Origin of the sequence: Thalassospira sp. MBR-102, assembly GCF_040549275.1 — a bacterium.
GTDB lineage: Bacteria > Pseudomonadota > Alphaproteobacteria > Rhodospirillales > Thalassospiraceae > Thalassospira > Thalassospira xiamenensis.
In genome coordinates, this window is the sequence record NZ_JBEPTC010000002.1 from 346029 (window position 1) to 461371 (window position 115343).

Sequence of the window (115343 nt, forward strand, 5' to 3'; positions counted from 1 at the left end):
TCCTCGACCGAGAAAATCCGCGCCTCGAAGAAATCAAGCAAACCGGTATTTCCAAGACAGGTATCAAGGCGTGCCAAATCACTGCCCGATGCAACGCAAACCGGCACATCAAGTGATTTCAGAACCGCGTCAATGCCACCAATCGCCCGCAGATCTGTTTCAAAAAGACTTCCGAGCAGATCTTCACATTCTTTCTGATACTGCACGGCGTCAATCGCGGTTGCGTGATCATTATTCAGGCAGTCGACCATCCCGGCATAGGACACACCGCCAAAACGGCGCGCCAGGTCATCCGACGAGACTTCAATGCCATAGCCTGCAAGTATCTGAACATCGACGGCAAACGACAGCACTTCACTATCGATCAGCACCCCATCGCAATCAAAGATGACAAGATTGATCACTGTGTTGCCGCGCCGCCACCCAGATCAAGGGCAAGCAACCGTTTCTGGATTTCCTGTGACAGCACCGCACTTGGCTGCGCCTCAAGGGCGCGCTGATAAGCCGCGCGTGCCATTTCGGTTTTGCCCATCGCAAGGGCATTTTCGGCAAAATGCGCAAGATGTTCAGCCGTCGGCATTGCCTTGTTTACAGCCACAAATATCTCTTCTGCTTCCTGATATTTGCCCTGCTTATAGAGCACCAGCCCGTAGGTATCGAGCGCACCGGGATCACCGGGTGCAACCTGCAAGGCACGCTTGATCAGACGTTCTGCTTCACCCAAATTTTCACCACGAACCGCATAATGGAAGGCAAGCCAGTTCGCCGCACCGGCATTCCCCGCATTCGATGCCTGCGTTGCTTCTGCCAGCATGGTGTTGCGATAGGTTTCCATCACCGCCTTGATGGCATCGCTATCAAGACCATCAACCCATGTCAGACCGACACGGACCGCCTTGCATCCCTTGCCACCCTTTTCCTGACAAAGGGCAACGGATTCTTCAACCGCGCCCAGCACGGTCGCGCTCGGCCCGGCGGCATATTCAACCCCTGCCTCGTCACGCGATAGCGCCTTGAAATCGATCATCGCCCGGTATCGTTCGTCAACCGGCTTTTCCGCCGGGCTTGCGAACATATCCTGAGGCTCCCATTTCGCAGAGGTATCGCCGCAGGCCGCCAGCGTTAGAAGGGCCAGGCCCGCAATGAGATGATGTGTCCGGATCAACAAAGCAGTCATTCCCTGATGCTGTTTCATGTGATGACAAAGCATAGCCTGTCCCGATTAGGCAGGCGTTAACGATACTGGCCCCACTGCACCCCACCGATCAAAAGATCGGAATAACGGGGTGAAACCGCTTTGAAATTACCATCGGCAAGATCACGCAACATTGCCGCATGGTCGATTTCGTTCTGGCCATGGAAGAAACTGGTCACAATCTGCCAATCATCATCCGCGACCTCATAACGATAGATATCAACATAATCACGCGCCGTGAAAAAGGCTGCTTCTTCCATTCCATCGCCGTCAAGATCGACCAGCAACAATGCGCACTGGTCCGGGGCTCCTGTGCCTGAACCTTCCTTGCGACAGAAGCGGCGATCATATTCAAGCTGTGCTTCAAGCAATCCGGTTACGGCTTCCCCAGGCACGCGATATTCCGCAGGATAAACCGGAATATTGTCAATTTCGCCCATCACCCGTCCGGCATCGGAATCGATATGGCTGCGCAGTTCAGCAAGTGGCGGCACCGTGTCGGGTTTTGCCACGTCAAGTTCAGCAAGTGCCTTCTCGCCCGGCATTCCAAGATTTCGGGCAATGAAAGAAAGATCAGCCGTGTCCCAGTCTGCCATCGACAAAAGACGGCTTTGCTGATTGCGCGCCGAAATGCTGACCGGGTCAAGCAACGGCAGATGTATGATAAAGGCCGTCAGGGCCCCACAAATCGCGATATGGCCAAACGCCCGGCGCAACGATACCGGGGTTGACTGGCGACGGCCAAATGCCGCCACCGAAAGCCATATCGTCGCCATCAAGACAAATACCGCCGCCCAGATCGCATAAATCCGCGATGGGGTCAGTCCGTATTCACGCACCCGGATATAAATCGTTGCCATCGCAATCAGGGCAAAAATCGGTGCCATCCACAATGTAAAGCGAAAGACACGATCACCGATCCGGCCAAACAAGGTTACACCTTCGCCTGCCTGCACCGCCCCAAACAGTAGGTAACTTAACCCTGCTGCGGCGGCCATCACGGTCCACCAGACACCAAATTCCTGATCCAGCAGAACTTCCCAGCCACCCAATGCCGCCGCAATCAGAAACAGGAAAAGCCCCAGAGCCTGAATCGGATAAAGAATGCGGAACATTCCGCCAATCACTTGGCGGACCGGGATCAGAAGCCCCGATTTTTCACGCGCAATGAGGATACCTGTGGCAAAAGCCGCCCCCGAAAGGGGCATCGCAACATACGCCTCACTGATCAGGTCCCAAATCTGGTCGATCCCCACCAGCATAAACAGCGAAGACAAGGCATAAAGAACGGGCCAGACAACACCAACCCCGACCAAACCAAATGCCAATGCCAGCTTGATTGACCAGATTTCGGGCACCAGTGCCGCCCGATCCGGATAGTTTGGTAAAACAGTCGTCTGCAACGGCCCCCATATCCGCCATATGGCGACAGCAAGCCCGACCCAAAACGCCTGACAGGCGAGCAAACCTAAAATGGCGACATCATCGGTATGATCGAACCCGACCAGATGCTGAAATGCCAGCACCTGAAGGGCTGCGAGGGTTGGTAAAACAAACGTCACCGCAAGATCATCACGCAGACGACGCACGCCAATGGCAAACCAGCTGCAATAGGCCAGTGCGGCAATAAAGGTCATTAGACTCGCCAGAAGATAGTCATCCTCCCAGCGATAATCGATCAGATACCAGAATGCGAAGCCATATGCCGCGCCGCTAAGGGGGAACAGCCAATGCGCTTTTTTCATCGGTTTGCCTTTGCTCGTGCCCGATTGTTCGGGTCAGGTTGTCTTTATAAACAGTATTAAAACAGAAAAAGCCGCCGGGATCATCCGATCTCCGGCGGCTTTAACTTTTTGTCTTAAAAAGACTTTTTTATGGTCTAAGCCGATCAGGCGCGGCGTTCTGCGATCATCTTTTTGATTTCGGTGATCGCCAATGCCGGGTTCAGGCCTTTCGGGCAGGTATTGGTGCAGTTCATGATCGTGTGGCAACGATACAGGCGGAACGGATCTTCGAGCGCGTCGAGACGTTCACCGGTATATTCATCACGCGAGTCAGCCAGCCAACGATAAGCCTGCAACAGAACAGCCGGGCCGAGATAACGGTCGGAGTTCCACCAGTAAGACGGGCACGCGGTCGAGCAGGAGAAGCACAGGATGCATTCCCACAGACCGTCAAGCTTCGCGCGTTCTTCACGCGACTGCAGACGCTCGCCATCGGGCGGAGTCGGGCTATCGGCCTTCAGCCACGGCTCGATCGAGGCGAGCTGTGCATAAGGCTGCGACAGATCCGGCACCAGATCCTTGACCACCGGCATATGCGGCAGCGGATAGATTTTGACCTCGCCCTTGATGTCCTCGATCGGTTTCAGACACGCAAGCGTGTTGCGACCGTCGATATTCATCGCGCACGAACCGCAAATGCCTTCGCGACAAGAACGACGGAATGTCAGGGTCGCGTCGATCTCGTTCTTGATCTTGATCAGCGCATCAAGAACCATCGGACCGCACTTATCAAGGTCAATGTCGTAAGTATCGGTACGCGGGTTATCGCCACTGTCAGGATCATAACGATAGATCTTGAAGCTGCGGGTGTTTGTCGCGTCAGCCGGTGCAGAGAACGACTTGCCCTCTTTAACGACCGAATTGGCGGGAAGATTGAATTCTACCATCTCTCAAATCCTCTCTTGCCGCGCCTTAATAGACGCGCTCTTTCGGCTCGATATACGACACTTCATCTGTAAGGGTGAAGTTATTGACCGGACGATAGGTCAGATCAACGCCATACCCTTTGTCCCAATCGACAGTCGCAATCGTGTGCTTCATCCAGACTTCGTCATCACGCTTCGGATAATCCTCGTGGGCATGTGCCCCGCGTGATTCGTGACGGGCCTCGGCGGAATTCATGGTTGCAGCAGCGCAGACCATGAGGTTTTCGAGTTCCATCGTTTCGACGAGATCGGAGTTCCAGATCAGCGAACGATCCGACACGGCAACATCAGGAAGCGTTGCTGCGGTCGCGGAAAGCTTTTCGACACCTTCCTTGAGAATCTCGGCAGTACGGAACACGCCGCAATTGCCCTGCATGACGCGCTGCATTTCCAGACGGATTTCGGCGGTCGGACGAGAACCCTTTGCCCAACGCAGACGGTCGAAACGTGCAATAGCCTCGTCGCCATCGGTGGTTTTGAGTTCCTTGTAGGATGCCTTGGCATCGACGACTTCGGCGGCGTGCAAGCCACATGCACGACCAAAAACAACAAGGTCGAGCAACGAGTTGGTGCCAAGACGGTTTGCACCGTGGACCGACACGCAGGCCGCTTCGCCGGCCGCCATCAGACCCGGAACGATTGCGTTCGGGTTATCCGCGGTCGGACGCAGGACTTCGCCCTTATAGTTGGTCGGAATGCCGCCCATGTTGTAATGAACCGTCGGCAGGACCGGGATCGGTTCCTTGGTCGCATCAACACCGGCAAAGATTTTTGCGGTTTCGGTAATACCCGGCAGACGTTCCCACAGCACTTCCGAACCAAGATGTTCAAGGTGCAGGTGGATGTATTCACCGTGTTCGCCAACACCGCGACCATCACGGATTTCCTGTGCCATACCGCGCGAAACGACGTCACGTGACGCAAGGTCCTTAACGGTCGGTGCGTAACGTTCCATGAAACGTTCGCCTTCGGAGTTGGTCAGATAACCGCCCTCGCCACGCGCACCTTCGGTGATCAGGCAGCCAGAACCGTAAATGCCGGTCGGGTGGAACTGAACGAATTCCATGTCCTGAAGACCAAGGCCTGCACGTGCGACCATGCCATGACCGTCACCGGTGCAGGTATGGGCCGAGGTGCAGCTAAAGAATGCGCGACCATAACCGCCCGACGCCAGAATGGTCATCTTGGCGTTGAAACGATGGATTTCACCGGTATCAAGATCCCAGGCGACCAGACCTTTGCACGACCCGTCGTCACCCATGATCAGATCAAGGGCGATATATTCGACAAAGAATTCGGCTTTGTGTTTCAGGCACTGCTGATACAGGGTGTGCAGCATGGCATGACCGGTACGGTCAGCCGCGGCACAGGCACGTTCGACCGGCGCTTTACCGTGGTCACGGGTATGACCACCGAACGGACGCTGATAGATTTTACCATCTTCGGTCCGCGAGAACGGCATGCCGTAATGTTCAAGTTCATGAACAGCCGGAACAGCGTTACGGCACATATATTCGATCGCGTCCTGGTCACCGAGCCAGTCGGAGCCCTTGACGGTGTCATACATATGCCACTGCCAGTGATCTTCGGACATGTTGCCAAGTGATGCACCAATGCCGCCCTGCGCCGCAACGGTGTGCGAGCGGGTCGGGAAGACCTTGGTGATACAGGCGGTTTTCAGTCCGGCTTCGACCGTACCAAGCGTCGCACGAAGACCGGCGCCGCCTGCGCCCATAACAACGACGTCGTAGTTATGGTCGATAATTTTATATGATTCGCTCATTGGTTCAGGCTCCGGCAAAAACGATACGCATGACCGACACGATGGCAGCAACCGACAGGAATGCGGCCACAGCCTTGATCAGGAACAGCGATACGATTTCTGCTTTACGGTTGTGCACATAATCCTCGATCACGACCTGAAGGCCGTGCGTGAAGTGCACAGAAACACTGATGATCATCAGGATCATCATGGTCGAATGGAAATACGAGCTCAGCCAATCACGGACTGCATCATAGTCGGCCGTATGGCCAGACAGGATCGATATGATGAACCAGATGCCGAGCGGAAGGTTTGCGACAGCGGTAACGCGCTGGGTCCACCAGTGCGACGAGCCACTTTTAGCAGAACCGAGGCCGCGAACACGGCCCAGATCGGATTGCATTTTCATGACAGGTTTGTCCCCTCTTGCCCGGCCTTAGGCCAGACCGATAATCCAGGTAAGAATGGTCAGCACGATTGCCGCGCCAAAGACGATCGGGTTGCCTTTTCTGGCGCCCTCATTCGTCAGGCCGCGACCGGTATCCCAGACAAGGTGCCGGACACCGTTGCAAGCATGGTAATAAAATGCCGCCGTCCAACCGAACAGCAGCAGCAGACCAAACCACGAGGTGAAAAATGCGTGATAGCCGTCAAATGCATCACGACCAGCGCCGGCACCAATCAGCCAGGACGCCAGAAATACGAAACCAATGGCAAGACCGACACCCATCGCACGGAACGAAATGGACATCTTGGCTGCCATCGGAAGCCGGTACACCTGCAAGTGCGGAGACAGCGGCCGATTGGCTTTGCTCATAGCGGATTTGCCTCTTCTCAAAGTAGCTGGCGGGAAAGCAGGGTTTATTTACCCATGCAACGGGTTTGAGTCAATCTAGACACCTTTGAAATCCAAAGAAATCCGCGATCAAATTCCGTTTTCGCCTCGGTTAAACTACGTAGTTGACCTCTCTTGTGCCGTCTACGACCCGCGGGAAGGGCCAAGGGTTTCCCCTTAATGCAGAAAACGGCGTAACGTGCATTTAGCAATCGCACAATTAGACCTTAATACGCAAGACTGCACCTGCCAGATTATCTGGGAATTAAAACGGTATAATCAAAGTCCAGAAGAACGCTGGAGTCATATTTTCCTTCTGCGTCACGTAACGGGAAGTCATATGCCTGCCGATCGCGCACCGCAACAAGACGCAAACGAAGCGCACCGATGTCTCGTCGCCCCGGAATTTCAAACTTGTCCAGAACCTCGGACCAGGCAAATACCGTATCGCCGGCAAAAGCCGGATTAGCATGCGCACCGGCATTAATCGCAGCAATACGAAAACCGTTGCCAAGCCCGTTAAAGGACAATGCACGTGCCAGTGAAATGATGTGCCCACCATAAATCAGCCGCTTGCCAAACCGCCCGGCACCTGCCGCAACCTGATCAAAGTGAACCTTGGCTGTATTCTGGTAAAGACGGGTTGCGATCTGGTGTTCGGCTTCTTCGATGGTCATGCCATCGATATGATCGATTTTTTCGCCAATCGCATATTCACCCCAACGATGGGATGCCCCGGACAGTTCAAAATCATAGGTCGACAGATCAAGGCTTTTGGGGATCTGCAATGCCTCTGGCGCAACGACGCCTGGCAATTCAGGAATGACTGTTTCAGGTGCCCGGGCACTTTCATCATGTTTGCGCACCATGACCCAGCGATTGTAATCCAGCACCATCTCGCCGCGCTGATTACGACCGATGGAATTGACGTAAACCACACCGCTCTTGCCGTTCGAGTTTTCCTTAAGCCCGATCACGGTCGATACCGTACTGACCGTATCGCCCGGATAGACCGGCGCACCAAACACGCCGCCCGCATAACCAAGATTGGCAACCGCATTCAACGACACATCTGGCACGGTTTTGCCAAATACCATATGAAACGCCAGAAAATCATCCACAGGCGCGCGATCAAACCCGATCCGCCGGGCAAATTCATCAGATGACTGCACCGCAAAACGGGAACCATAAAGCCCGGTATAAAGTGCGACATCACCGGTCGTGATCGTGCGCGGTGTTGCGTGGCGCATTTCCTGACCGATGCGGAAATCCTCAAAGTAATTTCCTGGATTTGTTTTCGATGCCATGGTGCCTCCCTGCATGTATGGCGCTTGGTCTGACAAAATGGAATGCCGATGCTTTTCGCGCTTTTTATCCAGCTATGTGCGGGGCTTAAACCGCGTCCATTTCCGCAATCTGATCGGCCATTGCGACCAGACGCTTGGCCGAAACCACATGCAAATTCTCGATCAGCTTGCCATCGACCACGACAACACCTTTGCCCTCTTGTGCCGCTTCCTCATGGGCGGCAATGATTTTGCGTGCCCAGGCAATCTCGCTTTCGGCTGGGGCGAATGCGGTATTAGCAGCCGCAATGGTTTTGGGATGGACCAGCGTTTTGCCATCAAATCCCATTTCACGCCCCTGCTTACAGGATGCGGCGAAGCCATCATCGTCCGAAAGATCAAGATGAACGCCGTCAAGGATCGCAAGGCCATAGGCACGGGCCGCCAGCAGGCAAAGGCCAAGACTTGTCATCATTGGCAAACGATCAGGCGTATGAGCGCAGTTCAGATCCTTCGCCAGATCGGATGTCCCCATCACAAAACCGCCAAGGCGCGGGTGGGCGCCTGCGATTTCCCTGGCATCAAGCATCGCAAGCGGCGTTTCCATCATGCACCAGATACGCATATCCGCATGCGCACCCTGCGCTTCCATGATGGTCGCAACCTGTCGGACCGTATCGGCACTTTCGACCTTTGGCAGCAAAATCGCGTCGGCCGATGTTTTAGCCGCAGCCACGATATCGGCATATCCCCACGGGGTGTTTAATCCGTTGGTCCTGATCTGGATTTCACGTTTTCCATAACCACCTTCTGCCAGCGCGGCAACGATCTGATCGCGGGCAACATCCTTTGCGTCGGGTGCCACAGCATCCTCAAGATCAAGGATCAGGCCATCAGCAGGCAGACTGCGCCCCTTTTCCAGTGCCCGGGCGTTTGAACCCGGCATATATAAAACGGAACGACGCGGACGGGCAGTAACAGCCACAGGACACCTCCACAAAACGTAATTTTTGTACAACACTTAATAATAATCTTTATGAAAATTACCCAAACTCAAAATACGCTTCAAGTCACTTTTGCAGTGCGATATCGGGAACGGGCTGCGGCTTATTATTTAACAATCAGTACTTGCTGATCTTGCGATGATAAAGATAATAGCATTAGAGGGGACTACTACGCACAATAATTGAATCCAGGGGTCAGAATGAAATCGCAACCTGCTAAGGCGTTGGTAGCCGCTTTATGCGCCACCAGCCTTTTAAGTGGTTGCGTTACCAACGGCGGTAACGGCAACTTTCTGAGCACTACGCCCGGGGCAAATGGCGAATGTGAATATAACGAAGCAGCCTATGTAATCGGCGGAGCATTGCTGGGCATCGGTATCGGTCTACTTGCGGGTGGTGACAACAGAGGGGTCGCAACAGTAGCCGGGGGAGCCGCTGGCGGACTCATTGGCAAAGGACTGCAATCGTACCTTCAGAACAGATGCAAAGAACTTGCGGCTGTTAAAAAGCAAATGAAAGAAAGTGATCTCAATGTTCAGGCAGTGAACGCACCTGCACCAAGCAGCTGGGTTAACCCGGACGCATCGTCACCAAAAGAAGGCGAACAAGGCATCATCGTTACTGTTTCTAATGCAATGATGTTTGCCAGCGGCTCATCTGTACCAACAAAGTCTGCCGCTGCTGATCTGCAACAATTGGCAAAGACCTATGCAGGCAAGAACCGAAAGGTTTTGATTATTGGGCACACGGACTCGTCCGGCCCCGAACAGCTGAATCGGACCCTTTCGGAAAAACGCGCACGCGAAGTTGCCAAAATCTTTGAAAGCTCCGGGGTCGGCCTGGCTGATCTGTATTACAAGGGTGCCGGCGCAGATCGCCCGATCGCAACCAACCTCACCGCAGAAGGGCGCACTGCAAACCGCCGGGTTGAGGTCGTCGAACTTGGAACGGAAGAGGGCATCATCGCCTATGATAATTTTGTTGAAAGTGATCCAACTCTTCCCACTCGCGTTGTAAAATCGCAAGATTCACCTGATATTCCCCGGCCTCCTCAAACGTCCAAACCAGCGACGGAAAACAAACCCGAACTCCCCACCAAAACGATACCAACAGTCGCCTCCTTGAAATCTGGCAGCTCAATCGATTTCGGCGGCCTGCCCATTGATAAGTTCGATCAGAACGTGGCTGCTAATGTGGAGAAAAGCCAAGAAGAAAAATCTCTTTTTTCTAATTTGTGGCCGGTCTCTGAAGCAAAAGCCTCCAACGAGGCCGACATGATGCTTGGAACGACTTGCATTAATGACAGTTATAGACCAGTTGGAAGCATCATGTCTCTGGACGGAGACATGCCGGTTCATCGCACATCGGATTATATTCCCGGACTTTACTCGACCTCATGGCATGACACTGTTAACGGGCATCTTATTGGCCTGACCAAGGTGGCTGTCTTGGAAGATAGCGGCCTTGTCGAGAAAGCGCCCGGTCTCTTTGTCTTTGAAAATTACAAGAAAGGGGACCAAGCACCGACCCTTAGCGCCGAAGGCTCTGCAAGGTCCTATATCGGCGCGAACGGCGTGGTCTATCGCGTATTCTTTGACGAAGGTGCATGGCCGGTCAGATGTATCGATACCTTCTTCCCGCGAAATGTGGCTCAACAAGGCCTCGCGCAAGCTCGGGTATATTACGACAAAGATAGCAAAGTCTTTGCAAACGAGATGCACTTGAAAATCGCCAAAAGCACGGAACAATAAAATGGATGAACTTTACGCATTCTTGCTGTTATATCGTGCCATCATTGGCGCAGCTGTCCTTACCGCAATCTTTGTCATTCTTGTCATTGCTTGGTGGGATGAAGTAAAACTGTTTTTCAAGAGCGCTCTCTACAGCTTACCCCTGATCGGTAAGACGCGTCGCTTATCAAAGGATATCTCGGTACGCAGAGATGGCTGGTTTGCATCCGAACGTACTCTTTGTGATGACTTTGCTGGTGACATCCGGCGAATTGCCGCAGATCCCGAAATGTATGACCGCTCCAAAAGCTATCTGGGGAAAGTACAAGAACTGGGCAGGAACGAACTGGGCATCCTCATGCGTGTTCTCCTGATCGCAATGGTATTTGTCGAAGCCCTCGGTTTTGCGTATGTGCTTGCCGGATACACGCTGCCCGGAGCGAGTGAACAGTTACAGGTTCAGGGATCTTTCTTTATCGCCTTTCTCATTTCCTGCGTGTTGGTGTTTCTTACCCACCAATCAGGTCAGGAACTTCACAAGCGAGGCCTGATCAAGAAAATTCGGACCTGGTGGATCCATGACAATGCGGAAGACCGCCCTAATCTTCTGGGTCGCACAAACAAGGTCACACTTGAGAACGATCAGGTGGATGATAACGATCCCGCCTATATGCAAATTCTGCATCGCGTTGACACTAATGCACATGTTACGCCCGGCGCTCCAATGTGGACCATCATCGCCGCGATCGCCATTATCGGTGTCGCAATTGGAGCGACATATGTGCGCTATGAGACCTATCAACAGGAAAAAACTGCGGAAACCATTGGCGCGAACACCTCGCCAAACAATTCCCTTTTCTCGCTTGAAGGCCTAGCGTCTGAAGGGCTTCCTGATGTTTTGACCGAGCCGCAGACAGAAGCCAATAATCAAGCGCACAATGAGCAAGAGGGTGCGCGTGACGCTGCCAACTTGACGACCTATGCCATTTTGGCGACCCTCTTTATCCTTATTCAAATCATGGGTATTGGCATCGGTTATAAAACCGGATTTGCAGGTAAAGAAAGCTCGACCGCACGGCGCATCATTCGCAATTTCCCAAGCAGAACATCTTACGAAGCCTGGTACGAACGCAAACGTGATGCAATTGCGCGGGTCGCGCAAAAACACCTTTCAAACTTGCAGGCACGACTGACCGAGAACGCAACTTCCAATGGTGTAGATAAAACGCATAGAGAAGTTATACAACATTCAGCTGACCGCACCTTTATCGAGCATTACGAACAAACGGAAATCAAGGCAGAGCAATCTCGCCAAAACAGCGAAGCTCGAAAACTTTCGCGTACTGTGGAAAGCAAACTCCAACCATCGGAAAGCATCAAAACGACCTCCGCGCCAGATCCTGTAAACCAGGGCAAGACAGCAGCGGAGAGTCCGGAAGAAATGGAAGCACGCATTCGCAGGGAATTGCTTGCCGAAAAAGAGGCAAAAGAAAAGCATGTCGAAACCGAAGACGAAATGCGTGAACGCATGCGTAAGGAGCTCGGACTTGGATCTTAAACGTTTAGCTCCGAGAACTACACAAAACTTCGGGCCACTTTTTGCCGTCGCAATACTAGTTGGAGCGTTGATTTTTTGGTTCGACCAAAAGACGGCAAATGCCACAACCGCAAAAATCGGCAGTTGCTATCAATTGGTCACACTGGGGGATATTAATCCCCCGGCTGCATCACGCGACTTATATGTACTTGTCGACCAGACAATGACTCTTCCCAAAAAACTCCAAGAAGAAACATATCGAAAAATTATCGAGTTTTTACGCCCAGGGGATGTCATACAGATTATCGGATTTTCTGCAAATGCTGCTGGTTTCTATACTGAGGTCATTCTCAAAGGCATTATAGATAACCGCTTAGGCGATGACATTCGCTATTCCGTCTCCAAGAAAGTTCTGCACCAACTCGATCAGTGCTATCAAGCTCAGGATACCCAAGTGCGTCAATATACCGGACGCGCCTTAATCCACGCATTTTCCCAAGCAACAACAGAACTCCCCAAAACAGAAATTGTTTCCAACCTTGCGGTTGTTGCAAAGGACATTATCGCCAAGTCGGAAACACCTGAAAAATATGTACTGATCGTTTCAGACATGATGGAAAACTCGGACCTCATGTCCCTGTATGGCAATGGCAAGCTCGAAAACCTGCCCATCGATCAGGAAATCAAAAAACTGGGCGAAAAGCTGGCATTTGAAGATATGAGCAACGCCAAAGTATATGTCATTGGCGGAGGCTATCTTGACAATGGCAATTACAGATCATCCTTGGAATTGAAAGCGCTGGAGCATTTCTGGGCAAGCTACTTTGAGCATTCCAATGCTGAACTCAAGCAGTTTGGCACCCCTTCATTGCTGAGCGGAATTGGAAACTAGATCTTCGCTAAAAGACGGATGACCAGAAATGGTCACCGTCTTTTTCACCCAGAACCGTCACCGTCGCACTGCGCCCCGCAACCAGCCGGACATTTTCAGGGACGTTATCAAGCGAAACCCGCACCGGTACACGTTGCGCCAGACGGACCCAGCTAAAGGTCGGTTTGACATTTGCAAGGTTCCCCCCTGCGCCCGACCGTTCACTATCCTGAATACCACCTGCGATGCTGACAACATGGCCGTAAATAGCGTTATCTTCACCCATCAGACGGACTTCGACCTGATCGCCGATTGCGATACGCGGCAGTTTGGTTTCTTCGAAATAACCCGCCACATAAAATGACTGGCTATCGACCAGGGCTGCAATCGCCTGCCCTGCACCAACATAGTTCCCCCGACGTAACGAGAAATTCGTCAGGATGCCATCAACCGGGGCAACAACCTTGGTGCGTGCCAGATTCAAAACGGCAAGATCAAGATCGGCCTTGGCCAGATCCATATCTGCCTGTGCGGTCGCGAGATTGGTTGCAACCTGTTCTTTTTTCTGGCGCGAAACAACGTCGCTATCAAGCCCCCGGTAGCGTTTCACTTCACGCTTGGCCTGATCACGTGCGGCAATGGCACTTTCAAGTTTTGCCTGTGCCTGATCAACGGCCACCTGATACCGGGCTGGATCAATGGAAAACAGCAAATCCCCGGCATGAACAATCTGGTTGTCGGTAACGTTTACCTCATTGACCAGCCCGGCGATGTCCGGCGCAATTGCCACAACGTCGGCACTGACCCGCCCATCCCGGGTCCAAGGAGAATTCATGTAGTAATCATAAAGCTGATAACCGCCAGCAGATGCCGCCAGAACAAGAACAAGCGTCACCAGAACGCGAAGGAAATTGGCAAAAGTCGGTTTCATATCGTCACCTATTGAACAAACAGAGCCGAAAGTGCCGTCAGGATCAGCACGAACAGGGCCAGATCCGTTAAAGCGGGATGCGCGGTTATCTTGTAAAAACCGATCCGCGCAAGGCCGACATGCAGCACTTTCAGGCAGAACCAGGCGCCAAGCGCCATTATCAGAAAGGCGGGTACAAACACGCCGTAAACATCGATCATCGGATTGATCATGCGGTTTCTCCGATCAGGGGTGGCAGATCGGAGACGAATGCCTTATCTGCCCGGCGATCCAGCACCGGTGCGCCCGCGCGGCATAAGGCACGGCGCAGCGCAATCAGCGGGATCAGCAATTTAGCGCGAAGCGGTGTGGGTGAAATTGCCACGACTTCACGCAGAATATTATCGACTTCATCAAGGATCACAGGATCGGGCAGTGCGCCAAAATCTCGACGGCGATTGTCAAAATGACGCGCCATGTTTCGCAAAACCACATCCAGTTTGGTCGCGATCCTTTGATCCGCCAGCGCCTTGAAACGATGCAGGTCATAAATGCTGGCAGCAATCGAGACCTCCGGCATTGAGCGGATCAAAGTATCGCGATGGTCTGGTGCCAATGCCAATCTTGGCAAAATCAAACCCTGCCGATCCAGTAAACGGCGGATCATGACCATGCGCGGCAAACGGAGCGTCCCGCGCGCAATAGCACTAATGTCGCGCCAGTTTGACATCACCAGCCGCCGAATGCTGGCATCGACTGTCACGCTGCGCACAAAGGCCGTAACAAGTGCCGCGACAGCAAAACCGGCAAGCGATGCCAGACCGCTATCGAGCAGGGTGGCAAAGTCGCTGCTGTAACTGGTATCGACATTCAGGATCATCACGACATTGACCAGCATCGCCAGACCAAACCCGTATGTCTGCGGGGAAGTCATCAACACCCCCATCAGAAGGAAATAGGGTGCAAACGCCACAACAAGAAGCGGGAAGCCATCAATGCCAGGCAGAATCGCAAGGCTGTAGATAATCACGACAACAATTGCCATCGCGGTATAACGGATGAAGCCCTTCAAGGCCGGAACCGGATTATCAAGGAACGACATGATACTGGCACCGACTGCTGCCATCATCGCCGCCGTCCCACCCGCAGGCCATGCCGTCATGATCCAGAAACCGCATACAAGCAAGGTTGCAATCACCGCCGTCATACCGGACCGGAACGCAACACCGTAATCGCGATGTAAAGCCCGCTCCTGCGCGCTATCACGCCAGCGATCCACGACGTCGGCTGGAACATTGTCGACACGCAACCCATCCCACAACTGGCAGCAATCGGAATAAAAATTCAAAAGCCGATGCAGACGATTACAAAGATTAAGCTGCAACAGACCATCCCATTCCGATGCATTCGAAAACTCGGCACCATATGCGGCAATTCGCGCATGAAGCGCCTGCGCTGACGAACCATCGTAGTGGCCGGTTGCCATATGGATCGCCACATCATCAAGAATGGCCCGCAAATCTTTGGGGATGCTCCCACTGTAATCGACAAGCGCGGTTATTCTGTCATGAACGGCGAAAAACACAGGCAGAAGAGCGGCTATCGCGCTTTGCAGGGCTTGCAATTGGCGGGTTCGCCCAGCAAATCGGGACTTTTCATATCCCAGATGAACAGAAAGCCCGTGCAATTCACCAATATCTGCCGCGATGCGTGTCCGGTCCTGATGCAATTTTTCAGGATCAGAACCAGCATCAAAGCTTAGCTTTGCCAGGTCGGCAATATCGCCCATCCAGCCATCAATCCGTGCCACGACGACCGGGCCGACATGGCGTGGGAAAATGATATGACTGACCAGTGTGGCACAAATGATGCCGAGCGAAATTTCCTGGACGCGCGCAACGGCCGTATCAAAAATAATCCCGGGGTCCGTTACGCACGGAAAACCGACAATCGCCGCGGTATAGCCCGCCAGCATGAAAAGGTAGCTTTTGGGCGTCCGGTCCAGTCGGGAAAGATAAAGGCAGCCCCCAACCCAAAGTGCGAGCGCAAGCGATAGCAAAACCGGCGCATTCACAAGATTGGGCACCATTACAATCGCCGCAACCGCCCCAATGATCGTTCCGATCACACGATAAAGTGCCTTGGACGCCAGAACACCGGACAAAGGATGGGCAACGATATAGACCGTTGCCATCGCCCAGACAGGCCGATCAAGATCAAAGGCCAGCGCAATGAACAATGCAAGAACCGCCGCGGCAAACGTTTTTGCCGAAAACAGCCAGTCAGCACCTTTGGGACGCAGGGCAAGAATATTTGCAAACATCTTATTCCCCGCACCCTAAGCGTCGCCACCGCGTTGCGCCAGTTTGCCAAGCAATTGCTGCATGACATCAAGAGTGGTCGCAAGACTTTCGGGGTCGATATCGGCCGTGAGTTCGTTGCGGATATCGGCAAGAATGATCTCGATCTCGGCGGCTTTGTCTTTACCTGCTGCCGTTAGCGCAACCATTTTGGCGCGCCGGTCGCTCAGATCGCAAACACGCGAAATAAGTCCGTCGCGTTCCAGCGCATCAATAACCCGCACAAGAGACGGACCTTCGACGCCGATTTCATCCGCAATCAAACCCTGCCGTACGGGACCGGCAGCCCGATTGAGAACAATCAGGGGCATCACCATGGTTTGAGACAAGCCGTGCGATTGCAATGTGCTGTCGATCTCGCGACGCCAGCAACGCGCGACGCGCATCAACGTGCTTCCAAGACTCAGATAAGGGGTATCAAGATCATTGTTTTCCATGACGCAAAGCATAACAGAGAAATTAGATAGGATTCTAACTATTATAATCCTATCAGTTATGCGCTGTAAGCATAAATATCCTCCCGCATGCTCGCGATGAACAATTAATCGATTAGTTTCAATTATTTAAATTGCACTGATCTATTGCGCCTTGCCAAACAGGCCCGACAACAGCAGGCCCGTTACAGGTAGCACCTCGTTCAACGCGCGCCCATTGGACAAGAAAACAATCGCGACATCCTGTTTGGGGAACCACGAAAATTCCGCAGAATAACCGAAATAAACCCCGTCATGCCCCCAAACAGGTCCCCAATCGGTTTTGCCGATCATCATGCCATAGCCATAGGAACCTTCGCCGGCGAATAATGTATCCGTCGTGGCCCGCTCCAGCGCGTTCGCGCCCAGCAAAATACCATCCGCAAACAGCGCCCGGCCAAATTTCAAAAGATCTTCTGCGGTTGAAATCACCCCGCCATCTGAAAGCTGATCGCCGACATCAAAATCGGTCACATCCTCAAGCTTGCCATCCCCATTGGCGTCATCAAAGCCGCGCGCAAGATCATCGGGGCGCGGATACCGGCCAAAGGATGTATTGCGCATTTCGGCTGGCTCAAAAATCCGTCGATTGAACACCGCTTCGATGTGATCGCCTTCGACCTGTTCTATCAGGACACCCAGCAGGATATAGTTGCTGTTGGACGGGTTATATTGGGTACCGGGTTTGAAATGTGCTTCACGGCCCGCAATCAGCGGCAGCAATTCGCGATTACGCCAGCCGTGCTGGGGATCGCGCCCGACCAGCTCAAAGAAAAATTCCCCATCCAGATAATCGGGAATGCCTGAACTATTGCGCAAAAGATCACGAACGGTCGCAACATTGGCATTGGCAATCTTGTCGCGGAATTCCGCAGGAAGCCATTTGGCAATCGGATCGGAAAGGTCGATGCGCTTTTCAGATGCCAACTGCAACACAACCACCGCAGTCATCATTTTGGTCAGTGACCCGATATAGAATTGCCTGTCCTGGGTCATGCCCTTGTCGGGATTTACCGCTGCATACCCGGTTGCGGCAAAGCGCATCTGACCGTCACCATAACCAATGCCGATTACTGCACCCGGCAAACCGGCCTGCTCGACATATTGCCGCAAAAATTTGACAAGCGGATCATCGGGCTCGTTTTTTTCCTCGGCATATGCCGCCGACGGCACCGATACTGCGACAAGCAGCAGAAATAATACCGGCACCAAAAGCCGCCAAAACCCTGAAGTCACGACTTTGTCCCCACAAAACGTCAAATTTGGTGCCAGCATTGATGAAATTGTTTATCGGCTGGTTAACCTGTTGATTGATCTATCTGTTCTATCCATGCGACCAGAGCAGCACGAAATTCCAAAGACGGGACCCAGACAATCTCTTCGTCCTGCTCTTCATATGCCGGAGCAATTTCGCAAATTGCCGCATCCATTTTTAAGATATAGGCATTCATTGCCATCTCCCAATGGTCTTCACTGCCATTGATGATGGCATCCACCCGATCAAGCACGATTTGCGCCCATTCCGGTGCATTCTGAATATCCAGAACAAGACAGGCAGCGATGCGATCATGCCCTTCATCGCCAACAATCCTGCCGGGCCAATCGGGTACCATCATTTCACCGCCTGCCATTTTCAAGCCTCACATTTCACGGTTAACGCAGCGGGAACGCGGTGTTGATGTTTCCGCCATTGACCCCAACCGCGATGTAGAAACGGTTTGAATCGTCGTCACCTTCGCAATACGGCCCCTGTGTAGCCATCACCGGATCTGGTCGATTTTTCCCGCACACCACCCAGCCGGGTGCTCCGGCAGGACAGGCTTCCTGATTGGCTTCCGCATAAAGGATGGAGTTCACAACCTCATCCTGGGAACAGCTGTCGGGGAACATTGTCGAAATCGACTTCTGAACACCGTTCTTTTTAAAGGATATATTGTAAATTCCCATCGGGTTCGCTGGCTGGGTGATCACAACATTCGTTATCCCCCCACCCGCAGGATTGCTTCCGCCGGGACGGGAATGGAAACCGACAGCCTTGCCTTTGCTGTTTATCTCGCCACAGAAAACGTGATCGCCATTGATGTCGGGCAGCCCCGCATTTGTGATCGTACCGACCGGGCACGCGACCTGAGCCATCGCGGATGTGGCATTGATCATCAACAGCCCGCAAACCAGCAGGATCACGGCGACAAAAGTATGGGAGAGCTTAAAAGTGTCGTCATAAACGACCTCCTTTGCCTTGTCCTAGCAGTTCCTGCCGCCACCATCAGGGCTGCGGCATACTGCCCGGAACAGACGCCATCAACCCAGCACTGTGACGCCGTTCAAAGCTGCGAGAATTCCAGCCCGATCCGAAGTGCAAGGACACTCGCAGGTTCAAAACGCATTGGCACGCCACCGATTTTACCGCCATGCCATTGCGCCTTGGTCAGCACGAATGCCCCTAGTGGCAAGGCATGACTGGTGCGGAAATTGACCAATGCACGGATTTCCTTGGGCTTTCGAATGCCTTCATCACGCCACAGGCAGTGATAGGCAAAAAGCGGTGTTCCGCTTCGCCGGTCAAGGAAAACGAAAGGCACCTCGAAATGCCCCCAACGCGCGTAATAAAGGCTTTCAAGCCCGACACTCGACGTCAGGAACTGGGTCTGGATCGCGGTTTCAGCCAGTCGGGTAATTGTCGCACTGTCCGTGGCCTTGGCACCGATCAATCCGGCGCGAAGCCCGGGGTGAATCAGATGGACCTTAAATGCCACCGCGCGCTGAAACGGTTTTGCATCCTGATCGACACGTTCCAGCCTGCGCACCAGCCATGCACTTTCAAGATATTCAAGATAACGGCGCAGCGTATTTTTGGCGATATCAAGTTCCCGCGCCAATGTCTCGATCGAGAATTCCGCACCGGTGTTATAGGCCAGCAACACAAACAGACGGTGCAAATCCGATGGATTTGAAATGCCGTGCAACCCGGGAAGATCGGAATGAAGCGATCGATGGATTGCCCCCGCCTCGCCGTCACGATCATGGAAACCGCCTTCGTTGATATAGGCTTCGAACAGGTCGTTAAGCTCGATCAGGCCTTCGGGAATATCGGCGGTATAGCGCCCGACATTGGGTGTTTGCGGCAAGACGTCTGATGGCGCGATCCCGCGCTGCTCAAGATATTCGGCGAAACTGAAAGGCGGTAAAAACAGGCTTTGAATATGACCAAGCGCGTTTGGATTGGGTGCCAACGCACTAACCGCAACCACGCGCAACATCGGGTCTGCCACCAGCAATTTTGCAACCCGGTCTTCCCAATCGCGCTGATAGGACACCTCGTCGATAAACAGCCAAAGCGGATGATCTGCCGATATGCCCCGCATGGAACGGAGTATTTTTGGCAGTCGCGGCAAATCGATTTCAAGAAACAGCGGGTGTTCAAGCGAGATATAGCAAACATGTCGACGTGGTGTATCGGCATTAAGCAATTCGGCAACGGCCTGCCGCAACATGACGGTCTTACCCACCCCACGCGGCCCGGTTAAAACAACGGCCTTTGTTCCGTCGTTTTTTTCAATTGCGGCCCAGAACCGTTTGAAAAACGCACGCTGCGGCAGATCATGAACCAGATCATCGGTGATGCCATCCCACCACGGATTATCAAGCATCAACCGATGCAGAAAATCCTGTTCGCCCGGATGTTCGATCATGGTCGCCATATCACCCCCCGTTTTGCTGGCAGGCTTTCCCGCCAGATATCACCAGAGGACACCAAGCTAGTCAGAAAACCTTTAAATTAGGTATAACGATAAACGCTATTTGGTTATTTTTCAGCAAATAGTTGCGATCACGAACAAAAACAAAAAAAGAAACCGAACCCGTAGAAACAGGTCCGGCTCGAAAGGTGAAGCTGCGGGATAACTCAATATAACTGCGAAGCAGGGGGGATTGATACCGATGTCATCGCAGCATCTGCTAAGCTTTATCGTTGGGGGAGGTCGAAGCATCATCGTCGCTGCCATCGGCGTCTTTCTTGCCGCTGGCGTCGTCTTTTTTCATCTTTTCAAGTTCCGATGCCAGCCGGTAATCACCGGAAGCAACGTAACCTTCCATTGAACCGGTTCGGCGTTCAAGGTCATCGAATTTCTCGCGAAGGTCTTCCATCCACGGCTCTTCGAAATCGACACCCATGGTCGGGCGCTCTTCTGGCGCGTCGGTATGCGCGGTCGAGGCATTATATGATCCCGTCCGACCGGCCCCGCGAAACTTGCCGCGCAGACCATCAAACCATTCCGGATGATGCACATAGGCCCACGCAAGGGCGAACAGCATCACACCGACAGGGAAGCTGAAAATCAGGATCAGGATAAAGGCGATCAGCACACCTTTGCGCGGGATACCAAACTTTTCGGCAATTCCCCGGGTCGTGCGGCGAATGACGCCCCCGCACTCCTTGCCGTCCTTGCCCTCACGCCGGAAACGGCAACCGCCATGACGATGTTTCTTGTGACCGCGCTGATAGCCGGCACCGGCAGCAGCTTGCTGTGCAGTCATATCCTGTTCCTCCATTCGGCAACCTCGGCATCCAACAGGCGTTCAAGTGTTTCGACACGATTTTCAAGGCGTTCTGCCCGGCCTTTGAGCGTGGCGACGATTTCCTTTTCCTTCGCCACCTGTTCCGGACTGGATTTTTGCTGTTCGGCTTTCATCCGTTTCCAAAGTGTTATGTAGTGAAACACAACCCAAACAGGGCCGACAACGACAACAAACACAATTAACGGTACAGCAATCGCCCACATCTTTGTCAGCTCAACCTTTGTTGCAGCTTATCGCATCGAAACACGCGAACCGCTGATTATTTGTCTTTCTTGACCCGCGCTTTAAGCTCTTTCAGATCGTCCTCGATCCCAAGCTCGGCTTCAAGGTCTTCGAACTGTTCTTCAAGGCTCTGCCCGCGACCAAGATCCCAGGAGTCCGCGCCGGCCTCAAGCTCGTCAATGCGGCGTTCCATCTGCTCATAGCGCAGCAATGCTTCATCGATCTGACCCGAATGCAACTTTTCGCGCATCTTGACACGCTTTTCGGCAGTCTGCATGCGGATTTCAACCGCACGCTGCTTGCCCTTGGCTTCGTTAAGCTTGTTCTGAAGCTTGTTCAAGTCATCGTCAAACTTGCCAAGCGTTTCCTCGATCACTTCAAGCTCGCGCTCCAGCACGATGCTCTGATCGGCCAGACGGCGACGCGCCATCAGTGCACCCTTTGCCAGATCGTCACGGCCTTTGGAAATGGCAAATTCCGCTTTGCCTTCCCACTCAAGCTGACCGTCATGAAGCTTCTTGAGCTTGCGCTCGACTTCTTTCTTGTCGGCAATCGCCTTGACCGCGGCGGAACGGACTTCAACCAGGGTATCTTCCATTTCCTGGATCATCAACCGAACCATTTTCTCCGGATCTTCAGCACGATCCAGAAGCGAGTTGATATTGGCATTTACGATATCGGACAAACGCGAAAACACGCCCATTGTCTGATCTCCTTAAAAATACGGGGGACGCAAAAATTCTGATCTCTCTATTTCAAATGCCGTGCCAGTTTTGACACCCAATAAAATCAATGACTTAGAATCACCCGCCTTATCCAATTAACTTTTATCGCGACAATTTTGTCTTTTTTCGATAACGTTTTTCGCGAAATGGATAGCTTGCAACCGATATTGGGCGAAGACCCCGTTTTTCTGGCCGCCCTTGAACATGTTTCACGTCTGGCACCGATTGAACGGCCATGCCTTGTGATCGGCGAACGGGGATCGGGCAAGGAACTGATTGCTTCACGCCTGCATTACCTGTCCCGTCGCTGGGGCGGCCCGCTGGTCAAGGTCAATTGCGCGGCCCTGTCTGAAACCCTGCTTGATACCGAACTGTTCGGGCACGAGGCCGGGGCCTTTACCGGGGCAACCAAACGTCATGTCGGGCGATTTGAACGCGCGCATGGCGGCACCATCATTCTCGATGAAATAGCCACCGCCAGCCCAATGGTGCAGGAAAAACTCCTGCGCGTTGTTGAATATGGCGAGATTGAACGTGTTGGCGGCTCCGAGGTGATCGAAGTTGATGCCCGCGTCATTGGTGTGACAAATGAAAACCTGCGCGAATTGGCCAAAACCGGGAAGTTTCGCGCCGACCTGCTCGACCGACTCGCCTTTGACGTGATCGCCGTGCCGCCGTTGCGCCAAAGGTCTGATGATATCTTGCCACTTGCCGAACAGTTCGCACTCGAAATGACCAAACGCCTGTCGCGACAGGTTTTTGCCGGCTTCACACCAACAGCGGCGCGCCAACTTCTGAGCCATTCCTGGCCCGGCAATGTCCGCGAGTTGCGCAATGCGGTCGAACGCAGCCTTTATCTGGCTGAAGATGATGAAAATCCGCTTGCGCATATCGTACTCGACCCGTTCGAAGGCATCTGGACCGAAACCGACCGTGATGCTCCACCTACCACACCCGAAGAACCTGCCCCCACCGGCACAACAGATTTCAAATCTCAGGTTGCAGAATTTGAAATCAAACTGCTTGAAAACGCCCTGCGTCGAAACGCGAATAACCAGACCGAAGCCGCCAAGGCGCTTGATCTGAACTACCATCAGTTCCGTCGACTTCTGGAAAAATACGATCTGCTGCCGGGGCGCTCAGGACCATAAGCATGTATCAGCCCCGCACCCCAAACTATCGCAAGAGCGACCCGGTAATGCGCTGGAACCTGCCTGACAGGATATTCTTTGCGTGTGGTGCCTGCCATATCCTTGCCCACGCATTCATCGAACGCTTTGACGCGACCGGCGAACTCACTCCAATCTGGTTCCATCCGAAAGATAACCTTCCCGGCAATCACATCATCGTCTCAGGCGGAGATTGGGTCTTTGACTATCACGGATACAGCAACCACAAGCGCTTCATGGATCATTGCTTCCGACGCGCCCGACAACGTTGGCCGGGGTGGGATGCCGACATAATACCGCTCCCACGTGACGTTCTGATATCGGAACCCAAATCCCGCGAATTTGACGGATTATGGCTCCGTGAACCGCAACAATTCCTGCACGATGCACTGCCGCGTGCACGACGTTTTCTGGATCGGTTTTCGTCGCCCCCAAGGCAACCGAGCCAGAGCGCTTCTTAGTGACGTCCGCCCCAAGCCCACTGCCCGCCGTTTTCATGTGCGCAAGCACCGCCGAGCGTTGTTTGCCGAACAGAAGACTTGCCGGGCCACATACGCGATCAGATGTCCTGAGCTCCGCCGCGTAGCGGCCAATTATTTATTCAAGTTGCCATTTTGACAGCACCATGAAATTGTAAGTTAAATTTCTAATATTACCTCAAAATAATGCAGGTCAAAATCAATGAGCCCCGCCATGATGAAATCTCCGATGGTTCGTCTCTGCCGCACGATCTGCGTTTTACTCATCCCAGCTTTTCTCCTCTCCACCTTGCCGCCGAGCACGGCACATGCAGAAGATGACTGGTTGTTCGCACCCTATCTGCGGGCCGATCTGGGGTCTTCCATCACGGTTGACGATAGAGCCGAATTTGACGACCCGGGTGAACGCGATTCGATCGAAATGACAAGCTATAAAGGATCGCGCTACCAGATCGGTGCGGGGCTCAAGCTCACGGACTATCTACGAACCGACATCACGGTATCTTATGGTAATCGACTGTCCGCAGCAGATGACTATCGTGACGCGGATGGCATCCCGAACAAACCAAACAACAAGCTAAATGACGGTGCTTTCGAAACATCCAACTGGACGACAATGGTGAACGTTTATGTTGACCCATTAAGTATTGCTGGCGTTGATCTCGGTGCCTTTTCACCCTACGTGCAAGGCGGTATCGGCTGGGCCCGAAACAAAACTGAAAAAATGTTCTTTGCAGCCCCCAATGGTAGTTACACTACCGGCGACACGCATAACGATTTGGCCTGGCAGATTGGTGCGGGTGTCGGGTACGTGATTTCCGACCAATGGACGCTCGACATGTCCTACCGCTTCCTTGACATGGGCGAAGCGCGCGGTGGTGACAAATTTATTAATGGGGCGACGGTGACCAGCGTGGAGGCTGCCCGGTTTGACCTACGGGCACATGAGTTCATGATTGGCCTGCAATATCAGTTCTGATTGCGACACTGTTTAATCTTGAAAAGGGGTACGTTTTGCGTACCCCTTTATTGCTGGTTTGCCATCAATCGGCAAGCGACCTTGCAATCACCATGCGTTGAATGTCGGACGTGCCTTCGTAAATCTGACAGACCCGCACATCACGGTAAATGCGCTCCACCGGGAAGTCTTTAAGGTAGCCATACCCGCCGTGAATTTGAATGGCGGCCGAGCACACTTCTTCGGCGATTTCGGATGCGAACATCTTAGCCATGCAGGCCTCGGTCAAACAGGGTTTGTGATCGTCGCGAAGTTCGGCAGCGCGATGGACCAGCAAACGGGCCGCATCGATTTTGGTCGCCATATCGGCAAGGCGAAATGCCACCGCCTGATGTTCGATGATCTTTTTGCCGAACGTTTCACGTTCATTGGCGTAATCGCGGGCCGCCTCGAACGCCGCGCGTGCCATGCCGACCGATTGCGCGGCAATACCAATTCGCCCACCTTCAAGGTTCGCTAGTGCGATTTTATAGCCTTGCCCTTCTTCACCCAGCATGTTTTCACCGGGCACCCGGCATTCGACAAAGGTGATCTGGCAGGTGTCCGATGCATTCTGGCCAAGCTTTTCCTCGACCCGCGAAACGACATAGCCCGGCGTATCGGTTGGCACGATGAAGGCCGAAATACCGCGTTTACCTGCTTCCGGGTCTGTAACGGCAAAGACAATCGCCACATCACCCTCACTGCCGGACGTGATGAATTGCTTGGAACCGTTGATAATCCAGTGATCGCCGTCGCGCACGGCACGCGTGCGCAGTGCACTGGCATCCGATCCGGCTTGCGGCTCGGTCAGGCAAAATGCGCCGATCTTTTCGCCACGCGCCATCGGGACCAGATATTTTTCTTTCTGATCTTCGGTACCGAATTTCAGGATCGGCATACACCCGACCGAATTATGCACCGACATGATGGTGGAGGTTGCCCCATCGCCAGCAGCTATTTCTTCGAGTGCCAGCGCATAGGCGACGTGATCCATGCCCGCCCCGCCATATTCTTCGGGCACCAGCATGCCCAAAAAGCCAAGTTCTCCCAATCCGGCAATCGCTTCGGCCGGAAAGGTATGGTGGATGTCCCATTTTGCGGCATGAGGTTTGAGTTCATTTTCGGCGAACTCGCGCGCTGTATCGCGCACCATGATCTGATGTTCTTCCAACCGCATGGCGGTCACCCTCCCAATTGGGCGATGCACCGGCCATGCGATCAGAAGATCGTTTTCATCAGGCCGGGCCTATTCTTCGCCCTGAACAAATTTGTCCTGCTCGGCATCAAAGCGCCACAGGATTCCTTCTTTCATGCCGTACCACCAGCCATGCAGCTTAAGGTCGCCGGCTTCGACCCGTTCCTTGATGAACGGGAACGACATCAGGTTTTGCAGCGAGTTACGGATCGAATGACGCGATACCTTGTCGACATCCGGGCCATGCTCCAGACAGCATTTCGCAATGCTGACCCACTCGCCGATAAAGTCGCGATCCGGCACCTTGCCCGCTTCGCCGTGCTCGACCAGAGCCTCCATGCCACCGCACGCCGAATGGCCCAGAATGACGATGTCCCTGACCTTGAGATCACGCACCGCAAATTCGATCGCCGACGACGTCCCGTGGTAATTCTCATCGGGCTCATAGGGCGGAACAAGGTTTGCCACGTTACGGATGACAAACATCTCGCCCGGTTCGGCATTGGTCAGGATGGCTGGATCAACGCGGGAATCAGAACAGGCAATCAGAAGAACTTCCGGGCGCTGGCCCATATTGACCAGGTCCTCGACGCGTTCCGGGCGCTGATCATAATACATCGCCTTAAAGCTCTTGAACCCGGCAAGCATCCGATCAACGGTTGGCTTTGACATCTCGCGAAGTCCCCTATTCTGTCATAACGCTGCCGACAAAATAGGACCAAATTGCCCAAGTTGATAGTCCCCATTCAAACCTTTTGAACCGTTCTAAACGCGCGATCTCCTTTGTTTCGCAGACAACCAAACCCTGACGTTTCTAGAAACGATCCGCGCGCAGCACCTGACAGTCACTGATCGTGACCACACCAATATGTCGGTCAACCACTTCAAAGGCGGCTTCAAGCATGGCATCAAGCTTCTCCGGGCGGATAATGCAGATCACCTGAACCATGCCGCCCCCGCGCGACACGGTATCGTCCCGGCGCCAACTGCCAGATCGCCCCGATCCACCAAGCACCGGCAGCACGGAAAAGCCGGTAACCCCCGCCCCTTCAAGTGCCTGGCGCAGGCGGCTCTCCATAATGGCTTCGATAATGATCGCCACGCGTTTGGCATCATGCTTTTCCATGGGATTAACCTCCGTGAACGGCGCTTGCCATCGCAAGATAAAGCGGAATGCCAAGCGTCAGGTTGAAGGGGAACGTCACGCCAAGCGACAGCGTAAGATAGACCGACGGATTGGCCTCTGGCAGGGCGACACGCATGGCCGCAGGCACCGCGATATAACTTGCCGAGGCGGCCAGAACCATCAACAGCACTGTGCCCCCCAGTGACAGGCCGATCAGCAACGCAAATACCAGACCAAGGCAGGAGCCGATCACTGGCATCATCACACCAAAGGCCAGTGGTCCCGCACGCAGCACGGCACGACCCTGTTTAAGCCCACGCCCCGCAACCAGCCCCATATCAAGCAGAAACAGGCAAAGAACCCCCTGGAAGGGTGAAACAATCAGCGCCTCGATCTTTGCCATGCCCTCAGCCCCGGTGATCCAGCCGATAAAGAAACTGCCGACAAGCAAAACGATGGAACCATTGAGCAGGATTTCACGGATCAGCGCCCCATCCATCCGCCCCTTACCGCCCGATGACACAAGTAACAGGGCCGAGAAAATAGCCGGTGCCTCCATGGCCGCCGCGACAGCAACCATATAGCCCTCTGCCACAATGCCGGAACTTTGCAGGACCGAGGTTGCCGCGACAAACGTCACGATCGAGATCGAGCCATAATGCCCGGCCACGGCCGCGGCATCTGTCCGGCTGAGTTGCGATATCCACCGCAAAAGGCCAAAGGCGATAAAGGGCAGAACGAAGGACAGGATCACACCTGCCATCAGGGTCATACCCAAGGTCAGGTCGATCCCGTTATCTGAGACCGCAACCCCACCCTTGAAGCCAATGGCAAAGAGCAGATAAAGCGATATGCCTTTGGCTACGGCTTCGGGGATCGTCAGATCGGATCGCGCAAGGGCAGCCCCCACCCCCAGAACAAAGAAAAGTACGATGGGCGACAGAAGATTTTGCGCCGCCAGGCTCAACACATCTTGCATGGCTGTCCCTTGACTATGATACCTTGGTGTTGGTGTCGCGCAAGCAGTCTCGCCCCTGCGCCAAAACCGCAATTCCGATAGCAGGATCACGGTTTTCTGTCATCAGAAAGCCGAACCCTCCGATCACAGGGGCGTAACTTCGTTCACATAATTTACCAAAAACTTAAAGCAGCTCGATGGCGACCGCCGTGGCCTCACCGCCACCAATGCAAAGCGACGCCACGCCCTTGGTCCCGCCATGGGTTTTAAGCGCATGGATCAGGGTCACCAACAACCGCGCACCGGTGGCACCTATCGGATGGCCCAGCGCACAGGCACCGCCATGGACATTGACCTTGCCGTGATCAAGTTCCAGATCACGGATGGCGGCCATCGCCACCACGGCAAAGGCTTCGTTGATTTCCCACAGATCAACATCGTCCTTGGACCAGCCGGTTTTGCCCAGCACCTTTTTGATCGCATCAATCGGGGCGGTCGTGAACCAGCAAGGTTCTTGGGCGTGGGTAGACTGACCAACGATTTTGGCAAGCGGCTTAAGCCCTCGCTTTTCGGCTTCCGACGCGCGCATCATGACAAGAGCCGCCGCCCCATCGGAAATCGATGCCGAATGGGCCGCGGTTACTGTGCCGTCCTTGGCGAATGCCGGGCGCAGGGTCGGGATTTTTTCCGGTTTTGCCTTTGGCGGCTGTTCATCGGCATCAATGGTAACCTCGCCATTACGGGTGGCATAGGTCACCGGGGCAATTTCATCAGCAAAATGGCCTGACTTGGCAGCATTCTGCGCACGGGTCAGCGACGTGATGGCATAGTCGTCCTGCGCTTTGCGGGTAAATCCGTATTTTTCGGCTGTCGCCTCGGCAAAGGTGCCCATCGAACGGCCCTTGTCATAGGCATCTTCCAGCCCATCCAGCGCCATATGGTCATAAACCATGTCATGACCGTATTTGTGGCCCGACCGCATTTTCGGAAGCAGGAACGGCGCATTGGTCATGCTTTCCATCCCCCCCACAACCATGACATTGGCGCCACCGGCGACCAGCGTATCATGGGCAAACATCACGGCCTTCATGCCCGATCCGCACATCTTGTTGATCGTGGTTGCACCGGCAGAACGCGGGATACCCGCCTTCCATGCGGCCTGACGCGCCGGGGCCTGTCCCTGACCAGCGGGCAGAACGTTACCCATAATGACTTCGTCAACATCTTCGGCAGCAACACGGCCATGCTCAAGCGCGGCCCTGATGGCAACGCCGCCCAGTTCGGATGCGGTAACGGTTGCGAAATCCCCCTGCAGGCCGCCCATCGGGGTTCTGGCACAGGAAACGATAACGATGGGGTCTGAATTGCTCATGGATCTGATCCTGTATTCCAAATATGGGGATTAGGCGGTTTCGCCGAAAAGTTCACGGCCAATCAACATGCGGCGAATTTCGCTAGTGCCTGCGCCAATCTCGTAAAGCTTGGCATCGCGCAGCAAACGTCCCGTCGGGTATTCATTGATATAACCATTACCACCCAGCGTCTGAATGGCTTCAAGCGCCATCCAGGTCGCTTTTTCGGCAGCATAAAGGATCACTCCTGCCGCGTCCTTGCGTGATGTTTCACCACGATCACATGCCTTGGCGACCTCGTAAACATAGGCCCGGCAGGCATTCATTGTGGTGTACATATCGGCCATCTTGCCCTGCATCAGCTGGAATTCACCGATCGCCCTGCCGAATTGTTTGCGTTCATGAATATAGGGCACGACCACGTCCATGCATGCCCGCATGATGCCGGTCGGTCCGGCGGCCAGAACGACGCGCTCATAATCAAGGCCGCTCATCAAAACACGAACGCCGCCATTCAAATTCCCAAGGATATTTTCCTCGGGTACTTCGCAATCCTGAAACACCAGTTCGCAGGTGTTTGACCCCCGCATCCCCAGTTTATCGAGCTTCTGCGCCGTCGAGAAACCCTTGAAACCCTTTTCGATAATAAATGCCGTAATACCCTTGGGCCCGGCATCAATATCGGTTTTGGCATAAACTACCAGCGTATCGGCATCCGGACCATTGGTGATCCACATCTTGTTCCCATTCAGGATGAAACGGTCACCTTTTTTTTCCGCCCGCAATTTCATCGACACCACATCGGAACCGGATCCCGGTTCGCTCATGGCAAGCGCACCGACATGTTCACCACTCATCAGCTTCGGCAGGTACTTTGCCTTTTGCTCGGCATTGGCATTGCGTTTGATCTGATTGACGCACAGGTTTGAATGCGCACCATAGGAAAGTGCAACCGATGCCGATGCGCGGCTGATTTCTTCCATGGCAATCACATGTTCAAGATAGCCAAGACCGGTACCGCCATCTTCCTCGGGGACCGTCATTCCGAGCAGACCAAGATCGCCAAATTTGCGCCACAGATCATTGGGGAATTCATTTTTTTCATCAATCTCGGCCGCGCGCGGCGTGATTTCTGCCTCGGCGAAGGATGAAACGGTTTCGCGGATCGCTTCTGCGGTCTCGCCGAGATCAAATTTCAATCCGGGAAAGTCGAAAAATGCCATTTTACTGTTCCTGCCCTGGGTGTTTTGATTTTTTGATAAAAGTGAATAATCAAACCGATTATGCAGCGTTACTTAATAATTCCGGCGGCAGCTTCATGACCTTGAGCGTCTGAAGCGACGTCGCACACAGAACCGGCTCACTATTCCTCATACCAAAGACATCGATGCGGGTGACAATGATCGACCGACCGCGTGAAACCACCTCGCCAACCGCGCGCAACTGATCGCCCATGCCCGGCGCGACGATGTTAAGCTTGTATTCGATGGTCAGCATGCCCTGATCTTCGGCAACGAGGCTCCATCCAGCAAAGCCGCCCGCGATGTCGGCAAGCCCGGCGATCAGGCCACCATGAAAATAGCCGTTATGCTGGATCAGATCCGCGCGTGACGGCACGACAATCTCGACCCGCCCCGGCTTAACATCAACGACCTCGGCCCCGATCGAAAGATTGTAGGGCTGCTGAGAAAACCGATGCCGGACTTCAGCATTATAGTTCGGATTTTGCGGCTCAAACTGTGCCATCTTGCGATCCTGTCCTGCCTGCAGTCATGCCGGTTCAATATATCGAGCACCGGTCATCACGGGTTATGAAGCAAATCTGTTGTAGTTTACGTTAACGTAAACGTCAAATCAAAATCCGCATCACTATACCTATTTATGATCACAACAGGCAAAAGGCCGGTTTTCAACTTTATATCAACTCATCGGGAGTCAGTTTGTGCCTGTGCTCCAGCGGGCGATGCTGGCTTCGAGCATTTCATCCATCACGCCGTCGCCCACAAGCTTGAAAAGTGCCTGAGCAATACGGCCACGCATCGCGCCGGTATTGCAGGGCGACTTATGCGACATGGTCAGATACAGGCTTTCTTCGCTTACCGCGATGTCATAGCTGCGAATATCGTCAATCTTTTCCCGCGCAGCAAAAGCTTTGCCGGGGAACTCTTCGTAAATCAGATATTCTCCGCGATTACGATCCAGCATCTTCAAACCTTGTTCAAGGCTTGGAACTTCCCGAATTGTCAGGTTCTGGGCCGCATAGCTGTCGAATTCCTGCCCGAAACTGTTGTTAATGACTGTAAGCCCCTCAAGCCCGCGCAGATCCGACCATTGGCGATAATTGATATCAATGTTGGCTTTGGTCCAGATGACCGTGCGCGTCCCCTGGAATGCCGGATAAAAATAATCCATGTATTCAAGTCGCGGCACTGTAAAGAAGGCACCTGCGATCATATCGATGCCACCCTCACGCATGTGCTGCTGCACACGCCCCCAACTACCTGCATTGACGACTTCAATGTTAATGCCTGCGGCATCACCAACCCGCTGCAGGAATTCAGCAGCCGCACCAATCAGATGACCAGAACCATCGTCGGCAGGCCAAAGATAGGGTGGGTAATCCGGGTTTCCCGATGCAATCAAATGGTTGCAATCCCGCACGCCACCATTATCGACCGCAAAATTCTGTGAGGCGTCCTTGGCATGGGCAATGTTTGCTGCGATTAAACCAGCAACGCAAATGGACGCTAAATACCCTGTCCGGGTCATCAACTGCATATCCATCACTCTCCAACCGCATCACCAATCTCGCAGCGTCGATTATTTTATGAGTAATGTAAGGAGACTCTCGAGCATATTCATCATCCGGTATGTGTTTTTTCGTACATTACCACAATCGCACACCAACCGGTGGATGATACTGTGTGACGTCCTGAAATCAAAAAAGCCCCCGCAAAGCGGAGGCTTCTTTTAAAATCTTCAGATTTCCCGCGCTTTTCAGCAAAAGGCGGAAAGAGAAAGGCAAAATGACTTAGGCGGAACGGCGCTTCATGCCCTGGTTTCCACCACGGACTTCACCACGACCACCTTCGGCACGGCGCGGACGATCACTGAAATCACGACCGCGGGTATCACGATCTCGATTTTTGAAACCGCGTTCGCCACGTGGTTTGTCAGCAAAACGACGCTCGCCATCACGTGCCGGTGCACCTTCGCCACGCGGGCGGAAGTTGGTGCCACGGTCCGTGCGCTCGGTACGATCAGAACGCTCTGCACGATCAGGGCGCTGGTCGGCAGCAGCGCGATCAAAGCGCGGCTTGCGATCAAAACGGTCACCACCGCGGTCGTTGCGATCCGAACGGGCCGGACGATCACCACCGCGATCACCACGCGGCTGATCTGACTGGCCAAAACGACGGCCGCCATCACGACCACCGTCACGATCACCACCAAAAGCCCGACCGCCTTCGCGATCCCCTTCGAAACGGCGCACACCATCACGGTCGCCTTCGGCACGACGTGGACCACCGAATGAACGGGCGCCGTCGCGGGCACCATCACGGCCACCAGCAAATCCACCGCGACCACCACGGCCGGCATCACGACCACCATCACGGCCGCCGCCGAAACCGCCACGACCACGACCGCCATCACGGCCACCGCCAAATCCGCCGCGACCGCCACCACCTGACGAACGGGCCGGAGGAGCCGAATGGAATTCATGATCTTCGTCGATCTCGACCTGCTGGCCGATCACGCGTTCGATGTTGCGCAGATGACGAACGTCACGCGGCTCGCAGAACGAAATCGCGATGCCTTCGGCACTGCCGCGACCGGTACGGCCAATGCGGTGCACATAGTTTTCCGGATCGGTTGGCAGGTCATAGTTGATGACATGCGTGATGCCCGGAACGTCAATCCCACGTGCCGCAACGTCAGTTGCAATCAGGACCGGGAACTGGCCATTACGGAAGTTACGCAGGATTTTCTGGCGAATACGCTGCTGCTTGTCACCATGGATGGCGTCGGTATCGACACCTTCATCGCGCAGCTGGAACGAAAGCTCGTCCGCATCGGCTTTGGTTTTGGTGAAAACCAGAACGCGTTCGCTTTCCTGACGTTTCAGCAACTGAACCAGAAGCGAGGTCTTGTCGTGACGTTTCACGAACATGCCGCGCTGGGTCACACGCTCGGTCACGCTGGACTGCGGCGCGGTTTCAACCTTAACCGGATTGTTCAGCAAACGGTCGGTCAGATGTTTGACAGCCGGCGGCATGGTTGCCGAGAACATCACCGTCTGGTGATCACGCGGCAGCACTTCGGCAACGGTCAGAACGTCTTCCGAGAAGCCCATATCGAGCATACGGTCGGCTTCGTCGAGAATGAAGACTTCGATGTCATCAAAACGAATGGTATTGCGTGACATGTGGTCAAGCAGACGACCCGGGGTCGCAACCAGAATGTCAACGCCACGGCGCAGTTCCTGAATCTGCGGGCCCATCGGCGAGCCACCGTAAACAACAGAAGAGAACAGGCGAATGCCTTTTTTGAAATCACGCAGGCACTGACCGATCTGGTTTACCAGTTCACGCGTCGGCGCAAGAATAAGCGCGCGCGGCTGGCCCGGTGCCGGGCGTTTCGGGTTCTCGGCAAGGCGCTGCAACAGCGGAAGGCAGAAAGCAGCGGTTTTACCACCACCCGTCTGGGAAATACCCATCAGGTCACGACCCTCAAGCAAAGCCGGAATGGTTTTTGCCTGAATCTCGGTCGGTGCGGTGAAACCAGAAGCTTCAACGTTGCGCAGCAGGGGCTCGATAAGGTTGAGCCCTTCAAAATTAGTCATAAAGGAAAGTCCTTCAAAATCCGGTCGGCGCCATGTTCGCGCCATGATGTGCCTGCTCGACAGCAATAGCGACCGGTGCACGGCGATCAAGCCGCTGCTTCGGACCCTGCATGAGAGGCATATGATGAGGCCATGACGTCATCACGTCATCGCCGCCCTCGCCTTTTCACACAGTTCCTGACAGCTCAATCTGCCCTACAAGCGAAGGAATGAACGGGGTGATACATGCCCCCCAGAACAAAGTCAATCAATCCCTGCGCCGGGCAGCCATGCAAAAACGCATTCACCATTCCCATATGTAACGCGGAATTAATCTATGCATGTCTAATTTGTGTGCATTATCGGTCGCTTAAATAACGCGTAAGGGGAAGAAATATGCGTTTTCGGGTTGTTACGGGGATTTTTTCGATCCCGGCCATCTGCCTGCTGACACTTCTCGCGATTATCGCGACAGTCGCTTTGAATTATCAAAACAGCCTGCGTAACGGTAAGTTCGAACAGATCGAACATCTGACCGAGGGCGCGGTAACGATCGTTGATTCATATATTGCCAAGGTCAAAGCGGGCGATATGGATGAAAACGCCGCCAAGGCAGAAGTGCTTTCATTGCTCAATGCGTATCGCTTTGATGGGGAGAACTACATATACGCCACCGATTATAACCATTGCATGGTTCTTGATCCGCTCAGCCCCGAAGATGTCGGCAAATGCAACCCCGACAGTAAAGTGCGCCAGATGATCGTCAAAACCGCCAAGGCCGGTGGTGGCGTGATAACCTATGAAACCAAAAAACCAGGCATGGGCGATACATTGGTCGAAAAGGCCGCATATGTTCGTCCGATTCCGGGCTGGAACTGGGCATTAGGTGCGGGTGTCTATATGGATGACGTCGCCGCAGAATTTCAGTCCGTGATGCAACGTATCGCGATTATCTCTGTGATCGCGATCGTCATCGCCGGCGTGTTGTCCTGGTTCGTCGGCACCCGTATCACCAAAAGCATCGTCGGCCTGAACCGTTCGATCGCGACAATTGCCGAAGGCAATTATCAGGCACCAGTTGAGACGGATTCCAACTTTACCGAAATCGGCGACATGGCATCTGGCGTTCTTGCCCTGCGTGACAAATCCGCGCAGGCCCAGCAGCTTGAAAAAGACGCCGCCATCCAGAAACAGAGAGCCGAAGAAGAACGGCGCACCAATATCCACAACATCGCCAAAAAACTCGAGAGCGAAGTTGGTGGTATTGCCGGTGCCGTTGACCAATCGGTTAAACGCAGCGGTGAACTTGCAGTTAGTATGTCACACAACGCCGAAGGCATTCTTGATCAGAGCCAGCAGGTTGCATCTGCCGCCGGGTCCGTGTCACAGAACGTTGACGCGGTTGCCGCCGCGACCGAGGAACTTTCTTCCTCGATCACGGAAATCAACGTTCAGATTTCCCAGATGTCAAATACTGTCGAACGCGCAACGCATGAAAGCCAAAGCGCCTCTGAGGATGTTGGCGGCCTGTCCGAAGCCGTTGATAAAATCAAGGAAATCGTCAGCCTGATTAACGACATCGCGGGCCAGACCAACCTCTTGGCCCTGAACGCAACCATCGAAGCCGCCCGTGCAGGTGATGCGGGCAAGGGCTTTGCGGTGGTCGCAAGCGAAGTCAAAAACCTTGCCACCCAGACCGGGCGCGCGACCGAGGAAATCGCGGCCCAGATCAACGGCATCGTCGAAGGTACCGAGCGTGCGGTTACGGGTATTTCGCGCGTGTCGGAAACCATTGATCAGGTCCGGTCTGCGTCAACCGCCATTGCGGCGGCAATTGAAGAACAGGGTGCAGCCACACAGGAAATCGCGGGCAATGCCAATCGCAGTGCGGATGGCGTGAAACAGATTTCGTATAGTGTCGATCAAACCATGAAGAACGCGCAAAGCACAACCACCCATGCGGGCGATCTGCGCAACGCGTCCGAAGAACTTTCGTCGCGGTCTTCGGAACTGACACAGATCATTCACCGCTTCTCGAACGATCTGATCAAGCAGGCTGAGAATTGATTCCTGCGAAGAAAATAGCCTCAAACAAAACGGATGTGGCTTAAGCAAAACGGGCCATTTCGCAGGAAATGGCCCGTTTTCTTTATCGAAAAGGATCTAAGCCGATCTATTCGGCGGGAAGATCATTTTCCCGACGGAAGGAATGAGACGGGTAAACACCCAAAATCCGGACCTCGTGCGAGAAGAACTGAAGTTCTTCAAGCGCATGGCGCAGACCAAGCTGTTCTGGATGGGCTTCGACCTCGGCAAAGAACTGGGTTGCGGTGAAATGCCCCTCGACCATATAGCTTTCAAGCTTGGTCATGTTGATCCCATTGGTCGCAAAACCGCCAAGCGCCTTGTAAAGGGCCGCCGCAACGTTACGGACGCGGAAGACAAAGCTTGTCACTACCGGCGTGCCGTCATTGGCGATATCAAGCGGCTCGCGCGCCAGAATGATGAAACGGGTCGTATTATGTGCCGCATCTTCGACCTCGGTGCGCAGCACATCAAGGCCATAAATCTCTGCGGCCAGAACCGGGGCAATCGCAGCAATGCTTTTATCGCCCAGATCGGCCACTTCCTTTGCGCAGCCTGCCGTATCTGGCCCGACAACGGTATTCACGCCAAGTTCCTGACGGATTTTACGGCACTGGCCCAGCGCGTGAACGTGGCTTCGGATTTCCTTGATATCCGAAATCCTGGCACCGGGAACTGCGACAAGCGCGTGGTTGATGCGCAGGAACGTCTCGCCAATGATATGCGCCCCAGAGTCAGGCAAAATGTGGTGAACATCCGCCACACGACCGGCCAGAGTGTTATCAATCGGAATCACCGCCAGATCGACATCACCATCGCGCAATGCACCAAATGCGCCCTCAAACGTCCGGCAAGGCACGGTTGTCGCACCGGGAAAGGCGCGCCGCGCTGCCTGATCGGAGTAGGCACCGTGCATTCCCTGAAAAGCGATACGTTGTTGGGCAGTCATCTGGTTGTTTCCTGATATCTAATATGATTTCCATGTCATGCCCCGCGGCTTTACCGCCAGACAAAACATAGAAAAGCCTAATTACGAGCCCAGCACAAGTCGTGCGCGTTCAAGGTCTTCCGGGGTGTCGACGCCAAGCGGTACGCCGTTCACAAGCGCAACCGCGATCACCATGCCATTTTCAAGTGCGCGCAGCTGCTCAAGCTTTTCACGCTTTTCAAGTTCGGCCGGTGGAAGACTTACAAACCGGTCAAGTGCTGCCCGGCGATAGGTGTAAAGACCGATATGATGGTAAAGCGGCCCGTCGCCATGCGGGGCCGTTGCCCGCGTGAAGTAAAGCGCACGCGCCACACGACCGGCACCAAAGGCCGCTACCGCCTTCACCACATTGGGATTTGTACGTTCTTCTTGCCGCGTGATTTCAGCCGCCAGAGTCGCGATGTCGACATTCGGATCGACAAGCGGCTCAAAAACCGCACGAATATCGGCTGCATCAATCGTCGGAAGATCACCCTGAACATTGACCACGGCGTCGTATTTTCCATCCGGGTCAAAGCTTTGCAACGCCTGATGCACCCGATCCGATCCGCTTGGCAAATCCGGATCGGTCAAAACGGCAATACCACCAGCCGCCGTTACCGCGTCGGCAATTTCCTGTTCGGCGCACGCGACGATAACCGGACCGATTCCTGCATCGGTTGCCCGGCGCCAAACATGAACAATCATCGGTTCGCCGTGAATATCAGCCAACGGCTTGTTGGGCAGGCGTGTCGATGCCATACGGGCAGGAATAACGACAACGGGGTTGCGCGGCGTAGTCATATAGGCCTCCGGTCTGGCTTGATCCTGCTTTGATCTCGCGCAAAGCGCGCGTCTGATCACCTGTGCAAGAAGCAATGTCGTGAATCGGCGGGACAATAGCCGGTTTTGGGGATTCTGCGAAAGACGGAATTGAATATGACGAAGGTATATCTCGTCTGTTTTCGCCTTTATGTTTAAGAAAGGTTGATGCAAATCTCTGAAACGTATAGTTTCCCTCCGACCGGTCTGACCTGCTGTCGCATGCGCGTTCTTGTGATCTTTAAGAGCGTTTTGGGGGCGCATGGGTCAGCTGTTAAAAAGAAACCTGAGAGTGATTAGGCTGTAGGGATCCCGTCATGAAAACGATGGAAATCAACAAGATCGTCGCCGGTGTTATCTGTGCTGTGCTTTTGGTTATAGTTGTTGGCAAGATCGGAAGTGCTCTTGTGCACCCCGAAGAACTGGAAACGCCCGTTTACCCGTTCTCCGAGGATCTGATGGCTGGTGCCAACGCACCGGCTGCCGCACCGGCAGAGCCGGCTGGACCAGAACCGATTTTTGCATTGCTGGCATCAGCTGACCTTGCCGAAGGCGAGAAAGTCTTCAAAAAATGCGCATCCTGCCACGACACCGAGAATGGCGGCCCGAACAAAACCGGCCCGAACCTTTATGGCATCGTCGGTAACAAGTTCGCCCACAAGGATGACTTCGCCTATTCCGACGCCATGGCGAACCATGGCGGAACCTGGGGCTGGGAAGAACTGAACCACTTCCTGTACAAGCCGCGCGATTATGTCGAAGGCACGAAAATGAGCTTCGGGGGTCTGAAAAAGGCCGAAGATCGCGCTGCTGTCATCGCATGGCTTAACAGCAAGTCGGACAATCCGCTGCCTTATCCTGATCCGGCAGAAGCCACCGCAGCTGAAGGCACCGACGCCGCAGCAGATGCAGCAGCAGATACCCCGGCCGAGGCCGCGGAGTCCAACGATGCCCCTGCTGAAGAAGCACCTGCCGCTGATGCACCGGCAGAGCCCGCAGCAGAGGGTGAAGCACCCGCCCAATAAAGGGGTGGGAAATTCACCGGATAATCGATTGATTTTTTACAGGGGACAGGTAACTGTCCCCTGTTTTCGTTTGCCACTAATCGTTTCAAAACAAGGAATGCGTTTTAATGGAAAATCTCGACCACTTTCTGGAGATCGCCCACAAACTGGCCGATACCGCCCGTCCGGTCGTGCACCAGTATTACCGCACCCCTGTTGCCGTGGACGTCAAGGCCGATGCAAGCCCGGTGACCATTGCCGACCGCGAAGTTGAAACCGCGATGCGGGCAATCCTGATTGCGGAACTTCCCGATCACGGAATTCTTGGCGAAGAACATGGCCACCACAATATTGATGCCGATTTTGTCTGGGTCCTTGATCCGATTGATGGCACCAAGTCATTCATCGCTGGCAAGCCAAGTTTCGCAACACTTATTGCCCTGTGCCACAAAGGTGTTCCCGTTATTGGCATTATTGATCAGGCCATCACCAATGAACGCTGGGTTGGTGTTATGGGTCGCGCCAGCACAATGAATGGTGACGAAATCAACGCCCGCGAATGCGAAACGCTTGATGCTGCCACCTTCTTTACCACCGCACCGGAGCTGTTCCGCACCGATGCCTCCGCGCGCGCCTATAAGGCAGTTTCGAACAAATGTCGGCAGCCGATGTATGGCGTTGATGCCTATGCCTATGGGTTGGTTGCCCTTGGCTTTGCCGATACCGTGGTTGAATGTGGTTTGCAGGCCTATGATTTTTGTGCCCTTGTCCCGGTCGTCGAAGGTGCCGGTGGCGTTATGACCGATTGGCAGGGCAAGCCGCTGACGATTTTCAGTGACGGTTCCGTCATCGCGAGTGGCGACGCCCGATGCCATCAGGACGTTCTTTCGACCATCCGGGCAGCAACGGTCTGATCTCTGTGCCCGCTTTCCGTTAGGCCGCATCATGTTCGAATGGGTCATCATCCTGTTTCTGGGAACCGGACTGCTTTACGGCCTGCAATCGCGCAGGCTGCAACGGCGTAACATATCCTCGCCGATGATGATGGTTATAACCGGTGCGTTGATCGCATTGCCATTGGGCATATGGCACGAAGCACCCCTTGCCCCGTTCGCTGATCGCATCCATTTCGCCACCGGGTTTTCCGAAATGACGCTGGCGATCATTCTGTTTCTTGATTCCGCTGTCCTTGACTATCGCAAGGAAAAACCTGCCATACGGCTTGCCAACCGGTTGCTCCTGATCGGGTTGCCGTTGACCATCGGTGTGACTTGGGCTTTCATCATTGGCCTTCACCCTTCCATCGGGATTCTTCCGGCACTGATCCTTGCCCTGATTGCAAGCCCGACCGATGCGGCCCTTGGCCGACCGGTATTGGAAAACAAATCGGTTCCCGATCCGATCAGACAGGGGATCAATATCGAAAGCGGTCTGAATGACGGGCTGGTTTTACCAATATTCACAGCCGTTGTATTGCTCGAAGCCGACCTTGTCGGTGAAGGCAGCAACAACTGGCTGACCGAGGCGATCATCGAAATTTCCGTCGGGGCCGGGGTCGGACTTCTGGCTGGCTATGTCATCGGCCAGATCGTCAATCACGCGGTTACCACCAACACCATCCTTGACCGGTTCGAACGCTTGCTTGGCGTGCTTTCAGCACTTTTCATCTTCTTCCTGTCTGAGAAGCTCGGCGGAAACGGCTTTGTCGCGGCCTTCGCTGGTGGTCTTGCATTGAACATATTCTCCGAAAAGGTCCGCGAAACTATCGAAAGCTTTGGCGAAGCAGAATCAGAACTACTTACCATGCTGACCTTCTTCATTTTCGGTCTGGTGGTTATCCCGGCTGTGTATCAGCTTTGGACATGGGAGATGCTGATCTTCTCGATTGTCAGCCTCGCGATCCTGCGCCCGCTTTGTGTCTGGATTTGCATGATCGGCAGCCCCTATAGTCTGGCGGAAAAACTCTATGTCGGCTGGTTTGGCCCACGCGGCATCGCGTCGGTGATTTACCTGCTGATCATGATCACCATGATCGATCCGAAGGGCTATGAATCCCTTATTGCTGCCGCCGTCATGATCGTCGCCATCAGCGTAACCGCACATGGTCTGTCGGCTGCCCCGCTTTCAAATATGCTGGTGCGTCACCTTGCAAAAAAAGGCGCCCGGTCCTGAGGATATCCCAGCCGGGCGCAAGTCTTGGTTTGCAGTAAGAGAGCTCTGGATGGAGTGCAAAATCCAGAGGGCCCGGCTACCAATCCGGACCAAGGACCTTTGCGCCTGAATGCAAAAGCCCGGCATCGTCATCCTTCCCAACCGGTTGGGAACGAAGGGTGACGAATTCGATTATCAACGCTCGGTCAGCGCCAACCGGACACCCAACGCGATAAACATCCCGCCAAGAGAACGTTGCAGCCAGATACCGAGCGCCCCGTTAGCCCGAAGGCGGGTTGCGGCAAATCCGATGGCAAACACCACGACCGTCTCGACACAAAAACCGATGACATTCACCAGGGTACCAAGCACCAGAAATTGGATCGCACCATCCCCCGCCGCCGGGTTAACAAACTGGGGCAGAAACGCCATAAAGAAAATCGCGACCTTAGGATTAAGGACATCGATCATCGCGCCCTGACGCCATGCGTGAAACGCTGTCATGGTGGGTATCGGAGTCCGCTTTACCGCAGATATTTCAGATGCCGCATCATCCGGACCACGTTTGGCAAAACTGCTGCGCAAGGCACCAATCCCCAGCCACACCAGATATGCCACACCAACCCATTTCACCACCGAGAATGCCAGTGTTGATGTGGCCAGAATGGCCGAAAGCCCAAGGGCTGCGGCAACCACATGGACAAACGCACCGGAACAAACGCCAAGACTGGAAAACACCCCGATCTTGCGACCATGGATCGCGGTCTGGGCACTGATATAAGCCAGATCAGGCCCGGGCGAGATATTGAGCAACAGGGCGGCAATCAGAAACGGCGTATATTGGATCAGAAGATCGGCCATCACGCATCGACCTCCAGGCAATAGTAAACCAGATCCATCGAAAGTGACTTGGCACCGGCCTCGATCAGCATGGAATGAAGCTGCCCGCGATGATGTGTTTGGTGGTTGAACATATGCGCCAAGACAATCTCGCGCGGCAGTGTATATGCCCCGGCCAGCATCGATTGATAGGACAGATCACTTGCCAATGTGTCCGCGTCAAGTTGTTCGGTAAAGGCGATGATTTTGGCATCCTGTGCCTTACGCGCGGTTCGGAATTCTGAAAATCCGGCGTACAGCACGGCATCAAGCGCCAGACGTTCAGGCACCCCGACCAGACGCCCCAACCACAGACGATCCGCCACCAAAAGATGGTTCAGTGTCTTGATGATCGACGGGAAAAAAGCAGCCCGCGGGGCGGTAAGTTCGCCCGCTTCAAGACCCGCACATGCGTCCAGAATATGCTGGTTCGCCCACGCATTATAATTGGCCATGCGTTGAAAGTAGGCAACTCCGTTCATAATATTTCATCCATCTTGATTCCGCCTCCCCCCGTCACTTCAAAAGCTTTATCCGGCCTTTGCGTCACAGGGGCTTGTCGTCTGGTTAGCACCACCTGTCGCATCTGCTGTTGTGTTCATGGCAAGGACGGGCGGTTTGGGCATCCGTTTGGTCAGGATCACGATATTACCCAGCAAAGTCAGGCCAACGCCTAGAACGATATTGCTGTCCCAGACAAATCCTTCAAACCAGGTCGACAGTAATAGCGCTACTACCGGAAACATGACGGAACTGTATGCCGCGCGATCCGGGCCGATCTTGCCCAGAAGTGTCAGATAGGAGCCAAACGCCAGAACCGAGCCAAACAGGGAAAGGTAAATCAGCGCAGCGACAAAGGACGGACTGGTGTCAAAGGTAAACGGAATACCGGTAACAAGGATGTATCCGATCAACAGGATCGAGCCATACATCATGCCATAAGCATTCGCCTGAAGGACCGGAATGCCGCGCGCCTGATTGCGCGCCGATGCCATATTTCCAAGCGACGCGATATAGCTGCCCGCAAGCGAAACCAGCAACCCAACGCTACCACCTGCTGCCAGATCAAACGTTGCAAGATCGCGCGCAAACACCAGCGAAATCCCGCCAAGCCCGATTGCCGCCCCGATCAATGTCCGGGTTTCCGGGCGTCGCTTGAAAAAGATCGCACCATTAATCATGTTCATGATCACGATGGTCGAAAACACTACCGCCAGAAGACCCGACGTCAAATGCGCACTTGCGATGTAAATCAGTACGTAATTCAGCGAAAACAGGCATATGCCAAGGGCCGCCATAAACACATGATCACGCAGGGAATAGCGCATAGGCAAACGGCGGATAACACACCATGCCATCAAAATTACTGCCGCCAGGACAAAACGATAGGCAACAGCCAGTTCCGGCCCGACCGAAAGCTGATACTGGATTGCGATCCAGGTGCTTCCCCAGATCAGAACGACAACACTATATAATCCAAGCGGGCCCATGACGGCACTCCAACGAAATCAATCGTTGGTATTTAGGGCAGTTTTTGCCAAACAGACAAACCAGCAAAACTCATCTATCCATTAGACATACTAATGGACTTTCCGTCCCATCCCTAAGATTTATCGCTTTTTCCCGATTCTGCCCGCACCGGCCCGATATCATCATTTTCGCCATCATTGGCGGCATCGTCGACAATCGACATGTCATCTCCGGGTTCTTTGGCGTCATCGGTATCAAGAACATCATCACCACGCTTCTTGCGCATTTTTTCGCGCAGGCGACGACGCTGCCATTCCTTCCAGATTGCCAGCAATTCTGTGCGCGAATGGAACATCGGCAGATGGCGTTTGGGCTTGACCGGTTTCTGTTCGACCGCCATGCCAACTTCGACAATCTCGTGCGTATCATCGATCCGACGAACAATCAGTTCAACCATGCCATAGGCAACCCGGTCCCCAGGTTCGATATCGCCCGAAAGGTTGCGTTCAAGGATTTCGGCAACGGTCGCCTCTTCGTCCGCGTCCCCAACCACAAAGCCATACAAACGGCCAAGATCGGCAATACGGGTATCGGGTGGGAAACTGAAATCACCAAACAGGTCGACGTCATTTGCCCCCTCGGCCGGACCGGCGAACAATTGATCAAGCAGTTCGACATGGCGCGGTGGGGTAATGATATAAACCTGATCACCGCCTTCGATGCGCCCGGCACTGTGCGGGCGTAACGATTTGCCATCGCGCAAAATCAGGCTCGGCCGTGCCCAGCGCGGAATGCGTTGCCCGGTTGCCACCGCACTTTCGCTGTGAACGCGATAAACGACAATTTCCTGATTGGCGTTGCCCGGCAGTTCAAGGTCGATACGATCGACCGGCCCGTGTCGCGGCGGAATCATAATGCCCAGCCAGCGCGCCATCAGCCGGATTGTCCACCCCTGCAACAGCAGCGACGTGATCACAACAATAAAGGCCGTGTTGAAAAGAAGCTGGCCATATTCAACACCTTCCACCATCGGCACGATCGCAAGCAGGATGGAAACCGCCCCGCGCAAACCAACCCATGAAATAAAAGCGGTATCATTGCGTGAGAAGTTGAAGAACATCAGGCAAAGCCATACCGCAACCGGGCGGGCGACAAACACCAGTACAAGCGCCAGAATAACCCCGGGAATGATCACATCACCAAACTGTGACGGTGTTGCAAGCAACCCCATGGTGACAAACATCACGATCTGCGCCAGCCAGGTGGTTACGTGCTGGAACCGGCGCACCCCGACACTCATGCGCATCTGACTGTTGCCAGCATAAAGACCGGCGACATAAACTGCCAAAAAGCCGCTGCCACCAACGATACTGGTTGCGCCAAAAAGGCTAAGCGCGCAGGCAAGCGTTACAATCGGAACAAGTGCGGGTTCAAGCTTGACCCGGTTGATCATCTGGACGATGGCCATGCCACCCAGAAGACCCAAAACAGCCCCAAGTCCGATTTGCAGAACAAACCGTTCAAGCAGTTCCAGCGCCAGATTATCCCCGCCGCCCTGCATGATCAGTTCGACCAGCGAAATGGTCAGAAACACCGCCATGGGATCGTTCGAACCGGACTCGACTTCAAGTGTGCTGCGCGTACGGTCGCGCAAATTTATCCCGCCCACCCGCAAAAGGAAAAACACCGCCGCCGCATCCGTCGAACTGACAATCGCCCCGAACAACAAGGCCACCAGCCATGGCACATCAAGCACAAGCCAGGTGACCCCGCCAACGACAAACGTGGTCAACATGACCCCGACCGTCGCCAGTACGAGCGAGGGTGCGGCTGCAATCTTCAAGGTTCGAAGCTGGGTTTCAAATCCGCTATCAAACAGGATCATCGCAAGCGCAATGGACCCGATAAAATAAGCCAGCGGCGCATTATCGAAATTGATGCCGCCAATCCCGTCCTCGCCAGCACCAAGGCCGACAAACAGGAAAACAAGCAACAAGGGTGCACCAACCCGGAAACTGATCAGACTGGTAAAGACCGCAACAACGACCAGAACCGATGCAATCAGGATCACCAGATTCATCGATTCGATCATACTCGCGTCTCCATCCTGTTTGTCATTATCGTGAGACAGGTCGAAAAACCCGTCAGGTTCCTGTCAAATGTTTTCCAAGACAGGAAAGTTTGAAATGCGTTACGGCAACTCATCTTGCAATGATGTGCTTAAAGCGCGCAAAGGCGGCATTCTTGCGGCAGGATTACCCGATATTTGGTCAAATATCAGGCAAATGAAATCAATTCTCTCCACCGGTTATAATTCAGCACAGCCAATCATTTATCGCCATCAAGCATTGCCGGAACAAAGCCGGTTTCTTTGGCTGTAGACAGGGCAATTTCCGGAATAACCTCGACCACGCCGGGGACTTCCTTGATCGTATCCGTCACAAAGCTTTCAAGATGAGAAGTATCGCGCAGGCGCAATTTCAACAGAAAATCAAATCGGCCGGTCATGTGATGACATTCAAGAACCTCGTCTGCCTTGATCAGCGACTTGACCAGTTTCTTGTTTCCCTTGGCCGGGTCGGTGCGCAACCAGACCATTGCGGTAAGTGCGCGACCAATCGCATTGCCGTCAACTTCGACGCGGTAAGCCTTGATAACCCCCTGTTCGCGCAATTTGCGCACACGGTCATTCACCGCCGAAACAGAAAGGCCGACCTTCGTCCCCAGCGCCGAATAAGACAAAGACGCGTCATCCTGCAAAATGTCGATCAACTTGCGATCAATGGCATCCATAAAACATCCCCCTGAAGAATTTTTATCAATATCAGACGATCTTACACGAAAACTGTGTAGGCATGAAACTTTCGGGTCGCCAACAACAAATGGTAGGACTATTTCGCTGATCAAGACTGGATTTTTTATAAAATCAGCCTTATTCGTTGATGATCATGCATCTTTTTCGTGTTTCTCGGGATGACGATGCGCTTCGCGGCGCCCTTTTAATGACCGGTGCTGCAATCCTTTTTGCGGCGATGGCGGTGCTTATCCGCTACATCACACGCGAAGTTCATCCCTTCGAAGCAGCTTTTTTCCGTAATCTGTTCGGGTTGATCCCAATGATCCCCTGTATGCTGCGCGACCGGTTGGTTGGTCTGCGTACGCTGAAACTGAAATTGCATTTCATCAGGGCGGTCATCGGACTGGCCGGAATGCTATGCCTGTTTTCGGCACTTGCCATTGCCCCGGCGGCACAGGTGATTGCAATCAATTTCACGGTCCCGATCCTGACCACCATCCTTGCTGCCCTGATCCTTCATGAAACCGTCAGGGCGCGCCGCTGGACGGCTGTGGCACTCGGCTTTATTGGCGCAATGATCATTGTGCGTCCGATCGGACAAACGCTTGAAACCGGTGCGATCCTTGCCCTTCTGGCGACCCTGTTTACTGCCTTTGCCGTAACAACGGTCAAGATGCTCTCGCGCAGTGAAAGTGCCAACGCCATCGTGACATGGATGGGCATGATCATGACGCCCCTGTCACTGATCCCGGCCCTTTTCTTTTGGCAAAATCCGACATGGGAACAGCTTGGGGTACTTCTTGCAATCGCTGTTCTGGCGACTGCGGGACAACAGCTTTTTGTGCGCGCCAATCGCACGGCCGACCAGTCCTATGTCATGGCCTTCGATTTCCTGCGTCTGCCATTTGTCGCGGCCCTTGCCTTCATCATGTTTGGTGAAACCGTCGATTTCTGGACCTGGGCCGGGGCGTCGCTGATCATTGGCTCAACCCTTTATATCGCGCGCCGCGAAGCTGTTCTGGCCAGAAAGGAAAAGCGCCGCCGCCGTATGCCGACAACGGCAGCCGCGGATTCTCAGGCGATCCCGGTCACCAAGGCAAAAACCATCAACCCGCCCGAAGATCCGGAAAGCACCCCCGAAAGCAAAGCAGGCCGCATTGATGCGTAGGTGGTTCAACAGCCTGCCCCCTATCTTCAGGCATCTGTTTTCGCCGTGATTGCATCGCTTATGGCCGCCCTTTTTTCGGTGATTGTCCGCATAGCAACCCGTGAAATCGATCCGCTGCAGGCTGTTTTCTTTCGCAACTTATTTGGGCTTCTTTTCATCGCTCCCATCGCGCTCCGGTCCGGTTTTGCACAGCTGAAAACACAGCGGATGCCGCTGTTTCTGTTGCGCGCCTTGCTGTCGATGGGGGCCATGAGCTTCTGGTTCTCCGCCATTGCCTATATGCCGCTGGCCGAAGCAACGACGCTGAACTTCACCGTCCCGCTGTTTGGTACCGTCCTTGCCGCGATATTTCTGGGTGAAGCGGTTCGAAAATACCGCGTAGCCGCCCTTCTGGCAGGCTTTATCGGTGTCGTCATCATTATCCGCCCCGGCAGCGAAACCATGCAACTGGCAAGCCTTCTGCCAATTGCAGCCGCCCTTTGCATGGCCAGCGCAGGGTTGACGATCAAGTCGCTGTCCAAAACTGAAAACAGTACAACCATCGTGCTTTACATGATGCTGTTGACCACGCCACTGACATTCATCCCCGCGCTCCTCGTCTGGCAGACACCAAGCCTGCAGGCGCTTGGTTTGATGGCACTGGGTGCGTTTATCGCCAACATCACCCAGATCTGTAATACCAATGCTTTTCGAATATACGATTACAGTTTCGTCGTCGGCTTCAACTATCTGCGCCTGCCCTTTGTTGTCGCCATCGCCTTGGTCATGTTCGGTGAGGTCCCTGAAATCTGGCTGTTGCCCGGTGCGGGTTTGATCATCGGGTCCGCACTGTTCATTGCACGGCGCGAAGCCAAACTCGCCAAAGAAGCAAGACGGATCAATCGCGGCCCGTCAGCCGCGGCGATTGACCTTGACCCACCCCCGTCACGCGATAATCGACAAAATATTAATGGGTCAGAGCGCAGATGAAAAACTGGTTCAAAAACCAACCCGCCACGGTACAGGCCAGTTTTTATGCCCTATCGGCAGCGATTCTTGCAGCCTGCTTCACATTGACAATTCGTTTTGCCACCGAGGAACTTCACCCCTATCAGGCTGTATTCCTGCGGTTTCTGTTCGGACTGCTGATGATCGCACCAGTAGTTATGCGCGGTGGATTCGCCCCCTTACACACCAAACGCCTGCCACTTCTTGGATTGCGCGGTATTCTGTCGGCATCGGAAATGTGTTTGTGGTTCTTGGCGGTGCTTTATCTGCCACTGGCCGAGGCCACGACACTTAACTTTACCGTCCCGTTATTTGGCACCATTCTGGCCGCGCTGATCCTTCGCGAAACCATCCGCATTCACCGTTGGCTTGCCGTTTTTGTCGGATTTATTGGTGTTGGGTTGATCATTCAGCCCGGAACGGCCGCCATGCAACCGGCAAGCCTTCTGCCAATTGCCGCAGCCATCTGCATGGCAAGTGCCGGGCTCATCACCAAGCGACTGGTTGCCACCGAAAGCACCACCGCCCTTCTGTTTTACCTGATGCTGATTACAACGCCAGTTTCCTTAATTCCGGCCCTGTTTGTCTGGCAAACGCCAAGCTGGCATGTGCTTGGCCTGATAGTGCTGGCGGCCGCGATGATGAACGTCATGCAGGTTTGCAATGTCAAAGCTCTGCAATTTGCCGATTACAGCTTCTTTGTCGGATTTTCCTATTTGCGCCTGCCGATCATCGCCATTCTGGCCCTGATCCTGTTTGGCGAAGTCCCCGACATCTGGATATTTCCCGGTGGCGCCCTGATTATCGCAGCGGCAGTCTATGTTGCCTTGCGTGAACGCAAAATTGCCTGAACAGCAAACCTGAACAGTTCGAAAACCACCCGGCCAGCCGGGACCACACCCACACCGCAACATCCAAACTCTTCCCCTTGAACTCAGACGGTCAAATGCCCTTGCCCGATAAACAAATAATTTGGTATAGAATTACCTATTATTTGTTTATCGGGATCAAAACAGGGAATTTCATGTCATGCAGGTCAAGGGATCCATTGCCATTGTCACCGGGGCCGCATCGGGCCTGGGCGCCGCCACCGCGCGCGTGCTTGCAGCCGCCGGGGCAAAGATTGCGGCCTTTGATCTGAATGAAGCAGGCGCCAAAACAACAGCAGTCGAACTTGACGGCATCGGTTACAAGGTTGATGTATCAAACGCCAAAAGCGTCGAAGACGCGATTTCCGACGTTATCAAGACCCAAGGCATTCCATCCATTTTGGTCAATTGCGCAGGCATCCTGCAAGGCGAACGCATTGTTGGTCGCGAAGGCCCGGCAGATCTTGATGCATTTGCGCGCGTGATCAATGTCAATCTGATCGGGACATTCAACATGATGCGCGTTGCCGCAACCGCCATGAGCCGCAATGAACCGACCAAAGGTGGTGAACGCGGGGTTATCGTCAATACCGCATCCATCGCCGCCTACGAAGGTCAGATCGGACAGGCCGCTTATTCGGCATCCAAGGGCGGCGTTGCCGCGATGACCTTGCCAGCAGCGCGCGAACTGGCCCGGCACGGCATCCGTGTCGTTTCGATTGCTCCGGGCATGTTTGGCACGCCCATGGTCACCGCCCTGCCCGACGACATGCAGCAGGCACTTGCGGCCAACATTCCCTTCCCCAAACGCCTTGGCGATCCGGCGGAATATGGCCGATTGGCCCTACATATATGTGAAAATGAAATGATTAATGGCGAAACGATCCGCATCGATGGCGCGGTAAGGCTGGAGCCCAAATAAGCCAGCCCCCCAAACGGGAACCGCTGCCACGAAAAACGCCCTGCCAGTCCCGCAATGGCAGGGCGTTTATTTTCCAGCTTTGATCAAGGATCAGCCCCTATCGTCCGACACGGCACCTAGTGGGCGATAACCGTTTCGGCAAAAGTCGCCAGATCGATGTCTTTTTGTGTCACGCCACCCGCGTCGTGAGTTGTCAGCGTGACCCCCACCTTGTTATAAACATTGAACCATTCCGGGTGGTGATCCATCTTTTCGGCCTGTATCGCGATGCGCGTCATGAAACCAAATGCCGAATTGAAATCACCGAACATGTAAACCTTGCCGATTGATAACCCGTCTTCTGCCAGTTTCCAGCCATCGAGTTTAACAAGCGCAGCTTCGATGGCGGTTTTGTCCAGTTTGCTCATTGTGACCTCCTGCTTTTTGCTTGATCCCATTTGACCATGACACCGGAAACTTGCCAAATATTGAACGGTGCAAAGCAGTCCCTACTTCAAAAGGCAATGCACACGTTCACGCAACACCGGTAAAAGGTCACTTTCAAACCACGGGTTCTTTTTGATCCAGCCGGTATTGCGCCAGCTTGGATGCGGCATCGGCAGTAACCCGTCTGGCAAATACTCGGCAAATAGATGTACCGTTTCGGTCATGCTTTTTGCCCGGCGCGGGCCAAGATAACGTTCCTGCGCATACTGCCCGATCAGAAGTGTTAATCCAACATCGGGCAAATGTTTTAGCAATGCATCATGCCATGTCGGTGCACATTCGGGGCGCGGTGGCAAATCACCACCACGTTCAAACCGGCCGGGATAACAAAATCCCATAGGCATGATGGCAAGCTTGCCCGGATCATAGAAATCCTCAACCGGCATTTGCAGCCAATCGCGCAACCGGTCCCCCGATGCATCATTCCACGGCAGCCCGGTTTCATGCACCTTCGTCCCCGGTGCCTGCCCGATCACAAGGATTCTGGCACCCGCCGCCATCCGCACGACAGGTCTGGGGCCCAGGGGCAATGCACTTTCGCATATCCGACAGGCCCGGACATTGACCAGAAGATCGTCAAGTGCGGGGTCACCACCCGGCGGATCGATTTCGGGAAGCCTGCCGGTTAATCCGGCCATTGCATGCTCCTGTTTTGAGGTATCGAACTATGCGTCGGGAAGTTCGCCACCGGCAACAACCCATTCCTCGGCCATGGCGTCGCGATACCATTCCACCATTTCAGGCAATCCAAGAATGGTTTCCATATAGGCATTACCGATGGGATCAAGCGACACGTCATAAGTTTTGAACCGGGTCACCACCGGCGCAAACATCGCGTCTGCAATCGAAAAATGCCCAAAAAGGAAGTCTCCCCCCTGACCAAACTGCGTGCGGCATGTTTTGAAAATCTCGCAGATGCGCGCGATTTCTTTTTCGACGATCTCGCTTCGGCCACGCCCGGGCAATGTTTTGCGTAAGTTCATCGGCATGTTGCTGCGGATCGCACCAAACCCGCCATGCATTTCAAGCGAGACAGACCGCGCAATCGCCCTCACATCAAGATCAAGCGGCCACAACATCGCATCAGGTCGACTGTCCGCAAAATATTCCAGAATACTCAACGCTTCCCAAATGGTTTTCCGGCCATCAAAAAGTGCGGGGACCTTTTTGCTCGGCGAGACGACTTCGGCCTTGGCATGCCATTCTTCGCTATAAAGCGGGATCAGCTTTTCCTCGAAATCGATCCCTGCCACACGCAGGCCCAGCCACGCGCGAAGCGACCACGAAGAATAGTTTTTATTACCGATATACAGAATGGGGCGCGTTTCCATAGGAAGGTATCCTTCATTCAAACCAAAAGGGGGCGGCCAACACACTATCGGGCTATTCAAAACCCGGTTCAAGGCCGTTCAGTCACCGGGCCGTGCTCGGTTTTGGCGATCCGGCAAATGATCATTCAAGGTCTGCCAATCAATGTCGCAGTCACCCAGCACATCCCGAATTATATTTCCGGATGCGGGGTTTTCTTTTGGGCGATTGCCGATTGACGGTGGCATCCGTAAGATCGAAGTCATATCTCGCAATAACAGGCCTAAACAGACTGCCTGCTCAAGAGCCCCACCACTCTCGCCAACACGTCACCACAAGGGAAGTATCAAATTGTTCGATCACATTATCTCGTCTGAAAAGCCCTCCAACCCGGTCCGCATCACGGCAGTTCAAGAATCCGATTTCAAAAAATGGCTCGGCAAACAGTCCGATGCTCATCAGGCATGGATTGCCTCGTCCGGCTATGACGGCAAACGCGGCACCCATCTTGCCCTTGCCGGTGACGCGGGTACCTATCAGACCATCGTGATCAGCTATGTCGACGATGCCAAAACCCAGTGGGATTTTGCTGGACTTCCGACTGCCCTGCCCGCGGGTGAATATATCCTGACAGATGATGTTACAAAAAATGATGCCATATGCGAAAAGGCCGTTCTTGGTCTTTACCTTGGCGGGTATCGTTTTGATCGCTACCGCAAATCAGAAGCCAGCACCGCGAAACGTGCGCTATTTGCCATTCCGTCAAACGATGCGACCAAACGTGCTGAAAATATCGCGCGTGGTATCGGACTTGCACGCGACCTGATCAACATTCCGGCCAATGATATGGGGCCGGAAGAACTCGAAGCCGCAGCACGTCGCCTTGGCGAAGAGTTTGGCGCAAAGGTGACGAGCATCATTGGCGAAGACCTGAACAAACGCAATTTCCCGGCGATCTACACGGTTGGCAAAGGCAGCGATCGTGCCCCCCGCCTGATTGATCTTCATTGGGGTGATGAGAACGCGCCCAAGGTCACACTGGTCGGCAAGGGTGTCTGCTTTGACACCGGCGGCTATGACCTCAAACCGTCAAGCAACATGCTTCTGATGAAAAAGGATCTGGGGGGATCGGCACAGGTTCTTGGTCTGGCCCGTATGATCATGGCATCGGGTCTTCCGGTGCGCCTGCGTGTTCTGATCCCGGCTGTTGAAAACATGGTTTCGGGCAAGGCATACAGGCCAAGCGACATCCTTCAGACCAGGAAGGGCATCACCGTCGAAGTTGGCAATACCGATGCCGAAGGTCGCCTGGTTCTCTCCGATGCCCTGACCGAAGCCGCGGCCGAGGATCCCGAAATCCTGCTTGATTTCGCAACTCTGACCGGGGCTGCACGTGTTGCACTGGGCCTTGGCCTGCCGGCACTGTTTTCCAACAATGACGACCTTGCCAATGGCCTTCTGGAAAATGGTCTGGCGCTGAATGATCCGATGTGGCGCTTGCCGTTGTGGGATGATTATCGTCCGATGCTCGATAGCAAGGCGGCCGACATGAACAACATTTCCGGTTCGCCCTATGGCGGTGCGATCATTGCGGCTCTGTTCCTTGATCGCTTCGCCGAAGGTGCAAAAGCCTGGGCCCATATCGACCTGATGGCGTGGAATCCTTCGGCACGTCCCGGACGTCCCGAAGGCGGCGAAGCCCAAGGAATCCGGGCCGCTTTCAAGCTCATTGCGGATCGTTACGGAAAGTAAACATTTCGATTTTCCCAATTAGACCTTTGACATCCGCGCAGGGGTCAGGTAGACAGATTACGTATTCGTAACAAATTAATTGTTGGGAACAGGCATGTCGATCGAGATCAAACCGTCTCAGGCGCTTGACCTTTGGCGTATCGCGATTGTTGAAAGCGTGCGTCGGGACTCTCCCGACCTATCGGCTCGCCAGATGGCCCTTATGCTGACTGTTTATCTGACCCCGGCCCCGCATACCGTTCGGGGCCTTTCCGACGCCCTGAATATCTCCAAACCAGCGATTACACGTGCGCTTGACCGCCTCAGTTCACTGGGCATGGTCAAACGCAAGGTCGACGAAGATGATCGTCGCTCCGTTCTGATTCAGCGCACTGTGAAGGGTTCTGTCTTCCTGCGCGAATTTGGCGATATTATCGTGTCCGCGGGGAAGAAAACCGAATAGATCGATCTCTTGATCCGATGACGTTCGGGTCTCGTGGCAGTAGGTCAGGCGAAATTGAATTGATATTCTGTCGCCAATAGCTGGTCTGAATACCAAAGGTCGGGAAATGGGACAGAAAATCTGTCCTAAAGCTAAAACTCTCCCTTCTCATACGTAAGAATAGGCATCAAACAGACCAGTTGGTTTGTTCGAAGCTTCTGTATTTCGTCAAACAGAATATATTTTTAGTATTTAATATCAAAACGTTACTGACAATCACCTGTATCACGAGCCCAAAACACGCAGCTTTGACGCCAAGAAATAATACCCGATCCAACTTTCGGCCTAGCGGGTCCGCGCCACGCTTTCAGGCATGTCAATCAGGGACAAAAGCAGGGCGGCAACAATCAAAACACCGCCACTGATCCGGCCAATCGTGTTTTTTCCACCACGTTTCAACAACCATGGCATCAGTCTTGCGGCACCAAACGCATACATCATTACGAATGTGTAATCAAAAATCACAAACGTGATCCCAAGGATCACCAATTGCGACCAAAGGTCCACCGAAGGATCGATGAACTGCGGGAATAATGCACCAAAAAACGCGATCGCTTTCGGGTTACCCGCTGCAACCAGAAAACCTTCGCTAAACAACCGACGTTTTCGTACCGGCTCAAACCCTGTTCTGATTTTTATTTCGGTATCGTTATCATTTCTTGATGCCTTGGGTTTTCGCAGGATTGCCGTCAGACCGATGACAATCAGGAACGCGACGCCGCACCATTTGACAACGCCAAACGCCGTCACCGATGTCGCCAGCAACGCCCCCAAGCCAACCGCGGCAATCACCATCTGGATCATGTTTGCGGTCACATCACCAAGGGCGGTAATCATGGTCGGGCGCGGTCCATAACGTAACGAATGCGACATGCCGATCAGGACACTGGGCCCGGGCGTTGCCACCATAAGCGATACAAGTGCGCAAAAGCTGAGCCATGTTTCAATCGACATTTCATTCCACGGATTACGTCAATCAAGACGGAATATCACGCCCATGTCACCATACAAGTGCACTCTGTGCACTGCTGGCATCTGCCGATCAGGCATCCTGAAAACAGGTAACCCGGCAATGGATCACACCGAACAAAAACCATTCGGGTAAGGAGAAGGAAATTGTTTTGAATTACCGATACGGTATCGGCGGGTATGCCTTTAGGCGGGCGAAATAACCTTAGCGGCCCGGCTTCTTGTCGCCGGGCCAGTTATCATAAAATTTGCGCACCTGAACCGAACGAATTGATTCTGGCGGCACGATGCCGCGTGCGGTTGCCAGAAGCCGGCTCTGAAGTGCTGCAAAATACCTATTGGTTGTTGGACGGAACGGAGAGAACGGTGGCTCGGATTTGATTTCCTCGCCCTTTTCTTTCGCCGCTTCTAAGGCTTCTTTTTCTGCTTCTAGTTCTTCTGGTGTTTTGGGCGGCGGTGGTGCAATCAGCTCCGGCCCGTTATAGACAAAACCACGTTTGCCTGCTTCAAGTTTCTCGTATCGGTTCTGGGTATCGCGATACATGATGCGTTGCAGATCTCGCAGGAACGCATTCAATAATTTTGGCTCTGCCTGCTCGATGACCGCACGATCAGCAACACTTGATGCTTCAAGCCAGACATAGAACACCATTTGCCGGATCGCGCCGCTCTTGGGCAAAACAACGGTAAGCGCAATTGAATCCGGTTCGATCACCGTTTCCGGAATTTGCGGTTCTTTTGGCTCGGCACTTTCAGACGGCTTTGCGTCCTCTTGCCCACCGCCCGATGCCTGTGCATCCGGACCAAACAGCGCAATCCCGATCATCATCGCCAAAAGCGATTTGAAAAGGCAGTTCCTGAACGCTTTCGGTTTTCTTGCCGGTTCGGTCATGAACAGTTTGCTTTCAGCCCGTTATTAATTTTACGCAATACCCAACGAACGCCAATTGTCCCGTCAAGTTCCGATTTGGGGTCAGCTCTGCACAAGCTCCAGCCCCGCAGCACGCAAATCAAGCGCTGCTGCCAACAAAGCCTTTGTATAGGATTCTTTCGGATTTTCAAAGACTTCGTCGGCATTTCCGCTTTCGACAAGCCGCCCGCCCTGCATCACCATCACCCGATGCGAAAGCGCACGCACAACCCGAAGGTCATGGCTGATAAACAGATAGGCCATCTTGTGTCGCGCCTGAAGATCGCGCAAAAGATCAACAATCTGCGCCTGTACAGACATATCAAGTGCCGAGGTCGGTTCATCAAGCACCATAAAACGCGGCTTTAAAACAAGTGCACGCGCAATCGAAATACGCTGGCGCTGTCCGCCGGAAAATTCATGTGGATACCGGTCCATCGCATTTACCGGCAAATCAACTTCGCGCAGGGCTTCGGCAATGCGTTCGGTACGCTCCTGCCGCGACATTTCCGGATGATGGATTTCAAGCCCTTCGCCCACGATCTGGCTGATTGACATCCTCGGGCTCAGGGATCCGAAAGGGTCCTGAAACACCACCTGCATGTCGCGGCGCAGGGCCCGCAAATCCGCCCCGGAAAACTGCCGCACATCTTTACCGTCAAACCAGATATCACCGGTGGACGACAAAAGCCGCAAGATCGCCATCGCCAGTGTCGTTTTGCCCGATCCGCTTTCGCCGACAATACCCAGCGTCTCGCCCTGCCTCAGGGTAAGCGATATATGGTCTACAGCATCAAGGTAATATTCCGGACGCCCCAAAATCCCCTTCTTACCAATCGGGAACCGCACCAGAATCTCATTGGTTCGGATCAGTTCCTTTGCATTTTCGGGCAATGGCGGGGCATTACCACTTGGCACTGCCGCCAGAAGCTTTTGGGTATAAGGATGCTGCGGATTGTCAAAAAGCCCCCGGCCTGTGCCGCGCTCAACCACCTCGCCATCCTTCATGACGCAGACATTATCGGCCATCTTCTGCACGATCTGAAGATCATGGGTAATCAGCAACAAACCCATGCCAAGCTTGGCCTGCAAATCCTTCAATAATTCAAGTATCTGCGCCTGAATGGTTACATCAAGGGCCGTGGTTGGCTCGTCGGCAATCAGCAATTCCGGTTCATTTGCCAATGCCATGGCAATCATCACGCGCTGGCGCTGTCCACCCGATAATTCATGCGGCAATGCTTTAAGACGCGAGGCCGGATCGGGAATACCCACCAGATCAAGCAGCTCAAGAATACGCGCCCGTGCTTTGGCACCGCGCAATCCCTTATGAAGCAGCAACACCTCGCCGATCTGCTTTTCGATATTGTGCAGCGGGTTTAACGATGTCATCGGTTCCTGGAAAATCATTGCAATCCGGTTGCCCCGAATTTGTCGCAGAATTTTCGCATCCGTTCCGACCATTTCCTGCCCGTCAAACAGGATAGAACCACCCGGGTGGCTGGCCCGCGGATAGGGCAGCAATTGCAGGATGGAAAGTGCGGTCACCGATTTACCCGATCCGCTTTCCCCCACAAGCGCCATGGTCTCACCACGCTTCATGGTGAACGAAACGCCTTTGACCGCAGGAACACCGGCAAAACTTGCCGAAAGATCCCTTACTTCCAGAAGCGGCTGTGTCGATTGATTGGTCGTCATAACCGTTCCCCTAGAAGGTTTTTCGTGGATCAAAGGCATCGCGCACCGCCTCGCCGATAAAGATCAGCAAACTCAGCATAATCGCGATTGCAAAGAACGCCGTCATGCCAAGCCACGGTGCCTGAAGGTTGTTTTTACCCTGTGCAAGCAACTCGCCAAGCGACGGCGATCCGGGCGGCATGCCCAGCCCCAGAAAATCAAGCGATGTAAGGGCCACGATCGAACCGTTCAACACAAACGGCAGGAACGTAATCGTTGCCACCATCGCGTTCGGCAGAACATGACGATACATGATGCGATAATCGGTCATGCCCAATGCGCGTGCAGCCCGAACATATTCGAAATTGCGCGCCCGCAGGAATTCCGCACGCACAAGCCCCGTCAAACTCATCCAGCTAAACAGCACAAGAATGAACAAAAGCGTCCAGAAACCCGGCGCAAACAGGCTGGCCAGAATGATCAGGATGAACAACTGCGGCAATCCGGACCAGATTTCGATCACACGCTGGAAACCAAGGTCAATCCAGCCACCGAAATAGCCCTGTACCGCACCAGCCGCGATCCCGATCACCGAACTGATCGCCGTTAAGGCAAGGCCAAACAGGATCGAAATCCGGAATCCGTAAATCAGGCGCGCCAGAACATCGCGCCCAAGATCATCTGTTCCCAGCCAATGCCGGAACGATGGCGGGGCGGGCTGTGCCTCGCGCATTTCAAAATCGATGGTATTGTAAGAAAACGGTATCGGCGGCCAGATGGCAAAACCGTGTTCCTCGATCTTGCCAAGGATATAGGGATCATAGAAATCGGTTTCGACGTCAAAATCGCCGCCATAAACGGTTTCAGGGTGGTCTGACAGGATCGGGATATACCAGTTATCGTCATATTTGACGAAGATCGGCTTGTCATTGGCCACCAGCTCAGCGACCAGACAGATGACGAACAGGATCGTGAAAATCACAAGCGACCAGTATCCGCGCTTGTTGGAACGGAAATTTGCGATCCGGCGTTTGTTCAACGGCGAAAGAATGATGTTGTTCATGATCAATTCTCCCGCGCTTCAAAGTCGATCCGCGGATCAATCAGGTGATAGCTGAGGTCACTGATCAGGTTCAGAACAAGACCAAACAACGTAAACAGATAAAGTGTCGCAAACATCACCGGATAATCACGCTTCATCACGGCTTCAAAACCCAGCAATCCAAGTCCGTCGAGTGAGAAAATCACTTCAATCAGGACCGAACCGGTAAACAGCAACCCGATCAGTGCACTGGGAAAACCGGCAATCACCAACAACATCGCATTGCGGAAGACATGTCCGTACAGAACCCGCTTTTCCGTCAGTCCCTTGGCCCGCGCGGTCACCACATATTGTTTGTTGATTTCATCCAGAAACGAGTTCTTGGTCAGCATCGTAAGCGTGGTGAATCCGCCAATGGTCAATGCCGTAATCGGCAATGCCAGATGCCAGAAATAGTCCGCAACCTTGCCCAAAAGCGACAATTCATCAAAATTCGATGATGTCAGCCCCCTTAACGGGAACAGATCGAAATAGGTTCCACCGGCAAACACCACGATCAGCATCACGGCAAAAAGGAAACCCGGAATGGCATAACCGACAATGATCGCCGCCGATGACCAGACATCAAAATTCGATCCGTCCCGCACGGCCTTGGCAACGCCAAGCGGCACGGAAATGATATAGATGATCAATGTCGACCAAAGGCCAAGTGATATCGAAACCGGCATCTTATCAATCACGATATCAACCACATCGCGATCCTGAAAATAGCTTTGGCCGAAATCGAACGTCAGATAATTTTTCATCATCATCCAGAAACGTTCGTAAGCCGGTTTATCGAACCCGAACTGCTTTTCAAGCTGGGTGATGATTTCGGGGTCAAGTCCCTGAGCCCCACGGTAGTTCGAGGTCGAGGAAAAATTGTTTCCCCCGCTGGCACCACCGCCGCCCCCACTATCAGCCCCCTGATTGCTGATGCGCGCGGTTGCGGAAACATCCGTGCCCTGTAACTGGGCAATCATCTGTTCGACCGGGCCGCCCGGCGCGAATTGCACGATTGCAAAGTTCAGAACCATAATCCCGAACAGCGTCACCGGGATCAGCAAAAGACGACGCAGGATGTAATTCAGCATGGCCTAGTACCCTCCCTTCTTAAGCTGCCGCGACTTTTCGGGATCAATCCACCATGTCATGACCGATGTTCCCTTAAGCGGCACCTCGTCAGGTCGCCCGAACACATCCCAATAGGCCATCCGATCCCCGCCAAGATAATATTGCGGGATCACGTAAAATCCCCACTGCAACACGCGATCAAGCGCGCGTACCCGCTGCACAAGACTTTCCCGGCTGTCGGCATCCACAACCAGATCGGTCAGTTCATCAATGACCGGACTTCTGATACCCGCAAAATTGCGACTGCCGGGTTGGTCGGCGGCGGCGGATGACCAAAAAATCCGCTGCTCGTTCCCCGGTGAAAGACTTTGCGTCCACCAGAAAGTCGTCATATCGAAATCATAGGCCTGAATACGATTAACCCACTGCCCGGTATCAATCATGCGAATATCCATGGTCACGCCAAGCTGGCGCAGGCGGGCTTTAAGAACCAACGCGATTTTCTCAAGCCCTGGCTGGCGGATAATCAGTTCGAACCGGAACGGCTCGCCGGTCTTGCTGTTGACCAGTTGCATGTTGCGCAACTGCCAACCCGCCTCCTGCAAAAGCTTCATCGAATGACGCAATGCTTCGCGTCGACCATTGGGCGCATCAAAGTTCGGCAATTGCGGCGGCTGGGTGAACAGTTCGGGCGGCAGCTGGCTTCTGAATCCTTTCAGAATATCAAGCTCCTCGCCTTCCGGCACGCCGGTTGCCGCAAGTTCCGAATTGGCGAAATAGCTGACATTGCGCTTATACGCGCCATAGAACATCGCCCGGTTCAGCCATTCGAAATCAAACGCATATTGCAGCGCCTCCCGAACACGGATGTCAGAAAACAGGGGCTTGCGTGTGTTAAACACATAGGCCTGCATACCGTTTGGCAGATTGTCAGGCAGGAATTCCTTCCTGATCTGGCCGTTCTGGATTGCCGGGGTGTTGTATGCCGTGCTCCATTCTCGCGACGAATGTTCGCTTCTGATCATGTATTCACCGGCAAAGAACGCCTGACGTGATACATCGGGATCAAGATAGGTATCAAACCGCAGCGTATCGTAATTATTGCTGCCGCGATTGACCGGCAAATCCGCCGCCCAGTAATCCTTGACCCGTTCATAGATGATCTGGCGACCGGCCTCGAAAGACTTGATTTTATAGGCCCCACTGCCGACAGGAGGATCAAAGGTCGTCTTGGAAAAATCCCGCCCTTCCCAGTAATGCTTTGGCATGATGGAAAGTTCGGCAACAATCATCGGCAATTCGCGATTATTGCCCGGCTTGAAATCAAAACGCACCGTCAGATCGTCAAGCGCTTCGACTTTATCGACCTGCGCGTAGTACTGCCGGTAAACCGGGCTGCCTTTTTCAATCAGGATATTGAATGAAAACACCACATCTTCGGCGGTGATATCAGTGCCATCCTGAAAGCGTGCCCGAGGATCAAGATGGAAAATCACAAAGGATCGATCGACCGGATATTCAACGCTACGCGCAATCAAACCATAAAGTGACGAAGGCTCATCCGCACTCGACACCATCAGACTGTCATACATAAGCCCAAGGCCGCTTGCTGCCGTCCCCTTCAGCGTGAAGGGGTTTAATGTATCAAACGAGACGATGGAACTTTGCACCAGCGTCCCGCCCTTGGGCGCATCCGGATTGACGTAATCGAAATGCCGAAAATCAGGACCGTATTTCAGATCACCATAAAGCGATATGCCATGTGACGCAGTGGTTAGCGGACTGAGCTGTTCCTCGGCCACCGGAACTGTCGGGGCCGGTGTAATGTCGGGCTTGTCGCCTGTCTGTGCCGCTGCCGGACCGGCCATTGCGATTGGTAACCCGATCACAACCGCCAGAAGCATAGCCCCGACACAACGGGAAAACGTTCCCCGGCTCCCGTTTTTCCGTGCTATGCACGTCTCGCCTTCTTGCCGCGTCATATTTATTCCTGAAATGTGCCCGGCTCGAAGCCCGAACCCCGGCAGGGCCAATACGCATCATTGAACCATCTGACATCATTACGGACGCAATGATCGGAACGTTCCGGACAATTCCCGCCAAGAAAACGGGACCGGTTACGCCGACGTTACGTCCGCAAAGCCATTTGGTCCAAACGACATATTCATAATGAGGAATAAAATGGTTCAATTTCAAGGCATCATCTTGAAACTGTCATTCCGTTCCTGATTCTTTTTGCACAAGCTTGCGCTTGCCTGTCTCGATCTTGATTTCGCTCATCAACCAATCGCGAAATGCCTTCACTTTTCGCCGCTCCAACCTTCCTTCAGGATAGCACAGCGAATAGGCATAGGGACTATCAACCGGCAAATCGAACGGCACCATAAGTCTATTGGTCACAACATATTCACCGATCATCGCCGGATCGGAAATTACCGCACCAAATCCACTGGCCGCGGCCTCCATTGCCATATCAAGGGTCGCAAAAACAGGTCCCCGGTCCGGATCGACACCCTCAATCCCGGTTCCCTTTAACCAGATGCGCCAATCCTCACGCTGTGCCGAACAATGCAGCAGGGTCACATTCCCAAAGTCTTCCGGTCTTTTCAGTTGCTTTGCCAGATTGGGATGACATACCGGCAAAAGCCGTTCGCCGGTCAGAAATTCATGCACCAGCTGGTCGCCCGGCGTATCAGCAAAGCGGATGGCAATATCGGTTTCATTGAAATCAACCGGGGCGGCATCGTCACTATAGGTGCCAAGCTGTACCTGCAGGTCAGGATGTTCCATCTGAAACCGGCCAAGACGCGGCACGATCCAGCGCATGGCAAATGTCAAGGGCGACAGGACCTTAAGCTGCGTGTCATCAGGCCGGTTTTCGATACGCGAAACCGCCAGTTCGATCGAATCAAATGCCGCCGTCAGGGACGCCAGCAAATTCCGCCCTGGCCGGGTCAGTTTCAATCGGCGGTGATGACGTTCGAACAATTGCCGCCCCAGCACATTCTCCAGGTGCTGAACCTGTCGACTGACCGCCCCTTGTGTAACATTAAGCTCATGTGAAGCTTTGGTGAAACTTTCAAGTCGACCGGCCACTTCAAAGGCACGAAGCGCGTTTAACGGTAATGGGCGACGTTTCATGGCGATCATCTTGCATGACTAAAATTCATGTAATGATGACAAAAGATGGTTTGAGCGCAAGTGTTTTTAGGCGTAACTCTGGGTTTAGCAAAACGAAACACATTCAGGCCGCATACAAACTGAGAGCTGGCCGATAGATTGAAGGAATAAGATCATGGTCGCGATCACCAAAGATGCCGGTGCTTTTGTCACCACCCGACGTCACCACAACATCGCAAATGTTATGGAACTGCCGCGTCAGTGGGCAAAACGTTATGTTCTCCGCCAGAAGCTTGCGACGATGGACAGCCATCTGCTGCGCGACATTGGCTGGGACGTATATGAAGCCCGTATCGAAGCAGCCAAGCCATTCTGGAAAGCCTGAGCATTTCGCTTAAAGGCGCCAAACCGAGAGTATTTATTATGTCTCCCCGACTTTTCCGCCTGCAGGGGCCACTTTCTTTCCCTCTGCAGGTTATTGAAGCGCTGACAAGCGTCTTCAGCCTCCCGACACGCAAAACCGAGACCCGCACCCGCTATTGACGGTTTTGTGTCCCTGATTGCCGGCCATCCCCCGATGGTCGGCATTTCTTTTGCCTGATAGGATCTGCAAGACGGATTATTTTGACGGATGCAGATACATCAGGTTCGCGGCGTTCAGCACCGAATACATCACTGCGAACTGGGCATCGAATTCATATTTGTCTGGGCTTGGGGCAAACAGCTCGTAAATCTGGCCGACCGTGCGTTTGCCATCGATGCGTGACAGAATCCCCGGGCTTGCTGGCGGAAGGCTGCGCGTTACCGACAATCCGGTAAAATTGATCTTGATATGGCCGGTCTTCGCGACAGAGCGGGCCAAAGCAGCCCCGTCAATACGCACAAAAAACGGCACCGCATGACGATCCGGGACCGGTGGCTTGATCTTGTTATCCGATTTGACCACATAAAACAGATGCTTGGTAATATTGCCCGCCATCAATTCAGCCAATGCCGCGCGCTTGCGAAACGGCACATGCACGGCCTTGTCCAGAACGTCGTGGCGCGAACAATAGGTCGTCGGATCATAGCGCATCGGTTCAATGAATTGCTGAAGCCGCAAACCGGCCTTCTCGACAAAATCAAAAACCTCGTCCACGCGATAGGCCCGATCCTGCTGATGCAAAAGCAGATCGTAAAATCCGGAATCGCCCCCCTGGATATGGTCATTCACAAACGGGTTACGCTTCAACCAGTTTGTACCCGGCAGTGAATCGAACAATGCCTTGCCAAGGTTAAGCCGTTTGCGCCCACCCGCCTCGGCAGAGAGGCGTTCCATCATTTCCTGCATATGGTAGACGCCGATCCGGCCAAGTTCGCCATACACCATCAAACCCATACCGGCCCTGGGTTTAAGCGCATCTGCCAACGCCTTTAAACCGGCGTCCGGATCAGGCAGATGATGAAGCACCCCGCAGCAATCAATATAATCAAACGGCCCATATTTCCCGGCCAGATCAACGAACGACCCGGTAACGAATTTGACACTCTTTTCAAGATTACGGCGCTTGATCCGGGCCTCAGCGATCTTGCGCGAGCTTTCCGAAAGATCGATATAAACAATCTCGACCTTGGCCTTGCGATCACGCGCCTGCTGCGCGAACATCACCAACGCATCCCCAGTGCCCCCCCCGGCAACAAGAACTTTTATCTTTTTGCCATCAGCCGATGGATCGCGGCCGCCAAACACGAAATGAACCACTTCGTCCCAATTGCCGGGGGACCCTACGACAAGACGCTTGTCCTCATCTTTCGGGTCACGCGCCGGATAAGGAAATGTTTCATATTGCGCCCGTGTTTTGTCGGACGGTTGCGGCGCGTCTGGCTTTTTCCGGATTTCGGACATCTATAAATTCCAATGGATCAACAGGTGCTGTGGCAAGCCCGAAAACAAGCCTGCAAGCAGCAATGCTATCAGGGACGGCAACATCCTATAAAATTTCAAGGATTTGATTAATAGAATAATCACCTTGGGACGAACTCATTCCCGACACCGGATCACAAGCTTCCCTGTTGCCGTCCGGTTACGGATCGCCGCAAGTGCCTCCATCGCGTTTATCAGCGGATATGTCGCAGACACCAACGGCGATATTTCCCCAGACGACAGCAGCTCCAAAAGCTCGGCCATGCCAGCCTTTGCGATATCGGGGTTCTGTTCAAGATAAGCCCCGAAATAAAAGCCCAGTGCAGCAACATTCTTGACCAGAAGGATATTGGCCGGAATTTGTGGCACCGATCCGCTGGCAAATCCGATCAGAAGGATGCGCCCTCCCGGCGCAACACAGCGCAGGCTCTGATCAAACACATCGCCCCCGACCGGGTCATAAACCAAGTCGACACCTATTCGCCCGATGCGGGCACAGATTTCCTTTACCCCGGCCCGTATGCTTTCGGATTTGTAGTCAATTACATGATCCGCACCATGCGCTTTGGCGATGGCACATTTATCAGCCCCACCCGCGGTTGCGATCACGGTCGCGCCCAGAAGTTTGGCGCATTCCACCGCCGTCAGGCCAACACCCCCGGCAGCTCCATGAACCAGAACCACTTCACCCGGCAGCAAATTGGCGCGATACTTCAAACCAAACCATGACGTTCCATACGCAATCTGGAATGCAGCCGCCACATTGAATTCAACATTGTCTGGCAACCCCGTCACAAGTCTGGCATCAACCGAAATCCGACCGGCATATCCACCCCAGTCAGGCAGGGCCATGACCCGATCACCAATGGTAAAACTCTGGACGTCCGTCCCAATTGCAGAAACGGTACCGGCAATTTCAAACCCCGGCGCAAACGGACCAGTCGGGCGTTTCTGATATTTTCCCTCAAGAATCAGGGTATCAGCAAAATTAACGCCACAGGCGGCAATATCGATGATGATTTGATGGGCTTGTGCGATCGGTTCTTCGCAGTCGATCAGCATCGGCGCTTCGCCGAAAGCCTCGCATATCCATGCTTTCATCACTGTCTTCCATCTTATGATCCTGCCCGATCACGCACAGTGTGCCGCGCACGCAGCGATCAGACAAGCGAAAGACAGATACGGTATTGAAAACGGTGGAATACAGACAAGAACGGCTTAGAAAAACTTCTGACGCCTACGTTTTCGCGTCACCAGCAAAAGAAGTATTCCGGGCACCAGCAATATGACAAACGCCGGGGCCAATAGCACGGGCACAAACGCATTGTCCCAAATCCAGGCCGAGATATAGCGCTGAATCACGGACTGTAACAGGTTCAGGCTTCCGGCATCCAACCGATACCAGAGCTCCCCTGCCGCGACAAAGCGGAACGTTCCCGTCTGAAGCGAGGTAATGCCATCACCGACCAGTACAGCAAGACTGGAAAACAGCAATATCCATCCCAACGCTCTGAAAAGCCACATAGCCGTCTCCGAATTCCCGGTCTGAACTTTTCGTTATCATCACAGACATGCCGACGGCTTTGCCCCGTCAGCATAAAGGTTGCTGCGAATCACCCTATCGTCCCGGTACATCTGGAACCATAGCCTGAAACCTTAGAGGCGATTAATCAACAAGAAGTAAATATTGGACAAATTGCTACAACTTTATCCGTCAAGTGATTGTAAAAATGGCATTTGTTCGCTGTTTGGATAGTGACCAGAACAAACATCAAAAAGTAAGGGATTTTGCCTTGTCAACCGGGATCGGGTCGGCTAATGTCCGCCCGCTTTCGCGATATATACAAGATCGCATGTGGAGAGGTGGCCGAGTGGTTTAAGGCGCACGCCTGGAAAGCGTGTTGGGGTGTAAGCCCCTCAGGGGTTCGAATCCCCTCCTCTCTGCCACTTTAGCTCTCGCGAGCAAAATCAATACGTTAGAAGCAAGACATTCCAATGTGTACCCACTCTGTGTCCTTAACAGGTGTACACCAATGGCCCTTGCAACGAATCTTATACGGATTAATGGCAGATATCACTTCCGCTGCCGCATTCCTGAAAAACTCCAGCATTCGACTAAGCAAAAGTTCTTAAAAGTTGCACTGCGAACTGCAAACCCTGAAACTGCGAAAATAAGATGCGCAGCGATGACCACTTATCTGCGGTCATGTTTCAGAGAGCTCAGGATGCCAGATAAGCAAGAAATCATCGAAGAACTCAATCGTCTAGAGAAGCAATTTTACGACTATGTGGAAAGGAGCGAGGAAAACGCTCGAGCTCAAGATATATTGCATCGCTACGAACTAAAGCAAACTGAGGTCAGACATCTTGAGGAAAAACTGAGCCTAATTGATAGAGCATTAGAGACTCAGGGAGAGAACAAAGAACTCTTGCAACAAGCCATTGCCCTAAAGCAGCAGATTGTTGAGCGAAACGCACATATCACTGAACTACACATAGAATCGAAAAAAAGTGCCAAAAACCCCGAAGCTGAGAAAGTATTTTCTGAGTTAGCAGAGGCAATATTTACTCGAAAATCTCGCGAAGTTGAGACGACTACAATTTCTGATTACCGCTCTTCTTTGATTGCATTCCTTGAGCTTGTTGGCGACAAACCAGTTTTCATCTATCAAAAAAGCGATGTGGACAGGTTTGCGCACCTGCTTTTGGAAGTTCCAAAAAACTTAACGCAAATCTCTGCCGAGCTAGGCACAGACAACAAACTAGAAGCAATTAAGCTAAACAAGGAGCGGAAAACTCCTTACCCAACGATTAAGGTAGCTACTATCAGAGACAAGTACCTTACAAACATCAGAATGATGTTTGAGACACTTGTTTCAATGGGAATCCTGGAAAACAACCCAGCAAAGGGCGTTAAGATAGTTAGCAGGCCCGACGAAGAAGAAGATAAGAGTAGATATCCTTTTAGCATTGAGCAGTTAACCACAATTTTTAACGCCCCTATATACACCACGGGCGTTCGCTCAGCCACGCACCGCCATACGCCTGGCAACGTTCAACTCAGAAACAGGTTTTACTGGGCTCCGTTAATCGCGCTGTTCACGGGAATGCGTATTTCTGAAATTGGACAACTGCTGCTTTTGGATATCTTCGAACACCACGGCATTCCACACTTCAATGTCACGAATACCTATTCACGCCGACTTTGCGAGATGATTGGCGTCAATTACCAACTCACAAGCAACATAAAGAAAAAGATTAAGAGGAAAGCAAGCCGCCGCTTTATCCCAGTTCATTCAGAACTCATAAAATCAGGGTTTCTTGAGCATGTTGACCAGCAAAAACTTAAAGTAGGCAGTCACCCAACTGACAAGCTCTTTCCCGATTGGAACCCAGACTATAAAGATTCTTATTCAGGTACGTTTAAGTACGGCAGGACCCTTGAAGTTCTTGGTATTAAAGAAAAAGGCTGTACACATTTTGCATTCCACAGCTTCAGGCATTGTTTTATGGATGCACTCAGGAATGCCGATGTAGCGCAAAACACTGCTGACAAGCTTTTTGGCCATGCACAAAATAAAGTCAGTGGAGAATATGGCTCAGACTATATCACCGCCGAGCAATCTGCCAAAATTGAGATGGTCAAATATAATGGACTAGACCTATCTCACCTGTATCCGTTTAAATACTAAAAAAGCCCCCTGTCTCGTTGGTTCGGAACAGGGGGCTTTTCTAACTTAGAGGCTTATTCTGCAGCGACAGACTGAACATCTTCCAGAACTTCGTTGTCCAACACGTCTCTAACTGCTGAGGCAATATGCCAAGCAAGAACAGGAGGAACCGCGTTACCGATTTGCCGCTCTGTTTCTCTCAGCTTCGACATGAAAACAAAATCATCCGGGAACGACTGGAATCTTGCCGCTTCTCTCATAGAAATACGCCGGTCCAATTTGTAATGGAATTGGATATTTCCATGACATTCGGCACGAATAGTGTGGGATGGCTTGTCCGCCTTTAACCGACGATTACCCTGTTCTGGACTTTTCTTGGCCTTGCTCCAAATGTGATTCATATCCGGAGACTCTTCTAAGCCTTCCAAGTCGCGAATTGCAGCTTCCGCTGTCATCCAACTGTCTTTGGTTAGAACTGACTTTGGAGGAACAAAATCCATCAGGCCTTTCTTGCGACCGATTATAAAGACACGCTCCCTGTTCTGAGGAACTCCATAATCCGCAGCAGTGTATAGGTGATAATCAATGTCATAGCCCAACCCATTGAAATCAGATATCACCTGCTTCAAAGAGTCTTCGTTATATTTGAGGAGCAGCCCCTTGACGTTCTCTGCCACAAAAACTTTCGGCTGAACTCTAGAAATCGCTTCGACCATGGCCTTATAAAGGCCACTTCTTTCACCAGCGACCCCCTTTCGCTTGCCGTTCACAGACAAGTCTTGGCAAGGGAACCCACCGATAATGATATCGGCTTCCTTAGGCATCGAATCAATTTCGTCCCAGATACTTCCAGGACGAATATGATGACCAATGTTCTCTTGATAAGTTTTGCAGGCCGCTTCGTTTAGGTCATTTGCCCAAACTATCTCATAAGGCAACTCATCATATTTTTTGCCGAAAACCTCAAAGCCGCCTTTGAACCCTAGGTCCATTCCCCCACAACCGGAAAACATTGATATGACGGAATATTTATGACCCAGCATTTTCTTATACACCAAATATTGATTTTACTCGTTCAGGCAGATTAGCGCACAAGGATATTTGTTAAAAGAGTCTAAAGCTGTTTTCTTGTTCCTCAAGAAACAGATGCTCCGAAGGCAACCAATCTGGAGCGAGGTTATCAGCAAGGTGTAGCCAATGCGTTAACCGTTCAGAGGGCTGAACATTCTGCCCCCAATATTCAACAAACAATGCAGGTTCTAAGCTACGAGCAGCCTCGCGCATCTCATCCTGGATATCGAGTAATGCACGGAGTAAATAATTTCCTCCCCGCGCTTCGTTAGCTCTCAATGCCACACTCCCAGCAGAGAACAAATCACGAGCCTGAGGACACAATACACCTCGATACGTCATCAGATACGTAACAGCGTCCACATATTTTCTTCTCTGTCTTGAGCCTCCAACAATTTGTGGACATAGCAGTGCAGCTTCGGCCCGAAACTGTCTCTTCTCTTCTTGGCTCAATTCCATGTAGATACGGACATTAATTGGTAATGTGTGAGCTTGCTCATCGTCTGGCTGGTCCTCCAGCCACCACAAACGTTCTCCCGGCCTTAAACGCGCTCTGGCGTACTCTCTGATGTATTGCATTTTTTCGTGCATCTCTTTTGTACGAAAGTCTTCGTAAGAGATACCAATTTGGCGAAACAATGAACGTTCAGAGTTGAGTTCGATTTCAAATCGGGGAACGTGAGAGGTTCTTACATGAACAATTGCATCACCATAGGACGCCCACTTCACCTGCGGCACACCTCCCATCTTTCCGTAAATCACATAGATGTGCCGCACTCTGGGATTCCTAGTGCTTTCTGAAACACTATTCGCAATACACCGCCAGCTATCACTCTCAGTGGCTTTTACTTCTACGCCGAACTCGCCAGCCACCACGTCTGGAAATGCCTGGGCTTTTGGCTCCACCAGACTTCCAAAGCCATTTGCTTGAATAGCAGCGTCCAGGGCCTCTCTTACCCTATCTTCGAATGCACTGGGTTTATGAAAATTATCATCGTGCTGAACATCCCGCTCAAGTCGTGCTGTGACTTCCTCTAGCAATTGTTCGAATTGCTCTTTGTTCATTATTTTTGGCCCCCCAAAACTTGGCTAAAACAGGTGCCAAGCGGCTTCATATATTTATCAAGAGAAAGAATCTGCTGTTTAGGATCCTAAACAACCTCAAGAAGAGTCAACACAGCAATTTCACACGATTAAAATTGCATCATGCATAGGCCAGAAGCGCACTTAGTCGTCCAAAAACAATTCAACAATTTGGATACTCAGAGCCCCTGCAATCGCATCTAGAGTTGTTATCGTTGGACTGCGCTTTCCGTTCTCAATCTGACTAAGGAAACTAGGAGCAATACCTGCTCTATGCGCAAGAACCTCTTGGCTCATGCCGCTAGTGCGCCTAATACGGCGTAGATTTGCCCCCACTCTCTCACGTATATCCATGAACGGACGGTAGAGTTTTCGTTGGGCACAAACCATTTACTATAGTAAAAGATTTTGGTTTTATCCTTGATGACGAACAGCTAAATCAAAGGAGCTCCTCACCCAATGGACACAAACACTTATGCCTCAAAACCCCGTAAATTGTTGAAGAACCGCTTGGTCTTGCAGGTGCTATTTCTTGTAATAGGTGGCCCTCTAATGCTTTTCCTAAGCACGGGGCTGTCCGAAGAAATGCACTGGTATCGCAAGGCGCCATATATACCTTGGCTGATTACCATCGCGTTTGTTTTGTGGATGCCATACCGGTTAACGAGGCAACCATTGGAAAAGAAGGTTGCCAATGACCCACTTGCAAAAGCTGTTGTCAGGTCAACAAAACTCCATTTCGAGAAGGATATAAAGGGGAGTGGGGTCGTTTTGTGGGCTTTCGCAGCAATTTTGGGCGGCTTTTTGCCGAGCTTGATACTTATACCGTTAACGGCCCCCAACACTGAACTGGTATGGCTTCTTGCACTGCCAATGGTTCTGTGCGTGCGGTTCTTTATCCCTCAATGGCTTGAGAACCGAAGCATTAAGAACGCTCTTGCCGTTGCCGAAAAACTCGAAGAGCTTCTTGGCATCGATATTGGCTACTATGTGGCCGGAGACAGAGGCGGTATCGGTATGTCTAAAGACAACAATACCCTTGCATTTGTCAGAATGGACAAAAAGAGAATTGCGAAAGCCGGGAGAGTTAATTGGGACAATATTAGGAAGTGGGGAGAACGAGAGGGCGTTGCAAACACCATCCGGGCCATTGGTCGCACAACGACAACAGAAGCCGTCGATGTGCTAGCTCATAACGGGCAAGAGCATGATAAAGCGACTCAGAATACCGGATTATACATCGAGTATGAATTGACCCAGTTAGAGAACGACCGTGTTTTGATTCCATTGAAAAACTATCAAGCTGCAAGCTGGTCGAAAATCCTTAGCCGACTGAATGAAGACAAACTCGATACAGTTAACGACGCAACATTTGTTCCTGAAGTTCGCGTTTAATCTGTATATGCGCAATAGGAAGTGCCAAATTAGCACTTCCTATTGAAGAATAGAGTCTATGTGGGCGTCTAAGGCCCTCCCCATACTCTTCATTTGACTTTGCATCGACACAACAGTTTCAATAATGTCGTTATAAATGTGCTCGTCTTTCTCAGTCTGCAAGTTATTCATGTATTTTCTCTCTAGAATACTTAAAGCTCGCTGCACTGACATACACAAAAGTTCACTCTCGAACTCGAGTCTTCTTACTTTCTTTTTTGTTGAAATATGCATTTATTTATCCAGTATATTTTCTTAATATTAAACATTTGACATTTAGAATTAAATAATATAAAGTGTCAGAGTTATTCGTGGCTGGAACCATTTAACCCTGACTTTTACTGGATTATTGCGAACGTTAATCAGTTTAATATACATTATATTATAATATTGTCAAGTTAAAATAACCTTCAGCCATGTAGTTCTGGAGGTTTTTTTATGAAAAGTGGATTTTTAAAATATGTTGAAAAATTAGAACATCATCTAATATCTAAACATATCCGAGACAACGAGTTTATGAGGCCAACACACGGCCTTGGCATCTTTGATGACGAACCAGAATCAACAAACGACAACGAAAAATTAGTTGTAGTTCCGTCTCAAAAAGCCCCTTCAAAAACATCACAATTAGAAAAGTTTGCAAGAGACTGGAACCAATATCACGACCCGTTACATGCCGAGTTTGAAGCCTTCAAAGCAGCTAACGAGCATGGTGTTTTTGAAAAATTAGAAGAAGCCGCACGAGCGGGAATTGATTTCACTCAGACTGACATAAATACAATCAACGAAGCTCTGAGCAAGTTCGACCTACTCCCACCTACTATCAAACACGATATAGCGGAAATTATCGAAGAAAAAACAGGTATCAAGCTATCTAAGTTTGATGGCATCAACACTCAAAAAATGTACTGGATTGAGTCAGATGGCTGGCAAGACACAGAGGTTAATAATTGGCTCCAATTCAAAAATCTGGTCAATGGATTAGAGACATATAAATTAACATCAAAACTTTCTAATTTTTCAAAATCAGCTCTGAAATTAGTATCCAAATCAGATGTTGAAGTGACTGAAATCGCCCGCTCAATCGCTGATTTTTACATATATACAGAAGGCGATATTGAATATATCGGATACGACCTCGAGCCACCGGAAAATCAGCTAAAACGAGAATGCGAAAAATACTGGAAATGCAGGCTCAGAAAGGAAATTGCAGAGATAGAAGGCTGGGTTAGCAACATTTTAGGACTGGCTGGCGCTAACCGCCCATTCGTTTCATATCATACTTTGAACAGGTTCGAAGATATGTGGAAACGCAACAAAAAGTACCTATCCGAGACATCTATTATTAATGCAAAAGGTGAGCATGTTTGCTTGGCAGACATAGCTAGAAACAAGGCTCGCAGCCGTTTAAGCATGATGTACTCAATCATAGATGGCATGACAAAATATGCCGAAGAACAGTACTTAAAACCTGTTTTTATAACCCTCACCCTACCGTCAGAGTTCCACCCTATGAAGGGTAAAGGCCATCAAAAAAATGATGATTTCGGCGGATATTCTGGCATCGAGCAGAGGCAGGAAATGCAAACCAGATGGCAGCTTGTCAGGGCCATGTTGGCAAAACACAAAGTCAATATTTTTGGGATGCTTGTTAATGAGGCTCACACAGATGGGACACCGCACAGGCACATACTAGCGTTTCTGCCAGAAGCACAGATTTCTATACTAAATCACTGCGTATCTGAGCATTTTCCTGAATCAGATTCTAACAAATGGAGACGACCGGAGAACGGAGTTTCCTATAATTTGAAGTTACTCGACTCACATAGTGGGGCAACCGCTTACGTCAGCAAATATTTGCGCAAAACTGTGAACTTAGAGGCCGACCAAGCGGCTGTAGACACTGTCTTAGAGGACGAGGACCAGCTTAACAACTTTAACGAGTTCCGCGCCTGGGCGTCATCAAATCGTATCCGTCGCTATGGCTTCTTTGGCTTGAAAAGCATCATTACGAAGTGGGAAAGAATCTATAAAGAACGTGAACGCCCAGAGGGATTTTTCGGTCAAATCTGGGACGATATGAAAAGTCATAAGTTCAAAGATGCTCTACACAAACTTGGTGCGTGGGGTGATTATGAAAATCACATTATAAAAGTTTTATATACAGAAGAAATTAATATGTACGAAGAGACATACAGAAAACCGGAAACTCTGGAATGTCAGAACATCGACACAGGGGAGAAGTGGGAATTATCGTTTAAATCTCAATGGTATGTCGTTTCACAAGAATCAATAGAGTCATATGAAAACATGGATTCTGATGAACAAAAAGAATGGTTGGTTACACTTATTTCTAATTATCCAAGCCGGATGGGCGACATTAAAAATGACATTTGGGAAGCTGAAAAATTGGCAATTCGGGACACGATTTAATATAAAAAAGTAACCCAAATTATTCCCCCCTCACAGTTTTTAAGTCGAACTCTCCCCCCAAGGGGAAAGTTCTATCCCCAATGCTTCACATTGGGTTTGGTCACAGGGAAACTTACGACTTGTCGTAAAACCCAACTCTGAAAAACTTACCCACAACACTCCACAAAATTAGACTCATGGGCGGTCATTTTGTTCCATGTTATGGATAAGTCTAAGCACATGTAAGTTATTGTTTTTATTATATTTTATACTTGACAATAGGCTAATATATTTTATTATGATTCCATAAGTAATATAGCCAGTCATCCCTCTTGTCCTACAGGCCAAGAGGGAACCGGCAAAGGGGCTTAAAGCCCCTGTTGAACCCCAAATAACAAAAATAAGAAGGGAGCGTGTTTTGAAAGATGTCGTAATCCGAACAAGAATAACAAAGAAGCAATGTATTTTGTTCACTGAGGCTGCAACTCAGCTTGAAATGAACCTAAGCAAATGGATACGTGAAACGCTGATTTCGAGCATAAAAACAAAACCTGTTGAAACGCAAAAGGCCTTGCTAATTGAAATCCGTCTCTTACAGAGAGAACTAAATCTCATAGGAAACAACATCAATCAAATTGCCCGGTACGCAAACACAAATAGAGAGTTTCGGTCCATCGAGTGCGCCTTGGATAGCCTGCAGAGACTAGCAAGCAACGTCAGAGTGCTTAATGATAATTAAAAGCACAAGAGTCCAAACCTCATCAAATAGCACAGCACTGTCCAACCACCTGCTCTACAAAGATGAAAATGAACGGATTGAACTTCTTGAGGGCTTTGAAACTGACTTTAATCAATTTCATGCAATAGCGGCTTGCGACGGGTCAAAATATTCTTTTCGCCACTTCTCTATTAATCCAGGCCAAAGCTGGACATTAAACCAGCAACTTCAATTAGTTGACAAAATCAAACAAGAATATCGAGTTTCTGACCGTCCACATATTCTCATCCGACACACAAAGAACTTAGCCAACGGCTCGAAAAATGAGCATCTGCACTTGGTCATCCCGGAACGCTTTAATGGCTCAACTATGGACAAGGCATGGTCGTACATTCGAAACGAGAAGCTAGCTCGTGAGTTTGAAATTGAGAATGGTCACCCTGTTCAGATTGGGAAACACAACAAAGCAATTTCAAAGCTCACGTCCAATCAAGAGCTCAAACATACTCTTCTGGTGAACTCTCGAAAGCCATTACCGAAAGCTTCATATTCAAGCTCGGAGCAACAACAAGCTAAGAGGCGAGGAATAGACCTTGCAAGCGAGAAACTTGCCATCAAAACCATTTACCAACAGGCCAGCAGCTTTGAAGCATTTCAGGCCGCGTTGAACCGAAACGGATACCGACTAAAACACGGAAAAAAAGCTGTAATCATCGAAAAACTAAATGGTGATTTTATCGGTTCTGCCAGCAGACTTCTGAACATGAAGAAGAAGGATTTTTTAAACTATATTCGAAAGGAAATTAGAAATGAGAGAGGTAAATCAAAACGCAGAGCCATCACAAAAACCATTGAACCATTTGCAAATAGCTCGCGAGACATTAGCGACTTCGAAAGAGACAAAGGAGGATACAGCAACAATTTTGGAACTGATGAACCAAGAAGGAGATTCCAAAATCGACCTGATAATCCAGATATTGGCAGAATTAGTCGTCAATCAGGAAATCCACCAAGAACTCTTATCCAAGATATTAGAGCAGAGATTCTGCTCAGCCACGGCAACCGAAGCTCAAAGCTAAAAAGCATTCTTTTGCATGCTAAACACCTGACTAAGTTGTCTAAGGTAAATCATCGAAAAACAGCTCTCATTGAAGCTGCAATGCAAAACGATGATAAGGTCGGCGTACCCATTACGTCAGAGGAAGCGCTACGCCAGATTAGACCAGCTCCTAAACCCTTCTAGACGGCAAAGACACCTTGCCAAGTTACCCTACAATGTGTACCTATTGAGCTTCCGAGCATACATTGGAACAAAAGCCTCTTTCGTGTTCAATAGCTTAGAGACAATGTAGCAGAGAATCCCCTCCTCTCTGCCACTTTGCAGCCTGCGGGCCGCAGCGATACCAAAAGCTGCAAAAAACTTCCCTTCTTCGATGTGAAATACGAAAATGCGCGCACAACTTTTGTGTGTCGTGTTTCTTATTGCCCGCTAAACTGCACGGTAAGGCACAAATCAGGTACCTGCATCATCATAGGGACGTGGCAAAACATGGCGACAATTGAAGGCGGCTTTCTGCATACGGCGGTTCTTTTCCTCGGTGCGGCCGTGGTTGCAGTACCGATCTTCAAGAAACTTCGCCTGGGTTCCGTGCTGGGTTATCTGTGCGCCGGGGCACTGATCGGGCCGTTTGGCCTTGCCCTGATTGCGGAACCGGAAGAAGTTTTGCATTTCGCCGAATTTGGCGTTGTTCTTCTGCTGTTTATTATCGGTCTTGAATTGCGCCCCCAACGCCTGTGGGCAATGAAAAGCGAGATTTTCGGGCTGGGGATGGCGCAGGTGGCCATCACCGCCACCCTTCTTTACGCCGCCCTGATTGCATTTGACTGGCCATGGCAGCAGGCGATGATTGCCGCCCTTGCCCTGTCCTTGTCCTCAACCGCGTTTGCCCTTCAAATCCTTGAAGAAAAGGGCACGCTTAACAGCGACCATGGCAACACAGCCTTTTCAATCCTGCTGTTTCAGGATCTTGCTATCGTACCACTAATTGCGCTTGTCGCGTGGCTCAGCCCGATAAGTGACGGCGACGAAGCCGGTACCGACTGGATTTATATTGCCAAAACCATCGGTGCAATTGCGTTGGTCATCGGGGCTGGGAAATATCTGCTTAATCCGTTTTTCCGCATCATCGCCCTGACCCGCGCGCAGGAAATCTTCACATCCGCAGCACTGCTGCTCGTGATTGGCGCGGCTCTTTTGATGCAGGCCGTTGGACTGTCGATGGCACTTGGCGCATTTCTGGTCGGGGTCATGTTGGCGGATTCCGAATATCGCCACCAACTTGAAACCGATATCGAACCGTTTCGCGGCATTCTGCTCGGTCTGTTTTTCATCGCGGTCGGCATGTCGGTCAACTGGCCGCTTGTCGCGGATAATATCGGGATCGTCCTGGCATCGGTTGCTGGTCTGATGGCAATCAAGGGGATCGTCGTTTATGGACTGGCACGGATATTTGGCAAATGTCACGCAACCGCATGGCGGACTGCGGTCACCATCCCGCAGGGCGGCGAATTTGCCTTTGTCCTGTTTAGTCTGGCGACATCGCTTGCGGTCATCAGCTCCACACGCGCCAACCTTCTGACCGCCATCGTCACCCTTTCGATGGCGGCCACCCCGCTTGTCGGTGCGATTGCCGAAAAACTGTCGGCCAAGCTTCGCAAGGATGATCAGCCCGATGTCGACGGCGTTGAAACCGCTGAACTGCAATCAGTGATCATTGTCGGCTTTGGTCGTTTCGGACAGATCATTTCACGTGTCATGGCAGCCCGCGGCATCAATGCCACCGCAATCGACAACGACCCGAAACGCATTCAGATGGCCAGCCTCTATGGCAACAAGGTCTATTTCGGTGATGTCCGGAGAAGTGATGTTCTTGCCACCGCCGGGGCGGCGAATGCCGATCTGATCTGTCTATGTATAAATGATCGTGACGCGACCACACAGGCCGCCAAATATATCAGCGAACTGTTTCCCAAACCGAAACTGCTGGTGCGCGTTTATGACCGCAACCATGCACTTGATCTGATGGAAATCGGGCTTGGCGTCGAACAGCTTTATCGCGAAACCTTTGATACGGGTGTTTCCATGGCACGGCACGGGCTTTCAATGCTTGAAACCGAACAGGATGTGATTGATCAGATTGCTGATGAATTTCGCCGTCGTGATATCGACATGCTGCACGCACAAGTGGCCGAAGGCCGCATTGCCGGCATGGCAAAGGTTCATGAAAGCTATCAGCTTGACCGCAATGATGCCCGCACCAACAAGGATGACCCGGCAATGTCGCGGCTGTAATTATCCGGTCCGTTAACCTTGGGCAAAAGCCCGAAGCTTGTCGCGCATCACCAGAACCGAATGCTCGTCGGTGTAATCTTCGAGGCGGTCCAAAGCCACCCATGCCAGATCATCGGATTCATCGGTGATTTTCAGCGGATCGCGCATATCGGCCTCGAACAGGAACCGCATGTCATAATGCAGATGTGCAGGCCCCTTGGCATTTTCGGGAATTTCGTGGATATCGATATCAAATATCGCTGACGACAAGGGCCGTATCCACGAAAGACCGCTTTCCTCATAGGCTTCGCGCTGAGCGACAAACAATACGTCGCGCACTCCGTCACAATGCCCGCCAAGCTGAAGCCAGCGTTTAAGCTTCCGGTGATGGGTCAGCACCACATGACTGCGTTCCGAATTCACGACAAAAGCCGATCCCGTGACATGTGACGTTACCGGATCATTTTCAAATGCCTTGGGTTCACCTGCGATAAAGTCACTGATACGCATGTGATTTTCCAGGTCACGATCAGACTGTGAGACAAAGCTGGCAAGGTCGATCTGCATGATATTCCGGTGTTTGAAATTGACGGTTTGCCGACCCTAGCCGAAGCCGCCACAACAGAACAACCGAAAACCCGGAAGCATAAAGACGAAGCCAACCTATTTCCGGACGATCCGATTTACCGCCTCGGAAATCTCCGTTCCCCCATCGGTCAGTTCAAGAATCTCCCGCCGGATTTCCGGGGTTTCGATCAATTTGGCCAGAAACTGCGCAACGTTGCCACGCTTGACAGTGCCGTAAGGGATGGCAAATCCGGCGTTCACGCGCCCGTCCTGATCTTCATGCAACAATGTTCCCGGCCGGAGGATCACCCAATCGGCATCGGATGCCACAACATCCGCATCGGCGCGTTTTTTCTCGGTCATGTAATGTTCAAACCGCGGGTTGGGGTCTTTGCCGCGCCCGGCTTCGGGGAAGGCAGAAACAAGATAAAGCCGCGAAATGCCTTCCTGCTTCATCGCGGCCACCACATGCCCCGGTCCGTCGCCGTCAATCCGCGTGGTCCGGTCAAGGCCGCTTCCTGCCGCCCCGGATGAAAAAACAACAATGTCGTGGCCCCGGATCAAAGGGGCGAGCGTTTCTGCCGTCAGTTCCATCAAGTCACCGAGAACCGGCGTAATCCCCGCATTCCTGAGGTTGTCGGCCTGTTCGGGTTTGCGATGCAGGCCCGTAACCTGATGCCCATTTGCCAGTAAAAGCGGTGCCAGACGATGCCCGATACCACCCGTGACGCCGATAATGAAAATGCGTGCCATATCCTGCCTCTATCCTTCGCATCGGAAATCGAACCTACCTGAAAACTAGTTTGCGCCCCCGTGATGTCAACAAAGCCCGGCGTCACCGCGCAGCATGCAGATGGGCATAAAATTGCCACAAGAAATTCTGGAACGTTTTGAAATCACAGCCGTTGGTGAGGTGTAACGCTCGACATCAATGAAAGGAGAGACGTTATGCCTGCGATTGATACCGCAAAGATTCTTATTCTCGCTACCGACGGTTATGAACGGTCGGAACTGCGTGTTCCGCTTGATAAGCTCTCGACCCATGGGGCAGATGTCAAAATAGCATCGCCCAAATCATCCCCGATCAAAAGCTGGGATAAAAAGGACTGGGGCGACACCGTCGATGTCGATATCGAAGTCAAAGATGTCGATATCAACGATTACGACGCGCTGGTTATCCCCGGCGGTCAGATCAACCCCGATCTTCTACGCAATGACGAGGCATCCGTCAGTCTGGTCCGTGAATTTGTCGCGTCAGGCAAACCGGTTGCAGCGATTTGCCACGGCCCATGGCTTCTGGTCGAAGCCGGTGCCCTGCGCGGGCGCGCAGCAACCTCATACAGTTCGATCAAAACCGACTTGCTAAATGCCGGTGCAGTCTGGCGCGACGAACCGGTGGTCTGCGATCAGGCCATCATCACGTCGCGCAATCCCAACGATCTTGATGCCTTTGTTTCCAAGATCGTCGAGGAAGTTAGCGAAGGCAAACACAGGCGCGCTGCCTGACAAGCCGCCTGGAAGGCAGCCTTGCCCGCCCCGCAACTGCAAACGGACGGATGGTTCCCATCCGTCCGTTTGCGTATCAGCAATCCGATCACCCTATTCAGACCCCTTATTCCGGGCACGGATCCTTGGCATTCAGAAGATTGCCGGTCGAATACCAGATATCATGCACGCCCTGGCTCAGATCAAGGCGTACCGGTGCATCTTCTCTCCCCTGAAACAGGGTGTCATAAACCTTGGCTTGCAGCGGTGAACTGCACCCCAATGGTTGGGTTGGCATCCCGGGAAAATCAAGTTCAAGCCCCGCTTCGATCTGGGTTTGCGAAAACTCATCGGGCGGCGACGGCAATGTCAGAATATTCTGAAAATCAGGATCGCGAGCGATGTAATGCGTCAGATGCGCCTCATCCCCATAGCCAAACAGGTAATAGACAAGCTCGGCCGGTTGATCGATCCCGAAATTGAAATGCCGGAAAATAACGACATCCTCGATCTCGACCGCGACATTATCCAGTAATACCGGCCCCGGCGTCCCGCCGCCTGCATTGGAATAACCGTCATAGATTGTCGCGGTAAAGCTGGTCACCCTGCCTGATTTGATATCAGGCAGGGTGAATTTGTCATCATCGACATTGATCAGGTTATAGGGCTTATCAGGATTGGCTGCGCGCAATTTACGGTACTGCGCCATCGCATCATCCGTCAGATACGCGCGCAGAACCATCTGGTACATATGCTTTTCCTGAGTAAACATCGGCATATGCAACAAAAACAGCGTTTCCGATCCAACCATAAACATACCGTGATTGCCCGGTGCATCGGCTTCGGCCCCATTACTGGTATGGCTCATTTCACCCATCGGCGGATGGGCCTTCGCCATCTCCACCAAACCAGAAAACATGGTAATGGTAACGGCAACCGCGATCATTATCGCCGGTTTCCTGAAGACAAGAGGTCCGATCATTGTGCCTGCTCCATGAATTGTTTTACCTCATCCACCAGTGACGGGTTTTTCGCCGATCCGGCATCGCGGAAAATGAATGAGAAATCCGATGCCAGCGTATCGCTGCCAGCAATCGTCGCATTGGCATGACAAAAATCGCAGGATTGATTCTGGATGTAGGTTTCCATGGTTGTATTGGCGACTTTCAGATTACCCTCGGACTCAAAGGTGCCATAGCGCAGCGGTATTGATGCATTCGCACCGGGCTCCATGACCGGGGGGCTTGGGCTGCCGTCCCACAACACATTGACCAGCTTGTAATACTGAAACACCGATTTCCCGCCGGTTTGCGATGCGATCTTTTGGGCAACACCGGCATTTAGCGTATCCATTTCGCTGGTTAGTGCCTGTTCGCGCGTAACCTGTACGGGCTGATCGCGGGGATAAAGGTCCTTGCACTGGTTCTGATCGTTACAGTCAATGCGCGGCTGATTGGGTTTGCAATCCGGTCCGGTACAATTCGGGTTGTTAAAGGAATATCCGCCAGGCGGTAAAGTTGCCTGCCCGTCGGGCACATTGTCGACCTGCTCGAAGGTTGCCCAGATCAGATCGGGGAATGTATCGGTCTTGTGAATGATATGAAGCCCGACCAAACCGACAACTTCTTGGCTGCATTCACCGGTATCAGGACGTTTCAGCCATGCAACCGATGTCAGATACCGGTCATAAATGTCGCTTTGCCCTGTCAGGACCCGCCACGCTGCCTTGATCTCGAACGCTCCAAGCGCATCCTGACCTTGCGGTTCCGTCGGTGGAACACGCAGGAACTTGCCACTTGGCAGGGACAATCCCGCCGGATGTCGACCATCAGCATTGGTTGCGACCCGCATCTGATCGGCAGCGTCATAAAGCGTATTGTTCATGATGTAATCGAACTCGGCCTTGCCGACCTTTCGTTCGAAAAACACCAGATTGCCGTTCTGATCTGTCAACCATCCGCCGGTGGCTTCCATGATCTCGTCGGACTGGGTATCACGCGTACCACTTGAAAGATGGAACCGATGGGCAGTATTAACCGCATTTTTTGAAAGCGTTGTTAAAATCTTTGCCGAACCAGCCGGATAGCCCAGCAACATCTTGTCACTTTTACATCCCGGCGGCACGGCTTGCGGCACGCCCCAATCGGTCGGCTTGGCCGCATCAGGCAGGAAGATCGCCTGCGCATCCTTGAAACTGCCCCAGACCGGTACGCTGGTTAAGGGTGAGGTCGGATTTTCCGGTACCCCCCAATTTTCCACCGAAACGTTTTGATCTGGCTCACCTGCGGCCGATGGTGTTCCCGGCCATGAACTGCTGACCGGCCAGTTCATCGCGATGAACATTTGCCACGCATAACAATTGTTACCCTGCTGGGTTGGCAGGAAAAGATTGTCACTGGTCATGAACGACCCGCTTGTCGGATCGAAAACCAGTTGATCCGGGCATTGCTGTGCCGATTGGGCTATTTCCGTCACCCGGCTGATATTGATTTCATCCGCCCTGCCAGCCGGTACATCAATCACCCAAAGAAGTCCCGCAATCGCAAGGATACAAAACCCCGCAAGCACACAGCCTGCCCCCAAATGTAATCGGTTCATCATAACGGCTCCCTCTGTCGCAAACAGCATCCGGGGCAGATCAGTCAAAACCTTGACCCCACCCCGGATGCGTCCCCCCGCCCCTGTTAATGACTTGGAATAACCGCCAAACCACTTTCCCACGGATGATCGGCATCCGATGGATTGGCCGGTTCATTCGGGTTCAGAACCCGGAGACTGACGGATCCCGGCTTTGCCGATGACGATACAGCAACATCCATAATGAAGCCCTGCGTACCGCCACCGTCGGTCTGGCCCGGAATCGCCGATGCATCCGGCAGGAACTTGGTCACTTTGGCCTTGATCCCGGGGTTGGAAAACTCAATCCGCGCGTTGCTGATCGTGGTATTTTTATCCGCTCCCTGCACGATCAGGACAAAACTGTTCACCGTTCCCGGTACCATCAATGCCGGAAGATCGGTCGGAGATTCCCCATAAAACAGATCAATCGGCACGAACTGAACCGGCCAGGGCTGCATACTGCCGCTGCTGCGGCTTGAAACGCATTTCATCGGTGACTGCAACGGTTGGTTCGGAGTCATTTGCGTTGCCGAAAGGGCAATTTTCATCTGGTTGGCGATATCGCCAATATGAGCAATCTTCTGACCATTGATCGTGCAGTCATTGATCGTGAAACCGGCACTTGGCGGAACATCAAACACCGCATGCAGTATCTGGTCCGAATTGTTCGGACCGGTTCCCACCGTGCCACGGGTGATTTTCCAATACTGGCTGATATCCTCGCCATTCGGCCCCTTCCAGTTCGAAAGGTTCTGGGGCTGCTGGATATAAAGCCCGACCGGATCGGTCAGTGAAATACGGTAACGTGCCGCAGCCCGGTTGGCGATGAAACCGATATGCGGATCGGAATTGCGATAGTTCTGACCGTATTGCGCACAACAAATCAGGCTTTGCGGATCGCGGCTGCTTAAATCCGGACGCTGAATGGTTGCCGCCGCGGCAAGGTAAATTTCAGCACTCAGCGTATTGGGGCCTGACGTCAGATGCAGCGCCCCGCCCGACTGGCCGGGAACCCGCACCGTGCCGCGGTTCCACTTGTTGGTCACGTCATAGGCCGGACGTCCGGTGGTCGGATCCATGACAGGATCGCCTTTTTTACCGGTCGGCTGATCAACCGTGTAACGCAAATAAAGGTCTTCAAGCTTGACCGCCGGATCAACATACATCTGATAAAGGCCAAGGACCGCCTCGGGATTGATCCGCCACATCGTCAGGTAATAGGCCGGGTTTTCGCAGGTAAACATGACGCTTTGCATCTTGCTGCCCGACGCATCATAGGTAATCGACCATTCACAATATTCATCAAGCCAGCCACGTGGGCCGGATGGCGAGAAATCAACGTATTCCCCGGTCCAGTCGATCTCCGGACACCGTTTGGCCGGGATTTTCAGGATCGGAGCCGAACCGCTCGGATCATAGAGCTTGTAAAGCGTGCCATCGACGGTGATCTCGCCACTATCGGCAAGGCTCATAACCTCATCCATGGTCAATGGTCGATGCAGTTGCGGGTTGTTGGATGCCTCGGGTGGGGTCAGAAAGGCGATCAAGCGGTTCGGGAACGGGGTCCAACTGATGACTGCGTCACCGGCTTCACCAAATCCCTCGGTCAGCGGGTTATAGTAATCCGCCCGTGGTGCATCATTCAGGTTCGACCACGGATCACCAATGATCGCCATCTCGGTCCAACCGGCAACATTATTGTTCCAATCGGTTTCAAAAGCCGACAGTTCGTTTTCCATACCAAGCTTTTTGTAGTCCTTGGGTGCCTGATGGGCGGGCGACGTAAATCTGGCAAAGGGTGTGCTCATTTTCGGTCTCCTGGGTCACGGTTATGATCAATGAAGCGAACAGCAGCCGCGCGGTGCCATCTGTCCAATAATCGGTTGGCGCGGATCCCCCCAAACCAGCTGGGGAATAAAGCCGGGTAGCGCTTTGTACTCGTCAGCCGTCACAACACGGCCGGTATCGAGGTGGGTCACAACAAGGGAAATTTGCGGTTTGTCTTCGGGGCGAAGATCAAGCGAATAGATGGTCGGCCCGGCATTCAGAACACGTGACACACCCTGTGTCACACAACGTCCTTTATCATCGACAAGCCCCATGCCGATCCGGCTGAACCGGCCGACATAATGCATGTTGCAGCTTGTCGCGTCGTTCGGGGTCGCGTCGGCCTGATTGATGAAAACATCGATCAGATAACTGTCATGGGTACAACGAACATCGTCAAAGACCACCCATGGGCCATCGTCCATGATCTTGGCTTCAGCACGTGTTGCGACAAACGGATCGGCGGAAACACCAGCCTCTTTTGCCATTTTTCCCGGTTTGGATGGCTTCGCCTTTACTGCCGTCGGGGATTTCTTGCGCGCCGCGTCACCTGTGAACTGCTTGGCAACAGGTTCACCATAGTCATACCCGATACGACGGCTATCCTGTGCCATTTCACCGATTGAAGTATAGCGCCAATGGTCCGCGCTGGAATAACTTACATCCGTCGCACCTGCGCCCAAAAACGGTTGAAGCGGTGTCTGGGTGGTGAATTGCGCGCCGGGATGATTGCGGATCCAGACTTCAAGCATCCGGTCGATATTGGCGTGATAGGACAGGAACAGCGGATCAAACGCGGTATAGGCATTGTCGCCCATATCAGGCCCCAACCAGCCGTGATAATTGTCGTGGGGCTGTTCATAAAGACCGTCAAAATTGACATCGCGATAAGGATACAGATTATCGGGCTGCGGCGGGTGAAACGCCGGGATATTGGCCCACGGGTAACCGGGAACTCCCTGCGGCGTGCTGAAAGTTTCGAATTCCAGCGCATCAACGACCTGCTGCTGGAAAATCCGCGCCATCGCATAAAACTTGGTGCGTTCCGCCCTGTCGGTATCACCGGATGTGTAAAATAACGGATTACGCTGGACGTATTTGCAGTCCGGTCCGCTCATCTTGCCGATCGCACACAGTTTGGAATTGCCGTCCTTGGCCGCAGCATAACGTAACGGGTTGGGGCGCTTCTTGCCGGTGCCGGGATGGATATATGCCTCGTCCAGAAACGCTTGGGGCAAGCCTGCTTCGGGGCTGCCATCGACACTGGCATCTTGTGCCATCCAGTCCCAATAGGGGATCGCAAAATCGATCAGTTCTTCCAGATACAGAAGATACGCCCGATGCCAAAGCGCAAAGGCTTCCTGATAATGCAGGCACCAGTTGGTGTGGATATAGGCAAATATCTGCCACGGTGCGCCGCGGTCCGGATTGCCAATCTGCATGATATCGTCAAGCTTGGCACGATAGGCATCAAGCTCGTCCTGACTTAACGACCGGATATCGGCCCGGATACGTTTGACCTTTTGCGGCAAATCCGGCGGCGGTATGCGGTCGGCCGGATCGAAGGGGGACGTTTGATCAACCCGCCACCCCTGATTAACCCAAAGCCGAAAGGTTTCCAGCGCATCAATCGGCCAGAATTGAGTCTGATCGGTGGTCAATGGCATGCTACGCGATGCCAGATGATTATAAATCGTCACCGACCATTCCTTGACCGAATCCACCTGATCCAGATCGATGAAATAACCGCGCATGCACCCGATCCAGCCCCGCGCCACTGCATCTCGCTCGTTAGGCGCAATCCAATAAGGCGCGATAAACAGGTTTTTAACGTCAGAATTCCATGTCGGTTTCGCTACAATCATCGCCTTCCCCGAATAACCCCATGAGTTTTATTGAAGTTTTCTCCACTTTAGGTAGTGTTAAGTTTAGCCCTTCCGTACGGAGAAATTTTGCAAAGTTGGGCGAATAGTGATGGGGTTTTTGCAATTTCAGGGGGCTATTGCAGGATTTATGGCAGATGCGATTGATCTGAAGATTTTGGCGAAGCTCCAGAAAGACTGTACGCAAAGTCTGGAATCGCTTAGCGACAGCGTCGGGCTATCCCCGACAAGCTGTTATCGACGGATCAAGAAACTCGAAAGCGACGGGGTCATTCGCGCGCGCTGCGCAATCCTTGATGAAAAGAAACTCGGCTTTCAGGTCACTGCCATGTTTCTGATAAAGCTTGAAAAAGATAGCGCCGATATCGATCAACGCATGCAGCAGATCCTCAAAAACCGGCCTGAAATCCAGCATTGCTATCTGATCGCCGGTGATTTTGATTTTGTGATGATCGCCAAATTCCGCGATGCGACGGAATATACCGATTACATCTATCACTTCCTTGAAACCTACGCCGATATCCCGATCCAGACCTATACCTCCAAACTGGTGGTCCGTACCGTCCGGCAGGACTGGGCCCTACCGCTTTAGGCGACAAAAACGCCTCTGACAAGGTCACGAGGCGCTTTTGAGTAGATGCTCAGAAAACCACGCTTGGCAACCATTGCGCCAAAGACGGCCACAACCAGATTACGAAAATGCCAAACACCTGAAGTGCTATGAACGGCACCACACCGGCATAAATCTGTCCGGTGGTGATTTCCGGAGGCGCAGCACTGCGCAGATAAAATAACGAAAACCCGAATGGCGGGGTCAGGAACGATGTCTGAAGATTGATCGCAATCAGGATCGCCAGCCACACCGGATCATGACCCATCATAATCAGTCCGGGGGCAATCAGCGGCAGCAGGATCACCGTGATTTCAACGAAATCAAGGAAGAAGCCCAGAACGAAAATCACCGCCATGCAGAAGAACAGCGCCCCCATCGGGCCACCGGGCATGGATTCAAGGATTTCCGCCACATGGTTTTCGCCGCCCAACCCGATAAATACCAGCGAAAACATGCTGGCGGTCAGGATGGTGGCAAAGATCATCGCCGTAACGGTCATCGTCGATGTCAGTGCGGATTTCAGAACGTCCGCCTTCCATGCCTGTTTCAGACACGCGGCAATCGCGGCAATGCCAGCAATCGCCAGAACGACATATACCGCACCCAGAACATAATCAAACCCGGTCAGATCATTTCGCTGAAACCGGACCGGGGCAATCCCGGCCATAACAGCAAGGATCAGAAGGGCCACAGTCCCCGCCAGGACCAGCTTCCGGTTTGCTCCCTGCCGCACACCGGCCATCAGGATCGCGCCAATCGCGCCGACCGATGCGGCCTCTGTCGGGGTGGCGACACCACCAAGGATCGCGCCCAAAACCGCAATGATCAGCAAAACCGGCGGCAGGATAGCCCGGATTACCTCGCCCATATCCGGGCGGCCATCGTCACTTTTGACCGGCGGCATATCATTTGGCCGGAAAAAACCACGCAACAGGATATAGGCAATATAAATCACCACCAGCGTCAGACCGGGGATGAGGGCCCCTGCAAAAATCTGCCCGACCGAAATGGTCTCGATGGTGAACTTGCCCTGTTCGTACTGTGCCTGCTGATAGGCCGACGACATCACATCAGACAGGATAATCAAAAGCGTAGACGGCGGAATGATCTGCCCCAGCGTCCCCGCCGTGCACACAAGCCCCGATGCCATTTTCGGGTTATAGCCAGTACGCAACATGGTCGGAAGCGCAATCATGCCCATGGCAATCACGGTTGCACCAACAATCCCCGTCGATGCCGCCAGCAACGCCCCGACCAGCACGACCGAAATGCCAAGACCACCGCGCAACTGGCCAAACACCCGGCCCATGGTATGAAGCAAGTCTTCGGCAATGCGCGATCTTTCCAGCACCACACCCATGAGGACGAAAAGCGGAATGGCAATCAGCACGTCATTGGTCAGAACACCAAACACCCGCTGGCCAAGGGCACCCATCAGCGCAATATTCATCGCGTCCGTTGCCCAACCGATAAAGGCAAAAATCACCGCCACACCAGCGATGGAAAACGACACCGGGAAACCAAGCAAAATGCAGCACATCAGGGCCGCAAACATCAATAAATCAAGGTATTCCATCAGGCGGTACGCCCCCGCAAAATGATAATTTGCCGCAGAAGACAGGCAACCGACTGAATAATCAAAAGAATACAAAAGACCGGAATCAGGGATTTAAGCAACCAGACGGCCGGAATCCCCCCCACCGAAATCGCGCCTTCCAGCATCGAAACGGAATTAACCACCGACGGCCATGACCAATACAGCAATGTCGCCATCGAGGGGATCGCAAGCACGACATAGCCAAAGGCATCAATCCTGGCCTTGGTCGTTTCATGTGCCGCAGCATAGAAAATATCGACCCGCACATGTCGATCAACCAGAAGCGTATAACCCGCGCCCAGCATGAAAAGCCCGGAATGCAGGTAAAGCACGCTTTCATTCAACGCGATCGAACTGAACCCGAAAACATAGCGCAGCAAAACCACGGCAAACTGTAAAAGAACCATCAGAAGTGCAAACCACCGCACGGTCATTCCGGTCCACTGGTTCACCTGATCCAGCGCATCAGCAAGGCGTTGCATGAAATCCCCCGCGAAACAACAAGACCGGCGCGAGCAAACCCGCGCCGGTCTTCAGTTCTATCAGAAGCCAAGGACCTTGGCGCGCGCATTCATCTGACCATTATCGGCATAGGTCATGTAGCCGCCAATAAGATCACGATAGGCAACAAAGCTCTCAGTCGTTTTGCGTGTCAGTGCATCGTCGCTTTCGCGAAGCTCGCCAATCACTTCGGCTGCGGCCTTGCCCATTGCTTCGATCACATCATCGGGCAACATGCGCACATGCACTTCCTGCTCGGCAACGAGCTGTTTCAGGGCCATCGCATGCTTGGTCTCGTACTCGGTCCAGACCTCGTTATAAAGGCTGTCACAGGCAAATTTGACCACGGCCTTAAGGTCGTCGGGAAGGTCGGCATATGCCTTGGCATTCACCGCACATTCCTCGGCCGAGGACGGCTCGCCCACACCGGGCCAATAGTAATTCTTGGCAACCTGATAGAAGCCAAGCGCACTATCGGACCACGGACCGATGAACTCGCCTGCATCAAGCGCACCGGACTGCAATGCCTGGAACATGTCACGCCCGCCCATGGCCTGAACCGCCATGCCAAGCTTGGCACACATTTCCGAGGCAAGGCCGGTAGTACGGAATTTAAGCCCCTTAAGGTCTTCGGCCGATTTGATTTCATTGCGGAACCAGCCAGCCCACTGCGGGCCAGAGTTCCCGCACAAGAACGGTTTCAGGCCAAACTGGCCATAAATTTCGTCATAAAGTTCCTGACCGCCACCATGGGTCAGCCAGCCAACCTGCTCGTCTGCACGCAGGCCAAACGGCTGCGACCCGAACAGAAGAATGCCCTTGGATTTTGATCCCCAATAAGCCGGAACCGCGTGATAAATGTCAGCAGTCCCTTCGGCAACCGCATCAAACACGCCGTTGCCCGGCACCAGTTCACCGGCAGCATGCAATTTGACCTCGATCCGGCCACCCGAAAGGGTCGTGATGCGATCAGCCAGTTTCTGTGCGGCAACACCCGGCCCAGGCAGGTTTTTGGGCCATGCGGTTACCATGTTCCATTGGCGTTTATCCTGTGCAATGGCTGGCGTTGCAAAGGTTGCCGCCATGGCGGCAGCCCCGGCACCCGCGACACTGGCAGTCAGAAATTCACGTCTTTTCATTTTATATAGCCTCCTTGATGAAGAACCCTGATTGGTCGGGGGCATTTGCCCCCGGCCCTTCTTTTGTCAGATTACTTGCCGAGAATCCCGGGAAGATTAAGCCCGTGTTCTCGTGCGCAATCCAGTGCGATTTCATATCCCGCATCGGCATGACGCATCACACCGGTTGCCGGATCATTCCAAAGGACGCGTTCGACCCTGCGTGCGGCATCTTCCGTGCCGTCACAACAAATCACCATGCCGGAATGCTGCGAAAAGCCCATTCCGACACCGCCGCCGTGATGCAACGAAACCCAGGTGGCCCCCGATGCCGTGTTCAGCAGCGCATTAAGTAACGGCCAGTCACTGACCGCATCCGAGCCATCTTTCATCGCCTCGGTTTCGCGGTTCGGGCTTGCGACCGAACCACTGTCGAGATGGTCGCGACCGATCACCACCGGGGCTTTCAACTCGCCATTTTTGACCATCTCGTTAAATGCCAGCCCCAAACGGTGCCGCTGCCCCAGACCGACCCAGCAAATACGTGCCGGCAAGCCCTGGAACGCAATGCGTTCACGCGCCATATCCAGCCAGTTATGCAGGTGTTTGTCATCCGGGATCAGTTCCTTAACCTTCTGATCCGTCTTGTAGATATCCTCGGGATCGCCCGAAAGTGCCGCCCAGCGGAACGGTCCGATCCCCTTGCAGAACAACGGCCGGATATAGGCCGGAACAAAGCCCGGAAACGCAAAGGCATTTTCCAGCCCTTCTTCGAGGGCCATCTGACGGATATTGTTGCCGTAATCGACCGTCGGGATACCGGCATCGTGGAAGGCAACCATCGCCTCGACCTGAACGCGCATCGATGCGCGCGCGGCCTTTGCCACCGCTTTCGGATCAGATTCCTGCTTTTCGCGCCATTCCGCAACAGACCAACCCTGTGGCAGGTAACCATGCACCGGGTCATGGGCCGATGTCTGATCGGTCACGATATCGGGGCGGACGCCACGTTTGACCAGTTCCGGGAACACATCGGCGGCATTGCCGATCAGGGCAACCGATTTCGCCTCGCCCGCCTTGGTCCAGCGATCAATCATCGCCAATGCCTCGTCCAGCGAATGGGTTTTTTCATCGACATAACGGGTCCGAAGGCGGAAATCGGCCCGCGTTTCATCGCATTCGACGGCCAGACAACACGCACCGGCCATAACGGCGGCCAATGGCTGTGCACCGCCCATCCCGCCAAGACCACCCGTCAGGATCCATTTGCCCTTAAGGCTGCCGCCATAGTGCTGACGCCCGGCCTCGACAAAGGTTTCATAGGTGCCCTGAACGATGCCCTGTGATCCGATATAAATCCACGACCCCGCCGTCATCTGGCCATACATCGCCAGACCTTTTTTATCGAGTTCGTTGAAATGATCCCAATTGGCCCAATGCGGCACAAGGTTGGAGTTCGCAATCAAAACACGCGGTGCATCCTTGTGGGTGCGAAACACGCCCACCGGCTTGCCCGACTGCACCAAAAGAGTCTGGTCATCTTCCAGTTCCTTCAGGCTGGCAACGATCTGGTCAAAATCCTTCCAAGTGCGCGCCGCACGGCCAATGCCGCCGTAAACCACCAGCTCATGCGGGTTTTCAGCCACATCGGGATGCAGGTTATTCATCAACATGCGCATCGGTGCTTCGGTCAGCCAGCTTTTGGCAGTGATTTCCGTGCCGGTTGCCGGATAGACGTCGCGCTGGTTATGCCGCGGATTGTTGCTCATGATTTGCCTCTTAACGTCGGGGCCAGTTCGGCCAATTTTTCAAGAATGGAAGTCAGATGCGTGCGCAGTTTCGCGGCACGGCTCTCGTCATAGGCCCAGGGTGCTGCCTCGGCCTGAAGATAGGTCGATTGCGCCAGTTCCATCTGGATGGCGTGCTGATTGATATCGGGGCGACCGTAATGGCGCGTGGTCCAGCCGCCTTTGAAACGGCCATTAACGATGCTGGTGTAATCCTTCGCCGCCCCACAGATATCGCGCGTTGCCGCCTCGATCAGCAGATCGCAGGTCGTACCCAGATTGGTGCCGATATTGAAATCGGGAAGCTTTCCGTCAAACAGGAACGGGATGTGCGACCGGATCGAATGGCAATCATAGAGGATCGCAACCCCGTGCTTTTCGCGCACCCGGTCAAGCTCGCCTGCCAATGCCTGATGATAGGCGCTGTGAAAATGATGGGCGCGAAATGCGATATCATCCTCGTCAGGTGCCTGATCCCAGATGTTTTCACCATCAAAATCGGTCAGCGGCACCAAGGTCGTGGTGTTCTGACCGGGATACAAACTGACCCCTGCCGGGTCGCGATTGGCATCGATCACGTAACGGTGGAACGTTGCCCGAACTGTCGTGACATTATCGAGAAGCCCGTCATAAAGCGTATGGATATGCCAATCCGTATCGGCAAGTTCGCGCCCGCGATCATTCAGTTTTGCGGCAATGTCGTCTGGAACATAGGTCCCCGTATGGGGCAATCCCAGAACGATGGGACCATCGCCGTGCCTGACTTCAACCGGATTGCTCTTGGTCATGCGTTGCCCCCAACCACAAAACCCGAAAGTTTCGCCGCCGAAACAAGGCTGCCGTTGGTGACCAGTTCAGCGGCCTTCGCCAGATCAGGTGCCATGTAACGGTCCTGCTCGACACTTGGAATGTCTTTGCGGACCATCGCCAGGACATCCTGCAAACCGGCACTGGTTTTCAGCGGACGGCGGAATTCAACGCCCTGTGCCGCACAGATCAGCTCAACCCCCAGAATGTAGGAAAGGTTGGCATTCATCCGAGCCAGTCGGCGTGCACCGTGGGCGGCCATCGACACATGGTCTTCCTGATTGGCGCTGGTCGGCGTGCTGTCGGTCGAGCACGGATTGGCAAGATGCTTGTTCTCGCTCATGAGCGCTGCCGTTGTGACCTCGGCAATCATCAGGCCGGAATTCAAACCCGGATCGGGGGTCAGGAACGGCGGCAGATCATGGGAAAGTGTCGGATCAACCATCAATGCCACGCGACGCTGGGCAATCGCCCCGATCTCGGCAACAGCAAGGGCAATCTGATCGGCGGCAAAGGCCACCGGTTCGGCATGGAAATTCCCGCCCGAAACAATCCGGCCATCTTCTTTGAGAACCAGCGGATTATCGGTGACCGCATTGGCCTCGATCTCCAGCGTCTGCCCGGCGAAGCGCAGCAAATCCATGGCTGCCCCGGTCACCTGCGGCTGGCAGCGGATGCAATAGGGGTCCTGAACGCGGGTATCGCCCTCGCGATGGCTTTCGCGGATTTCCGATCCGTCCATCAATGCGCGCATCGCGCGCGCCACATTGATCTGCCCCGGATGACCGCGCAGCGTATGGATTTCATCAACCAGTGGGGCTGTCGATCCCATGATCGCATCGGTCGAAAGCGAGGCAGTGACAATCGAACTGGCCGCGTTGCGCCACCCCGAAAACAGCCCGACCAGCGCACAGGCGGTTGAAAACTGTGTGCCGTTAATCAGGGCAAGCCCCTCTTTCGGGCCAAGGACCACGGGCGTCAAACCTGCCTTTTTCAGGGCATCCGCACCGGCCATGGTTTCGCCGCGATAGACCGCTTCGCCTGCACCGATCATAACCGCCGTCATATGTGCAAGCGGTGCCAGATCGCCCGACGCCCCGACCGAGCCCTGTGACGGGACAACAGGGGTTACACCATGTTCCAGCATCCCCTCGATCAGGTCGATAATGTCCCAGCGCACACCCGATGCCCCCCGCCCCAGCGACAGCAATTTCAACGCCATCATCAGACGTGTCGTCGGAATATCAAGCGCATCCCCGACACCGCAGCAATGGCTGAGGATCAGGTTGCGTTGCAGGGTTTCGGTATCCTTGGCCGCAATCTTGACCGATGCCAGTTTGCCAAAACCGGTATTGACCCCGTAAACCGCATCGCTGCCGTCGGCGGCGGCACTGACCATGGCATGAGCGGCCTCGACCCCGGCCTTGGCCAACGGGTCGAGCTTCACGGCGGCCTGACTGCGCCAGATATGTTCAAGATCGGCCAGTTTCACAGACGCGGGGATCAGGGTGACGGTCATTTTGCATCCTTGTCGAATACAGGTTTCGGGGCGCGTGGGCAGGGTTTCGATACGCTTAGCGTGCGACCGGAACCCCACCGAAAATACGTTCGAACAGCGGGTTGAAGCCGATGCGATATGAAAGTTCTGCCGGGTGCGACACATTCCAGATCGCCAGATCAGCCCGCATCCCTGCCCTGATCTGTCCTGTATCGGACAGTCCCAGTGCACGGGCGGCATGGGCCGTTGCGCCGACCAAGGCTTCTTCGGGGGTCAGGCGGAATAATGTGCAGGACATATTCATCGCGAGCAGGATCGACATCAGCGGCGATGTCCCCGGATTGCAATCGGTTGCAACCGCCATTGGCACACCATGCTTTCGAAAGACGGCAATTGGTGGCAACTGCTTTTCATGCAGGGTATAAAATGCGCCGGTCAGCAGGACCGCGACCGAGCCGGATTTGGCCATCGCCATCGCGTCTTCTTCGTTAGCATATTCGACATGATCGACCGACAGCGCACCATAATCTGCCGCCAGTTTGGTGCCGCCGATATTTGAAAGCTGTTCGGCATGCAGTTTGACCGGGATGCCAAGCGCGCGGGCGACATCGAACACACGGGCAATCTGTGCGGTATCAAATGCGATGCCTTCGCAGAAACCGTCGACCGCATCGACTAGCCCCTCCGCGTGGGCGGCGCGCAATGTCGGGATGCAGATCTCGTCTATGTACCGGTCCGGTTCACCCTTGAATTCCGCCGGGGTGGCATGGGCACCAAGGAAGGTCGTTTTGATCCGGACCGAACGATGTTTTTCAATCGCGCGGGCTGCGCGCAGCATGTTCAGTTCCGTCTCGCGGTCCAAGCCATAACCGGATTTGACCTCGATCACGCAAACACCCTCGGCCAGCAGCGCATCGACCCGCGGCAGGGCACTTGCCAGCAATTCATCGACACTGGCGGCACGTGTTGCACTTACGGTTGATACAATGCCACCACCCGCACGGGCGATTTCCTCGTAACTTGCCCCTTGCAGGCGCATTTCGAATTCAACGGCGCGGTTGCCGCCATGCACGACATGGGTATGGCAATCGATCAGGGCCGGGGTGATCAGGCGGCCTTCAAGATCGCGATAGGGGAATTTTTTGCTGTCTTTATAGTCTTCGGGGATCGCGTCGGCATCACCGACCCAGACGATTTTTTCGCCCTCAATCGCGATCGCGCCCTTATCAATCATACAATATGATAATTGATTTTCGCCCGGCGCTTTATCGATCGCGACAATTTTCGCATTCCCCAAAAGCATGTAAAGCTCACCCTTGATAAGTCTGTTATTAAATATAATATGTACGTACATATTATCACTGTCAAGACGGGTAGAAGCAATGACGGTTCTCTGGGCAAATCAGGCACTTACCACCAAAGGCTGGGAAAACAGCGTCCTGATCGAGATTGGTAAAGACGGCAGAATCACAAAGGTTCAGGCCGATTCCCCTGCCACCGGAAACCGCGTTGGCACGCTTCTGCCCGGCATATCAAACCTGCATAGCCACGCGTTTCAGCGTTCGATGGCCGGGTTAACCGAAAAACGCGGCCCCGATCCCCGTGATACCTTCTGGACATGGCGACAATTGATGTTCCGCTTCCTGGATCAGCTCACCCCGGATCACGTGCAGGACATTGCGGCCTTTGTGCAAATGGAAATGCTCGAAGCCGGATACGCCAACAATACCGAGTTCCATTACCTGCACCATCAACCGGGCGGCGTTCCCTATGACAATATCGCCGAGATGGCCGAACGCATTGCGGCGGCGGCAAACATCACCGGTATCGGCCTGACGCTTCTGCCGGTGCATTACCAGTTCGGCGGTTGCGACAAACGCCCGCTTGGCGCGGGGCAAATCCGGTTTGGCAATGATCCGGAACGCTTTGCCAAATTGTATGAGGAAAGCAAAAAGGCGTTAAAATCCCTGCCGTCCGACACACGCATTGGCGTTGCCCCCCATTCGCTGCGCGCTGTGGGGCGGGAGGATCTGATTGCCACCACGCGCCTGTCAAAGGACGGTCCGGTTCACATGCATCTGGCCGAACAGGTCGCCGAGGTCGAGGAGGTCGCGGCATCCTGGGGCAAGCGCCCGGTCGAATGGCTGCTTGAAAATGCCGATGTCGATGAAAACTGGTGCCTGATCCATTGCACGCAGATGCAGGAACACGAAACGCTTGGCCTTGCCAGAACCGGGGCGGTTGCCGGGCTTTGCCCGATCACCGAAAGCAGCCTTGGCGACGGTATTTTTGATGGTGTGCGTTACCTGAATGCGGGTGGAAATATCGGTGTCGGATCGGATTCCAACATTCGCATTTCACTTTCCGAAGAGATCCGCACACTGGAATACAGCCAGCGTCTACGCGATAAATCGCGTGCCGCCCTTGCCACCCCGGAAAAATCCACCGCCCGCCGGTTGTTCGATGCGGTTGCCAAAGGCGGCGCACAGGCCGCAGGCCGCGATGCCGGCCGGATCGAGGTCAGTGCACTGGCCGATCTGATGGCGCTTGATGGCGCGGCGGTTGACCTTATCGGTCGGACAGGCGATACGATCCTCGATACATATGTCTTTGCCGGAGATGATCGCATGGTGCGTGATGTCTGGTCGGCCGGTCGCCATGTCGTGACCGAGGGCCGCCATATCGCACATGATAGGATCACGGACCGGTATCGCAAGGTGATGGAACAACTCAAGGAAGCGGTGTGAGCACCACCACGGAACTGACAAACTGGCAATCGGTCCATGACGAGGTCCTGCGCCGCATTCACACCCGTGAATGGAAACCGGGCGACCAGATCCCCAAGGAAGTCGAACTGGCCGAGGAACTGGGCTGCGCGCGCGCGACCGTCAACCGGGCGCTCCGCGAACTTGCCACCGAGGGCTTCCTTGACCGCCGCCGCAAGGCCGGAACCCGTGTTGCCGCCCACCCGGTGCGGCGCGCGCGGCTTGACATCCCGGTCATACGGCTGGAGATCGAGGGCCGCGGCCAGAAATACGCCTATGCCCTGCTGTTTCGCGAACGCCGCAGCCCGCCGCCGGAAATCTGCGCCAATCTGGGTGTAACACCTGACAGCGACATGCTGCATATCACGTCACTGCATCTGGCGGATGGCAAGCCCTATATGTTTGAAGAACGCTGGGTCTCGGTCGCCGCGACGCCGGAAATTGTTGATGCTGATCTGTCCAAAATCAGTGCCAATGAATGGCTGGTACTTCATGCCCCCTACACCAAGGGCGACATTTCATTTTCCGCCGTGCTGGCTTCCGAAAACGAAGCCGAAATCCTGCGCACGCAAAAGAATGAACCGCTGTTCCTGATCGAGCGCACGACCTGGGAAGGGGAACAGGGCATTACCTCCGCCCGCCTTTTGTTCGCGCCGGGATACCGGATGCATACGGCACTTTAGACCTTCCGAAGAGCCTGTAGTTTGTGCGCATATCCGTCCCTTTTTCAGATTTCCTGAAAAAAGTTCTTGATTTGTTCTTTTAATTGTGTCATAAGAGTCAAGTCAACGGGAGAAAAGCACCCGGACCGAAACCCGCGAAGCGCCTTGTGCGCCTCGCGGGTTTTTGCGTTTGGGGCGGGATCAAAGAGGTGATCGGGATGCAGCGGCAAGGATTGAGGCAGGGCGGCGGGGCAATCCGCAGGATGCTCATCGGCGGATGGCGAAGCCATTACGGCGGTGTTCCGCGCCGGTTCTAACACGCTTTTAACACCCTTATTTGTCATGACGGGAGAGGTGCGTCTTATCGGGGAAGCGACCCCGAATTTGCCGGAAGCGGCAGCAATGGCAGCAGTGACGGCATCGGATTGTGGCCCGTCGGTGGTAGACAGACTGGGGGCAGTATGCCCGAAATCCGTCTGCTGGTGAAAATGGCAGCCGCCCGAGGTGTGTCTGGATGTCGGCGTGGCAGGTTGCCGCCGTGGCTAGACCGGGCAACAAGCCGGTGGGCGGTCCGTGGGGCGTCAGTTGGCGAGGTTGCTGGAGGCCCGAGGTGTGTCCGGGCTTCATGGTCGTGGCATTGGCGAAGGGGCCAGAGCAAGCAGCGAGGTTGTGGGGCGTCTGGTGGCTGGTGGAGGCACGAGATTTGTCCGGCGTTGCCCGAAGTCGCCGTGGTGCAGGCCGTGGGCCTGATGGTCGTCTGTGGGACCCCAGGTTTGTTCGGGCTTGCTCAGTTGCGGGACGTCCGGTTTGTAAAAAAGGCGCCTGTCCGCTTTTCTCGCAGTTCCCTTTTTTCGAGTGCTTTGCGAAACGGCATTGAGCGGTACTTATCTGGGGCCGCGAGGACGCGCGCTTGACGATAAGGTATGACGAGCATAGAGCTTGGGTGAAAAATCAGAAAAAACCTAACGGATATATGATGACGTCCGAAGACCTGTCGGCCCGCAGGGTATTTGCGAATAGCCAAAAAAGATTAAAATCCGAAATCATCCGCGAAGTTACTTTCGAAGGGCTGATAGAGCGGGCCCGGTCCATGGTCATCTTGCCAGATGCAAGAATTCTGGTAGAGGGCTCCTCCGTCAAGGATGGCGCGCCGTTGGCTGCTGTGTGGTCGCCCGCGGCTGATAAGCTCGAGACAGTGGGCCTTTACAAGTCTGCGATTGAGGAAAATGCATCCTCTGATCATCATTCAAGCAGCTTGTTTCCGTGGCGCGGGGCCTTTGGCTGGCTGGATTATGACCGCTTGCACGTGATGTCTGCCGATTTTAGCCAGTGTCTTCAGACCTATCCAATTCGCAATATGGATTTCCTCGCGGAAATGGAGATTTCCCTACAGGATTCCTTTGGCCGCAAACCCAACCCATTGAGCGCCATGGCGGTCAGTGATGATCTGCTTTTGGTGACGCTATCTGATAATTTCAGAGTCCGGGTTGGGCGCTTTTTTGCGTTTCTGCGCCGAACGGGCGACAGTTTCGAGTGGACCGGCTTGCCGGTGGAATTGAACTCCCCAGAAGTCATGGCAGCGTGGCGTGACCGTGCAATGGGCTCTTCTTGGTTGTTTATAATGGACGCGTTCTTGTGGGGCAGGAAGCTCCGCGCGGTAACAAACGGGGGGCAAGCAACCCATTTCAACAGCGGGCCGACCTTTGAAACGAAGCTTGTCATTGATTATGACATCGTTGGTGCGGTTGCCGAGGAGCGCGGGTTCTGGCAGCGCTTCAAGAAGCCTCGTGCGCCTGAGCTGCATCTGAAAGCTGTCAGCCAGTTGCCGCTGGGCGATCTGACCTGTAGCCGGGATATGTCCTATAGCGTGCTGAAGCTCGCTGGGCTCAACAAGATCCTGATATATCCGCCGGACCTGTCAGCCCCATTGGGCATGTTGCCCTTGACACCAGGGATGAGTCTTGGCCAGCGTAAACATGATCGTGTTGCCTTGGCCTTTGATGAAGAGACGATGCTGGTGGGAGATAAAACGGGCTTCAACCTGTGTAGAATATTGTTCGATTAGAATTAGAAAAAAGGGGACTGTTCCCTTTTCTGAAGCCGCAGTCAGGCTTTTGTCTGCCCAATCATTCAAACCCGTTATACGCCGCAATCACCCGAAATTCCGGGCCATCGACGGTTGAGTGGCTTTCATACAGGCAGAAGCGATCAACGGTGAAGCTGCGCGATGTCAGGTCGATATTATCGGCCACCGCCTGTTCGACGGTCGCACGGGCGGCGTCGCGGTTGCGGCCCAAGGTGATATGCGGGGTGAATTTGCGCATGTCCATGTCCGGGCATTCTTCGAGCCGCAGCAATGCCTTTTCCACGCGGTTTGCAAGACTGTGCAATGCGGGCTGATCAGTGACACCGGCCCAGAAAATGCGCAGTTTGCGGGCGGATGCAAAGATGCCAAGGCCCTGTACGCGAAGATCGAAGGGCTCGAACGGGAGTTCGGAGAGGGCCGCATCGATTTCACGGGCCAGACCGGGATCGACATTACCGATGAATTTCAGGGTGATGTGCATGTTTTCCGGGGTCTGGGCATCGAGCCCCTTGATCCCGCGCGCCAACGGGTAAAGGTCGTCGGCAATATCAGCCGGTATTTCGACGCCAACAAACAAACGCATATTCGGAACTCACGCACGGAAATCTGGCGGGTGGGATTTGATCGTTAAGTGGACGACCGCCCGGTATTTATCCGGTCGAACGACCCGGCAGCGGGATGATGTCATCCTCGCCCTTGATTTGCGGGAAGCGGCCCGCGGCCCAGTCGGCCTTGGCCGCATCAATCCGTTCCTTGGAACTGGAAACGAAGTTCCACCAGATATGGCGATAGCCGACCGGCAACCCGCCGAGCAGCATCACGCGACAATCGGATTGGGCGACGATATCGGGAATTTCTTCGGGCGCGATATAGATGAAGTTTTCCGGTTCATACAGATCGCCGTCAATGCGCAGGCTGCCGGAAACGACATAAAGGGCGGCTTCCTGATTTTCACCGGGCAGCAGAAGCTGCGCGCCGGCATCCATGCGGACATCAAGATAGAACAGCTTGGACTTGACCGGAACCGGGGCGGTTTTGCCGAAGGCCTCGCCCGCGATCAGGCGCATATGCAAACCGGCATCCTCGATAATCGGCAGGTCATCCCTGGCGATATGGAAAAATTCCGGGTCGGATTCTTCTTCGTCTTCGGGCAGGGCCGCCCATAATTGCAGGCCATCGAGTTTATGATGGCTGTTGCGTACCGCATCGGTTTCGCGTTCGGAATGGGTGATGCCGCGCCCGGCACTCATCCAGTTGAGATCGCCCGGCTGGATTTCGAGCAAACTGCCAAGGCTGTCATGATGGCGGATCGCACCTTCGAAAAGATAGGTGACGGTGGCAAGGCCGATATGGGGATGCGGGGCAACGTCAACCCCCTGCCCCGGCTCGAACGATGCCGGTCCCATGCGATCAAAAAACACGAACGGACCGACAGACCGGACATCCCGATGTGGCAGGACGCGGCGCACGGACAGGGGACCAAGATTGGTTTCCTTGCCGGAAATCAGTATAGACATGCGCCGCCTCCTTTTTAAGTCTGCTTCAGACTAATCTGGTTCGTACCTGCCTTACGGGCAAGGGTTCGGCCAGGTGGTCTGGATTTTCTCGATCTCGGCCAGAACGTCGTCGGACAGTTCAATATAGGCAGAGCCGATATTGGATTTGAGCTGTTCCATGCTGGTCGCGCCAATGATGTTGGCGGTCAGGAACGGGCGGGTATTGACGTAAGCCAGTGCCATCTGCGCGGGATCAAGGCCGTTATCCTTGGCGAGTTTGACATAGGCCTCGGTCGCCTTGATGCCATTTTCCGTCAGGTAACGACCGAAATATTGCGGCCAGATGGTTGTACGTGCGCCTTCCGGGCGGGCACCACCCAGATATTTGCCCGACAATGCGCCACCGCCCAATGGTGAGTATGCCAGAAGACCGGCATCTTCGCGGATCGAGCATTCGGCCAGACCGACTTCATAGGTGCGGTTCAAAAGCCCGTAAGGGTTCTGCACCGAAACCACGCGCGGCCAGCCTTTTTTCTCGGCCAGTTCAAGGAACTTCATCAAGCCCCACGGGGTTTCGTTCGACAGCCCGATATGACGGATTTTGCCCGCCTGCACCAGATCATGCAGGGCTTCGAGGGTTTCCTCGATCGGGGTGAATTCCTCGTTCGCGTCATGAACGTAACCGAGCTTGCCAAAGAAGTTGGAATTCCGGTCCGGCCAATGGAGCTGATAGATATCGAGATAGTCGGTTTTGAGGCGTGTGAGGGAACCGTCAATCGCCTCGTTGATCTGTGCGCGGGTCAGGCGCGGGCCACCCCGGACATAGGGAAAACGTTCTGCCGGGCCGACAATTTTGGACGCGATGACCAGATCATCGCGACGGCCGCGTTTTTCAAGCCAGTTGCCGATGATGGTTTCGGTTCTGGTGAAGGTTTCTTCCATCGCCGGGACCGGATACATTTCGGCGGTGTCGATGAAATTGATTTCATTGCCGGTGGCGTAATCGAGCTGTTCGAACGCTTCGTCCTGCGTATTCTGCTGGCCCCAGGTCATGGTACCCAGGCAAATCACACTGACATTGATGTCAGTCCGACCCAATCGACGATATTCCATAGATCAATCCCCTTTTGCGCCCTGATTGGGCGCATTTTATTTTCAATGGTATGAATATATCCCGGTCGCGGAGTGATGAAAGCTTTTAGCGCGAATTTTCTTGCAACATCATGGAATTGCAATGAATTTTCGACGCATTTGATCCTAGATGAACAGGGTCAGAACCCCGGTATAGCTGTAAAAGCGATCATTGCAGACCTCGCCACTGCCGTAAAATCCGGTGAGCGGCAGATCCCCGATTTCATCGCGGATGATCATCATTTCACGGCTTTCGGTGCCAAACAGATGCGGCCCGCGGGCGACACAACTGCAATAAAGCGCGCCGCGCGGTTTACCCGGCAGGCGTTTTTGCAAATCAGCCAGCATGCGGCGCAAATCCTGTTCGGCGGCAACACCGTCGCGCCGGACGAAACGGATGGTATCGCCGACCTGCACATCGCCGCTGATGGCCATCAGGTTATTGTGCGGATCAACCCCCATCAGATTGCGGACGACAAAATCGCCGGTATCCGAGCCCGGCACCATCAGGGCAACGTGATAGCGGCCCGAGGCGATGGAATTTTCGTTGCCGTCGGCTTCCATTTCCGATTTGAAGACTTCGAGGGCTGGACGGTCATCAAGGGTTGCGATGATGCCATCGCGTCCCTCGGTCACGCGATGCACTGGCCCGACCGGGGTGCAGGCCTGACTGATTCCGACCTGCACAATCGTTTTGTCGGCAAACAAAACCCCCGAAAGGCCGCCTTCGACGACCTTGTCGGCGATTTGCGGCGCACCGCGTTCGCCCGATGCAATGCCGCCAACCAGATAGGTTGACCCCAGACGCGCCAGTTCGGAAAGAGTGGCCAGGCTGTCAGGTGCGCCCGGATCGCCGTGAACCAGACCGAATATCGGTTGCAGGCGATCAATCGCCCGCTGCAATTCCGGTGCATCGAGATCGTTGTCGGTTTTAAGCGGTTCGAAAATATGAAAATCATTAGGATCAATCGGGGCCACCATCACGGAGGCGGCCGGAACCCCGAAATAGGCCCGGCCAGACCCGCACACACCAATCCCGACAGTGCCGACCCAGTGTTCAAGCGACAGGCGGGAACGCAGGAAGGTCAGGATGCTGCCGAGATCGGCGGCCAGTGCCTCGGAGACATATAAAAAAGCCAGTGCCTGTTGCGGCAATGGCTGTGTTTGCAATTGATCGGCCAGTTCGGTGGCGACTGCTGCCCAATTTTCCCCGCTGGCATGTGCCGCATGAAATTCAGCCGTCATGCATTCTCCCGCTTTTTGAAAACCTGCCTGATGATGTGGCGGTTCGTTTTCTTGGTCTTGTGGTTATCCAAGCTCTATCTAAGCATTCGGGGGGGCCATTCACAATGGGCGAACGAAGATTTCAGCCCTGCCCCGTCAGGCAATATGTCGGCGCAGCAGGTCCATGGCCGCATTGAGCTGTGTCATGCGCTGGTGCGATCCATAATTGCTATCGGGGTGGTGAATGGCGGCCAGAATGCGATATTTGGTGCGGATGGACTTCATATCGGGACGGGCATTGGGGGCAAAGCCCATGACATGCAGGGCTTCGTTAAAGGTTGTGACCCCGCGATCCAGTGGTTCGAACGCCAGATTATCGACAATGGCGCGCAGACGTTCAAGTTCCTCGCGCGATTGCAGAAGTTCGACGGGCGGTTCGGCCTGGCGTTTTCGGATGGCGTGGGCTTCTTCCAGTGCCTTGCGTTCGGCCGCAAGGATATCGGCCTTTTCAACGCGCATCTTGACTTCGCCCTTGTCGAAATGCAGCGCCATATTGAGCGCCTTGCGCACCGCGATGATTGAATGCCCCGGTGGCAAACGCAGTTGTAGCCTTGGTTTGCGCCGCCAGGGACGGCCTTCGGCGGGGCCTGATTTCAGGACGATGGTTTCACGATCACCCGGCGGCGGATCGCCCGGGTCCTCGTAATCCTCAATCGCGCCTTCGGGGACAATCAGCATGACGGAGCGCGCCAGATCGGCGGCATTGACCCCGCGTTTGGCGGCCAGTGCGAGAACAGCATCACGGAACATCGAAGAACACGGAATGGTGTAGGATTGTTTGACTGATTGTGCCGCCATCACCCTTGCCCGATATATATCAATTTAAATCAATACCTTACGGCGGAAAAACCACCGCAATCCCGATTGAGAAGATCAATTTGGCTAAAGTGTAGCGGCGGGAGAACCCGGCTGCAACTGCGGTTGTAGGCAAAATTGAATCGCTTCCGATTCATCCACAGGCAAAACAGGCGATTTCGCAGGGGTTCCCGATACCGTAGAGACAATGTAAGTATTTGATATTAAAATATCTTTTCCCGCATTATCGATTCTTCGCCTGAGTTTCAGCCCCTTAGCCCGCCCGCAAGAATGGATCACCCATGTTTGCGGCCCCATAAACGGGGAAAAATCCATAAGATATTGTTATTATTTAATTATTTTCGGTTTTTATGCTTTGGTTCGCCCCGGCGGCAACGGCGTCAATTTGGCTGAATTAACGTCTCGTTTGCATTTGTTCTGTCAGATCAAACCAGAGATGACTACAAATGTAGTTGCGGATCGGGATATTCGAAACATAACCGAAAGTAAATGATGTGTTAATTTCACACTCAATCAGGTGTTCTGAGGGCTTTTGGGCCATTTTCGGGCCGGTTTTTACCATTTCCCATCCGCCCTTGAAACCATACAAATCATTGATAATAAACACATAAATCTGCAAAAACGGGCAGATCGACTTTGCCCCGCCCTGACCCACCAAAATCGTTTCGGTTTGCTTTCTAATTCTATCTACGTATGTAGTTTTTCGGGGCGGTTTCTGTCGAAACTGATCCTGGAGGGCGATGGAAATCCTGTATTTTCATGCCAATGCCGCCCAGCAATTATTTGTTATAAAAGGAATTATCGAATTCCACCGCAAGAAGAAAAGGCTGCACCAACGGGTACAGCCTTTGAGAAATCCGGCCACCTGAATGCGGTTGGTGCGGAGGCGGAAAATCAGGAATCTGCTTCGAGAACGTCAATCACCTTCGGCAGGATGCGTTCCACGATCACCTTGACCCCGTCGGCATTGGGATGGATGCCGTCATCCTGATTAAGGCTGGAATCGGCGGCGACCCCATCAAGGAAGAAGGGATAGAAGGCGAGCTGATATTCTGCTGCCAGTTCGGGGTAGATTTCATTGAATTCAGCCCCGTATTCCTTGCCCATATTGGGTGGTGCCATCATCCCGGCCAACAGGACCGCAACATCGCGGTCGCGCAGCTTTCCGATGATTTCATCAAGATTTTCGCGGGTCTGTGATGGTTCCACCCCGCGAAGCGCGTCATTGGCACCCAGTTCCAGCAACACGATATCGGGATCATCGACCAGCGCCCATTCAAGGCGCGAAAGACCCGCCGCCGTCGTATCGCCGGAAACCGAACTGTTGATGACCTTGACGTTATGCCCGGCATCTCGAAGGGCGGCTTCAAGCCTGGGGGCAAAGCCATCCTCGTGCGAGAGGCCGTAGCCCGCCATCAGGCTGTCACCGTAAAGCATCAGGGTTTGCGGGGCATTGTCGGCAGTGTTGTTTGCCGCATTGTCGGCGGCTTGGGCATCATGAATGCCAAACAGGCTCATGGCGCCAATCAGAATACCAAAACCCATCCCGGCATATCGAAACAGGCGGCGGGAAAGCCCTTCGAACAATCCGGGCTTTTGCTTGAAAGTGAACTGGTTAACAGCCGAGTCTTGCCCGAACAGCGTGTATGCCACAAATCTCACCTTATGTTTTGTCATCTTGCACAGACGGTTAGCCTCTGGTTACCTGCTGGTCACCCATCGGTTACCCTGAGATCGTCAAATCTGAAGTCAAATCTGAACTGGTGACACCAAATTCCGTACAGTTATTTAACCCGTTTCTTCGCCCCTGCAATGCCTTAGCCCGATTGGACCCGTAATGAGTGTTACCGAAACTGCCTCTATGCCGGAAAAAACAGCGAATACGACAGAGGCAGCGCGCCAGCGCACCGTCGATGTTTCCGGTCTTAAGCTGAGCCTTAAGGGACCGGCGGGGATTGTTGATATCCTCAAAGGGGTCGATATCCAGATTGATGCCGGCGAACGTGTCAGCCTTGTCGGGCCGTCGGGATCAGGCAAAACGTCGCTTTTGATGGTGATTGCCGGGCTGGAACAGGCGCAGGCGGGCACGATCAATATCTGTGGCGAGGATTTGCGCAAGCTTGATGAAGATGGTCTGGCCCTTTATCGCCGCCATCATGTCGGCATCGTGTTTCAGGACTTCCACCTTGTGCCGACCATGACAGCCCTTGAAAACGTCGCCCTTCCGATGGAGTTCGCCGGACGCAAGGATGCGTTTGAGCGGGCCGAGGCGGAGCTTAAGGCCGTCGGGCTTGGTCATCGGATCGGGCATTATCCGGGCCAGTTGAGCGGCGGGGAACAGCAGCGCGTGGCACTCGCACGTGCGCTTGCGACCGATCCGGAACTGCTTCTGGCGGATGAGCCGACCGGCAATCTTGACGGGGCCACGGGCGAAACGATTATCGAATTGCTGTTTGATCTGGCGAAACGCAAGGGATCGACTTTGCTTCTGATTACCCATGATCCGGGGCTGGCATCGCGGTGCGACCGGTCGATCATGCTGCGCGACGGGGAAATCGTTACGCAACAGGATGCCGACATATGAACCGTATTTCCCAATCCCCCAACGGGGCGGAAAAGCTGTGGTCGATTGCGTGGCGGGTCTGCCGACGGGAACTACGCGGCGGGTTTTCCGGCTTTCGCATTTTTCTGGCGTGCCTAGCACTTGGCGTTGGTTCCATTGCCGCGGTCGGAAACGTTTCGGAATCCGTTTTAAATGCGCTGGAGCGTGATGGCCGCGCCCTTCTGGGCGGCGATGTCGAGCTTCGGCTTGTGCATATGCCCGCAAGCGAGGAACAGCAAAACTGGCTTTCGGAGAATACCGAACGCATGGGCAGGCTTGCGACCATGCGCGCCACCGCCTATGGCCCGGAGCAGCGCAGGCTGGTCGAGCTTAAGGCGGTTGATGATGTCTATCCGCTGTTTGGCGAGATGGAACTTGCCGACGGTATTCCGTTTGATGGCGCGCTTGCCAAAACGGACGGTATCTGGGGCGGTGTTGCCGAGGCCGGGCTTCTGGAACGGCTTAAGATCAATGTCGGTGATACGGTGCGCCTTGGCGATATCAATATCCAGGTGCGCGGCGTGATCGCGACCGAACCCGACAAGGCGGTTGGCTTTTTCAATTTCGGCCCGCGTTTGATGGTGTCGATGGATGCCCTTGCGGATACCGGGCTGGTGCAGCCGGGCAGCCTGATCAATTATTATTACGCTTTGGATCTGAATGATGCGGAAACGCCAAAGGTGTTTCGCGACCGGCTTGACGCACAGTTCGAGGATGCCGGATGGCGCGTGCGCGATGTGTCAGATGCCAATCCGGGCCTGCGGCGGTTTATTGAGCGGCTGACGCTGTTTCTGACCCTTGTCGGATTGTCGGCCCTGCTGGTTGGCGGGATTGGGGTTGCCAATGCGGTGCGCAGCCATATCGAAAGCAAAACATCCGTCATTGCGACGCTTAAATCCATCGGGGCATCGCATGGCTTGGTGTTGCGGATTTACTTCCTGCAAATCCTGATGCTGTCGCTTGTCGGGATTGGCATCGGGCTTCTGATCGGGGCGGTCACACCGGCGATCATAGCACCGCTTCTGGCCGGGCGTTTGCCGATTGATGTGACATTGGGCCCGGCATTGCCATCGCTTCTGATTGCAACCGCATTTGGTGTTCTGACCACACTGGTCTTTGCCATGCCGTCGCTTTTGCGTGCACGTGAAATTCCGGCAGCACGGCTTTTCCGAGCCAGTGCGGGATTGATGAATGGCAGTGCGCTTCGCAAACGTGACCTGCCCTATGTTGGTATTCCGCTTATCCTGTTGCTGCTGCTTACGGTCTTTACCGCCACGGATCGCGAGATCGCGCTTGGCTTTATCGCCGGGTCGCTTCTGGCGATTGCGGTTTTTGCCGCGGCGGGCAAGGCAATTGTATCGCTTTCAAAACGGATGACCGGCGGGCGGAATGCCTTTAGCCGTCTGGCGCTGGCGAACCTGCACCGGCCGGGTGCGAGCACGGTGCCGGTTGCGCTGTCGCTTGGGCTTGGCCTGACGCTGCTGGTGACGATTTCGGGGATCGAGGGCAACCTTGATCACGAGATCAACGAAAATCTGCCGGACTCTGCCCCGGCCTTCTTCTTCCTTGATATCCAGCCTGATCAGATGGATCAGTTCAAAACGCAACTTCTTGAAAAAGATAACGTTTCGGATATCGAACAAACACCGATGCTGCGTGGGCGCGTGGTTGCGATTGACGGGGTCGATGCCAATGATGTTGGTCCGGGGGATGATCGCTGGTTCCTGCGTGGTGACCGTGGCCTGACCTTTGCCGCAAGCCCGCCGCCCGAAACCCAGATCGTGCGCGGGGAATGGTGGCCTGCCGATTATGACGATGCTGCCAAGCCGCTTGTTTCCATCTCGCGCGATATTGGCGAGGCATTTTCGCTGGAGCCGGGCGATACATTGACCGTCAATGTACTGGGCCGGGACATCACCGCCGAGATTGCCAACTGGCGTGAAATCGAATGGCAAAGCCTTCGGATGAATTTCGCGATGGTGTTCTCGCCGGGCCTGATCGACAAGGCGCCCTATAGCCTGATTGCGACGGCGCATATGCCGCGCGAAATGGAAGAACCGGTTGATCGCATGATCGGCATGGATTTCCCCAATGTGTCGGCGATCCGGGTGCGCGAGGCGCTTGAGGCCGCCAATGCCATTCTGGCCGGGATCGGAACGGCACTTAACGCGACCAGTTCGATTGCGATTGTCGCCGGGGTTCTGGTCCTTGCCGGTGCGGTTGCCGCCGGGCGGCGCAAACGGATTTATGATGCGGTTGTCCTTAAAACCCTTGGGGCGACGCGCGGCAACATCCTTTATGCCTATGCGCTGGAATACGGGATTTTGGGCCTTGCGACCGGGGTGATTGCCGCCCTGTTTGGCAGTCTTGCGGCGTGGTCGGTTCTGGTGCTGATCATGGAAGCGAGCTGGACGTTCCTGCCGATGACGATCTTTGGCCCGATTGCGATTGGTCTGGCGGCGACCCTGTCGGCGGGCTTCATCGGGACATGGCAGGCATTGCGCAGCCCGGCGGCACCGCTTTTGCGCAACGAATAGCGCGCCGTACATAAGAACGAAAAGGGCCGGTCCATCACAGACCGGCCCTTTTCATTTCGATTGGGTATCGTCGGAAATCATGCCAGATCACGAAGCGCACGACGGACGACCTTGCCGGTTGTGGTCATCGGCAATTGTTCCATGAAGGCGATTTCGCGCGGATATTCGTGGGCGGCCAGCCGGGTTTTGACGAAATCACGGATGTCGGCTTCAAGTTCCGGACTTTGCGCAATCCCGTCGGCCAGCACGACGAAGGCCTTGACGATCTGGCCGCGCTGTTCGTCGGGTTTGCCGATCACACCGGCCATGCGCACGGCGGGATGGCCGATCAGGCAATCCTCGATCTCGCCCGGGCCGATACGGTAGCCTGCCGAACTGATCAGATCATCATCGCGGCCGACAAAACGGATATAGCCATCTTCGTCAAGCTGCCCCATATCGCCGGTCAGAAGCCATTCCCCGATGAATTTTTCGCGGGTGGCTTCGGGGTTGCGCCAATATTCCAGAAACATCACCGGATCGGGCGACCGAACCGCAATCCGGCCCATTTCACCGGCGGGCAGGACATTCCCGGCCATATCGATCACCGCGACCTCGTGCCCCGGCACCGCACGGCCCATCACGCCGGGTTTGGGGGCCATGATCGACTGACAGGAACTGACCACCATGTTGCATTCGGTCTGGCCATAAAACTCGTTGATGGTGACGCCAAACACGCGACGCCCCCAATCCAGAAGTTCCGAACCCAATGTTTCACCGCCGCTTGCGATGGAGCGAATATTGCATTTGAACTTTGCCGCCACGTCATCACCGGCGGCGCGCATCATCTTGAGCGCGGTTGGCGGCAGGAAGGTATTGCGCACGCCATATTCGGCAATCAGGCCAAAGGCGGCCTCGGCACTGAATTTTTCAAAGCGGTGGGCCACGACCGGCTTGCCGTGATGCCAGGCCGGCAGCAGGACGTCAAGCAACCCACCAATCCATGCCCAGTCCGCCGGGGTCCACATGACATCGCCGTCCTGCGGGAAGAAGTCATGCGACATTTCCACACCGGGCAGATGACCCAAAAGCACGCGATGGGCATGCAATGCGCCCTTTGGCTGGCCGGTGGTGCCCGATGTGTAAATGATCAGGGCCGGTTCATCGGCGCGCGTCTTGACCGGTTCGAATTCATCGCTGGCCTCGGCCGAGAGTGCCTTGAAATCAAAACAGCCATCGGGCGCACCATCAATCACATAGACATATTCAAGCGCCGGAAGAAGATCGCGGATTTCAGCAATTTTGCGCGCCCCTTCCTGATCGGTCACCAGTGCCTTTGCGGCACAGTTGCCAAGCCGGTATTCAAGGCCCTCGACCCCGAACAGGTTGAAAAGCGGCACGGCAATGCCACCCATTTTATAGGTGGCGATATGGGCCACGGCGGTTTCGGGGCTTTGCGGCAACAGAATACCGACCCTATCGCCACGACGGATGCCATGGCGGCGCATGACATTGGCGAAACGGTTCGACAGGCGTTTGAGCTGCGCAAAGCTGTAATCGCGGCGCGATCCATCGCGCCTGCGATACATCAGGGCAAGACGATCAGGGTCGTCTGCCCATTTGTCGCAAACATCGACACCAATATTGAAATGAGTAGGCACGTTCCAGACAAAATCCGAACGCACCGACGCGTAATCCGCACGAACCGGTAGCATGTTTCCTCCCTGTATCCGCCACGTCTTTTTGATTTTTTGATTTCACGACGTTTTGGTCGGCACATGCTAGTCGATGCATCGGCAAATATGAACCATTTTGTCGTGATCAGACCGGCACCACATGACGCAGTACCCGCTAGCGGCACGGATCGAGCAGGAAGGTAAAATTGGACGGTTGTCCGGCGTCGGTAAACGCGGTGGAATGACAGCCAAGGCAGGTGCCATCCATTTGATGCTGGATAAAGCTTTCAAGGGCGACGTTACTTAAGAATCGGGGAACTTCCCCCACCCCGAACGGGGCCCCGCCGCCATTTCCGATCCATTGGGTGCCGACCAGAAAATAGTTTTTCCAGACACTGTCACCCAGTTTCCGCTGCCAGACGAAATTCGCCTCTGCCGTTCCGGAAAAAAGCCGCCAGCAACGGACGATATCGGGCGCAGTGACGCGATTGCCATCCGGATCACGGGCATAGGGTGGCTCGTCCGCCCAGCGTAAATCGGATTGTACGATCTGATTGGCAAGATGGTCGGCACGGTCGACACCGTCATAAAAAACGTAATCACGATCGGTTTTGTCCGGGCCCAGACAACCGTCGGGGAACAGGTCATTGGCGATGATGCTGTTGGGGCGGCGTGCATTTGATGCCAGTGGTGCGTTATCGACATGTTCGAATGTCGACCATATCCAGCGATCCCCATTGCCGCTTTTGACACGCTGAACGATGTGCAAACCGACCATCCCGACCGTCACATCCAGACATTTTGCCATGCCATCAACGGCATCCTTTGCCGCAACGGCGATCCGGGCCGGTTTTGTATAATAGCGTTCCTGATCGGCGGGATCGGTCATGATGCGCCAGGCAAACTTGATCATTTGCGCGCCGGGCTTGAAAGACGTCTTGTCGCTGGCCAGCAGATTTGCATTTTCGAGTGGCGAGATTCCCGGCCCCGCAGACAGCTTTAGAATCGGGAAGCCGACAGACTGGCCACTTTGGGCAAAGGCCATGCGACCGGCGGCACTATCAAGGCCATTCCAACGGATATAATCGGCGGCAATATCATTCACCCGTGTTTCGTACAGAACGAAGTTTCCCGCCTGATCAATCAGCACGTCACCAGACGCCTGCACGAAGGCCGATAGCAACAAAGCCCCGTCGGGCAGATCGTTGCGGCATTGATCATCGGGTGTCGACGCCCCGGCAAACAATGAATATTTGTCACGATAGGTTTCCCACCATGCATACCCGGCATCGGGGTGCCGGTAACCGGCATCAATCGGATTCCCGTCACCATCGTAAGGCCAGACCAGCGAAACCATTGCCTGCCATGAGAAACGGTCAAACGGCCGCTGTGCTTCGTAGGCAACGAAGCGATAAATGAAATTGGCGTCAAATTCGGGCACATCAACCGGTTCGGCAGCACAGAGGCCACCGACACCCGCCGTCGCACAAAATTCATCTTCGGGATAAACCGCATCAAATACCGGCACCTCGTTTGCCTTTTTGGAGGCAACGAAATTCGGATTCTGTGCCGATGCGACGGAAACGGCGAAAAGCGACAGGACAAAACCGAGCAACGACGCACGCCCGACCCGCGAGATGAACAAGAACATGTTCGATCCACAGGTTTCCAATATGCCGTTGTTATCGAAAACTTTTTTTCCCATCGACGACCCAAACCGCCACCTGAACCGGGGCGAAACCGCGCGTAACAGTACCGATCCTTTGAAAGGATACGAAATTATAGGCCGAAATGGTCAGAAAATCGCGTTTCGAGACGAAGTGAACAAGATCACAATATTGTCAGTTCCGGGGACACGACAATTAGCCAAACCGTTGCTTTTCACGGAAATGCTGCCATATTTTCAGCATTGCAGAGTTCTATGAACATTCTGCCCGTTATGGATCAAAGAGGGATTTCAATGGCTTTTGAAACGCGTCAACGCGGCTATGACGTCTCGGTTGGCCGGTCGGCGGCCGAGATTGATGAAGGTCTCCGCGCCTATATGCTGCGTGTCTACAACTATATGGCATCTGCACTTGCCCTGACCGGTATCGTCGCGATGGCTGTGTCGACCAGCCCTACCCTGATGCAGGCGATTTTCGGAACCGGTTTGCACTGGATCGTGATGCTGGCTCCGATCGGGCTTGTCCTGTTCCTGAGCTTCCGCATCCATAAAATGAGCTTTGGTGCGGCACAGGCAACCTTCTGGGTTTATGCAGCACTGATGGGTCTGTCGCTGTCGTCGATCTTCCTCGTTTACACGGGTGAAAGCATCGCACGGACCTTCTTCATCACCGCAGGCACCTTCGCCGCGATGAGCCTTTACGGCTATACGACGAAGAAAGACCTTTCGGGTTGGGGAAGCTTCCTGTTCATGGGTCTGATCGGGATCATCCTGGCCAGTGTTGTGAATATCTTCCTGGGCAGCTCGATGCTTCAGTTCGTGATCTCGGGTGCGGGCGTTCTGATCTTTACCGGTCTGACCGCATATGACACCCAGCGGATCAAGGAAAGCTACCACGCCCACGATGATCAGGCGACCGCAGGCAAGAAAGCCATCTTTGGCGCCCTGCAGCTGTATCTGGACTTCGTGAACCTGTTCGTAATGCTGCTTCAGTTCTTCGGTAATCGCGAATAGAACTGATCCCCGGCATTCGCAGTCGGAAAACCCCGCATCCGAAAGGCTGCGGGGTTTTCTTTTGTCTGATTTAAAGCGTTTTGTGTTTAATCTGCACCATTTTGCCGGAAATCCCTTACGAAGCCTTGGCTTCTCCTGCGCCGCCGGTCGCATCGATTACTGCCTGACGTTGAGAAAGCTGGTGCATCATGTTTTCGGCACGGGTGAAACTGCCCGAGGCAGCGCGCGCCGCCCCGCGTGCAGCAGCCTCGTCGAAAGCGTCGTAAGCCTGAGAGAAATTCATCCGTGCATGCGAAATTGTCTTAAGGTCTTTTTCGGCGGCACCAAGGGAAAACTGTACACTGCCAAGCGCGAACATCGCCCGCCCCCAAAGATAGGGATGATCGCGTCTTGAACAGACTTTGAGAGCGGCCTGAAAGACCGGAA

General features: G+C 53.5%; 106 protein-coding genes and 1 tRNA gene (2 of these 107 cut by a window edge). 32 read left to right on the forward strand and 75 right to left on the reverse strand.

The window, feature by feature from the left end; all coding sequences use genetic code 11:
* From ABIE64_RS04935 to ABIE64_RS04975, 9 genes are all read right to left on the reverse strand, one after another.
* Positions 1-404, reverse strand: the 5' portion of a protein-coding gene (locus ABIE64_RS04935) for an HAD family hydrolase (RefSeq protein WP_063092551.1). It extends 274 nt beyond the left edge of the window; the window shows 404 of its 678 coding nt (coding positions 1-404); it begins with the start codon at positions 402-404; its stop codon lies beyond the left edge, outside the window.
* The gene (locus ABIE64_RS04940) at positions 401-1177 is read right to left on the reverse strand and encodes a tetratricopeptide repeat protein (protein ID WP_223304889.1); all 777 of its coding nucleotides are present in this window, start codon (positions 1175-1177) and stop codon (positions 401-403) included. The genes ABIE64_RS04935 and ABIE64_RS04940 overlap by 4 nt, the downstream gene beginning before the upstream one ends.
* Positions 1178-1233: 56 nt before the next feature.
* Positions 1234-2940 (reverse strand): DUF4153 domain-containing protein, encoded by a 1707-nt coding sequence (locus ABIE64_RS04945; protein WP_063092549.1) that lies wholly within the window; start codon positions 2938-2940, stop codon positions 1234-1236.
* Positions 2941-3083: 143 nt separating this feature from the next.
* Positions 3084-3866, reverse strand: a complete 783-nt coding sequence (locus tag ABIE64_RS04950; protein ID WP_063092548.1) for a succinate dehydrogenase iron-sulfur subunit — start codon at positions 3864-3866, stop codon at positions 3084-3086.
* Positions 3867-3891: 25 nt separating this feature from the next.
* Positions 3892-5688 carry a succinate dehydrogenase flavoprotein subunit gene (gene sdhA, locus ABIE64_RS04955; RefSeq protein WP_063092547.1) on the reverse strand — a complete coding sequence of 599 codons (1797 nt, stop codon included), beginning with the start codon at positions 5686-5688 and terminating at the stop codon, positions 3892-3894.
* Positions 5689-5692: 4 nt separating this feature from the next.
* Positions 5693-6076: a succinate dehydrogenase, hydrophobic membrane anchor protein gene (gene sdhD / locus ABIE64_RS04960; protein WP_007088830.1), complete on the reverse strand. Its 384-nt coding sequence runs from the start codon at positions 6074-6076 to the stop codon at positions 5693-5695.
* A gap of 27 nt (positions 6077-6103) precedes the next feature.
* Positions 6104-6484, reverse strand: coding sequence for a succinate dehydrogenase, cytochrome b556 subunit (sdhC, locus tag ABIE64_RS04965; protein WP_007088829.1), 381 nt, complete (start codon positions 6482-6484; stop codon positions 6104-6106).
* A gap of 272 nt (positions 6485-6756) precedes the next feature.
* Positions 6757-7809 carry a MaoC family dehydratase gene (locus ABIE64_RS04970; protein WP_354376800.1) on the reverse strand — a complete coding sequence of 351 codons (1053 nt, stop codon included), beginning with the start codon at positions 7807-7809 and terminating at the stop codon, positions 6757-6759.
* An 85-nt stretch (positions 7810-7894) separates the two neighbouring features.
* A complete protein-coding gene (locus ABIE64_RS04975; RefSeq protein WP_354376801.1) occupies positions 7895-8773 on the reverse strand; it encodes an HpcH/HpaI aldolase/citrate lyase family protein in 879 nt (292 codons plus the stop codon).
* A gap of 219 nt (positions 8774-8992) precedes the next feature.
* Between ABIE64_RS04975 and ABIE64_RS04980 the strand changes: the two genes are divergently transcribed.
* Genes ABIE64_RS04980 through ABIE64_RS04990 form a run of 3 tightly spaced genes read left to right on the forward strand, consistent with a single transcriptional unit; the run spans position 8993 to position 12951 of the window.
* Positions 8993-10543, forward strand: coding sequence for an OmpA family protein (locus tag ABIE64_RS04980; RefSeq protein ID WP_037987638.1), 1551 nt, complete (start codon positions 8993-8995; stop codon positions 10541-10543).
* 1 nt (position 10544) lies between these two features.
* Positions 10545-12080 (forward strand): hypothetical protein, encoded by a 1536-nt coding sequence (locus ABIE64_RS04985; RefSeq protein WP_037987637.1) that lies wholly within the window; start codon positions 10545-10547, stop codon positions 12078-12080.
* Positions 12070-12951, forward strand: a complete 882-nt coding sequence (locus ABIE64_RS04990; protein ID WP_156962629.1) for a hypothetical protein — start codon at positions 12070-12072, stop codon at positions 12949-12951. Before ABIE64_RS04985 ends, ABIE64_RS04990 begins: the two co-directional genes overlap by 11 nt.
* 7 nt (positions 12952-12958) lie before the next feature.
* On the opposite strand, the gene ABIE64_RS04995 is transcribed toward ABIE64_RS04990, so the two are convergent.
* From ABIE64_RS04995 to pspA, 11 genes are all read right to left on the reverse strand, one after another.
* Entirely contained in the window at positions 12959-13861 is a 903-nt protein-coding gene (locus ABIE64_RS04995; protein ID WP_037987635.1) for an efflux RND transporter periplasmic adaptor subunit, read from the reverse strand.
* A gap of 8 nt (positions 13862-13869) precedes the next feature.
* A complete protein-coding gene (locus ABIE64_RS05000; protein WP_007088825.1) occupies positions 13870-14073 on the reverse strand; it encodes a DUF1656 domain-containing protein in 204 nt (67 codons plus the stop codon).
* A complete protein-coding gene (locus ABIE64_RS05005) occupies positions 14070-16163 on the reverse strand; it encodes an FUSC family protein (RefSeq protein ID WP_354376802.1) in 2094 nt (697 codons plus the stop codon). The genes ABIE64_RS05000 and ABIE64_RS05005 overlap by 4 nt, the downstream gene beginning before the upstream one ends.
* 15 nt (positions 16164-16178) lie before the next feature.
* Positions 16179-16637, reverse strand: a complete 459-nt coding sequence (locus ABIE64_RS05010) for a MarR family winged helix-turn-helix transcriptional regulator (RefSeq protein WP_354376803.1) — start codon at positions 16635-16637, stop codon at positions 16179-16181.
* A 141-nt stretch (positions 16638-16778) separates the two neighbouring features.
* The gene (locus tag ABIE64_RS05015) at positions 16779-17909 is read right to left on the reverse strand and encodes a serine hydrolase domain-containing protein (RefSeq protein ID WP_354376804.1); all 1131 of its coding nucleotides are present in this window, start codon (positions 17907-17909) and stop codon (positions 16779-16781) included.
* Positions 17910-17971: 62 nt separating this feature from the next.
* Entirely contained in the window at positions 17972-18289 is a 318-nt protein-coding gene (locus ABIE64_RS05020; protein WP_139189985.1) for a hypothetical protein, read from the reverse strand.
* A 37-nt stretch (positions 18290-18326) separates the two neighbouring features.
* Positions 18327-18830 carry an EndoU domain-containing protein gene (locus ABIE64_RS05025; protein WP_354376805.1) on the reverse strand — a complete coding sequence of 168 codons (504 nt, stop codon included), beginning with the start codon at positions 18828-18830 and terminating at the stop codon, positions 18327-18329.
* 167 nt (positions 18831-18997) lie between these two features.
* Positions 18998-20374: an ATP-binding protein gene (locus ABIE64_RS05030; protein WP_354376806.1), complete on the reverse strand. Its 1377-nt coding sequence runs from the start codon at positions 20372-20374 to the stop codon at positions 18998-19000.
* Positions 20375-20630: 256 nt separating this feature from the next.
* Positions 20631-21209 (reverse strand): PspC domain-containing protein, encoded by a 579-nt coding sequence (locus ABIE64_RS05035; RefSeq protein WP_063092533.1) that lies wholly within the window; start codon positions 21207-21209, stop codon positions 20631-20633.
* Positions 21206-21454, reverse strand: a complete 249-nt coding sequence (gene pspB, locus ABIE64_RS05040) for an envelope stress response membrane protein PspB (RefSeq protein ID WP_007088817.1) — start codon at positions 21452-21454, stop codon at positions 21206-21208. Before pspB ends, ABIE64_RS05035 begins: the two co-directional genes overlap by 4 nt.
* Before the next feature lie 56 nt (positions 21455-21510).
* On the reverse strand, positions 21511-22176 hold the full coding sequence (pspA, locus tag ABIE64_RS05045; RefSeq protein ID WP_063092532.1) for a phage shock protein PspA: 666 nt from the start codon (positions 22174-22176) through the stop codon (positions 21511-21513).
* Positions 22177-22344: 168 nt separating this feature from the next.
* Here pspA and pspF point away from each other — a divergent pair, with 168 nt between their 5' ends.
* From pspF to ABIE64_RS05060, 3 genes are all read left to right on the forward strand, one after another.
* Entirely contained in the window at positions 22345-23349 is a 1005-nt protein-coding gene (pspF, locus tag ABIE64_RS05050; protein ID WP_063092531.1) for a phage shock protein operon transcriptional activator, read from the forward strand.
* A gap of 2 nt (positions 23350-23351) precedes the next feature.
* Positions 23352-23828 carry a hypothetical protein gene (locus ABIE64_RS05055; RefSeq protein WP_063092530.1) on the forward strand — a complete coding sequence of 159 codons (477 nt, stop codon included), beginning with the start codon at positions 23352-23354 and terminating at the stop codon, positions 23826-23828.
* Between the two features lie 220 nt (positions 23829-24048).
* On the forward strand, positions 24049-24825 hold the full coding sequence (locus ABIE64_RS05060) for an outer membrane protein (RefSeq protein WP_082822555.1): 777 nt from the start codon (positions 24049-24051) through the stop codon (positions 24823-24825).
* Between the two features lie 64 nt (positions 24826-24889).
* Here the strand turns inward: ABIE64_RS05060 and ABIE64_RS05065 are convergent, their stop codons facing one another.
* From ABIE64_RS05065 to ABIE64_RS05105, 9 genes are all read right to left on the reverse strand, one after another.
* Positions 24890-26023 (reverse strand): acyl-CoA dehydrogenase, encoded by a 1134-nt coding sequence (locus ABIE64_RS05065; RefSeq protein ID WP_007088813.1) that lies wholly within the window; start codon positions 26021-26023, stop codon positions 24890-24892.
* Between the two features lie 69 nt (positions 26024-26092).
* Complete coding sequence (locus ABIE64_RS05070) at positions 26093-26713, reverse strand: carbonic anhydrase (RefSeq protein WP_007088812.1); 621 nt, start codon at positions 26711-26713, stop codon at positions 26093-26095.
* Positions 26714-26855: 142 nt separating this feature from the next.
* Positions 26856-27167: a P-II family nitrogen regulator gene (locus tag ABIE64_RS05075; RefSeq protein ID WP_063092528.1), complete on the reverse strand. Its 312-nt coding sequence runs from the start codon at positions 27165-27167 to the stop codon at positions 26856-26858.
* A gap of 4 nt (positions 27168-27171) precedes the next feature.
* Complete coding sequence (locus ABIE64_RS05080) at positions 27172-28146, reverse strand: sodium-dependent bicarbonate transport family permease (RefSeq protein ID WP_037987627.1); 975 nt, start codon at positions 28144-28146, stop codon at positions 27172-27174.
* 163 nt (positions 28147-28309) lie between these two features.
* Entirely contained in the window at positions 28310-29497 is a 1188-nt protein-coding gene (locus tag ABIE64_RS05085) for an acetyl-CoA C-acyltransferase (protein ID WP_007088809.1), read from the reverse strand.
* Between the two features lie 30 nt (positions 29498-29527).
* The gene (locus ABIE64_RS05090) at positions 29528-30700 is read right to left on the reverse strand and encodes an isovaleryl-CoA dehydrogenase (protein ID WP_063092527.1); all 1173 of its coding nucleotides are present in this window, start codon (positions 30698-30700) and stop codon (positions 29528-29530) included.
* Between the two features lie 58 nt (positions 30701-30758).
* Positions 30759-31223: a PaaI family thioesterase gene (locus ABIE64_RS05095; RefSeq protein ID WP_063092526.1), complete on the reverse strand. Its 465-nt coding sequence runs from the start codon at positions 31221-31223 to the stop codon at positions 30759-30761.
* A gap of 189 nt (positions 31224-31412) precedes the next feature.
* Positions 31413-32255, reverse strand: a complete 843-nt coding sequence (locus ABIE64_RS05100) for a substrate-binding periplasmic protein (protein ID WP_223304894.1) — start codon at positions 32253-32255, stop codon at positions 31413-31415.
* Between the two features lie 253 nt (positions 32256-32508).
* Entirely contained in the window at positions 32509-34320 is a 1812-nt protein-coding gene (locus ABIE64_RS05105) for a DEAD/DEAH box helicase (protein ID WP_063092524.1), read from the reverse strand.
* Between the two features lie 375 nt (positions 34321-34695).
* Here ABIE64_RS05105 and ABIE64_RS05110 point away from each other — a divergent pair, with 375 nt between their 5' ends.
* Positions 34696-36366, forward strand: a complete 1671-nt coding sequence (locus ABIE64_RS05110; RefSeq protein ID WP_354376807.1) for a methyl-accepting chemotaxis protein — start codon at positions 34696-34698, stop codon at positions 36364-36366.
* Positions 36367-36472: 106 nt separating this feature from the next.
* Here the strand turns inward: ABIE64_RS05110 and ABIE64_RS05115 are convergent, their stop codons facing one another.
* Positions 36473-37333 carry a prephenate dehydratase gene (locus ABIE64_RS05115; RefSeq protein WP_007088803.1) on the reverse strand — a complete coding sequence of 287 codons (861 nt, stop codon included), beginning with the start codon at positions 37331-37333 and terminating at the stop codon, positions 36473-36475.
* A gap of 81 nt (positions 37334-37414) precedes the next feature.
* Complete coding sequence (locus tag ABIE64_RS05120; RefSeq protein ID WP_063092522.1) at positions 37415-38155, reverse strand: 3-deoxy-manno-octulosonate cytidylyltransferase; 741 nt, start codon at positions 38153-38155, stop codon at positions 37415-37417.
* Between the two features lie 335 nt (positions 38156-38490).
* Between ABIE64_RS05120 and ABIE64_RS05125 the strand changes: the two genes are divergently transcribed.
* The 3 genes from ABIE64_RS05125 to ABIE64_RS05135 all read left to right on the forward strand — a co-directional run bounded on the left by ABIE64_RS05125 (position 38491) and on the right by ABIE64_RS05135 (position 41349).
* Positions 38491-39198, forward strand: a complete 708-nt coding sequence (locus ABIE64_RS05125) for a c-type cytochrome (RefSeq protein ID WP_007088801.1) — start codon at positions 38491-38493, stop codon at positions 39196-39198.
* 107 nt (positions 39199-39305) lie between these two features.
* Positions 39306-40091: a histidinol-phosphatase gene (gene hisN / locus ABIE64_RS05130; protein ID WP_063092521.1), complete on the forward strand. Its 786-nt coding sequence runs from the start codon at positions 39306-39308 to the stop codon at positions 40089-40091.
* A gap of 31 nt (positions 40092-40122) precedes the next feature.
* Positions 40123-41349: a cation:proton antiporter gene (locus ABIE64_RS05135; protein ID WP_063092520.1), complete on the forward strand. Its 1227-nt coding sequence runs from the start codon at positions 40123-40125 to the stop codon at positions 41347-41349.
* 174 nt (positions 41350-41523) lie between these two features.
* Here the strand turns inward: ABIE64_RS05135 and ABIE64_RS05140 are convergent, their stop codons facing one another.
* The 5 genes from ABIE64_RS05140 to ABIE64_RS05160 form a co-directional block, all read right to left on the reverse strand.
* Complete coding sequence (locus ABIE64_RS05140; protein ID WP_063092519.1) at positions 41524-42189, reverse strand: LysE family translocator; 666 nt, start codon at positions 42187-42189, stop codon at positions 41524-41526.
* Positions 42189-42689: a DinB family protein gene (locus ABIE64_RS05145; RefSeq protein WP_063092518.1), complete on the reverse strand. Its 501-nt coding sequence runs from the start codon at positions 42687-42689 to the stop codon at positions 42189-42191. The genes ABIE64_RS05140 and ABIE64_RS05145 overlap by 1 nt, the downstream gene beginning before the upstream one ends.
* 48 nt (positions 42690-42737) lie before the next feature.
* Positions 42738-43697: a DMT family transporter gene (locus ABIE64_RS05150; protein WP_063092517.1), complete on the reverse strand. Its 960-nt coding sequence runs from the start codon at positions 43695-43697 to the stop codon at positions 42738-42740.
* Positions 43698-43810: 113 nt separating this feature from the next.
* The gene (locus ABIE64_RS05155; RefSeq protein WP_354376808.1) at positions 43811-45769 is read right to left on the reverse strand and encodes a potassium/proton antiporter; all 1959 of its coding nucleotides are present in this window, start codon (positions 45767-45769) and stop codon (positions 43811-43813) included.
* Between the two features lie 236 nt (positions 45770-46005).
* Positions 46006-46470, reverse strand: coding sequence for an Lrp/AsnC family transcriptional regulator (locus ABIE64_RS05160; protein ID WP_007088794.1), 465 nt, complete (start codon positions 46468-46470; stop codon positions 46006-46008).
* 155 nt (positions 46471-46625) lie between these two features.
* Between ABIE64_RS05160 and ABIE64_RS05165 the strand changes: the two genes are divergently transcribed.
* From ABIE64_RS05165 to ABIE64_RS05180, 4 genes are all read left to right on the forward strand, one after another.
* Positions 46626-47642 carry a DMT family transporter gene (locus ABIE64_RS05165; RefSeq protein ID WP_354376809.1) on the forward strand — a complete coding sequence of 339 codons (1017 nt, stop codon included), beginning with the start codon at positions 46626-46628 and terminating at the stop codon, positions 47640-47642.
* On the forward strand, positions 47643-48611 hold the full coding sequence (locus ABIE64_RS05170) for a DMT family transporter (RefSeq protein ID WP_354376810.1): 969 nt from the start codon (positions 47643-47645) through the stop codon (positions 48609-48611).
* Positions 48608-49480, forward strand: coding sequence for a DMT family transporter (locus ABIE64_RS05175; RefSeq protein WP_063092513.1), 873 nt, complete (start codon positions 48608-48610; stop codon positions 49478-49480). The genes ABIE64_RS05170 and ABIE64_RS05175 overlap by 4 nt, the downstream gene beginning before the upstream one ends.
* 178 nt (positions 49481-49658) lie before the next feature.
* Complete coding sequence (locus ABIE64_RS05180; RefSeq protein WP_063092512.1) at positions 49659-50420, forward strand: SDR family NAD(P)-dependent oxidoreductase; 762 nt, start codon at positions 49659-49661, stop codon at positions 50418-50420.
* A 116-nt stretch (positions 50421-50536) separates the two neighbouring features.
* Here ABIE64_RS05180 and ABIE64_RS05185 read toward each other — a convergent pair whose 3' ends face one another.
* From ABIE64_RS05185 to ABIE64_RS05195, 3 genes are all read right to left on the reverse strand, one after another.
* The gene (locus tag ABIE64_RS05185; protein ID WP_007088789.1) at positions 50537-50827 is read right to left on the reverse strand and encodes a 4a-hydroxytetrahydrobiopterin dehydratase; all 291 of its coding nucleotides are present in this window, start codon (positions 50825-50827) and stop codon (positions 50537-50539) included.
* 81 nt (positions 50828-50908) lie between these two features.
* Positions 50909-51544 carry a uracil-DNA glycosylase family protein gene (locus tag ABIE64_RS05190; RefSeq protein WP_007088788.1) on the reverse strand — a complete coding sequence of 212 codons (636 nt, stop codon included), beginning with the start codon at positions 51542-51544 and terminating at the stop codon, positions 50909-50911.
* Between the two features lie 27 nt (positions 51545-51571).
* Positions 51572-52237 carry a glutathione S-transferase family protein gene (locus tag ABIE64_RS05195; protein ID WP_037987612.1) on the reverse strand — a complete coding sequence of 222 codons (666 nt, stop codon included), beginning with the start codon at positions 52235-52237 and terminating at the stop codon, positions 51572-51574.
* A gap of 328 nt (positions 52238-52565) precedes the next feature.
* Between ABIE64_RS05195 and ABIE64_RS05200 the strand changes: the two genes are divergently transcribed.
* Positions 52566-53966: a leucyl aminopeptidase family protein gene (locus tag ABIE64_RS05200; RefSeq protein ID WP_063092510.1), complete on the forward strand. Its 1401-nt coding sequence runs from the start codon at positions 52566-52568 to the stop codon at positions 53964-53966.
* Between the two features lie 94 nt (positions 53967-54060).
* Positions 54061-54408, forward strand: coding sequence for a MarR family winged helix-turn-helix transcriptional regulator (locus tag ABIE64_RS05205; protein ID WP_007088785.1), 348 nt, complete (start codon positions 54061-54063; stop codon positions 54406-54408).
* A gap of 324 nt (positions 54409-54732) precedes the next feature.
* Here the strand turns inward: ABIE64_RS05205 and ABIE64_RS05210 are convergent, their stop codons facing one another.
* From ABIE64_RS05210 to ABIE64_RS05240, 7 genes are all read right to left on the reverse strand, one after another.
* Positions 54733-55401 (reverse strand): LysE family translocator, encoded by a 669-nt coding sequence (locus ABIE64_RS05210; protein WP_063092509.1) that lies wholly within the window; start codon positions 55399-55401, stop codon positions 54733-54735.
* Positions 55402-55621: 220 nt separating this feature from the next.
* Complete coding sequence (locus tag ABIE64_RS05215) at positions 55622-56308, reverse strand: hypothetical protein (RefSeq protein WP_063092508.1); 687 nt, start codon at positions 56306-56308, stop codon at positions 55622-55624.
* A gap of 81 nt (positions 56309-56389) precedes the next feature.
* On the reverse strand, positions 56390-58024 hold the full coding sequence (locus ABIE64_RS05220) for an ABC transporter ATP-binding protein (protein WP_063092507.1): 1635 nt from the start codon (positions 58022-58024) through the stop codon (positions 56390-56392).
* A 10-nt stretch (positions 58025-58034) separates the two neighbouring features.
* Positions 58035-59066 carry an ABC transporter permease gene (locus tag ABIE64_RS05225; RefSeq protein ID WP_063092506.1) on the reverse strand — a complete coding sequence of 344 codons (1032 nt, stop codon included), beginning with the start codon at positions 59064-59066 and terminating at the stop codon, positions 58035-58037.
* Between the two features lie 2 nt (positions 59067-59068).
* Entirely contained in the window at positions 59069-60178 is a 1110-nt protein-coding gene (locus ABIE64_RS05230; RefSeq protein WP_063092505.1) for a microcin C ABC transporter permease YejB, read from the reverse strand.
* A gap of 3 nt (positions 60179-60181) precedes the next feature.
* Positions 60182-62140, reverse strand: a complete 1959-nt coding sequence (locus ABIE64_RS05235) for an extracellular solute-binding protein (protein ID WP_354376811.1) — start codon at positions 62138-62140, stop codon at positions 60182-60184.
* Positions 62141-62372: 232 nt separating this feature from the next.
* Positions 62373-63299 (reverse strand): LysR substrate-binding domain-containing protein, encoded by a 927-nt coding sequence (locus tag ABIE64_RS05240; protein WP_354376812.1) that lies wholly within the window; start codon positions 63297-63299, stop codon positions 62373-62375.
* A gap of 154 nt (positions 63300-63453) precedes the next feature.
* Between ABIE64_RS05240 and ABIE64_RS05245 the strand changes: the two genes are divergently transcribed.
* The gene (locus ABIE64_RS05245) at positions 63454-63663 is read left to right on the forward strand and encodes a DUF1127 domain-containing protein (protein ID WP_354376813.1); all 210 of its coding nucleotides are present in this window, start codon (positions 63454-63456) and stop codon (positions 63661-63663) included.
* A 234-nt stretch (positions 63664-63897) separates the two neighbouring features.
* Here ABIE64_RS05245 and ABIE64_RS05250 read toward each other — a convergent pair whose 3' ends face one another.
* From ABIE64_RS05250 to ABIE64_RS05260, 3 genes are all read right to left on the reverse strand, one after another.
* On the reverse strand, positions 63898-65163 hold the full coding sequence (locus ABIE64_RS05250; RefSeq protein WP_354376814.1) for a class I SAM-dependent methyltransferase: 1266 nt from the start codon (positions 65161-65163) through the stop codon (positions 63898-63900).
* 135 nt (positions 65164-65298) lie between these two features.
* The gene (locus ABIE64_RS05255) at positions 65299-66282 is read right to left on the reverse strand and encodes an NADPH:quinone oxidoreductase family protein (RefSeq protein WP_354376815.1); all 984 of its coding nucleotides are present in this window, start codon (positions 66280-66282) and stop codon (positions 65299-65301) included.
* A 117-nt stretch (positions 66283-66399) separates the two neighbouring features.
* On the reverse strand, positions 66400-66705 hold the full coding sequence (locus ABIE64_RS05260; RefSeq protein ID WP_007088774.1) for a hypothetical protein: 306 nt from the start codon (positions 66703-66705) through the stop codon (positions 66400-66402).
* 333 nt (positions 66706-67038) lie between these two features.
* On the opposite strand from ABIE64_RS05260, the gene ABIE64_RS05265 reads away from it, so the two are divergent.
* Together ABIE64_RS05265 and ABIE64_RS05270 are read left to right on the forward strand one after the other, a co-directional pair.
* Positions 67039-67128, forward strand: a tRNA-Ser gene (locus ABIE64_RS05265).
* A gap of 86 nt (positions 67129-67214) precedes the next feature.
* Entirely contained in the window at positions 67215-68873 is a 1659-nt protein-coding gene (locus ABIE64_RS05270; RefSeq protein ID WP_354376816.1) for a DUF6538 domain-containing protein, read from the forward strand.
* A 53-nt stretch (positions 68874-68926) separates the two neighbouring features.
* On the opposite strand, the gene ABIE64_RS05275 is transcribed toward ABIE64_RS05270, so the two are convergent.
* The 3 genes from ABIE64_RS05275 to ABIE64_RS05285 all read right to left on the reverse strand — a co-directional run bounded on the left by ABIE64_RS05275 (position 68927) and on the right by ABIE64_RS05285 (position 71396).
* The gene (locus tag ABIE64_RS05275; RefSeq protein ID WP_354376817.1) at positions 68927-69895 is read right to left on the reverse strand and encodes a DNA cytosine methyltransferase; all 969 of its coding nucleotides are present in this window, start codon (positions 69893-69895) and stop codon (positions 68927-68929) included.
* A gap of 61 nt (positions 69896-69956) precedes the next feature.
* Positions 69957-70988, reverse strand: coding sequence for a hypothetical protein (locus ABIE64_RS05280; protein ID WP_354376818.1), 1032 nt, complete (start codon positions 70986-70988; stop codon positions 69957-69959).
* Between the two features lie 162 nt (positions 70989-71150).
* Positions 71151-71396, reverse strand: a complete 246-nt coding sequence (locus tag ABIE64_RS05285) for a helix-turn-helix domain-containing protein (protein ID WP_354376819.1) — start codon at positions 71394-71396, stop codon at positions 71151-71153.
* Between the two features lie 69 nt (positions 71397-71465).
* Here ABIE64_RS05285 and ABIE64_RS05290 point away from each other — a divergent pair, with 69 nt between their 5' ends.
* The 5 genes from ABIE64_RS05290 to ABIE64_RS05310 all read left to right on the forward strand — a co-directional run bounded on the left by ABIE64_RS05290 (position 71466) and on the right by ABIE64_RS05310 (position 78922).
* Complete coding sequence (locus ABIE64_RS05290) at positions 71466-72401, forward strand: hypothetical protein (RefSeq protein WP_354376820.1); 936 nt, start codon at positions 71466-71468, stop codon at positions 72399-72401.
* Positions 72402-72878: 477 nt separating this feature from the next.
* Positions 72879-74873, forward strand: coding sequence for a replication endonuclease (locus tag ABIE64_RS05295; protein WP_354376821.1), 1995 nt, complete (start codon positions 72879-72881; stop codon positions 74871-74873).
* A 397-nt stretch (positions 74874-75270) separates the two neighbouring features.
* A complete protein-coding gene (gene mobC / locus ABIE64_RS05300) occupies positions 75271-75591 on the forward strand; it encodes a plasmid mobilization relaxosome protein MobC (RefSeq protein WP_503012842.1) in 321 nt (106 codons plus the stop codon).
* Entirely contained in the window at positions 75581-76813 is a 1233-nt protein-coding gene (locus tag ABIE64_RS05305; RefSeq protein WP_354376822.1) for a hypothetical protein, read from the forward strand. The genes mobC and ABIE64_RS05305 overlap by 11 nt, the downstream gene beginning before the upstream one ends.
* Before the next feature lie 306 nt (positions 76814-77119).
* A complete protein-coding gene (locus tag ABIE64_RS05310; RefSeq protein WP_354376823.1) occupies positions 77120-78922 on the forward strand; it encodes a monovalent cation:proton antiporter-2 (CPA2) family protein in 1803 nt (600 codons plus the stop codon).
* Between the two features lie 12 nt (positions 78923-78934).
* Here ABIE64_RS05310 and ABIE64_RS05315 read toward each other — a convergent pair whose 3' ends face one another.
* On the reverse strand, positions 78935-79468 hold the full coding sequence (locus tag ABIE64_RS05315) for an NUDIX hydrolase (protein ID WP_007088772.1): 534 nt from the start codon (positions 79466-79468) through the stop codon (positions 78935-78937).
* Positions 79469-79564: 96 nt separating this feature from the next.
* Positions 79565-80221, reverse strand: a complete 657-nt coding sequence (locus ABIE64_RS05320) for an NAD(P)-dependent oxidoreductase (RefSeq protein ID WP_354376824.1) — start codon at positions 80219-80221, stop codon at positions 79565-79567.
* A 195-nt stretch (positions 80222-80416) separates the two neighbouring features.
* Here ABIE64_RS05320 and ABIE64_RS05325 point away from each other — a divergent pair, with 195 nt between their 5' ends.
* Positions 80417-80974 carry a DJ-1/PfpI/YhbO family deglycase/protease gene (locus tag ABIE64_RS05325; RefSeq protein WP_114095086.1) on the forward strand — a complete coding sequence of 186 codons (558 nt, stop codon included), beginning with the start codon at positions 80417-80419 and terminating at the stop codon, positions 80972-80974.
* Positions 80975-81080: 106 nt separating this feature from the next.
* Here the strand turns inward: ABIE64_RS05325 and ABIE64_RS05330 are convergent, their stop codons facing one another.
* The 4 genes from ABIE64_RS05330 to ABIE64_RS05345 form a co-directional block, all read right to left on the reverse strand.
* Positions 81081-81899 (reverse strand): hypothetical protein, encoded by an 819-nt coding sequence (locus tag ABIE64_RS05330; protein ID WP_354376825.1) that lies wholly within the window; start codon positions 81897-81899, stop codon positions 81081-81083.
* A gap of 32 nt (positions 81900-81931) precedes the next feature.
* Complete coding sequence (locus tag ABIE64_RS05335; RefSeq protein ID WP_354376826.1) at positions 81932-83551, reverse strand: hypothetical protein; 1620 nt, start codon at positions 83549-83551, stop codon at positions 81932-81934.
* A gap of 86 nt (positions 83552-83637) precedes the next feature.
* Positions 83638-85380: a DUF8225 domain-containing protein gene (locus ABIE64_RS05340; protein ID WP_354376827.1), complete on the reverse strand. Its 1743-nt coding sequence runs from the start codon at positions 85378-85380 to the stop codon at positions 83638-83640.
* A gap of 27 nt (positions 85381-85407) precedes the next feature.
* Positions 85408-87264, reverse strand: coding sequence for a tyrosinase family protein (locus ABIE64_RS05345; protein WP_354376828.1), 1857 nt, complete (start codon positions 87262-87264; stop codon positions 85408-85410).
* A gap of 109 nt (positions 87265-87373) precedes the next feature.
* Here ABIE64_RS05345 and ABIE64_RS05350 point away from each other — a divergent pair, with 109 nt between their 5' ends.
* A complete protein-coding gene (locus ABIE64_RS05350; protein WP_196871093.1) occupies positions 87374-87874 on the forward strand; it encodes an Lrp/AsnC family transcriptional regulator in 501 nt (166 codons plus the stop codon).
* Positions 87875-87923: 49 nt separating this feature from the next.
* On the opposite strand, the gene ABIE64_RS05355 is transcribed toward ABIE64_RS05350, so the two are convergent.
* The 7 genes from ABIE64_RS05355 to hutI all read right to left on the reverse strand — a co-directional run bounded on the left by ABIE64_RS05355 (position 87924) and on the right by hutI (position 96437).
* Entirely contained in the window at positions 87924-89471 is a 1548-nt protein-coding gene (locus tag ABIE64_RS05355) for a TRAP transporter large permease (protein WP_354376829.1), read from the reverse strand.
* A complete protein-coding gene (locus tag ABIE64_RS05360; protein ID WP_354376830.1) occupies positions 89471-89974 on the reverse strand; it encodes a TRAP transporter small permease subunit in 504 nt (167 codons plus the stop codon). Before ABIE64_RS05360 ends, ABIE64_RS05355 begins: the two co-directional genes overlap by 1 nt.
* A gap of 60 nt (positions 89975-90034) precedes the next feature.
* Entirely contained in the window at positions 90035-91132 is a 1098-nt protein-coding gene (locus ABIE64_RS05365) for a TRAP transporter substrate-binding protein (protein WP_354376831.1), read from the reverse strand.
* A gap of 71 nt (positions 91133-91203) precedes the next feature.
* The gene (hutU, locus tag ABIE64_RS05370) at positions 91204-92880 is read right to left on the reverse strand and encodes a urocanate hydratase (RefSeq protein ID WP_354376832.1); all 1677 of its coding nucleotides are present in this window, start codon (positions 92878-92880) and stop codon (positions 91204-91206) included.
* On the reverse strand, positions 92877-93686 hold the full coding sequence (gene hutG, locus ABIE64_RS05375) for an N-formylglutamate deformylase (protein WP_354376833.1): 810 nt from the start codon (positions 93684-93686) through the stop codon (positions 92877-92879). Before hutG ends, hutU begins: the two co-directional genes overlap by 4 nt.
* A complete protein-coding gene (gene hutH, locus ABIE64_RS05380) occupies positions 93683-95224 on the reverse strand; it encodes a histidine ammonia-lyase (RefSeq protein WP_354376834.1) in 1542 nt (513 codons plus the stop codon). The genes hutG and hutH overlap by 4 nt, the downstream gene beginning before the upstream one ends.
* Positions 95225-95279: 55 nt before the next feature.
* Positions 95280-96437 (reverse strand): imidazolonepropionase, encoded by a 1158-nt coding sequence (gene hutI, locus ABIE64_RS05385; protein ID WP_503012843.1) that lies wholly within the window; start codon positions 96435-96437, stop codon positions 95280-95282.
* Between the two features lie 148 nt (positions 96438-96585).
* Between hutI and ABIE64_RS05390 the strand changes: the two genes are divergently transcribed.
* Positions 96586-97950, forward strand: coding sequence for a formimidoylglutamate deiminase (locus tag ABIE64_RS05390; protein WP_354376836.1), 1365 nt, complete (start codon positions 96586-96588; stop codon positions 97948-97950).
* Positions 97947-98651, forward strand: coding sequence for a histidine utilization transcriptional repressor HutC (hutC, locus tag ABIE64_RS05395; RefSeq protein ID WP_063092487.1), 705 nt, complete (start codon positions 97947-97949; stop codon positions 98649-98651). The genes ABIE64_RS05390 and hutC overlap by 4 nt, the downstream gene beginning before the upstream one ends.
* 44 nt (positions 98652-98695) lie before the next feature.
* Here hutC and ABIE64_RS05400 read toward each other — a convergent pair whose 3' ends face one another.
* Positions 98696-98920, reverse strand: coding sequence for a hypothetical protein (locus ABIE64_RS05400; protein ID WP_354376837.1), 225 nt, complete (start codon positions 98918-98920; stop codon positions 98696-98698).
* Positions 98921-99573: 653 nt separating this feature from the next.
* Between ABIE64_RS05400 and ABIE64_RS05405 the strand changes: the two genes are divergently transcribed.
* Positions 99574-100695 (forward strand): hypothetical protein, encoded by a 1122-nt coding sequence (locus ABIE64_RS05405; RefSeq protein WP_354376838.1) that lies wholly within the window; start codon positions 99574-99576, stop codon positions 100693-100695.
* A 61-nt stretch (positions 100696-100756) separates the two neighbouring features.
* On the opposite strand, the gene thpR is transcribed toward ABIE64_RS05405, so the two are convergent.
* The 6 genes from thpR to ABIE64_RS05435 all read right to left on the reverse strand — a co-directional run bounded on the left by thpR (position 100757) and on the right by ABIE64_RS05435 (position 107096).
* Entirely contained in the window at positions 100757-101299 is a 543-nt protein-coding gene (gene thpR / locus ABIE64_RS05410) for an RNA 2',3'-cyclic phosphodiesterase (RefSeq protein ID WP_063092484.1), read from the reverse strand.
* Between the two features lie 67 nt (positions 101300-101366).
* Positions 101367-102233: a pirin family protein gene (locus ABIE64_RS05415; RefSeq protein WP_354376839.1), complete on the reverse strand. Its 867-nt coding sequence runs from the start codon at positions 102231-102233 to the stop codon at positions 101367-101369.
* Positions 102234-102284: 51 nt separating this feature from the next.
* Complete coding sequence (locus tag ABIE64_RS05420; protein ID WP_354376840.1) at positions 102285-103325, reverse strand: NADP(H)-dependent aldo-keto reductase; 1041 nt, start codon at positions 103323-103325, stop codon at positions 102285-102287.
* A 144-nt stretch (positions 103326-103469) separates the two neighbouring features.
* Positions 103470-104588 (reverse strand): FIST signal transduction protein, encoded by a 1119-nt coding sequence (locus tag ABIE64_RS05425; protein ID WP_037990765.1) that lies wholly within the window; start codon positions 104586-104588, stop codon positions 103470-103472.
* Positions 104589-104723: 135 nt separating this feature from the next.
* Positions 104724-105425: a J domain-containing protein gene (locus tag ABIE64_RS05430; RefSeq protein ID WP_007088749.1), complete on the reverse strand. Its 702-nt coding sequence runs from the start codon at positions 105423-105425 to the stop codon at positions 104724-104726.
* 912 nt (positions 105426-106337) lie between these two features.
* Entirely contained in the window at positions 106338-107096 is a 759-nt protein-coding gene (locus tag ABIE64_RS05435; protein ID WP_354376841.1) for an arylesterase, read from the reverse strand.
* Between the two features lie 184 nt (positions 107097-107280).
* On the opposite strand from ABIE64_RS05435, the gene ABIE64_RS05440 reads away from it, so the two are divergent.
* On the forward strand, positions 107281-108027 hold the full coding sequence (locus ABIE64_RS05440) for an ABC transporter ATP-binding protein (RefSeq protein ID WP_110252387.1): 747 nt from the start codon (positions 107281-107283) through the stop codon (positions 108025-108027).
* The gene (locus ABIE64_RS05445; protein WP_354376842.1) at positions 108024-110582 is read left to right on the forward strand and encodes an ABC transporter permease; all 2559 of its coding nucleotides are present in this window, start codon (positions 108024-108026) and stop codon (positions 110580-110582) included. Before ABIE64_RS05440 ends, ABIE64_RS05445 begins: the two co-directional genes overlap by 4 nt.
* A gap of 77 nt (positions 110583-110659) precedes the next feature.
* On the opposite strand, the gene ABIE64_RS05450 is transcribed toward ABIE64_RS05445, so the two are convergent.
* Together ABIE64_RS05450 and ABIE64_RS05455 are read right to left on the reverse strand one after the other, a co-directional pair.
* On the reverse strand, positions 110660-112276 hold the full coding sequence (locus ABIE64_RS05450; protein ID WP_354376843.1) for an acyl-CoA synthetase: 1617 nt from the start codon (positions 112274-112276) through the stop codon (positions 110660-110662).
* Between the two features lie 136 nt (positions 112277-112412).
* Positions 112413-113888 carry a hypothetical protein gene (locus ABIE64_RS05455; RefSeq protein WP_354376844.1) on the reverse strand — a complete coding sequence of 492 codons (1476 nt, stop codon included), beginning with the start codon at positions 113886-113888 and terminating at the stop codon, positions 112413-112415.
* Positions 113889-114197: 309 nt separating this feature from the next.
* Here ABIE64_RS05455 and ABIE64_RS05460 point away from each other — a divergent pair, with 309 nt between their 5' ends.
* Complete coding sequence (locus ABIE64_RS05460) at positions 114198-114917, forward strand: Bax inhibitor-1/YccA family protein (protein WP_354376845.1); 720 nt, start codon at positions 114198-114200, stop codon at positions 114915-114917.
* A 115-nt stretch (positions 114918-115032) separates the two neighbouring features.
* Here the strand turns inward: ABIE64_RS05460 and ABIE64_RS05465 are convergent, their stop codons facing one another.
* On the reverse strand, positions 115033-115343 hold the end of the coding sequence (locus tag ABIE64_RS05465) for a hypothetical protein (RefSeq protein ID WP_354376846.1). The gene runs 1267 nt beyond the window's last position; the window shows 311 of its 1578 coding nt (coding positions 1268-1578); the start codon falls outside the window, past its right edge — the gene reads right to left on this strand; the stop codon is at positions 115033-115035.

Excerpts from the sequence above, each read along its gene's own strand:
- ABIE64_RS05160 (WP_007088794.1), bottom strand. The coding sequence starts at position 46,470 with ATGGATGCCATTGATCGCAAGTTGATCGACATTTTGCAGGATGACGCG.
- ABIE64_RS05345 (WP_354376828.1), bottom strand. The coding sequence starts at position 87,264 with ATGATTGTAGCGAAACCGACATGGAATTCTGACGTTAAAAACCTGTTT.
- ABIE64_RS05080 (WP_037987627.1), bottom strand. The coding sequence starts at position 28,146 with ATGCAAGATGTGTTGAGCCTGGCGGCGCAAAATCTTCTGTCGCCCATC.
- ABIE64_RS05155 (WP_354376808.1), bottom strand. The coding sequence starts at position 45,769 with ATGATCGAATCGATGAATCTGGTGATCCTGATTGCATCGGTTCTGGTC.
- ABIE64_RS05340 (WP_354376827.1), bottom strand. The coding sequence starts at position 85,380 with ATGAGCACACCCTTTGCCAGATTTACGTCGCCCGCCCATCAGGCACCC.
- ABIE64_RS05180 (WP_063092512.1), top strand. The coding sequence starts at position 49,659 with ATGCAGGTCAAGGGATCCATTGCCATTGTCACCGGGGCCGCATCGGGC.
- ABIE64_RS05430 (WP_007088749.1), bottom strand. The coding sequence starts at position 105,425 with ATGGCGGCACAATCAGTCAAACAATCCTACACCATTCCGTGTTCTTCG.
- ABIE64_RS05215 (WP_063092508.1), bottom strand. The coding sequence starts at position 56,308 with ATGACCGAACCGGCAAGAAAACCGAAAGCGTTCAGGAACTGCCTTTTC.
- hutG (WP_354376833.1), bottom strand. The coding sequence starts at position 93,686 with ATGACCAAGAGCAATCCGGTTGAAGTCAGGCACGGCGATGGTCCCATC.
- ABIE64_RS05140 (WP_063092519.1), bottom strand. The coding sequence starts at position 42,189 with ATGGCCGATCTTCTGATCCAATATACGCCGTTTCTGATTGCCGCCCTG.
- ABIE64_RS05175 (WP_063092513.1), top strand. The coding sequence starts at position 48,608 with ATGAAAAACTGGTTCAAAAACCAACCCGCCACGGTACAGGCCAGTTTT.
- ABIE64_RS05075 (WP_063092528.1), bottom strand. The coding sequence starts at position 27,167 with ATGGAAAAGCATGATGCCAAACGCGTGGCGATCATTATCGAAGCCATT.
- ABIE64_RS05145 (WP_063092518.1), bottom strand. The coding sequence starts at position 42,689 with ATGAACGGAGTTGCCTACTTTCAACGCATGGCCAATTATAATGCGTGG.
- ABIE64_RS05210 (WP_063092509.1), bottom strand. The coding sequence starts at position 55,401 with ATGTCGATTGAAACATGGCTCAGCTTTTGCGCACTTGTATCGCTTATG.
- ABIE64_RS05400 (WP_354376837.1), bottom strand. The coding sequence starts at position 98,920 with ATGGCTTCGCCATCCGCCGATGAGCATCCTGCGGATTGCCCCGCCGCC.
- ABIE64_RS05115 (WP_007088803.1), bottom strand. The coding sequence starts at position 37,333 with ATGACTGCCCAACAACGTATCGCTTTTCAGGGAATGCACGGTGCCTAC.
- ABIE64_RS05240 (WP_354376812.1), bottom strand. The coding sequence starts at position 63,299 with ATGAAACGTCGCCCATTACCGTTAAACGCGCTTCGTGCCTTTGAAGTG.
- ABIE64_RS05100 (WP_223304894.1), bottom strand. The coding sequence starts at position 32,255 with ATGCAGTTGATGACCCGGACAGGGTATTTAGCGTCCATTTGCGTTGCT.
- ABIE64_RS05190 (WP_007088788.1), bottom strand. The coding sequence starts at position 51,544 with ATGGCCGGATTAACCGGCAGGCTTCCCGAAATCGATCCGCCGGGTGGT.
- ABIE64_RS05365 (WP_354376831.1), bottom strand. The coding sequence starts at position 91,132 with ATGAAAAGACGTGAATTTCTGACTGCCAGTGTCGCGGGTGCCGGGGCT.
- ABIE64_RS05125 (WP_007088801.1), top strand. The coding sequence starts at position 38,491 with ATGAAAACGATGGAAATCAACAAGATCGTCGCCGGTGTTATCTGTGCT.
- ABIE64_RS05290 (WP_354376820.1), top strand. The coding sequence starts at position 71,466 with ATGGACACAAACACTTATGCCTCAAAACCCCGTAAATTGTTGAAGAAC.
- ABIE64_RS05270 (WP_354376816.1), top strand. The coding sequence starts at position 67,215 with ATGGCCCTTGCAACGAATCTTATACGGATTAATGGCAGATATCACTTC.
- sdhA (WP_063092547.1), bottom strand. The coding sequence starts at position 5,688 with ATGAGCGAATCATATAAAATTATCGACCATAACTACGACGTCGTTGTT.
- ABIE64_RS05420 (WP_354376840.1), bottom strand. The coding sequence starts at position 103,325 with ATGGAATATCGTCGATTGGGTCGGACTGACATCAATGTCAGTGTGATT.
- thpR (WP_063092484.1), bottom strand. The coding sequence starts at position 101,299 with ATGCGTTTGTTTGTTGGCGTCGAAATACCGGCTGATATTGCCGACGAC.
- ABIE64_RS05090 (WP_063092527.1), bottom strand. The coding sequence starts at position 30,700 with ATGGCATTTTTCGACTTTCCCGGATTGAAATTTGATCTCGGCGAGACC.
- ABIE64_RS05390 (WP_354376836.1), top strand. The coding sequence starts at position 96,586 with ATGACGGTTCTCTGGGCAAATCAGGCACTTACCACCAAAGGCTGGGAA.
- pspA (WP_063092532.1), bottom strand. The coding sequence starts at position 22,176 with ATGGGCGTGTTTTCGCGTTTGTCCGATATCGTAAATGCCAATATCAAC.
- pspF (WP_063092531.1), top strand. The coding sequence starts at position 22,345 with ATGGATAGCTTGCAACCGATATTGGGCGAAGACCCCGTTTTTCTGGCC.
- ABIE64_RS05285 (WP_354376819.1), bottom strand. The coding sequence starts at position 71,396 with ATGGTTTGTGCCCAACGAAAACTCTACCGTCCGTTCATGGATATACGT.
- ABIE64_RS05225 (WP_063092506.1), bottom strand. The coding sequence starts at position 59,066 with ATGAACAACATCATTCTTTCGCCGTTGAACAAACGCCGGATCGCAAAT.
- ABIE64_RS05055 (WP_063092530.1), top strand. The coding sequence starts at position 23,352 with ATGTATCAGCCCCGCACCCCAAACTATCGCAAGAGCGACCCGGTAATG.
- ABIE64_RS05085 (WP_007088809.1), bottom strand. The coding sequence starts at position 29,497 with ATGAGCAATTCAGACCCCATCGTTATCGTTTCCTGTGCCAGAACCCCG.
- ABIE64_RS05220 (WP_063092507.1), bottom strand. The coding sequence starts at position 58,024 with ATGACGACCAATCAATCGACACAGCCGCTTCTGGAAGTAAGGGATCTT.
- ABIE64_RS05455 (WP_354376844.1), bottom strand. The coding sequence starts at position 113,888 with ATGTTCTTGTTCATCTCGCGGGTCGGGCGTGCGTCGTTGCTCGGTTTT.
- ABIE64_RS05060 (WP_082822555.1), top strand. The coding sequence starts at position 24,049 with ATGAGCCCCGCCATGATGAAATCTCCGATGGTTCGTCTCTGCCGCACG.
- ABIE64_RS05135 (WP_063092520.1), top strand. The coding sequence starts at position 40,123 with ATGTTCGAATGGGTCATCATCCTGTTTCTGGGAACCGGACTGCTTTAC.
- hutH (WP_354376834.1), bottom strand. The coding sequence starts at position 95,224 with ATGACCGTCACCCTGATCCCCGCGTCTGTGAAACTGGCCGATCTTGAA.
- ABIE64_RS05000 (WP_007088825.1), bottom strand. The coding sequence starts at position 14,073 with ATGATCAATCCGATGATCGATGTTTACGGCGTGTTTGTACCCGCCTTT.
- ABIE64_RS05440 (WP_110252387.1), top strand. The coding sequence starts at position 107,281 with ATGAGTGTTACCGAAACTGCCTCTATGCCGGAAAAAACAGCGAATACG.
- ABIE64_RS05165 (WP_354376809.1), top strand. The coding sequence starts at position 46,626 with ATGCATCTTTTTCGTGTTTCTCGGGATGACGATGCGCTTCGCGGCGCC.
- ABIE64_RS05120 (WP_063092522.1), bottom strand. The coding sequence starts at position 38,155 with ATGACTACGCCGCGCAACCCCGTTGTCGTTATTCCTGCCCGTATGGCA.
- ABIE64_RS05010 (WP_354376803.1), bottom strand. The coding sequence starts at position 16,637 with ATGGAAAACAATGATCTTGATACCCCTTATCTGAGTCTTGGAAGCACG.
- ABIE64_RS05315 (WP_007088772.1), bottom strand. The coding sequence starts at position 79,468 with ATGCAGATCGACCTTGCCAGCTTTGTCTCACAGTCTGATCGTGACCTG.
- ABIE64_RS05260 (WP_007088774.1), bottom strand. The coding sequence starts at position 66,705 with ATGTGGCTTTTCAGAGCGTTGGGATGGATATTGCTGTTTTCCAGTCTT.
- ABIE64_RS05105 (WP_063092524.1), bottom strand. The coding sequence starts at position 34,320 with ATGACTAATTTTGAAGGGCTCAACCTTATCGAGCCCCTGCTGCGCAAC.
- ABIE64_RS05205 (WP_007088785.1), top strand. The coding sequence starts at position 54,061 with ATGTCGATCGAGATCAAACCGTCTCAGGCGCTTGACCTTTGGCGTATC.
- ABIE64_RS05250 (WP_354376814.1), bottom strand. The coding sequence starts at position 65,163 with ATGTCCGAAATCCGGAAAAAGCCAGACGCGCCGCAACCGTCCGACAAA.
- ABIE64_RS04970 (WP_354376800.1), bottom strand. The coding sequence starts at position 7,809 with ATGGCATCGAAAACAAATCCAGGAAATTACTTTGAGGATTTCCGCATC.
- ABIE64_RS05445 (WP_354376842.1), top strand. The coding sequence starts at position 108,024 with ATGAACCGTATTTCCCAATCCCCCAACGGGGCGGAAAAGCTGTGGTCG.
- ABIE64_RS05070 (WP_007088812.1), bottom strand. The coding sequence starts at position 26,713 with ATGTCAAAGCCAACCGTTGATCGGATGCTTGCCGGGTTCAAGAGCTTT.
- sdhC (WP_007088829.1), bottom strand. The coding sequence starts at position 6,484 with ATGAGCAAAGCCAATCGGCCGCTGTCTCCGCACTTGCAGGTGTACCGG.
- ABIE64_RS05030 (WP_354376806.1), bottom strand. The coding sequence starts at position 20,374 with ATGGCGACCATGATCGAACATCCGGGCGAACAGGATTTTCTGCATCGG.
- ABIE64_RS05255 (WP_354376815.1), bottom strand. The coding sequence starts at position 66,282 with ATGAAAGCATGGATATGCGAGGCTTTCGGCGAAGCGCCGATGCTGATC.
- ABIE64_RS05355 (WP_354376829.1), bottom strand. The coding sequence starts at position 89,471 with ATGGAATACCTTGATTTATTGATGTTTGCGGCCCTGATGTGCTGCATT.
- ABIE64_RS04995 (WP_037987635.1), bottom strand. The coding sequence starts at position 13,861 with ATGAAACCGACTTTTGCCAATTTCCTTCGCGTTCTGGTGACGCTTGTT.
- ABIE64_RS05310 (WP_354376823.1), top strand. The coding sequence starts at position 77,120 with ATGGCGACAATTGAAGGCGGCTTTCTGCATACGGCGGTTCTTTTCCTC.
- ABIE64_RS05275 (WP_354376817.1), bottom strand. The coding sequence starts at position 69,895 with ATGCTGGGTCATAAATATTCCGTCATATCAATGTTTTCCGGTTGTGGG.
- sdhD (WP_007088830.1), bottom strand. The coding sequence starts at position 6,076 with ATGAAAATGCAATCCGATCTGGGCCGTGTTCGCGGCCTCGGTTCTGCT.
- hutI (WP_503012843.1), bottom strand. The coding sequence starts at position 96,437 with ATGATTGATAAGGGCGCGATCGCGATTGAGGGCGAAAAAATCGTCTGG.
- ABIE64_RS05295 (WP_354376821.1), top strand. The coding sequence starts at position 72,879 with ATGAAAAGTGGATTTTTAAAATATGTTGAAAAATTAGAACATCATCTA.
- ABIE64_RS04980 (WP_037987638.1), top strand. The coding sequence starts at position 8,993 with ATGAAATCGCAACCTGCTAAGGCGTTGGTAGCCGCTTTATGCGCCACC.
- ABIE64_RS05235 (WP_354376811.1), bottom strand. The coding sequence starts at position 62,140 with ATGACGCGGCAAGAAGGCGAGACGTGCATAGCACGGAAAAACGGGAGC.
- ABIE64_RS05280 (WP_354376818.1), bottom strand. The coding sequence starts at position 70,988 with ATGAACAAAGAGCAATTCGAACAATTGCTAGAGGAAGTCACAGCACGA.
- ABIE64_RS04950 (WP_063092548.1), bottom strand. The coding sequence starts at position 3,866 with ATGGTAGAATTCAATCTTCCCGCCAATTCGGTCGTTAAAGAGGGCAAG.
- ABIE64_RS05425 (WP_037990765.1), bottom strand. The coding sequence starts at position 104,588 with ATGACGGCTGAATTTCATGCGGCACATGCCAGCGGGGAAAATTGGGCA.
- ABIE64_RS05195 (WP_037987612.1), bottom strand. The coding sequence starts at position 52,237 with ATGGAAACGCGCCCCATTCTGTATATCGGTAATAAAAACTATTCTTCG.
- ABIE64_RS05320 (WP_354376824.1), bottom strand. The coding sequence starts at position 80,221 with ATGGCACGCATTTTCATTATCGGCGTCACGGGTGGTATCGGGCATCGT.
- ABIE64_RS05305 (WP_354376822.1), top strand. The coding sequence starts at position 75,581 with ATGATAATTAAAAGCACAAGAGTCCAAACCTCATCAAATAGCACAGCA.
- ABIE64_RS05095 (WP_063092526.1), bottom strand. The coding sequence starts at position 31,223 with ATGGCACAGTTTGAGCCGCAAAATCCGAACTATAATGCTGAAGTCCGG.
- ABIE64_RS05065 (WP_007088813.1), bottom strand. The coding sequence starts at position 26,023 with ATGCGGTTGGAAGAACATCAGATCATGGTGCGCGATACAGCGCGCGAG.
- ABIE64_RS05325 (WP_114095086.1), top strand. The coding sequence starts at position 80,417 with ATGCCTGCGATTGATACCGCAAAGATTCTTATTCTCGCTACCGACGGT.
- ABIE64_RS04940 (WP_223304889.1), bottom strand. The coding sequence starts at position 1,177 with ATGACTGCTTTGTTGATCCGGACACATCATCTCATTGCGGGCCTGGCC.
- ABIE64_RS05025 (WP_354376805.1), bottom strand. The coding sequence starts at position 18,830 with ATGATCAATGCCACATCCGCGATGGCTCAGGTCGCGTGCCCGGTCGGT.
- ABIE64_RS05185 (WP_007088789.1), bottom strand. The coding sequence starts at position 50,827 with ATGAGCAAACTGGACAAAACCGCCATCGAAGCTGCGCTTGTTAAACTC.
- ABIE64_RS05005 (WP_354376802.1), bottom strand. The coding sequence starts at position 16,163 with ATGTTTGCAAATATTCTTGCCCTGCGTCCCAAAGGTGCTGACTGGCTG.
- ABIE64_RS05330 (WP_354376825.1), bottom strand. The coding sequence starts at position 81,899 with ATGATCGCGGTTGCCGTTACCATTACCATGTTTTCTGGTTTGGTGGAG.
- ABIE64_RS05360 (WP_354376830.1), bottom strand. The coding sequence starts at position 89,974 with ATGCAACGCCTTGCTGATGCGCTGGATCAGGTGAACCAGTGGACCGGA.
- ABIE64_RS05020 (WP_139189985.1), bottom strand. The coding sequence starts at position 18,289 with ATGATGGTACCCGATTGGCCCGGCAGGATTGTTGGCGATGAAGGGCAT.
- pspB (WP_007088817.1), bottom strand. The coding sequence starts at position 21,454 with ATGTGGGCGATTGCTGTACCGTTAATTGTGTTTGTTGTCGTTGTCGGC.
- ABIE64_RS04985 (WP_037987637.1), top strand. The coding sequence starts at position 10,545 with ATGGATGAACTTTACGCATTCTTGCTGTTATATCGTGCCATCATTGGC.
- ABIE64_RS05335 (WP_354376826.1), bottom strand. The coding sequence starts at position 83,551 with ATGAACCGATTACATTTGGGGGCAGGCTGTGTGCTTGCGGGGTTTTGT.
- ABIE64_RS05110 (WP_354376807.1), top strand. The coding sequence starts at position 34,696 with ATGCGTTTTCGGGTTGTTACGGGGATTTTTTCGATCCCGGCCATCTGC.
- ABIE64_RS05245 (WP_354376813.1), top strand. The coding sequence starts at position 63,454 with ATGGTCGCGATCACCAAAGATGCCGGTGCTTTTGTCACCACCCGACGT.
- hutU (WP_354376832.1), bottom strand. The coding sequence starts at position 92,880 with ATGAGCAACAATCCGCGGCATAACCAGCGCGACGTCTATCCGGCAACC.
- ABIE64_RS05460 (WP_354376845.1), top strand. The coding sequence starts at position 114,198 with ATGGCTTTTGAAACGCGTCAACGCGGCTATGACGTCTCGGTTGGCCGG.
- ABIE64_RS05450 (WP_354376843.1), bottom strand. The coding sequence starts at position 112,276 with ATGCTACCGGTTCGTGCGGATTACGCGTCGGTGCGTTCGGATTTTGTC.
- ABIE64_RS05035 (WP_063092533.1), bottom strand. The coding sequence starts at position 21,209 with ATGACTGCACAGCAAGCTGCTGCCGGTGCCGGCTATCAGCGCGGTCAC.
- ABIE64_RS04945 (WP_063092549.1), bottom strand. The coding sequence starts at position 2,940 with ATGAAAAAAGCGCATTGGCTGTTCCCCCTTAGCGGCGCGGCATATGGC.
- ABIE64_RS05350 (WP_196871093.1), top strand. The coding sequence starts at position 87,374 with ATGGGGTTTTTGCAATTTCAGGGGGCTATTGCAGGATTTATGGCAGAT.
- ABIE64_RS05230 (WP_063092505.1), bottom strand. The coding sequence starts at position 60,178 with ATGCTGAATTACATCCTGCGTCGTCTTTTGCTGATCCCGGTGACGCTG.
- hisN (WP_063092521.1), top strand. The coding sequence starts at position 39,306 with ATGGAAAATCTCGACCACTTTCTGGAGATCGCCCACAAACTGGCCGAT.
- ABIE64_RS05150 (WP_063092517.1), bottom strand. The coding sequence starts at position 43,697 with ATGGGCCCGCTTGGATTATATAGTGTTGTCGTTCTGATCTGGGGAAGC.
- ABIE64_RS05415 (WP_354376839.1), bottom strand. The coding sequence starts at position 102,233 with ATGTCTATACTGATTTCCGGCAAGGAAACCAATCTTGGTCCCCTGTCC.